Source organism: uncultured Microbacterium sp., assembly GCF_947489255.1.
Classification (GTDB): Bacteria; Actinomycetota; Actinomycetes; order Actinomycetales; family Microbacteriaceae; genus Microbacterium; species Microbacterium phycohabitans.
Genome location: NZ_CANLCY010000001.1, coordinates 680,927 through 791,879, shown reverse-complemented (window position 1 = coordinate 791,879; position 110,953 = coordinate 680,927). Strand labels below are relative to the sequence as shown.

The window sequence follows — 110,953 nt, the reverse complement described above, 5'->3', positions numbered from 1 at the left end:
GCGGACCGGGCTGCGGGCCCGTGTCGGCGAGCCGTCCGGGCCCGATCGCCCCGGCGGAGGCCAGCGCGGCGAGCGCGCCGACCCCACCGGTCAGCACCGCGACGGCGAGGGCCACGACCAGACGCGGCGCGAGCGGTTCGGGTTCGACGGTCGACGGCATCCGCGATCGCAGGATCCACCCGGTCAGCGCACCGACGCCCACCGGCAGCAGCACGAGCAGCAGAAGCCACGACGACGTCGAGTCGGGCACCGCGCCCAGCACCGGGATGCCGGGGAGCGCACCGACCTGCGTCGCGGCGGGCGTGACGGCGGTGTCGGTGCCGAGCGCGAACCCCGGCCCCGCCGTGAAGGCGACCGCCCACAGCACGAGGGTCGGCAGGTAGACGAGCTGGCCGAGGGCGATGACGGTCGCGCCGATGCCGTCGGCGTTGCTGGCCTGGTAGAGCCCGATCACCTGGGTCGATCGCGCGATGAGACCGGCGACCACGACCACGCCGCCGACGGCGACGAGGCCGAGCGTGGTGAGAGCGAGCCCGCGCAGCACGAGGCCGGGCACGGGCGCCCAGGCGGCCGGCATCCGTTCGATCCGATCGCGGACGGCGTCGACGGGTCCGTCATCGCCCACCCGCCAGGCACCGATGACCGCCCCGATGAACGACGGGACGAGGAACAGCAGCGCCGGCAGCAGGATGGCGAGCCACGTCTCGGATGCCACGAGGTCGGCGTTCGCGGTGAGCGCGACGATGCTGGCCACCCCGGTGAACACCAGTGATCCCGACAGCCAGCCGGTGAGTGCTGCGCCGGCCTCCCCCGCGCGGACGCCCGACCGGGCGGCGAAGAGGGCCGTGAAGGCGGCGAACGCCAACGGGGCGAGCGAGAGGGTGAAGGTGGCGAACGACGGGTCGATGCCGGTGGCGGCGAGGTACGCGTCGGGCAGGGTCACCGTCACGGGGACGAGATGTCCGAGATGCCAGACGGCCGCCGAGGCCGGCCACAGCGCGCCCCAGTCGGGGGCTCCCAACCCGAAGACCCACAGCAGGGTGAGGGGGGCGAGCACGACGGCGATGCCGCCCGCGGCGGCCAGGACGGCGTCGAGAGCGGCCAGGAGGGCGACGAGGAGACGATGCATGGGCGAGTGCGACCCTACCCGCGCCGCCCCGGAGCGCCGCTGAGGCGCGGCGGCGATGCGTGTGCACGAGGGGGTCCGCGGCGCTCAGCAGTGTCGAACGTCCACGACACGCCGCATCCCGCGCGGCGCAGCGGAGAGTCGTGGACGCTCGAGGGGGACGGCTCAGTCCCCGGGGACTCAGTCGACCGGCTCGAGGACGAACAGCTCGATGCGCCGCTCGGTCTTCTTCTGGTACTCGTCGTAGTCGGGCCAGACCTCGGTCGCGTAGCCCCACCACTCCTCGCGCTCGGCACCCTCGGCCTGGTGCGCGTCGTACTCCTTCTTCACGTCGCCGTCCTGGAGGGCCACGCGGGGGTTCTTCACGAGGTTGTAGAACCACGCGGGATGCTCCGGAGCACCGCCCTTGGATGCCACGACGGCGTACTTGCCGTCGTGCTCGACGCGCATGAGGGCGGTCTTGCGCAGGCCGCCCGTTTTGGCGCCGACGGTGGTGAGGACGATGATGGGAACGCCCCGCATGTCGGCGGACTCCTTGCCCCCCGTGGCTTCGAACGTCTCCGCCTGCTGGCGGGCCCATTCGCTGGTGCTGGGTAGATACTCTCCTGAGAGTGACATAGCTCACACGATACGTCGGCGTCTCCCCCTCCGGTCCAGACCCCTCCCCCTGTTTCCTCCCCTGTTTCCTGGAGCCTTCATGAGCGCTTCCGCTCCCGAGACCACCGCCGCCCCCGCCCCGAAGAACCGTCTCGACCGGTTCTTCGAGATCACCGCCCGCGGCTCCACCGTGAGCGCCGAGGTGCGCGGCGGCGTCGTCACGTTCGTGACGATGGCGTACATCGTCATCCTGAATCCGATCATCCTGTCGGGCACCCCCGACGTGTCCGGCAACGCCCTCGGGTTCCCGCAGGTCGCTGCGGTGACCGCCCTCACTGCGGGTGTGATGACCATGCTGTTCGGTCTGGTGACGCGGATGCCGTTCGCCTTCGCCGCGGGCCTGGGCATCAACTCGTTCCTCGCCGTCGGCATCGTCGGCGAGGTCACCTGGCCCGAGGCGATGGGCCTGGTCGTCATCAACGGCCTCATCATCGTGCTGCTCGCCGTCACGGGCCTGCGCCGCATGATCTTCGAAGCCGTGCCCCTGGCCCTGAAGACCGCGATCACCGTCGGCATCGGCCTGTTCATCGCCTTCATCGGCTTCGTCGACAGCGGCCTCGTCACCTCGACCGGCCTGAACTCGCCGCCGGTCGGCCTGGGCGTCGGCGGGTCGATCGCGACGATCCCCACGGCCCTGTTCGTGCTGACCCTCGTCATCACCGCCGTGCTGCTGGTGCGCAAGGTCAAGGCCGCCCTGTTGATCGGTCTTCTCTCCGGAACGGTGATCGCCGTGATCGTCGAGGCGATCATGGGCCTCGGCGCCAAGGCCGACGGCAACCCCGGCGGCTGGGGCCTGAGCGTGCCGACGCTGCCGTCGCAGTGGGTGAGCCTGCCCGACCTGTCGCTCGTCGGTCAGGTCGACCTCGCCGGATCCTTCGGCCGGATCGGCGCCCTCGCCGCCCTCATGCTCGTCTTCACGCTCGTGTTCACGAACTTCTTCGACGCGATGGGCACGATGACCGGCCTCTCGCGCGAGGCGGGCCTCGCCGCCCCCGACGGCACCTTCCCGCGCCTGCGTTCGGCGCTGGTCATCGAGGGCATCGGCGCCGTGGCCGGAGGCGCCACCTCGTCGTCGTCGAACACGGTGTTCATCGAGTCGGGCTCCGGCATCGGCGAGGGCGCGCGCACGGGCCTGGCGAATGTCGTGACCGGTGGACTGTTCCTGCTCGCGATGTTCTTCACGCCGCTGACGAGCATCGTCCCGACCGAGATCGCCGCCGCGGCCCTGGTCATCGTCGGTGCGCTGATGATGGCCCAGATCCGCCACGTCGACCTGAGCGACATGTCGGTGCTGATCCCGGTGTTCCTCACCGTCACCGTCATGCCCCTGACGTACTCGATCGCCAACGGCATCGGCGCGGGCTTCGTCAGCTGGGTGCTGATCCAGGCGCTGTCCGGCCGCGCCCGCCGGGTGAGCCCGCTGCTGTGGATCGTCGCCGCCGGCTTCGTCATCTTCTTCGCCCGCGGTCCGGTGGAGGCGCTGCTCGGCTGAGCGTCGTGCGTTGGAGGGGCCCGGATGCCACGGCATCCGGGCCCCTTCTCGTCGCTGCCGCGGTGGCGCGCCGCGCCCCGAACGGCGAGAAGACCCGAGATTCCCCGGATGACCCGCCATGGCGACGACCCGCGGGCGGTCTCGGAAGACCCGGGTCATCTCGGCGCCGGGCTTCGCCCGTCGGCCGCCCAGCCGCCGCGGTGGCCGCGGGAGCCTGCGGTCCTGCGCGGGTGGCGGACCGTCGCGCGGGCACCGGAAGCGCGGCCCCGGGCACGCGAAAGGGCCCGGATGCCGTGGCATCCGGGCCCTCAGAAGCGGAACGTCAGAGCGCTTCGATGATCTCGCGCATCAGCGACGCGGTCTCGGACGGCGTCTTGCCGACCTTGACGCCGGCGGCCTCGAGGGCCTGCTTCTTCGCCTGAGCGGTACCGGCCGAGCCGGACACGATGGCGCCGGCGTGGCCCATCGTCTTGCCCTCGGGAGCGGTGAAGCCCGCGACGTAGCCGACGACCGGCTTGGTGACGTTGGCCTTGATGAAGTCGGCGGCGCGCTCTTCGGCGTCTCCGCCGATCTCACCGATCATGACGATGGCCTTGGTCTCGGGGTCGGCCTCGAACGCCGCGAGGGCGTCGATGTGCGTGGTGCCGATGACCGGGTCGCCGCCGATGCCGATGGCGGTCGAGAAGCCGAGGTCGCGCAGCTCGAACATCATCTGGTAGGTCAGGGTGCCCGACTTCGACACGAGGCCGATCGGGCCCTTGCCGGTGATGTTCGCGGGGGTGATGCCCACGAGGGCCTCGCCAGGCGTGATGATGCCGGGGCAGTTCGGGCCGATGATGCGGGTCTTCTCGCCCTTCGACTTCGCGTACGCCCACGCCTCGGCGGTGTCGCCGACGGGCACACCCTCGGTGATCACGACGAGGAGGGGGATCTCGGCGTCGATGGCCTCGACCATCGCATCCTTCGTGAAGGCGGGGGGCACGAACGCGATCGACACGTCGGCGCCGGTCTCGCGCATGGCCTCTTCGACCGAGGCGTAGACGGGGAGCTCGACGTCGTTGCCGGCGGCGTCCTTGTGGGTGACCGTGGTGCCGGCCTTGCGGGCGTTCACGCCACCGACGACCTGCGTGCCGGCCTTGAGCATGAGGGCGGTGTGCTTCGTGCCTTCGCCGCCGGTGATGCCCTGGACGATGACCTTGGAGTCCTTGTTGAGGTAGATCGACATTTCTCTCTGTCCCTATCCCTTACGCGTTGGCCAGTTCGGCGGCCTTGTCGGCGCCCTCGTCCATACCGGCGGCGAGAGTGACGAGCGGGTGGTTGGCGGCGGCGAGGATCTCGCGACCCTCTTCGACCTGGTTTCCGTCGAGGCGGACGACCAGCGGCTTGGTCGCGGTGTCGCCCAGGATCTCGAGGGCCTTCACGATGCCCTCGGCCACGGCGACGCACGAGGTGATGCCGCCGAAGACGTTGACGAAGACGCTCTTGACCTGCTCGTCGCCGAGGATGACGTCGAGGCCGGCGGCCATGACGGTCGCCGAGGCGCCGCCACCGATGTCGAGGAAGTTGGCGGGCTTGACGCCGCCGTGCTTCTCACCGGCGTAGGCGACGACGTCGAGGGTCGACATGACCAGGCCCGCGCCGTTGCCGATGATGCCGACCTGACCGTCGAGCTTGACGTAGTTGAGGTCGTGCTGCTTGGCCTTGGCCTCGAGCGGGTCGGCGGCGTCCCTGTCTTCGAGCTCTTCGTGCTCGGGGTGACGGAAGCCGGCGTTCTCGTCGAGCGAGACCTTGCCGTCGAGGGCGATGATGTCGCCGTCTTCGCTCTGGATGAGCGGGTTCACCTCGACGAGAGTGGCGTCCTCGCCCTTGTAGACGTTGAAGAGCTTCACGAACACGTCGGCGACCTTGGGCGCCAGCTCGTCGTCGAACTTCGCGGCCTTGGCGATCTCGAGGGCCTTCTCGGGGGTGATGCCCTCGAGCGGGTCGACCTCGACGCGGGCGAGCGCCTCGGGACGCTCGACGGCGAGCTCCTCGATCTCCATGCCGCCCTCGACGCTGGAGAGCGAGAGGTAAGAGCGGTTGGCGCGGTCGAGCAGCACCGAGAAGTAGAACTCCTTGGCGATGCGGGCGCCGGCGGCGACCATGACGCGCTTGACGACGTGACCCTTGATGTCGAGACCGAGGATGGCCTGGGCCGCCTCGAACGCCTCGTCGGGGTTCTTCGCGACCTTCACGCCGCCGGCTTTGCCGCGGCCTCCGGTCTTGACCTGAGCCTTGACGACGACGACACCACCGAGCTTCTCAGCGGCCGCCTTCGCCTCCTCAGGGGTGTCGGCGATGATGCCGGCGAGCACCGGCACCTCGTACTTTTCGAACAGATCACGTGCCTGGTACTCGTAGAGATCCACGGACAATCCTTCGCTGGGCGATCGGTGGTGGGAGGAGGCGAAAGTCTCTTGATATCAAGAGATCTGTGCCAAGCGTCCACCCTACCGGACGGGGGTGAAACCGCCCGACCCTTGTCCCTTCGATGGGAGGGGGTGCGGATGCCGCTGTGCCGGCGGGAGCGAGGTGTGAGCAGTGCGACGCGACAATCGAGTTCGCGCTCACGTGCCCGCCCGCGTCGTGACCTGATCCGTCCGCTCGCTCCGCCTTGGCCGCGCCGGCTCACTTCTCCGGACTCCGCCCAGCGCACCACGTCGCTTCGGCCTGCGAGGTTCGTTTTTTGAGCCGCGCCGTGAGGCACGAGATGACCGCTTCGGCGAGAGGCCCCCGGGCGTCGAGCCCTGTTGGCCGGTCGCCGGGGCACCGCCCCCGCAGCCCTCGGCAACCTTTCGCCCCGGCAGAGGACGCTGCCCGCACCACGAGACGACGATGAGCACGAGGGCCCCGCCCGACAGCAGGCCATCGGCGATGCCCGCCGGGAGCATGAAGATCATGAGAACGAGGGTGACGAGGCACATCACCGCAGTCACGACGAGACCCCATAAACGGTTCCGAAGAATACCGACACCCCCGAGAACCCGAAGGACGCCGAAAATCCCGCTCATGACCATGAGGAGATAGAGGTTGTCTTGGAAGTATCGCAAGGCGAAGTGGAAGTGTTCGCCGATTCCGCTCTCGTCTACGTCCAGCATGACGAGGACCGGCATTGCGAGGAAGGCTCCGACCTCCATCACCGCTCCCTGCGCGATCACGAGCCACGCCGCGACGCGATACTGCGCACTCAGTCGACCTCCGTCATCGAGCAGATCCCGCCCGGGGGGCTGCGGTCGTGCAGTCATGGGAGGAGAGCCGAAGTGGATTGCCGCATACCCGGATGCTAGGGACTGCTCATCTCGTTCCCCCTCGTCGCCTCGCCTCACGCCGTTCATTCCGCGATTCCCCCGCGCCACCTTCATCCATGGGTGAGATGGGCGGGGAGCGCACCTCACTCCCCGGAGAGCATCGCGCGAGATCGGCGCGACACCGCCAGCGACCAGACGTAGCCTCCGTTCGACTCGGATGAGTGAACCCACCAGGATACGTCGGCGCTGAGCTGCCACCCCGAGCCCGTCGCGAAGGGAATCGGGATGAGGTCGACCCCGAGGAGGGGCACGGGACGGGTGGCCTTCCAGATCGCCTCGGCTTGAGTCCATTGTCGAGCGCTGCGGATGGGCGATGCGCACCACCGACTCGCGGCGCGGAAAGCGGCAGGCCGCTGACGGTCGGTCCGCTCGACGTCGATGCCGCAGGGGAACGCGGATCGACTGACCATCGCACGACCCGGAGTTGCCGTTGTACTCCAGTGCATTCCGCATCCCGGACACACCCACCGTCCGCTCGCCGCGGCGTGGGGTCTACAACGCCCTCCACCCTCGCAAGGCGTCACCTTCACGATCTCTCGCAGGACGCGTGAAGCAGACGGTTCGAGCAATCGGCCGAGCGCGTCGGTTGGAGAGGGACGGGCCTCGACGGACCACACCGCCGCTTTCAGACCCTCAGGCGTCGCGAGACCGAACGACGACGGACTGATAGCTGCCTCCCACCTCGTACGACGAGACGATCGCCCGCCTCGGTAGTGAACGGCCCGGGCTCGCTCGCGCTTTTCGATCGAGGGCGCCGTCGTCCGTCTCCTCGCTCATCCAGAGCGCGTGAGCGACACCGAGCAACGCCGACGAGGCCCCCGCGTCGCCGAAGATCTCCTTGGGTGCCGAGAGGACGGCCGAACTCAGACCGGCATCCCGGACCGCCGTCGTCTCGGTGTCGTCGATCGCAGCGCGACCGCACGCCGCCGAGACGACGACGTCCACGTCGCACGCGGCGACTCCTGCGTCGACCAGAGCACTCCGGAACGACCGCGACCAGCCGTCGCTCGAGGCCTCGAGTCGTCCCGGGCCACTCGCGTCCCCGGTCATGCCGAATCCCTCGATCCATCCCATCGTCTTTTCCTGCGGAGCCGTCGCGGCCGCCTCCAGAAGAACGGCCACGCCGGCTCCGCCGAAGACCTTGCCCGAGTTCCGGAACGGGAGACAGCGTTCCCGCGAGAGGAATCCATCGATACGCGCGTGCGCCGCCAGCATCGCCACGGGCGCCTCGTCCGCCGAGAGCACCATCATCCGGTCCGCCGCTCCGCGCTGGATCAGACGGGTGGCGAAGTGAAGCGCGGAGATGCCGGACGTCCCGCCCGCGCAGATCGTGGCCGTGGGTCCCTGAAGCCTGTTGAGCAGGGCGACGTGGCCACCGGCCGCGTTCATCACGGTATTCGGGAAGAGACGCGTGTTGCCGGACCCTGTCTGGATGAGTTCTCTCTGAAAGGCCTCCACCGTGGACAGGGGGCCCGTTCCGGTGGCGAAAATCAGCCCCGTCCGCGAGGCTTCGTCGCGGCTCAGCTTGCGCTCGCGCAGCAGGTCCGCCACCACGACCGCGGCTCGGCGTCCGAGATTGTCGATGCGTCGCAGCATCTGCGGGTTCACACCGCGCGTGAGGTGCTTTTCCGGGATCTCCGCAACCGGGAAATCGCCATAGCCCTCCAGCGTGACCCGTTGCGTTCCGTACGCCGGCTTCCACGCCCGGAGGAGGGCTCGCACGTCGGCCGAGTCTTTCGCATCCGCCGCGATGGCTGCGGTACCGGTGATGACGACGGGGCGCTCCGTCGACGCAGACGACTCCCCCCGAGCAGCGGGGTCGTCGCGGGTGAGCAGAAGGGATGCGTTGTTGCCGCCGAACGCGAAGGAGTTGGACAGCGCCGCTGACAAAGCACCCGTTCGTCCAGCCGCGGGGACGATATCGAGGCCATGCGGCGCGTCCATCGCATCGGGCGGAACGACCGTCGGGGGGAACACGCTGTCACGAAGCGCGAGCACGGCCGTGACCGCTTCCACGGCTCCGGCAGCGCCGAGCGTGTGCCCGATCATCGACTTGGTGGAGCTGAGGGGAGGCGGGTCGGACGGACGCAGCTGAGCGATGGCCCGCGTCTCCGTGCTGTCGTTCGCGGGTGTGCCCGTGCCGTGTCCGTTCACGTAGTCGACATCGTCGGGCGACAATCCGCCCATGTCGAGCGCGGCTCTCATCGCGCGAAGCGCACCCCGCCCGGTGGGATCCGGAGCGGTGGGGTGGTGCGCGTCCGCGCTGAGGCCATAGCCCCGGACCACGGCGAGAACGGGGATGCCGCGCGCCTGCGCCGCAGCCCGCCTCTCGAGCACGACGACGCCGGCCCCCTCGCCGAGGTTGAGACCGCTGCTGCGCGTGTACGGGGCGCAGTGCAGGGGGTCCAGCGCCTCGAGGCAGGAAAAGCCGCCGAACGAGAAGTAGGCGAGAGGATCGACCCCTCCCGCGATCACGACATCCGCGTGCCCGCTCTCGATGAGTTCCACGCCGTAGGCAATGGCGACCGCCCCCGCAGCGCATGCATTCGACTGCACAGTTCGAGGTCCGGTGTAGCCGAATTGCTCCGCGATGTAGTCCGCGACCGAATGGAGAGGATATTGGCGGAGGAGGCTCGCGTCCGCACGTCGCAACCCCTCTTCGAGCCACTGGCGGTGAAAGGCCTCACCGGAGCGTGCGCCACCCAACGATGTACCGAACGAGATGCCCACGCGCTCCGGTGCATAGTCGGCCGCCGCGAGACGGGCACCGGCGACGGCCTCCTCGGTCGCATCAAGCGCCATGGCATGGCATCGGTCGACCCTACCCCGCCCGGCTCGGCGCGGCACAGTGGCCTTCCAGTCGGAACCCCCGGGCAGTTCCCCCGCGAGTTGCGAGATGAAGCCGTCGGCGTCGACCGACGTCACACGGGAGATGCCGGAAGAACCTGCTGTGATGGCGGCCCAGCTTCGCTGGGCGTCGAGGCCGACAGCCGCGAGCAACCCGACCCCGGTGACGACGACGTCGGAGGCGATCATCCGATGGTCTCGGTCCAGGAGACGGGCTGGACCGCCGGCCGCGACACTGTTCGGATCGTCCGACCGTCGGCGGTCAGCTCCAGCCCGGGGACGTCGAAGGGGGTATCGAGCAGGGCGAGGGCATAGCCGCCCTCGCCGTCGATATCGGCCGCGCAGAGATGGATGCGACCCACCGTCACCCCGCCGGCCTCGACCGCGCTTCCACGCTCGAGGGAACGGGTCGCTCGAACGGCAACGAGTCGGCGTTCAGGCGGGACGGCGTGACCGGCTCCACGGTACGGGTCTTCGCGACCGACACCCGCCGCCCACCCGGCCCCCGCCTCGGGCACGGTGATGCCGTCGAACTGGTCGGGCACCACCGGATGGTTCACCTCGATCCGCGCCCGGAGGAGAGCCTCGGGGCCGACGAATGCACCCCCGACCTGGGCCAGTCGGGGCCGGAAAACGTCCATGAGCACTCCCGGGCCCACATTTGCGACGACGACGTACCCGTACTCGGCCGTCGTGCCGGTTCGCGCGAGAAGCGCGACCGACGCCCCCGGGATCTCGACGGGCTGCCATTCGTTCAGGAGCAGGGTCGCGATATCGTCTGCGGCGAGTCCACCGACGACTTCCCACGAGCGGGGGCCCTCGATGGCGAGGACTCCCCAGCCGGTGAGGACGTCGACCGTCACATCGTGGATTCCGAGCGAGAGCGCGACCGCGCGCATGTCCTCGCCGGCATCCGGGCGATGCTCCGAAATCACGAGGGTGCGGTCCTCATCGAGAACGGCGAGCACGAAGTCCACGACCCGGCCATCGTCATCGAGCACGAGCGAGTCGACGACCGATCCTGGTTGGGCGAACTCGGTCGGCCGGGCGATGACGTGCGACAGAAGGGCGCCGCGGCCCGCACCTCCGATCGAATGGATGGTCGTGCCGCGCGCGTAGGCGCCCGCGGTTCGACGAAGCGAGAAGTACTCCGAGCTCGTGGACATGATTCTCCTTGAAAGGTCGTCGGTCGAGTTGTCTGCGTCTGCGAAGGGGACGACCGCGGTCATGACGCCTCCCACCGGAAGCGCCACACCGTCGCCGTGGGCTTCGAGGAGAGTCGCGAGTAGGCGGCGATCAGCACGCCCTGCGGGGTGGAGCGGATCAGAATCTCGGGAGAGGCTCCGCACACGGGTGCGAGGTGAAGCCACCCCTGGTCCATGTGGAAACCCGCTTCCCGCGTCCACGTGCGCCACGGTCCCGGGGACACATCCAGGTCGACCCGCCCACCCGCCGCGTCTGCGACCGCGACCCGCTTCACCTTGGCGAGCATCAGGAAGACGACGGCCTCCTGCTTGCGTTCCTCGGCGCGGGCGCTCACCCGCAGGCCCAGATCGGTGGTTCCCTCGAACGTCACCAGGGACCATCCCGCCTCGTCGCATTCTCCGCCCGCCTGAAAGGGGACCCGGGCGTCGTCCGTCGGCCACACCGCACCTCGATCGCCATCCGTGCGATCCGGTTGTGCGCACACCCAGAGCGCCGTCGAGACTGTCGTGAGTGGACCGATCGACCGCCGGGAGGGGAACGGCGACGACACCACGGTGAGGCTGTCGCGAGTCCACTCCACGAGCCCGGCGTCCGGCGCCACCGTGAGCGTTCCTGCGTCCGTCGTCGTGCGGATGACGTCGGCCAGGGCGCGCCGCGAGCGCCGCCACGTGTCGATCACTCGACAGTCGCTTTCCGTCCATTCGAAGGCGGAGCGCGCGGCCGCCGTCAACGCCAGGTCGTACCCCGCCGTCCCCTCGCCCGAAAGGCGGACCAGGTGCCCTCCCTCGAGCCGTATCCTTCGTCCCCGAAGACGCGTCGCCGCAACGGTGATTCCCGAAAGTCCGTCGCTCCAGACGACCTCAGCGCCATCGGCCGGCCAAGAGCTCGTCGCGTCAGCGGCCGCCTCGAAGTCCACGCGATCGACGGGCCACCGCCCGCGCACAGCGTGGGCGGAGTGCACCTCCGTGCCGTCGCGCAGGAGAGTGAGGTGCGCGACGCGCAACCCCAGGCGGGGGTAACTCACCACCTCGCTCGCGTCCCGACTCGTCGCTGTCACCCGTACCCCGGACGGGAGGAACTCCACGACGCGCTCCACGTCGCCGTCGTCGATGCGCCAGCTGTCGACAGCCATGTCGACCACCACGGGACGCGAGAGCGGTCGCCGCGGACCCGCGGCCGACGCCCCTGCGACCGGATGCGGGTCGGCGACAACGGGACCGAGGTGAGCCGGATGCGAGACGACGAGGGCACCTCGGTCATCGACGGCCACCGTGAAGTCCCCGACCGCCCTCGACCTCGTGACATGGGTGCGATGCGCACCGTCGTTGTCATCCGGCGGCACGAAACCCGGTGCCGGGGAATCGTTCACAGAGAGTGCCAGAAGCGCGGCGTCGTTCACACGGCCGGTCGCGCTGACGAAGAGGCCGGGAAGCTCGAACTCGTAGCGGATCGCGTCGACGCCCTTCGGACGGCGGACGATTCCACTGTTGACGGATTGTGCGCGGGAGCTCCGGATGGAGCGCCAGTTGCGCTGACCCCCACCGAGCGATCGACCTGTCCAGGTGGCCGCATTGTTCATCAGATCAGCCGTCACCCCGGGGAGCACACTGACGAGCTCGACGTAACCGTCCTCATCCGGGGTCATCCCGTCGAGGGCTCTGAACCCCACACGGACGTAAAGAGGAAACGCGCGGGTGTTCGCCGGGTCGACCTCGACACGCAGACCCCGGACTCCTGAGGCGACCAATCGGTCGAAGGAATCGGTGAAAAGGCGCCCCGCCAGCATGCCCGTCCGATGGCTCGGCGCGATCACGAACATCCCCGCGAAGAGCTGACCCGCCGGGGCCACCCGACGTCCCGACATCGCCGCGTAACCGATGGTCGCGACGATCTTGCCGCGCTCCTCCGCGACCAGGAAGAGACGCACACCGCGCTCGCGGAACACGCCTCCGAGCCATGCTCCCGTCAGGGCACCACTCGGCGGGCCATAGGCATTCCGGGCGAAGAACTCGGCAACGCGGTCGAGGTCGTCCTGCGCGGTGAGTTCACGGATCTCGGCGGTCACGGGGCGCTCTCAGACCGCGGCCCGGGCGATCGCGAGAACACCGCTCGCGACGACTCTGCCGGCGACGGTGATCTCGACGGCAAACTCGGTCAGCGCGCCGATGGATGCGCCGGCTCGCGCCGTGATCTTCATCTGGTCGCCCGGGACGACCAGCGCGAGGAACTTGAACCGCTTGATCGACGCCAGATACCCCAGAACCGGCCCCTGCTCGTCGGACGAGCCGATGAGCCCGCACAGCTGCGCGGCGACCTCGACCATATGGACGCCCGGGTAGATCGGGTTGTCGGGGAAGTGGCCGGCGAAAACCGGATCGGAGATGGAAACGTTCTTGGTTCCGACGCCGGAGATACCGACCTCGAGGTCGTCGACACGATCGAGCAGCAGGAAGGGATGCCGGTGGGGAAGCCGCCGGGCGATCTCACCGGGCTCGAGCGCGGCACCACGTCGTGCGCTCACGGCACTCGCGCCTGTTCGATGAAGTCGGCGATGGCGTTGATCGAACCGAAAACGAAGGTGTCGTCGTCGGTGATGTAGACGCCGAAGTTCTCGTCGATCAGACTCACGATCTCGAGCGTGTCCAGCGAGTCCAGTTCGAGCCCACGTCCGAAGAGGGGCTGGTCGTCATCGATGAGCGTCGCGGCGATGTGTAGCCCCAGCCCCTCGGCGATCAATTCTTTGACTCGATCGTTCAACGCCCGTCGGGCGATGGCACGCTGCGTCACTTCTTGGTAGTCCATGTTCACTCTCCGTGGGCAGGTCTCAGGCGGTCAATCCGCCGTCGACCGAGATGATCTGTCCGGTGATGTACGAGGCGTCATCACTGAGAAGGAAGCGGGCGAGGGATGCCACTTCGCGCGGTTGCGCCATCCGGCGAAGGGGTACCGCGTCGACGAGTCGCGCAAGATCCCCGCGCGGCATCCGACGGACCATGTCCGTGTCCGTGAAGCCAGGGGCGACCGCATTGACGCGAATGCCGACCGCCGCACCCTCCCGCGCGAGCGCCCGGGTCATCGCATTCACCGCCCCCTTGCTGGCGGAGTAGTTAGCCTGCCCCACCTGGCCGCGCAAGCCGGACACGGAGCTCATGAAGACCAGGGATCCCCCGGTCCGACGCATCGCCTTCAGCGACTCTCTGGCGACCAGGAACGAACTCGTGAGGTTCGTCTCGACGACGGCGTTCCATGTCGCGAGGGACATCATCGGCGTGAGTCCGTCACGCGTCACTCCGGCGTTCGACACGACTCCCGCGAGCCGAGGATGCTCGGCGCGGACAGTTCGGAACAGCTCTCGAACATCCTCCTCAGATGCCACATCGGCTTGCACGGCCGACGCAGAGCCCCCTCGGTCCGCCACGGTCCGCACGACTTCCGCGGCTTCGTCAACGGCACGTCGGAAGACCACGACGACGTGCCATCCCGCGTCGGCGAGCGTCTCGACGCACGCTCGGCCGATTCCCCGGGAACCACCCGTGACGACGACGCTCCGCTCAGGCTGCATGAGCTGCGTTCCGGAAGCCGTCGTCGACGATAGTCGCGCCGTTCGCGACGGCCTCCCCCCGCCATAGACGAGTCAGAGTGTGACCGTTGCCGAGGATGACGGCACGGCATCCGCTCTCGTTCGCGACCGCGGTGACCAGATCCCATCTCACGGTTTCACGAACTCCACTTCGCACGTCCTTTTCGATCTCGTCGGCTGTATGGAGGAGTCGCCCGGAGAGGGCCGAGAGCAACGGCGTGCGCGGCTCGCGGAACGGCAGGGCCGCCACTTCCGAGGCCCATCGCTCGACGATCGGATCCATGAGCGAGGAGTGGAACCCGTGGCTCACGTCGAGGAGACGACAGCGCGAGCCGAATCGCGCTCGCGCTTCGGATATCGCTTCTCGCGCTCCGGAGAGCACGATCTGCCGCGCGCTGTTGATGCAGGCGATGTCCAGCCCCGACGATGAAGCGGCGCGGGCGACGTCGTCGCGAGCCCGGTCGGAGGTGACCGCGACGGCGAGCATGGCCCCCGCGCCCGGGGCCGAACCCATCAGCTGACCCCGGGCGCGCGCGAGCCGGATGCCGTCGACGAAGGTGAGGGATTCCGCGGCGATCGCCGCGGCGAGCGCCCCGACGCTGTGGCCCGTGACCCATCGCACATCGGCGGGAGGGCGAGACACGGCCTGCCACGCCCGCATCGCAGCGACGGCGAGCAGAACGATGGCGGGCTGGGCGTACTCGGTCGCCGTCAGGGCATCGGCGGAGGTGCCCCACATCACCTCCCGCATGTCGAAACCGAGCGCGTCCACGGATTCATCGAAGGTCGCTCGTGCGGCGGGGTGCCGAGCGACGAGCTGTCTTCCCATTCCCTGGGTCTGACTCCCCTGGCCGGGGACCGCGAGAAAGGTCCCGCGCATCAGCGGATCCGCCGAGCAAGCTGACGCGCCCCCAGGGCAGCGAACACGACGAAGACCGCGACCAGGACGCCGGCTGCGAGGCTCGCCGTGACATCGAAGTCGCCGACCTTCGCCGAGATGCCGTAGAACGTCTTGACCGCGTCGACCGCCGGACCGGTGTCGCCGGCGAGTGCTGTCAGCGCCTGCGCGGTCATGGGCTCGCGGATCAGCATCGCCGACTGCGCGAACGGGAGCGCATTGATGCCGTTCACGATGGCGTCCGGGAGCGTGCCCACGGGGATGTACGCCCCTGCGAGGAAGCCGATGACGGTTCCCACCACGGTCGACAGCGCCGCGAAAGCGCCGGAACTGCGCAAGAAGGTGACGACGAAGCTCGACAACGCCGCGAAGGCCAGGCTCGACAGAGCGACGTATCCGAGCGTCTCCCCCGCCTCGCTCGCGGTCATCATCGAATCGCCCTGCGTGAGGAGGTAGACCTGCCCGACGACCAGGATGACCAGGGTCATGGCGAGCGAGATGAGAAAACTCGACAGAAGGTACCCCAGGATGAGCTCGACGCGGCGGATGGGCGACACCAGGAAGTCGCCGAAGCGTCCGGTCGCTCGGTCGTCGACGAAGACCGCCAGGGCGGCCAATGCCGTCGTCAGGGTCGTGATCATGGTGATCCCGGCGAACACCCACGCATTCACGAACCAGTGGATGTCCCCGGTCTCCGCGTTCGGAAAGCGCTTCGTCAGATTGTCGACCTGCAGATTCCCGAGGAAGAGCGCATACAGCGCGATGAGGATCAGCGCGGACAGGAGGGAGAAGAACACCCCGGCGCGGTCGCGGAAGAACAGGCGCAGATTGCGGCCCGTGAGGATCGAGACCGTTCTCATGCCGCCCGCCCTCCGGTCACGTTCAGGAAGACGTCGTCCATCGTTCCGTGGCGGAACTCGAAGTCGGTGACCTGTGGCGCCTGGATGAGCTCCCTCGCCTGCTCCACCCGGTCGACGGGTACGCGCACGACGTCGCCGCTGTGCTCGCCGACGACGTCCCGCGCGTCGCACTCGGCCAGGAAAGACGAGACGTCGGGCGTACGTACGGTCAGCACGCTGCGGCTGAAGGAGGACCGGAGGTGGGCCGGAGTTCCCTCGGCCATGATCCGTCCCTCGGAGATGATGCACACCTGATCGGCCCGTTCGGTCTCCTCCATGTAGTGGGTCGTGAGGAAGACGGTCGTCGAGTGGTCTGTGCGCAGCTGGCCGATCGCCGACCAGATCTGCTCGCGCGACTGGGGGTCGAGGCCCGCGGTGGGCTCGTCGAGGAAGACGACGCTCGGGCGGTGGACGATCGCGCGCGCGATGTCGGCTCGGCGCTTCTGTCCGCCCGAGAGCACGCCGTATCGACGATCCAGGAAGTCTTCGAGGCCGACGAGCTCCGCCAGCTCGCCGATCCTCGCCGAGGCCTCGCGCCGCCGTAGCCCGTAGAAGCCCGCTCTGATCGCCAGGTTCTCTCGGACGGACAACAGCGGGTCCAGGAGCGATTGCTGGAAGACGGCGCCGATCACCTCTCGGACCCCGTACGGGTCTTCCACCGCGTCACGGTCCTGCACCTGGATCGTGCCGGAGGTCGGACGCAGGACCGTCGTGATGCAGCCGATCGTGGTGCTCTTGCCTGCGCCGTTCGCTCCGAGGAACGCGAAAAGCGACCCCGTGGGTACATCGAAGGACAGATCTCGAACGGCCTCGAACGTGCCGTAGCTCTTGCGGAGGTGTTTCACCTGAATGGACATGATGAGCTCCCGCTCGCTATGGGGTGTGACAAGAGACCGAGGACCGGCGGTCGCGCCGCGCGCGAGGGCACCGGCATCAGTCGCCTCGCGAGATCGGGCACGCATCCCGGCCGGGGACGGCGGTGGCGCACGTGCCCTGGCTCGGGAACATCCGATCGGTGGTCAGCCCCCTCCGCGCCCCCTCCGCGAGGAACTCCCGGACGGGCATGTCCGCCGTTCGGAGCTCGGCGTCGGCCCCTCGCCCGACCTCGGCGTGGCCGTGCTCGAACGAGGCGTTTGATCGCCGATTTGTGCGCATGTGTGAATGCTAGCCAGTCATTTTTGGCTTCCTCAAGCCATTTCACCCGCTCATCGCGACGAGCCACTCCCCTACGCTGAGCACATGGCTCGCACGAGAAAGACGCCGCACCCGTTCGACAAACATCTGGGTGCCGCGATCCGGAGTGCGCGGGCGCGACGCGATCTCAACAGGGAGACGCTCGCCGCCCGCACCGGCATCCCTCTGTCCAACCTGAAACGACGCGAAGACGGGGTGAACGAGACGACGGTCTCCGAGCTCGAGCGCATCGCCGCCGCCCTCCGGGTCTCCGCGCGGGACATCGTCGACATGGCCCTGCAGGACTACGGCGCAGACGGACGGACGGGTCCGAGCAGTCCACAAGACGGTCTGCAGAAGCTCCTCGCGTCGGTGTCGGAACCCCCTCGTACCCTCGAGGAAGCGGACGCCGTGATCTATCTCGGCCACGTCGCTCCTGGTCGACGCGACGCCGCCAACACCGACGATCGGATCGCCGCGACGGATTGAGGGGAACGGTGACGGAACTCCTGCGCATCGCACGTCAGCTGGGCGTGAGCGTCTGCGAAGCCCACCTGCCCGAGCCGTACCGAGGCTTCTACGACCACGAACGACGCCGAGTCGTCTACGACGCCCGACTCACTCCCGTCGAACGTTCATGCGTGATCGCGCACGAACTCGGACACGCCTTCCACGATCATCGCGGAGCCGGCGACCTCGAAGCCGAGGCCGCCGCCGACGTCTTCGCCGCCCGGATCCTCATCGACCCCGGGCGTCTCGCTCAGCTCGAGGCCATCGGACTGAGCGGAGCCGAACTCGCCGAGGAGCTCGGCGTCAGCGTCAAGCTGCTCCGCGTCTTCGCGGAGAGTCACGTCACGCGCATGCGGGGCATCGCCTCCTCGCGTCCGCGGCTGGGGCAGGAGCAGTTCCTGCACGCCGTCCGGTGAGCGGTTCGGCCTCGGGGCCGGTCGGCCGTCCGGGGGTCGGCAGCGAGAAGGATTTCGCCGTCTCTGCCGTGTCCGGCCCACTCATTTCGCGGGGGGTCCGAAGGGGCGATGCGCCCGGCGCGTGACCACGAGTCAGCTCACTGCTGCGCGGGACCCCGGCCGCCGCGTCAGATCCACCGCTATCTGCACCCGCCGACCGCGAGCATCGAGCCCGAGCCGACGCTCGACGTCGACCAATCCGCGGTGGAAAGCGGTGACGGGGGCCTCCTCGACGAAGCCCGCGGCGGCGTAGAAGGGGGCGTTCCACGGGACGTCCGCATAGGTACGAAGCGTCATCCGCTCGTGGGCACGCTCTCGGGCCACCCGCATCGCGGCGACCAGCAGCCGCCGGCCCCAGCCGCGGCGTGAAGACATGGGATCGACGGACAACTGTTCGAGATGACACAGTCCCGCGACCTCCGTGACGTGCGCGAATCCGACGACCGTGCCCCCTTCGCCCACTGCGACGAGAACGAACCCCGGCCCCGCCACGCGTGCGGTACCCGCCTCCGCGGCGGGCCAGTCCGCGGGGGCGAGGCGGTCGATGAGCAGACGGTCGGCATCGTTCTCGATCCGCTCGATCGCGCCCGCATCGGCGGACGAGGCGAACCGCACCCCTTCATCCCCGTCGACCCTCAGATCCACCCCCGCTCGCGCGCGTGGATCGTCGCCTGCTGACGACTCGCGAGCCCGAGCTTTCCGAGCACCGACGAGACGTGGTTGCGCACCGTTCCCGCCGACAGGTGCAGCGCCGCCGCGATCTCGGCGACCGTCTCGCCCCGCGCCCCCGCCCGCAGCACGTCGAGCTCGCGGTCGGTGAGGGGGCTGCGTTCGTCGCTGAGTGCGTCCGCGGCGATCTCGGGGTCGACGTAGCGGCGCCCGGCCGCGACCTCGCGGATGACCGCGGCCACGTCATCCGCCGGCCGGGACTTCGGCAGGAACCCGTCGACTCCGGCGCTCAACGCCCTCCGCAGCACCCCGGGCCGGGCGTGGCGCGTGACGATCACGCAGCGCGCGGGCACGCGTCGGCGGATGCGGGCCGCGGTGTCGACGCCGTCGAGTCCGGGCATCTCGAGGTCGAGCAGGCACACGTCGGGGCGCAGTCGCTCGGCCTCGGCGAGCGCAGTCTCGCCGTCGCGGCACTCGGCCACGACCTCGAGGTCGTCCTCCAGGCGCAGGAGCGCGGCGAGGGCGGTACGGATCATGTCCTCGTCGTCGGCGATGAGCACGCGGATCATGCGGAGACCCCCTCGGGAACACGGACGGTGAGGCGGAAGCGATCGTCGAGGCGGGTGGCATCCATGGTTCCCCCCACCGCTCCCACCCGCTCTGCGATCCCGGAGAGCCCCGCGCCGTCGCCGACGGGAGACGCCGCGCCGCGCGAATCGTTGTCGACGACGAGCACCCACGCCCCCTCGTGTCGGGAGAGGGAGAGGGATGCCGAGATCCCGCCGCCGTGCTTGAGCACGTTCGTGGTGGACTCCCGCACGATCGGGCCGAGCACGTCGGCGGGGGCGCGGTCGGCGGCGGTGTCGACGAGCAGCTCGACGGTGAGACCGGCGGCGCGAAGCAGGTCGGCGGCGTTGGCGAGTTCGTCGGGCAGCGGCACTCCGCGGAAACGCGCCGCGAGGTCGCGGGTGCCGCGGCGGGCGTCGTCGACGCTCACGCGCGCCGCGCGCACCTGCTCGACCGCGGCCTCGGGGTCGCGCGTCATCATCTTCTCGGCGAGCTCGAGCTGCAGGGCGATGACCTGCAGGTGATGGCCCTGCAGGTCGTGCAGGTCGCCCGCGAGCCGCAGGCGTTCCTGGGCGGCGGCGAGTCGTCCCTCGGCGCGGCGGGCGCGGTCGAGTTCGCGCACGATGTCCCACCACCACAGCGAAGTCGCCGTCAGCACCGGAAGCAGGGCGACGAAGAACGGCAGCGTGAAGACCGCGATGTACCCCTGCGGGTTCACGCGGATCGCGTCGACGAACCACACCACGACGATCACCACGATCGACAGCACCGCGAGTCGGAGGCGCACCCCGCCGGGCCATCGCACGAGACACAGCGTCTGCGCGGCGAAACCGACGCCGAGCAGCACCGACCCGGCCGACACGCCCATCGCGGCCGCCGCGGCGATCCCGAGCGCGACGAGCGGCCACATGGGGCGGCGGGCGGTGTCGTCGGCGTCGCCGAGGGGCTCGCGGCGATAGCGCACGAGCAGCAGCACGGCGGATGCCGTCGACCCGGCGACCCCGGCCAGATTCAGCACGAGGGCGGCCGGGGTGCCACCGACGAACACCGCGAGCGACCAGATGAGGGCCGCGAAGACGTGGAGGAACAGGATCGACGACGCGGTGTACCACCACGTGACGCGCACGTCGCGGGCGTAGGCGGCGGTGGGTGTGCTCACCCGGGCCACTGTACGGCCGTGACATTCGTCACGGGTGGGGCGGAGCCATCCCCCGGTGGCTCCGACGAGCTCAGCCACCTCGCGGCTGCGAGCGGGGTGACGGGACCGAAACCCGCCGCAGGTCCCTGAGCCTGTCGAAGGAACCGAAACCCGCCGCGGTCCCTGAGCCTGTCGAAGGGACCGCAGCCCGCCGCAGGTCCCTGAGCCTGCCGAAGGGACCGAAACCCGCCGCAGGTCCCTGAGCCTGTCGACGGACCGGAGCCCCGCTCGCGCGTCGCTCCCCACGTCCGGCTCGATAACTCATCGCCCTCGCATAGCTCTTCTTGGCGGCGGATAGGGACCGCCCCAGGCGCGGTGAGGGCGGGGCGCCTTCTCTGGAGCCATGCACCCCGCAGACCGCTCCCCCGAAACCGACCCGTCCGGCCCGGCACCCGAGGTCGGCACGACCGGCGCCCCGTCCGCCCGCCGGGTTGCCCGTCGCACGTTCCTGGCGGCGGGGCTCGTCGTCGTCCTCGGCGCGGGCGGCGCGGCGTGGTGGGCAGCCGACCGCTTCCTGATCCCCCACGTCGAGGTGACCGACGTCGCCGCTTACGAGGCCGAGCACTCGAGCGTGTCGACGACCACCGACGCCTCCAGCGCCGACGGAGCCGCGCCCGCCGACGCCACCGCGCCGATCATCACCGATTCCACCTTCGACGACGGCTCGACGTCGGTGACCCTGGCGACGATGACCACCGGCACCGGCTCGAGCACGGTCACGTACTACGTCGCCGACGTCATCCTGAGCGACGCGACCGCGCTGCGCTCCGCCTTCGCCAACAACCAGTTCGGCGAGAACATCACGCAGACCACGAGCGAGATCGCCGAGGCCAACGGCGCGGTCTTCGCGATCAACGGCGACTACTACGGCTTCCGCTCCACCGGTATCGAGATCCGCAACGGCGTCGTGTATCGCGACGAGGGCGCCCGCGAGGGCCTGGCGTTCTACACCGACGGGCACGTCGAGGTGTACGACGAGACGCAGACCACGGCCGCCGAGCTGCTGGCATCCGGGGTCTGGAACACGCTCAGCTTCGGGCCGGCGATCGTCGAGGGCGGGCAGGTCGTCGACGGGATCGAGAGCGTCGAGGTCGACACGAATGTCGGCAACCACTCGATCCAGGGCGACCAGCCGCGCACCGCGGTCGGGGTGATCGACGACAACCACCTCGTCTTCGTCGTGGTCGACGGTCGCCAGGAGGGCTACAGCGCGGGAGCGACGCTCCCCGAGCTCGCCGACATCATGCTCTCGCTCGGCGCGACCACCGCCTACAACCTCGACGGAGGCGGCTCGTCGACCATGTACTTCAACGGGCAGGTGGTCAACTCCCCGTCCAACGGCGGCGAGCGCGCCACCAGCGACATCCTCTACGTGGCGGGCTGAGCGGTGTTCGTGCTCATCCCCGCCTACGAGCCGGGCCCGCGCCTGCCGGGGCTCGTGCGCGAGCTCCGCGCCGCCGACCCCGACCTCGAGGTGCTCGTCGTCGACGACGGCAGCGGGCCGTCGTTCGAGCCGGTCTTCGCCGCGGTCGGCGATGCCGGCGCACGCGTGCTCACCCACCCCGACAACCGCGGCAAGGGCGCGGCGCTGAAGACGGGCTTCGCCCACATCGCCGCCCACGATCCGGATGCCGACGTGGTCACCGCCGACGCCGACGGGCAGCACGCGCCCACCGACGTCTGCCGCGTGGCCGAGGCCCTGCGCACCGACGCCGCCGATGGGCGCAGCGCGCTCGTGCTGGGCGTCCGCGGCTTCGACGGGGCGGTGCCCCTGCGCAGCCGCGTGGGCAACGCCGCAGCCCGGGGGCTGTTCCGCCTGGCCACGGGTCGGCGCGTCAGCGACACGCAGACCGGGCTCCGCGGCATCCCCGCGGATCGCCTGGACTGGGTGCTCGGCATCCCGGGTGAGGGCTTCGAGTACGAGCAGCGGATGCTGCTGCGCCTGGGACCGGATGCCGTGGCCGCGCACGAGGTGCCGATCGACACGGTGTACCTCGAGCGCAATTCCTCGAGCCACTTCCGCCCCGTGCGCGATTCGCTGCGGGTGCTGCTGCCGGTGCTGTTGTTCGCGTCGTCGTCGCTCGCGGCGTTCGTCGTCGACACGGTGGCGCTGCTCGTGCTGCAGGCCCTGACGGGGTGGCTCGTGCCCTCGATCATCGCCGCCCGCGTGCTGTCGGCCACCGCGAACTTCGTCGTCAACCGCCGCGTGGTCTTCCGCGCCGGCGAGGGGCCGATGCTCGGTCAGGCGGTCCGCTACGGCGTCCTGGCCCTCGCGCTGCTGGCATCCAACATCGCATGGATGTCGTTCCTCACCGACAACGGTCTCGCACTCCTGCCCGCGAAGGTCGTGACCGAGGGGGTGCTGTTCGTCCTCAGCTACGGCGTGCAGCGCGCCCTCGTCTTCCCCCGAACGGATGCCGGGTCCCCGGCGCGCACTCCGGTCCCCCGGCCGTCGCCGCCCACCCCCGACGCCCCCGACGCCCCCGACCCCGCACCCCAGGTCCCCGGCCCCGCGCCCCAGGTTCCTGAGCACGCACCCCAGGTCCCTGAGCCTGTCGAAGGGACCGCCACCCACCACACCCCCGGAGGCTTCGACAGGCTCAGCCTCCTCCGCCCCGGAACCCCCGATCCCTCTTCCCCCACCCCCGCAAGGAGCACTCCATGACCACCACCGCCCTGATCCTGGCCGCGGCCGACCTCGTCGCCGCCGTGCTGCTCAGCGCCGTCTACTTCCAGCGCCACCGTCGGCGCGACCTCGTCGTCGCCTTCCTCGGCGTGAACGTCGGCGTGCTGGCGGTGGCCACCGTGCTCGGCACCGCCGAGGTGGCCCTGGGCCTCGGGCTCGGCCTGTTCGGGGTTCTGTCGATCATCCGCCTGCGCTCGAGCGAGATCACGCAGCGCGAGGTGGCGTACTACTTCGCGGCGCTCGCGATCGGCCTCATCTGCGGTCTGCCCGCCGCCGATCTCGCCACCCCCCTGCTGCTGGTCGGACTCATCGTCGCGGTGCTCGCCGTGGCCGACCACCCGCGCGTGCTGTCGCGGGCCCGTCACCAGACGGTGCACCTCGACCGCGCGATCGCCGACGAGACCGAGCTGCGCGCCGAGCTCGAGCGCCTGCTCGGCGCCGACGTGACCGGCGTCACCGTGCAGCAGCTCGACCTGGTCGACGACACCACACTGGTCGACGTGCGCTACCGCGTGCGACCGGCACCGACGGCGGTCGCCGCATCGCGACCGACGCTCGGGACGGAGAGGACCGACCACCGCACCGGCGAGGCGAGCTTCGCCGACCTGATCGGCGGCTCCCGGTGACCGCCCGCGACCGCGCCACGAGCGCCATCGCGGCCCTGCCCGCGGTCGGTCTCGACGCCCTCACGACCGAGGCCGCGCTGTTCACCCGCGTCGACCGCAAGTACGTCGTGCCGATGGATGCCGCGGCATCCCTCCTCCACGACCTCCAGCGCTCCGTCGACGCCCCGGCGGCGCTCGAGATCGAGGGCGAGCGCGAGCTCGCGTACCGCTCGGTGTACTTCGACACCCCCGATCTGCTGAGCTTCCGCCTCGCCGCCCACGGCCGCCGCCGCCGCTTCAAGCTGCGCACGCGCACCTACCTCGACACGGGGGCGGCGTTCCTGGAGATGAAGACGCGCGGAGCCCGCGGCCTCACCCGCAAGGACCGCGACGCCTACGACCTCGACGCCGCCGACCGGCTCACGGCCGAGGCCCGCGACGACGTGGCCGAGGCCCTCGGGGCGATCGGGGTGGAGCCGGCCCGCGCCGACGACCTCGACGCGCGACTGCAGACCCTGTACCGCCGCACCACGCTGCTGCTTCCCGGGGCGATCCCCTCTCGCGCCACGGTCGACCTCGACCTGCGATGGATCGCCGCCGACGGCGGAGGCTTCGCTCTGCCGCGCTTCGCGATCGTCGAGACGAAGTCGCCGGGCCAGGCGGGCGCCCTCGACCGCGCCCTCTGGCGCGCGGGCCATCGTCCGCAGCGCGTCAGCAAGTACGCCACCGGCATGGCGGCGCTGCGCGCCGACCTCCCCCGCAACCGCTGGACCCGGGTGCTCTCGGGCCCCTTCGCCTCACCGGCATCCCTCTCCCCCGCCCGCGCCGCTCGAAAGGACACGCCATGCGCCGCCGCCTGATCCCCCTCGCCCTCCCCCTCGCCCTCGCGGGCCTCGTGCTCGCCGGCTGCGCCGTGACCGCCCAGCCGGGCGCGACCACCTCGTCCGCGTCGGAATCGAGCGTCACCTCGACGACCGAGACCATCGCCGAGGTCGACTCCACGATCCCCGCGGCCGCCGCCGAGCTGCTCTCGGCGAACGCCGACGGCACGGTCGTGCGCGACGACGAGTGGAACCTCGCGGATGCCGAGACCATCACGCTCTCGGGCACCACCGCGTCGAGCGACTCGGCGGGGGTCACCGTCGACGGATCGACCGTCACGGTCACGGCCGCCGGGGTGTACCGCCTCACCGGGACCCTCGACGGGCAGGTGGTCGTCGCCGCCCCCGACGACGCGCAGGTGGTGCTCGTGCTCGACGGCGCCGAGATCGAGAACGTCTCGGGTTCGGCGATCCAGGTGGTCACGGCCGACGACGTCGCGATCAGCCTGGCCGCCGGTTCCACCAACTCCGTCACCGCGACCAGCTCCGCCGACGCCGACGCGAGCGCTGCGATCTACGCCGACAGCGACCTCACCGTCTCCGGCTCCGGGGCGCTGACGGTCACCGACACCGGCAACGACGGCATCTCGGCCACCGACGACCTCGCGATCATCGGCGGCACGATCACGGTGGATGCCGCCGACGACGCCCTCCGCGGCAAGGACTCGCTCGTCGTGAAGGACGGCACCCTCACCCTCACCGCGGGCGGCGACGCCCTCAAGAGCGACCAGGAGGACGACGCCACCCGGGGATACGTCTGGATCGCCGGCGGCACGATCGACGCCACCGCGGCCGACGATGGCATCGACGCGTGGACCGACGCGGTCATCACCGGGGGCACCGTGTCTCTGGCGACCGAGGATGACGGCATCCATTCCGAGACGGCGCTGGCCATCGCCGGCGGCGACGTGACGATCACCCGGTCGTACGAGGGGATCGAGTCGGCCGACATCCGCATCGCGGGCGGCGTCGCACGGATCACGTCGTCCGACGACGGCGTCAACGCCTCGGGCAACACCGCCTCCACCGACGGCGGCATGGGCGGCGGCGGCATGCAGGACAGTGGGGAGACCCTCGCCATCTCGGGCGGCACCCTCGTGGTCGACGCCGACGGCGACGGTCTCGACTCCAACGGGACGATCGAGATGACCGGTGGCGACGTCACCGTCTTCGGACCCACCGCGCAGAACAACGGCGCCCTCGACTCCAACGGCGGGATCACCGTCACGGGCGGCACCCTCGTCGCGATCGGGAGCACCGGCATGGCCGAGTCGCCCGACGAGTCGTCGGGGCAGGGCTGGCTCGCCGCGACCGTGTCGGGCTCGGCCGGATCGACGGTGCAGATCACGGATGCCGCCGGCACCGTCATCGCCGAGTACACCGCCACGAAGACCTTCGGATCGGTCGTGTTCTCGTCGTCGGCGATCACCGACGGCCAGGCGTACACGGTGACCGTGGACGGCACCTCGACCTCGGCGACCGCGGGCGAGGCCATCGCGGGCGGGATGGGAGGTGGCATGGGCGGACGACGCTGAGACATCACGATCGACGGCCGCGGCCCGGGGTTCCTCCCCTCGGATCGCGGCCGTCGCGCGTGCCACCCCCTGACCGATGTCATGCCCCGTCGTGACACCGCGGCACTGCCGCTTCGCCCCGAATACGAGTGCGATGGGACCGTGTCCTCCTCCACCACTGCGCGCACGCCGTTCTGGCGTCGCCCGTTCGCCCTGGACGTCTTGCAGCGCTACCTCGTCTTCCCCCTCAGCGAGGTCCTGCTGTGACGGCCCCGCGCCCCCGTTCTCTGCGCGCGCGGCTCGCCGAACGGCGCGCGAAGGAGGGGGACGGCCGACCGCTCGCGCCGTTCCGGTGGTGGCAGGCGCTGAGCCGCTCGCAGCTGTCACTGTCGATACCGGATGCCACCGGCTCGGCGACGGAGTTCACCGTCGACGTGCATCAGCTCGGCGACCACGCCGACGGCACGGTGCGTGCACGCCTGTATCGCGACGGCGCGCTGGCCTCGGTGTCGCGCCTGCCCGCGCGGTTCGCGGTACCCGGGGGTCACGTCGAGGTCGCGGTCGGCACCTTCGGCCTCCGCCGGTGCCACTTCGTCCCGGCGGTGGGCGACGAGCGTCAGCTGGTCCCGCATCCCCGCTCGGCGGAGGGACGCCGGGCCGCCTTCGACCGCGATCATCCGCGTGCGAGCCGGGTGGTCGGCATCCTGTCGCTGGCCGTCGTCATCGTCGGGGCGGCCATCGCGGTCCCGCAGCTGCTCGCGACCCTTTCGCAGATCCCTCTGATCGCCGACTCCCTCGGCTCGTTCACGTCGCCGCTGACCCTTCCGCCCGCGGCGAATGCGGGGGTCACGGTCGTCGTCGTGCTGGCCGGCGTCGAACGGGCGCTGCGTCTGCGATCGTCGTGGCTGGACGATCTCGCCACGTGAGCGGACGGCCCGCGCTCCGCGCCAGACCCCCGGTCGATGGCGCCGCCGCCCGCCTCACGCGGGGTCGAGGTCGACGGTGACGAAGTGCCGCAGCTCGAGCGGGCGGGTGAGGAAGCGCTCCTCGTCGGGAAAGGTGACGGGACGCGTGCGCCACTCGGCACCCGCGTAGCCCACGAGCGCGGAGGCGTCGGCCCACGCGCTGACGTACTGCACGCGTCGAGGATCGGCGTCGTCGACGAGCACCTCGTGTCGCACCATCCCGGCATGGGTCGCGGGGAACGTCGACACGAGCTCGTGCAGACGGGCGAGGAACTCCTCGTGCATCCCTTCGCGGACGTGGGCTTCCGAGACGCGGATGATCATGCGTCCGAGGGTAGGAGGCGCGGCGCTCGCCCGCCGCCCGATCCCTGCCACGTGGCACCGGATCCCCGACAGACGACAGGATGCCGTGGCCCGACCGGTCAGCTGGTGGTGCCGGAGTCCCCGGTCGATCCGTCCGTCGAGCCGTCCGTCGAGCCGTCCGTCGAGCCGTCGGTGGATCCGTCGGTCGTTCCGTCGGGACCGCCCTCGCCCATCTGGGGAGGGGTGCCGTCGCCGAAGTCGGGCCGCTCGCCGCCCATCTGCGGCGGGGTGCCGGTGCCGAATCCGGGCATCGTGCCCGAGGTCGCCGCGTTCGCGCCCGAGGCGTTGCCGATCGCGAAACCGGCGCCGCCCCCGACGAGCAGGCCGACGACGAGCGCACCGGCGCCGATGCCGGCGACGAGGCGGCGCGTGAGCGGCACGCGACGTTTCACCGGCGTCTTCTGCGCGTCAGCGGGCGGGGTGGTCGGGACGGGGTCGATCGTGGTCATGCCGCCGAGTGTGGAGCGCGCACCCTGACCTCGCCCTACGCGCGCCTATCGATCGGCTATGCCCGCCGCTCGGGCAGGTCGCGCGGGCGGTCGTCAACCTCGCCCGTCTGCACCGTGCCGTAGGCGGCGGGCAGATCGGTCGACGACGACGGCGTCCATCCGTAGGCCGCCGATTGCACGGCACCCGCGTCCACGACCGGACCGAAGGCCGATCGCAGGGCCTCGCGTCCTCTTCTCCCCCGTCGACGCAGAACGACGACGAGCCGCACGATCACGCCGACGGCGATCGCCGCCCAGAACACCCACTCGATCCAGCCGAACGCCCCCATGCGATGCCCCCTCCTCGCGGCGATGAACCGACGACGATACGCGCCCGAGCTCCTCCGAGGAAAGTCGGCGACGCCCGTGACATTCGTCAGGGGCCCACCGATACATCGTCCCGAGCGGCCGTGACACCACAACACTGCCGCCGTGCGCGCGTCGCCGATGGGATGGATTCATCGCGGAACACCCCGCGGACTCATCCCCCAGGAGCTTCCATGTCGAACCCCGTCACCGATCTCGTCCTCGGATTCCAAGGCCTCGTCGCCGACGTGCCCGATCTCGTGCAGCCGCTCATCGTCGCGCTCGCGGGCGCCGTGCCCTTCATCGAGGGAGAGGGCGCCGCCACGATCGGCATCATCGGCGGCATCCACCCGGTCATCGCCGCGCTGGCCGGCGCGGTCGGCAACTTCCTCTGCGTCGCCGTCGTCGTGCTGGCGACCTCGCGCGTCCGCGCTGCCGTCACGACCCGCCGCGGCGCGCCCGCGAAGGCTCCGACGGCGCGTCGAGAGAAGTTCGAGAAGGCGTACCACCGGTACGGGACGCCCGGGGTGAGCCTGCTCGGCCCCCTGCTGCTGCCCACCCAGTTCACCGCCGCGGCGCTCACCTCGACCGGGGTCTCGCCCGCGCGGGTGATCGGCTGGCAGGCGCTGGCGATCGCGCTGTGGACGGCGGGGATCACCACGATCGCCCTGGGGCTGATCCGCATCGCCGCCTGAGCCGCGAGCCGGGCCCGGGCCGGGGCCGGGGTCAGAGCAACGCCGCCGACCCTGGATCACCCGGACGCGAAAGCGAGGAGGATGACGTCGTGCCCTCCCGTTTCACCCTTCGAACCGACATCGCGGCGAGTCCCGCCGCGGTGTTCGACCTCGCGCGCGACATCGGCGCACACGTCGCCTCGATGCACGGCAGCAGGGAGAGCGCCATTGCCGGCGTGACCGAGGGGCCGATGCAGCTCGGCGACACGGTCACGTTCCGGGCCCGCCACGGGGGCATCTGGCTCACCATGACCGCTCGCATCTCGGAGATGGACGAACCGACACGGTTCGTCGATGAACAGACGCAGGGCCCTTTCCGTTCGTTCCGGCACGAGCACCGGTTCGACGAGACTCCCGACGGCGGGACGACGATGACCGACACCATCGACCTGGCCTCGCCCGTCTTCGGAATCATCGCCGAGCGCCTGATCCTCGTGCCGTACCTGCGCCGGCTCATCGCACGACGAAACGCCCACCTCGCCGCATCCTTCACGGAGAAGGGGATCACGTGAAGAGCGGCCCGACGCACGCGAGATCGCGAGCCGGTCTCCACTCAGCGCATCAACGCCGCCAACGCCTCAGCACGCGGCAATTCGACGTCGCTCGTCACGGTGTCGTATCGCCGGACGCGCCCGCCGTCCGCGAAGGCGGTCCACCCCGGATCCCCCGTCTCGGCGAAGCGGATCCAGTCGGCGTGCATGCGCTGCGCGAGTTCCCGCGGGGCGGCGGGTCCCGTCATCCGCTGTCCGGCCGCGTCGTTCAAGGCATCGAAAACGAACCCGATCTCGAGCGCGTGCGCCGCGCGCAGGTCGCGCACCGGGCTCTGCCACGCGAACTCGTAGACGAAGGTGGGGGCGGTGCGGGAGCGTGCGACCTCGACGGCGGGCGCGCGCAGGATCTGATCGGTCAGCACCTGCCCGATGATCTCGCCCGCCGAGGCATCCGGTAGGGCCCGGCGGTAGGCCGCCCACACCCCGCGCGGGAGGCGTTTCGCGAGCGCTAGGACGGCGTACGTGCGCCGCGTGAGCCGGGCGAGCGCCGCGGGCGGGTACCAGAGGCGGTATTCGTCGGTATTCGTGCCGATCAGCACGGGAACATCGGCCGTGACGAGAGCGCGCCGCGGCGAGTCCGGAAGGGTCAGGGGGTCGATCGCGGCGGTGAAGCCGGGGGTCCCCCGCAGCGGCGTCGACCGGGCGGCGAGTCGGTCGCGGGCCGCCACGAGCCGCTCCGGCGCGACCTCGCGCAGCGCCGCCGCCGTCGCATCGACACCGAGGGCGCGCGCGATCCCGCGGATCGGCCGCGCCGCGCGCTGGGGAGTCTCGGCGTCGAGGGGGCCGGACTCGATGATCGCCCCGGCGATCAACGGACGCAGGTCGTCGCGCGAGAGCAGGGCGGCCACGACCGCTCCCCCGGCGGATTCCCCGAAGATCGTGATGCGCGCGGGGTCCCCGCCGAACCGCGCGATGTTGCGGTGCGTCCAGCGCAGCGCCTCCGCGGCGTCGGCGAGGCCGAGGTTGCGCGGCGCGTCGGGCAGCACCGAGAACCCCTCGGCTCCGAGCCGGTAGTTGGCCGAGACGAACACGACGCCGTCGCGGGCGAACGGGGTGCCGTCGTAGGTGCTGAGCGCCGCCGTGCCCCGCTCGAGCGCACCGCCGTGGAACCACAGCATGACGGCCGCGCCCTCGGCATCCTCCGGTCGCCACACGTTGACGGTGAGCACGTCGTCGCCGGGAATGATCGTGGATGCCAACAGCTCGCCGGTCGCGCCCGGATACGGCGACTGAGGTGAGGTCGGACCGAACTCCGTAGCTTCGCGCACGGCATCCCAGGGTTCCACCGGCGCAGGAAGCGCGAACCGTCTCGCCCCGGTCGGAGCTGCGGCGTACGGGATGCCGAGGTAGCGCTCGACGCGCTCGGCGGACGATCCGCCGACGGGGCCCGTTTCGGTGACGATGACAGGACGCGACATGCGCCGGAGTCTACGGGCCGCGTCGTGCATCTCCCCCGAGAGGAGCGCCGCACGCTTCTGGATGCCGAAGACACGACGCACACCCCGGCGGATGGCCGGGCGCGATCAGGGGGATGCCGGCATCCCGCGCTTGCGCGCGACTCGGCGCCACCACGGGATCTCGCCCACGGGTTCGCACTGCTCGTCATGCGCCGCGAGGTGCCCCGCCCACAGCGCCTCCGCCACGTCGGCGAGGTCCGGTCCCGCGGCGACGACACGGGCTTCTTCGTCGAACGCCGTCCACACCCCGTCGAGGTCACGACTGATGTACCCGAACAGTCGGCGCGAGCAGGCGCCCATCACGAAGTCGTCCTCGACCTGCTTCCATGTCGGGGCCTTGGCGGAACGGCGCAGCGAGAACATCTCCCGCTCCTTCGGGTCACAGCGGTGTGTGACTGAAGTCTGCCACTCAGCAAACGCAAAGAATAGGGACGCCCGCGCGAGGCCATCGCACCGCTGGCATACTCGGCTTTCGCGCCGATCACCCGTGAGGCGAGGAACGGAACGCCCATGAACGTCGAACCCGGCATCTACGAACACTTCAAGGGACAGCGATACGAGGTGTTCGGAACGACCCGGCATTCCGAGACCGAAGAGGTCTTCGTCTCCTACCGCAAGCTCTACGACGACTACTCCTACTGGGTGCGCCCTGTCGAGATGTTCACCGGGACGGTCGATCGAGACGGCTACTCGGGGCCGAGGTTCCGGCGCATCGTGTAGCCCGCGTGCAGAAACTCCGCGACGCGCACGAACTCCGTTGGCATTCACCGATCCGCGCTGAGGTTGCACGCATCGCTGACGTTGGGCACGGCCGGGCAAGGATGTGGAGCCCACGTACCTCTACACCACCCGATCAACCTGCTGTGAGCACTGTCTCGCGGCCGCGACCCCGCGTAGCATCGCGGTACGCCGGAGTCCCTCCGCGGCATCCGGTCCCTCCGTCACGACGAGCACACGGGAGAAGCAATGGACACGATGGCCATGATGAAGTCGATGCACATGGGCGAGATGACCATGGACATGGATGCCATGCAGGAATGCATGCAGTCGCTGAACGCCTGCGCGATGGCCGCGGCGATGTGCGCCGGCAGCGACATGATGCACGGCGCCGAGATGGCGACCTGTTGCGCGATGTGTTCGAACATGGTCGAGATGGCACAGGCGACGATGCACATGATGATGCGTCCGGCCGGGATGAACATGGACGTGATGAGCGCCATGATGACCGCCTGCATGACCATGGGCAAGGCCTGCGCCGCCGAATGCCGCGCACACGCCGACATGGACGAGATGTGCCGCTACTGCGCGATGGCCTGCGACGACATGGTCATGAAGTGCGAGGCCATGATGGCCTCGATGTCCGCCTGAGTTCCGTTCTTCGCGCGGCCGCTGACGTTTCGTCGGCGGCCGCTCGGCTATGCGGCGCGTGCGGTCGTGAGGATCGCCGACGCGCTGAGCAGCTCCGCGACCGGGTGGTACGCCACGGGCTCCCCCACCGCCATGTCGACGGCCGGGCCGACGATCCGCAGCTGCACCGTGGTGCCGTCGAGCAGCGCCACGATCGCGGTTGAGCCGTCGGCCTCGATGACGAGGCCGTCCCACCACGCAGACGGGTTCGAGGCCGCCATGCAGCGCTGGATCGGGTGGACTGTCGACGAGATCGTGCGGGACATGGCTTCACCTGCCTTCGGAGGGGTTGGTGAGATGAAGCTACAGGATGCCGAGGGGTCGGGCGATCTGGGGCGTAGTGGGGCGTAACACCGGGGCGGAGTCTCAGCGGGCGGACGACTCCAGGGCGTCACCGCGGCGCAATCCTTCCTCGATGCGCGCGAGCAAGACGGCCGCCGCCTCGACCCCGGCGTCGTCGCCGTCGAGTGCGACGCGCAGGCGATCGGCCCAGTAGGCGTGAAGCTTCTGCACGCTCTCGTCCGCCAGGGCGGTGGGCCGCAGGCGCACCACACGCGCGTCATCCGGGGCGGTCTGGCGCTCGATCATGCCCTTCGCGACGAGCGAGCTCAGCGCGACGCTGCAATTGCTGCGCTGCAGCGCCGTGGCTGCGGCCACCGCGCTCGGTGAGGCGCCGGGGTTGTGGTGCACCCATCTCATGACGAGGGCTTCCGTTCCGGTGAGCGGAACGATGTCGGGTGCGTGCGGACCGTTCGGATCGATGTCGCGCGCGATGCGCATCACGACGTCGGCGAACTCGGCGAGAGCGTCGTCGGAGATCGCGGGGGCCACGGGCCGACTGTACCAGCCGGATGACATCAGTTATGCTTTCATAACTATGGCGACCGACACCGATTCCTTGCGAACCCCAGCAGCATCCCTCCCCTCTCGATCGAGCGGCATCACGACACCGCTCCTGCTGGTGCTCGGTCTGCTGAGCGCCGTCGCGCCCTTCGCGACCGACCTCTACCTTCCGGCGTTCCCGCAGATGACCACCGAGCTCGCGACCTCGGCCACGACCGTGCAGCTGACGCTGACGGCGTTCCTCGTCGGCGTGACCGCCGGGCAGCTCGTCTTCGGTCCCCTCTCCGACCGGTTCGGTCGCGTCCCGCCCCTCGTGGCCGGAGCCGTTCTGTGCGTCATTGCGAGCGCGGTCGCGGTCTTCGCCCCGAACGTCGCCGTGCTCGTCGCCGCACGTCTCTTCCAGGGTCTCGGCGGGGCCGCGGGCATGGTCATCGGCCGTGCCGTCATCTCAGACCTGTCGACCGGCAAGGCCGCTGCGCGCGCTTTCTCGCTCATGATGATCGTCGGCGGCGTCGCTCCGGTCGTCGCCCCGCTCCTCGGCGGCGTGCTCACCGGTCCGATCGGCTGGCGCGGGCTGCTGGCCATCGTGCTGGGGCTGTCGATCGTCATGCTCGTCGCCGTGCTCGTGGTGGTGCGCGAGACGCACCTGCGCTCGCGTCGAGACGAGCTTCGCGCCGAGCGGGTGGCATCCGGATCTCCCCTGCGGGCACTCCGGTCGCGGACCTTCCTCGGATACACGGCCGTGTTCGCCTTCGGGTTCGCGGTGATGATGGCGTACATCTCGGCCTCGCCGTTCCTGTACCAGAACATGCTCGGACTCGACACGGTCGGCTACGGGATGATGTTCGGCCTGAACGCGCTCGCGCTCGTGGTCGTGAGTGCCCTGTCGCCGAAGCTCACCGCCACCCGCTCGGTCGAGAGCGTCCTGACGCTCGGGATCGCACTGGTCACCGCGTCGACGATCGCCTTCGCGCTGCTTGTGTTCTCCGGGGCGCCGGTCTTCTGGCTCACGGTCCCGCTCTTCACCGCCGTCGGGTCGCTGGGCCTGGTGTTCGGAAATGCGACCGCCCTGGCGCTCGGCGCCGTCCCGCAGATCGCCGGGAGCGCCTCGGCCGTGCTCGGAGCCCTGCAGTTCGGCCTCGCGGCGCTGGTGTCGCCGTTGGTGAGCTTGGGAGGCGAGGGGACTGCCGCACCGTTGGCGATTGTGATGTTCGCGTCTGCGGCGGTTGCTGTTGTGGCCCTTGTGGTCACGCGGCGTTCGAAGGGAACAGTGACGCGCACCACGGCGAGTCGGTGAGACCTCCTCGGGACAGATCGACGACTCGGGTCGACGGCGCGAACCTCGTCACTCCGCGCGACGCTTTTCGAGCAGTTCCTTGGTGCGCAACAGACGAAGAGCCGTGACGAGTAAGAGCCCGCCGAGCACGTTGAAGAGCAGCACGTACCCGAACCACCCCAGCCACTGCAGGTAGGTGATGTCGGCGCCCGATTGGATCGCTCCGAAGATGAGAAGCGAGTCCAGGATCGAGTGGAACAGCTGGAGACCGGCGAGCAGGAAACCTCCGATGATCGTCGCGACGATCTTGGCGGGATCGGACTGGGTGCCCTGCTGCATCCGCGTCATCAGCGTGATGGTGCTCCCGCCCAGCACGGCGAGCACGATGCTCTGCCACCCGAACGGAGCATCGACGTAATGGTGGGCGGACTCGGCGAGCGTGTCGTGCCACTCGGGGAACGCGGTGGTGAGCAACCCCATGAACACCCACCCGCCGACGAGGTTCGCCACGAGGGTTCCGCCCCATAGACGCGCCAGTTGCCAGATCGTGCCCTCTCGCGCGACGAGGGCGGCGATAGGCATGAGGAAGTTCTCGGTGAACAGCTCGCTGTGCGCGAGGAACAGCGCGATCAACCCCGCGCTGAACGCCAGGCCTGCGAGGAGGTGATCCCCCGTCTGGTGCAGCACCGCGAGGTAGGCGGCGACCCCCAACCCCACCTCGAGGCCGCCGAAGAAGCCGGTGATCAGGACGATGCGCCACGGCCTGTTGAGTCGCTCCGCGCCCTCCGTGATGGTCGCGTCGAAGGATTCGGCCAGTTCGTCTTCGACGACCTCGTCGGAGTCGCCGATCTGGCGTCGGCGGTCGTCGCTCACGGGTGCGCTCGTCGTGTGTTCATGCCTCACCGTTACTGATGCGGGGATGCCGCACAACCCGCCTGCGTGAGCGGCCTCATGTTGATACGGCAGAGACGCCCGCGACCTCACCGTTCACAGCCAACTCCGGGTACTCGCACTCCACCCGTCCGACCTCGCTCGGCGTTGGACGTCCCTGTCGTTCCGCCGCGCCGTGATCTGCGCACTACTGCCCTCGATCAGACAGTGGCGAGCTTGACGCTCTGCTGCGAGACGAAGCGCCCTGCAGCTTTTATCTGGATCGGGCGCTCAGCGCAGCGGCTGCTGAGCGAACAGCACTGACTCGAAGCAGCACCGAGTCACAGATACTGAGGGAGTCACCGGCACCATGGAGGCATGACGGCCGGGATTTTGCGATTCTCTCCGCGCTAGCGGCGCTTCTTCTTCCCACGCAGCCTTTTCGTTGGGCGACGCGCAGACGGCGGGGTGGGCCTGCTGCCTCGCCCGACAGGCTGCAGGCCCATCTCTTCTATCAATCGGTCGAGACCCGAATCGGAACCCGGAGGATTCGTCAGGTAGATGAACTCGAGAAGATCCTCTTCCGCACTGAAAAGCAGACCGTACGCGCGATCCGATTGCAGCTGGTACCCCTTGACCCGCACATACTGAGACAACTGAGCGCGGAAGGCGAGGCTGTTCCCGATCATTGGAGCTACTCCAACAAACACGGTGGGATGCCCCCACATGCCCGCGAAGGACATAAGCATGTCGTGGTAGCTGCCGTCCGCGGAGGTCCTCCGACAACACTCTCGGATGGCTTTCGCAAGCCGTGTCTGCGTTTCACCGGCAAGGCCGAGCAGATCGGTGGTGCAGCGTAACCAGCCGGGCTCGCCCAGGTCAGCGATCGCATCGACGATCGGGACGATCTCCTGGGCAATGTTGAAAGATGGTTTCGCGGGTTGCGGTTCAAACTCGGGAATCTGATCACGCAGGTACCACTCGCTCAGCGGTTGGCAGTGATCGGCAACCATCGTCCCGACTGCGCTCTCGTCGCGCCGCCTTCTGACCCGCGCCTTCGCTGGAGGGACGGACACATGTTCACGCCGCACTTCGTCCGGATCATCGTCGACGTATAGGTCTCCGCCGAGGAACAACATGAAGAGATCGAGTTCATCGGCCCCGCGGTAGAACGTCGCGACTCCGCTGTCAGTCCGGCGTCGCAGATACAGAAGAAACTCACTGGGCCGATCGCAGATCTCCGCGATCACCATCAGATCATGCAATGACGCAACCCACGGAGGCCGCCGCTCGGCGAGCAGTCCAGCAGCCTGAAGATCTCCGATGGCGACACCGAGCGGACCGACATCGTCCAGTAAGACGATGACCGAACGCACCTCGCGGACCTGCGACAGGTCTAGCCATGAGTCCGGCGTGAGCCAGACGCCTCCGTTCAGTTCGATCAGTCGTTGCAGTCGCACGGCTTGATTGTTTGCGTCGCCGACTGTCGCCTTCAGATCGGATTCAAGTCTGCGAACGTCGCCACGTCGAGACTGACTTGCGACGGACTTCGCCTTCACCTCGACAACGATCGCGACGTCGTCGACCAAGAAGAGACCGTCTCCCTCGACGCGGTCCGCTACGAGGTTCACGTCGTCGCATCCGGCGTCGAGCTCAGTCTCGCTCCGTCCTTTCTTCGGCGCGTAGTACGGGAATCCCGAATGAAGCGCCGCACACCCAAGAACACGTTCAAGACTTGCGATAGCAAGGCCCTCGCTCACCGATTGCCGAGCCCGCTGATCGTAGCGCCGCATGTCGGACGCGTGCGGCGCGAGTGCTCGCTCAAGTACACGACGCAGCGAGTCGAGCCCTGGGTCGTTCACCGTAGAAACAAAGCCGCCTGCGCCGTCCGCAATGAGCGGAGTCATCAGGAACGGGTTGGTGGCCGTGAGGAGATCGAAGACTCTCGTCCCCGCCGAGATCGAATCGTCAAAGACTTGCGAGTACGAGTTCAGGACGGTGAGAACGTTGGCTTCGTCTAGCAGTCCAGCCTCAGCAAGTTCGCTGGCGCGGATCGTCGCCCGCTCCCCGGGCAGAAAAATGAAGTCGATCATCGCTTCCCTGAAACGGGCGATCACTTGTTCTGGCATTTCTTCCGGGGCGACCCCCTGGTATTCGAGCATGATGTCGCCGGTCTCATCACGGAGACTCGTCATCCGATCTGCGGAAGTAGCTTTCAGCGCATCACGGACCCCCACCACGTCGTCGTATCCGTAGCCCAGGTACTGAATCATGAGTCCTTCGACCACGGGATGCTGGAAGAGACGACGCTCCTGCTCGTCTCGGATGTGGTCGTACTGAAGATTGCGAATGTTCAGCACGGCACCCTGGTACTCCGACGCAAGACGCGCCAGCACATGCTCGCTGAGGTAGGCCTCGTACTGCTGCCGGTACGTCGCCAGCCGCGCAAGACGCTTGGCACGTACGTGCAGTTCCTCGATCTTCTCGTGCGGACGAGTCTCCTCACGCGGGACATCGCTCGGCTTCCGACTAGAACGAGAGAGCAGCATGGCAGCGACCAACTCCACGGCCAACGCAGAACCACCTGGCATAGTCACTCGAGGATCAGGAACCGGGGGGAACTCACGCATCCGCATCAGCTCGATTACATCGAACGCGTCCGCCTCCGCAACAAGGTCGAGCATCGCTGAAGTCTCAAGCTCCACCTGCCCGCGCAGAACTGACCGCACGTCCGCGACGGACTCGCAGCCAGAGAATAGAGACAGTTCTTGCGCCGGGTCCCCGAAGTCCTCGACATCGATATCACCAAGCACTCGCCCCAACCGTGCCGAGCCCCCACTCGCTCCAGCCCCGACCATGCCCGTCCCTTCCAGTCCGCCGCAACGTCTCGGCGTGGTAGTGCTAAGTCAAGCCGCGCCCCAGTTTCAGCCACTTCGACACGCTAGGCGTGTCAAAGATCCCATGTGGTACCGCCCGTCTGCGACGACTCACAGCGCTACCCGACGTTATGCAGATCGGCTGCGACCAGGCACATGCCGTCCCCAGTCCACCCGGTGCGATGGTTCTGCGAATTTCGCAGGACCGCAGGGGCCAGCAGGCGGGCATTAAGCGTCAACAGGAGGACCACCTCGTACTGGCCACGCAGATAGGCATTGTGTTCATGACCCTGCGTGGAGTACCGCACCCGTTCCAAGCGGACGCCGCCCGGCACCGATAACCGGAGATGTCTCAACCATGCGGTCGAGCCGTCGACATCCACACCGTTGTTATACCGACCCGTGTAACGCCCACGTAAACTCCCCCTCTCCCCCCACCCCACCGCGGGTGAGCCACTCGTTACCTCCCCGCCCCCGGGCACGCGTCCCCGGGAAACCCCTCCTCCCTACGCTGGCGATCACGCCCCGCCCATGCGAGGCGCTGCACCTCCCCCGCATCGCCCACCGGAGGACTCCGTGACCGTCACCGACCCGCGCCCCGAAACCGCAACGCCGCCCGCGGCCGCAACAGAAGTAGCGGAGCTACAACACCGCCCCGGCCGCTGGATCGACAACTGGAACCCCGAGAACGCCACCCAGTGGGCCAACGAGGGCAAGGCCATCGCCTCCCGCAACCTGCGGTGGTCGATCTTCGCCGAGTTCCTCGGGTTCGTCGTCTGGCAGCTGTGGTCGGTCGTCGTCGTCTCGCTGCCCACGGCGGGCTTCCAGCTCTCGACGGGTGAGATCTTCTGGCTCATCTCGATGCCGAGCCTGGTGGGCGCGACGCTGCGCATCCCCTACACGTTCATGGTTCCGCGCTTCGGCGGTCGCAACTGGACGATCGTCTCCGCGGGTCTGCTGCTCATCCCGAGCATCGGCCTCGCCATCGCGGTGTCGAACCCCGCGACCCCGTTCGGCCTTCTGCTGCTGATCGCCGCGTTCGCCGGTTTCGGCGGCGGCAACTTCGCAAGCTCCATGGCCAACATCACGTTCTTCTACCCCGCCGCGCAGAAGGGATACGCGCTCGGACTCAACGCCGCCGGCGGCAACCTCGGCGCCTCGGTCGCGCAGTTCGTCGTGCCGATCGTCATCACCGTCGGCGCCGCCGCGACCCTCAACCTGCCGCTCGCGGGTCTCATCTGGGTGCCGCTGATCCTCGTCGCCATGGTCGGTGCGTACTTCCGCATGGACAACCTCTCCAGCGCCAAGGCCGACATCACGGCATCCCTCGCCGCTCTGAAAGAGCCGCACCTGTGGATCATGGCCGTCCTCTACATCGGCACCTTCGGCTCGTTCATCGGCTTCGCCGGCGTCTTCCCGAAGCTCCTCGCCGACACGTTCCCCGACTTCAAGGGGATCGCGATCGGCACCGCGACCGTCACCCTCGCCTTCCTGGGTGCCCTCGTCGGGTCGCTCGCCCGCCCCTACGGCGGCAAGCTCGCCGACCGCTTCGGCGGCACCGTCATCACGATGGGCGCGTTCACGGTGATGGGTCTCGGCATCCTGGGCGTGATCCTGACCCTGCCGATGCAGAACTTCGCGGTATTCCTGCTCTGCTTCCTGGTGCTGTTCGCCGCCGCCGGCATGGGCAACGGCTCGACGTACCGCATGATCCCGACGATCTTCGCCCTTCGCTCGAACAACGGGATCGGCGCGCAGCGCAAGGCCGCCGCCGCCCTCGGCCTCGTCTCGGCGATCGGCGCGTACGGCGGGTTCTTCATCCCGCAGCTGCTCGGCTTCTCGAAGACGACGTTCGGCTCGTACACCCCCGCCCTCGGCTGGTTCGCCCTGGCGTACGTCGCCTTCCTCGCCCTCACCGCCGGGGTCTACCTGCGGATGGCGAAGAAGACCGGCACCCGGATCTGACGACCATGAGCTCCGCCGACACCCACTGCCCCTACTGCGCGCTGCAGTGCGCCATGACCGTGATCCACGACGGGTCCACCACGGTCGCCGGCCGCGACTTCCCCACCAACCGGGGAGGGCTCTGCGCCAAGGGCTGGACGTCGGCGGAGCTCCTGGCATCCCCCCAACGACTCCGGATGCCGTTGACCCGACAGTCCGACGGAACCCTCGCCGAGACCACCTGGGACGAGGCACTGGATGCCGTCGCCGCGGCGTTCCGCGACGCGAAGGCCGCGCACGGACCCGACGCCAACGCCATCTTCGGCGGCGGCGGCCTCACCAACGAGAAGGCCTACCAACTCGGCAAGTTCGCCCGGGTCGCTCTCGGCACCTCGCGCATCGACTACAACGGCCGATTCTGCATGTCGTCGGCGGCCGCGGCATCCAACCGGGCATTCGGCATGGACCGCGGCCTGCCCTTCCCCGTCACCGACCTCGACGACGCCCGGACCATCCTGCTGCTCGGCTCCAACGTCGCCGCGACCATGCCGCCGTTCCTCGCGCACCTGGCCGGAGCACGGGCGAACGGCGGCCTGATGGTCGTCGATCCGCGCCGCTCCGCCACCGCGCGCCTGACCGAAGACGGGGCCGGCACCCACCTGCAAGCCGCCCCCGGCACCGACTTGCCGCTCCTGCTCGGCCTCACGCACATCGTCATCGCCGAGGGCCTCGCGGACCGCGCGTATATAGAAGAGCGCACGACCGGCTTCGACGCCGTACGCCGATCGGTCGCCGCGTGGTGGCCCGAGCGCACCTCGACGACCACCGGCATCCCCGTCGCTCAGCTCCGCGAGACCGCCCGCCGCCTCGCCGCGGGGCGCACGTACATCCTCACCGGACGCGGCGTCGAACAACACGTCGACGGCACCGCCACCGCGACCGCCGCGATCAACCTCGCCCTCGTGCTCGGGCTCGTCGGCCGCGAGGACTCGGGCTATGGCACCCTCACCGGACAGGGCAACGGCCAGGGCGGGCGCGAGCACGGGCAGAAGGCCGACCAGCTGCCCGGCTACCGCTCCATCCGCGACCCCGAGGCGCGTCGGCACGTCGCCGGGGTGTGGGGCGTCGATCATGACGACCTCCCGGATGCCGGCATCCCGGCGACCGCCCTGCTCGGCGAACTCGGCGGCCCGGTGAAGGCGCTGCTCGTCGCCGGGTCGAACGTCGTCGTCTCGGCGCCCGACGTCGAAGCCGTGCGGGCCCGGCTGGAAGCCCTCGACACCCTCATCGTGTGCGACTTCTTCCTGAGCGAGACCGCGGAGCTCGCCGACATCGTGCTCCCCGTGCTCCAGTGGGCCGAGGAGGAGGGCACGATGACCTCGCTCGAGGGCCGGGTGATCCGCCGCCGCCAGGCGCTGCCCGGGCCCGACGGTGCCCGCAGCGAGCTGTGGATCATGGCCGAGATCGCGCGGCGCCTGGGCGCGGCATCCACGTGGTCGACGAATCCGGCCGAGGTGTTCGACGAGCTCGCCCGCGCCTCGGAGGGCGGCATCGCCGACTACTCCGGTCTCTCGCACGCCATGCTCGACACGGGCATCGAGGCGTACTGGCCGTACCGGTCCGAGAGCACCCCGCGTCCGTTCGCCGAGCGTTTCGCGCATGCCGACGGGCTCGCCAGGCTCGTACCGGTCGAGGCCGCTCCCCCGACGCCCACCGACCGCGGCGGCGACCTGACCCTCGTCACCGGTCGCTACCTGCAGCAATACCAGTCGGGCACCCAGACCCGCCGCGTCTCCGAGCTGAACGGCGCCAGGCCCGAGGCGCAGCTCGAGATCCACCCGGCGACGGCCTCTCGACTCGGCATCCGGGAAGGCGCACTCGTCGCGGTGTCGAACGAACGCGGCACCGTGCGGGCGCGGGCGAGCGTGACGACCGACATCCGCCACGACACCGTCTTCCTGCCGTTCCACTACGCCGGCGACGAGTGCGCGAACCGCCTGACCGAAGCTCGCGTCGACCCGACGTCGGCGATGCCGGAGTTCAAGCGCACGCGCGTGACGGTCGCTCCGGATGCCACGGTGCCGGTCGCGCGACCCACCGCGCACGAGCCGGTCGGGGTCTCAGTCGCGGGTGGACCGATCGATGATGCCGGTCGGGGCGGCGCGTTGACGAAGGAGGGTCTGCATGCCTGAGCGTGTGGTGCTGGTGGGCTACGGCCCCGTCGGGGCGCGGCTGATCGACGGGCTGCTGCCCGCGGTCCGCGACGGGCGCATCGACCTCACCGTCGTAGGCGCCGAGCCCCACGACGTCTACAACCGCGTCCTGCTCGCCGAGTACGCGGTCGGCCGCACCGACCGCGCGGGCCTCGACATGGACGACCGACGCGTCGCCGAACAAGCCGGCGTGCGGTTCCATCTTGCGACGACGGTGGTGGGCGTCGACCGTCACCGCCGAGTCGTGCGCCTGCACGATGGCATCCCTCTCGACTACGACCGGCTCGTGCTCGCGACCGGCGCCCGCGCGAACGTCCCGACACTCGCCGGGATGGAGCGCGCGCGTCGCGACCGCGCGTCCGTCTCGACAGCCCCCGACAACCTCGACCTCGGCGGCGCGCCGCTGCCCCGCGGCGTCGTCGCCCTGCGCGACCTCGCCGACGCGGAGAACGTACGCGCGGCCGTCTCGGCCGGGCAGCGAATCGTCGTGCTGGGCGCGGGAGTGCTCGGGATGGAGCTCGCGCTGGCCGCCGCCGAGGCCGGAGCCGAAGTGGTGGTGGCGTACCACTCCGCCGCCCCGATGAATCGGACGCTCGACGAGAACGGCGGGCGAGTGCTGGCCTCATCCGCTACCGCGGTCGGGGTGGAGATGGCGCACCACGCGCGGGCCGAGAGCCTCCTCCTCCGCCACGACGACCACGGACACGCGTGGTTCGACGGCCTCGTGTGCGCCGACGGCAAGGTGCTCGCGGGAGACCTGCTCGTGCTGTCGTGCGGGGTCGCGGCGCGGACGGAGGTGGCATCGCTCGCGGGCCTGGCGATCTCGACGGGGATCCTCGTCGACGGCTCCTCGCGCTCGTGGACCGACCCCGACGTCTTCGCGATCGGCGACTGCGCGCACGTCGCCGACCCGGCGGATGCCGACTCCCACGGCCGAGTCCCCGGGGGCCCGAGCGGGCTCGTCGGACCGGGCTGGCGCCAGGCCGACCGCCTTGCCGCGCTGCTGTCGACGGGCGTCGCTGCGGCGGCACCGGGGAGCGCGAACGGTTTCGCTGCGGCATCCCCTGTTCCGGTGCCGGTCGAGCGCCCCGGTGTCGTCATGCTCAAGGCCGAGGGCGTCGACGTCGTGGCCGGCGGAGACGTCGACGCCGACCCCTTCGCGCACGCCCCCGGATGCCACGGCCCCCAGGTCACGATCTGGGCGGACCCCGCGCGGGGTGCCTACGTCAAGCTCGTCACCGTCGGGGGCGTGCTGACCGGCTTCGTCGCGGTCGGGATGCCGCGCACCGGCGCGGAACTGACGCTGCTGTTCGAACGCGGCTCGGAGCTCCCCGCCGACCGCTCGGCGCTGCTCCGGCTCGACGCGCCCGACGCCGGGATGGCCGTCGTCGCCGACCCCTTCGCCGCCGACGCCACCGTGTGCTGGTGCAACGGCGTGAGCGCGGGCGCGATCCGCGAGGCCGCCACGGCCGGAGAGCCCACGATCGCCTGCGTCAAGGCGTCCACCCGTGCCGGCACCGGCTGCGGCGGGTGCGTCGGCCGGATCACCGAGCTGCTGGCCCGCGAGACCGTCCCGGCGTGAGCGCCCACCCCGGGCGGGCGGGCTCGGCGCTCAGGACGAGTCGCCGCCGCGGGCCTCGCGCCACCGCTCCCACACCACGGTGGCCACGCGCGGGTCCGCGCCGATCGGGGCCGAGGTCAGATCGGCACCCGCGCTCTCGATGACGCGCGAGAAATGCCCGGGCGCGAGCACGTAGCTCGCCGCGACCGTTCGCCGTCCGTCGGCCCGCGCCGCCGCCACGGCGTCGGGAATCCGCGGCTCGGAGGCCGCGGCGTACGCCGCGACGACGGGGCCCTGCACTCCGGCATCCGCCATCATCGCCGCCATGCCCTCGACGTCGACCACCGCGCCGGGGCGCGTGGAACCGGCGGCCGCGAGGATGACCGTGTCGTCGGGCCCGGCTCCCGCGTCGCGGACACGGTCGGCGAGGATCTCGGCGAGCAGCCGGTGCGGGCCGAGGGGCCCGGCGACGGGGAGGCCGTCCGCTGCCTCTTGCAGGTCGACCTCGGTGTGGTACCCCGTCGACAGCAGCAGCGGCACGATCACGATGTCGGACGTGCGTTCGCGGGCCTCCTCCACCACGTCGGCGACGAACGGCCCGTGCACGTCGACGTAGGCCTCGAGCACCTCGACGTCGTCGGGGGCGGTGGCGCGCAGGATGTCGAGCAACTCGCGGACGACGACGCGTCCTTCTTCGAAGCGCGTCCCGTGGGCGCACGCGATGAGCACAGCGGTCACGAATCCTCCTGGTCGATTACGTCCAGCCGATAGCCACGCTTGTAGACCGTGCGGATCAGGTCGGTGCCGCCCAACGCCTCGCGCGTTCGGGCCACCGCGACCTCCACCGCGTGAGCCGACGCCCCCGCGTTCGTCAACACCGCGACCAGGTCGGCGCGCGTGACGACGGCCCCGGGCTGCATCGCCAGGGCGCGCAGAATCTCCACCCCCGTGCGGGGCAGAGGGGTGAACGTCCCATCGAGCACGATCCCCGCGGAGCGGATGCCGAGCCGGCCGGCCGTGGTCGGGATGAGGGGGGCGTCGGGTCCGCCGTAGTGCGTCACCACGGCGCGTACGAGCGCCCCGAGGCGCCCGCGGTCGGGAACGAGGGGGATGATCCCCGCCTCGATCAGGGGCCCCGCGGTGATGGGACCGACGGCGGCGACGAGCACCTGCCCCCGCGCCGTACGGGATGCCACTCCCTCGAGCGCCTCGGCCCGCTGGGCGGCGAGGATCCATTCGCGGGCCGCGGGTGCCGAGGTGAAGAGCACTGCGTCGATCTCTCCGCGCGCGACCTGCTGCGTCGACGCCGCGACGACCTCGGGGTCGGGCGGCGGCCCCCACCGGTAGATCGTCAGGCTCGTCACGCGCGCCCCGGCGGCCTCGAAGGCTTCGTCGAGGCCGTCGGCACCCGAGCCGTGGTGCTGGACCGCGACGTGAAGTCCGTCGACGCCCTCGGCGACGAGGAAGTCGCGCAGCTCCGCCGAGGTCTCGCTCTCGGCCACCCAGTCGGCGTCGAAGCCCGCTTGCTGGATCGACCCGCGTGCCTTGGGCCCGCGCGCGACGATGCGCGCGGCGTCGAGCACGGGAGCGAGGGCGTCGTGGAGTCCCGCCTCGTCGGCCGTCTCCATCCAGGCGCGAAACCCCACGCCGGTGGTGGCGACGACGACGTCGGGTGGGTCGTCGACGAGAGTCCGGGTCTGCGCGATGAGCTCCTCGTCATCGACGTGGGGCACGATCGTCAGCGCCGGGGCCACGCGCACGCGCGCGCCGTGTCGTTCGAGCGCGGCCGACAACTCCCCCGACCGCCGGTCGACGGGAAGCAGCACGGTGCACCCCTGGAGCACCGTGCTGATCGTGCGACGCGGTGCCGTCACCCGATGACCTGGGCGCGCGCCGCTGCGAGAGGCTCGACGGCGACGTCGGCGGCCGGCTGCGGGAGGAGCAGATCGGCGCGAGCGACGTCGCCGAACACGAGCACCGCGGGATTGGCGAGGCCCTGCGCCTCGGCATCCCGGACGGCCGTTCCGAGAGTCGTGCGGATCGTGCGCTGCGCCGGGGTGTGGCCGTTCTCGACGAAGGCGACGGGGCGCGACGCCGGCGCACCCGCCGCGAGGGCTGCCGCGGTGAAACGGGGAAGCGCGCTCACGCCCATCAACGCCACGACGGTGGCGCGGTCGTCGCGCAGCGCCGCCAGGGTCGCCTCGCCGGGGTGCTCCTGACCGTTCACAACATGAAGGGTACCGGCGACGCCTCGGTGGGTCACCGGCACACCCGCGGCCGCGGGCACCGCGATCGCGCTCGAGATGCCGGGCACGACCTCCACCGGGATGCCGGCGGCACGGCACGCGATGACCTCTTCACCGCCGCGCCCGTAGACGAAGGGGTCGCCGCCTTTCAGCCGCACCACGCGCAGGCCACGGGCCGCCCGGTCGACGAGGATCGCGTTGATCTCATCCTGGGGCACCGGGTGATGATGCGGACGCTTGCCCACGTCGACGAGCTCGACATCGTCGCCGAGCTCGGCGAGCACCCCGGTGGGCCCGAGGCGGTCGTGCACGACGACGTCGGCCTCGGCGAGCAGGGCCCGGGCGCGGACGGTCATCAGGTCGATGGGGCCGGGGCCGCCGCCGACGAGCGCCACGCTCCCCACAAGCGGACGACGTCGGCGGCGGAGCGGAAGGGCGCCTTCGGCGAGGCGCTGAGCGATGGCGTCGCGCACGGCGACGGTGCGGCGGGGGTCGGCGCCCGCGGTCGAGACGACGCCGACCATGACGTCGCCGCTCGTGGTCTCGGCGGCCAGGCGCGCGGTGCCCTTTCCCCCGTGCCCGGCGTTGACGCACCACACCCGGCGCGCCTCGGCGGCCTCGACGACCGCCGCGTCGACGGAAGCCGACCCGGTCGCCGTATGGCAGAACCAGGCGTCGTCGAGGTCTTCGGAAGCGAAGGAGCGCGCGTGCCACTCGATGTCGCCCGCGGCGGCGAGCGCCGTGAGTCCCGCGGTGGCGACCGGGGCGACCAGGCGCACGCGGGCGCCGGCGGCACGAAGGCGAGCGATGCGCTTCTCGGCGACGGCACCGCCGCCGACGCAGACGACGAGACGGTCGGCGAGGTCGAGTCCTGCGAGAGCGATCATCGGGGGTCTCCTTGGATGCGGACGAACACGATGCCGTCGGTCACCGCGACCGGGTGCACCCGGACGCTCAACGGTTCCTTGCCCTGCGTGTCGAGACACAGGCCGGTACGCAGGTCGAATACCTGCTTGTACATCGGGGATGCCACGGTCGGCACTCCCCCGCGATCCCCGACGATCCCGCGCGACAGGATCGCCGCGCCGCTGAAGGGATCGATCTGGTCGATGGCGAACAGGCGCCCGTCGTAGGTGCGGAACAGCGCGATCTGGCGACCGTCGACGAGGGCGGCCGCCCCGCGCTCGACGAGCAGGTCGTCGACGCGGCAGATGCGGGTCCACCCCTCCGGGACGGCCCCCGCGACCTCGGCCGGCGCGGGCACGCAACCGGGTGTGATGGCCGGGGTCTCGGCATCCATCATCATGGTCTCCAGGATCGTCATGAGCGCACCGCCAGTGTCGTCCCGCCGATGAGGACCGCGCCCGAGGCGCGCTCCTCGGCCGTGGCGGGGCGGGGCTGACCGCGCTCGCTCACGTAGGCGAGCGTGGGGTCGGCGGTGCCGGGGGCGTTGACGAAGCTCTGGAAGCGCTTCAGCTTCTCGGGGTCGGCGAGAGTCGCCGCCCACTCGTCCTCGTAGTTGTCGATGTGTGCGGCCATCGCGCGGTCGAGGTCTTCGGCGATGCCGAGCGTGTCGTCGAAGACCACGCCTTTCAGCGCCTCGATGCCCCCCTCGTAGTCCTCCATCCAGGGAGCCGTGCGCTGCAGCCGATCCGCGGTGCGGATGTAGAACATCAGGAAGCGGTCGATGGCGCGCAGCAGTGCGTCGTCGTCGAGTCCCTCGGCGAAGAGCACCGCGTGACGCGGAGTGAAACCGCCGTTGCCGCCGACGTACATGTTCCAGCCGGCCTCGGTCGCGATGACGCCGACGTCTTTGCCGCGGGCCTCGGCGCATTCGCGCGCGCAGCCCGATACGCCGAACTTGATCTTGTGCGGCGAGCGCAGCCCCCGGTAGCGCAACTCGAGCTGCACGGCCATGCCGACCGAGTCCTGCACGCCGTAGCGGCACCACGTCTGCCCGACGCACGACTTCACCGTGCGCAGCGATTTGCCGTACGCCTGTCCCGACTCGAAGCCGGCGTCGACGAGACGCCGCCAGATGTCGGGTAGCTGCTCGAGCCGGGCGCCGAACATGTCGATGCGCTGGCCGCCGGTGATCTTCGTGTAGAGCCCGAAGTCGCGCGCGACCTCGCCGATGACGACGAGACCCTCGGGTGTGATCTCCCCGCCGGCGATGCGCGGAACGACGCTGTAGGTGCCGTCGCGCTGGATGTTGGCCATGACGTGGTCGTTGGTGTCCTGCATGGTCGCGAGCTCACCGTCGAGCACGTGCTCCGCGTACAGGCTGGCCAAAATGCTCGCGAGCGCCGGCTTGCAGATGTCGCAGCCCCGGCCGGTCCCGAAGCGCTCGACGATCGCGGTGAAGGTCCTGAGCCCCGAGATGCGCACAGCGTCGAAGAGCTGCGCACGGGTGAACGGGAAGTGCTCGCACAGCCCGTTCGAGACCTCCTTCCCGGATGCCGCCAGCTCGGCCTGGACGAGCTTCTTCACGAGCGTGAAGCACGAACCGCACGCCGCTCCCGCTTTGGTGCACGCCTTGACCTCGGCGGCATCCCCGCAGTCGTGATCGGTGACGGCTCCGCGGACGGTGCCCGCGGTGACGCCGTTGCACGAGCAGACGATGGCGTCGTCGGGAAGGTCGCCCTGCGCGGCGGGCGCGAGGCCGTCGGGCAGGAGGTACGCGGCGGGGTCGCCGCCGAGGGCGCGCCCGACGAGCGGTCGGAGCACGCTGTAGGCCGACGCGTCGCCGACCAGGATCCCGCCGAGCAGCGTCTGCGCGTCGTCGCTGAGCACGAGCTTCTTGTACACGCCCGACACCGGGTCGGCGTAGGTGACGTCGAGGGCGTTCGGCGTCTCGGCGAGCGCGTCGCCGAAGCTCGCGACCTCGACGCCGGAGAGCTTGAGTTTGGCAGAGGTGTCGAAGCCGTCGAAGGCGGCCTCGCCCCCGAGCAGCCGAGTGGCGGCGACCTCGGCCATCGCGTAGCCGGGGGCGACCAGGCCGATGCACTGACCGCCGAAACTCGCGACCTCGCCGATCGCGAGGATCGCGGGGTCGGAGGTGCCGCAGCCGGTATCGATGACCACGCCGCCCCGCGGATCGACGCGAAGCCCGGCGGTGCGGGCCAGCTCGTCGCGGGGGCGGACGCCGACCGTGAAGACGACGATGTCGACGGCCTCCCACGTGCCGTCGCGGAGCTCCAGTCCGCACACGGCTCCGGACATGTCGGCATCCACGCGCGTCGTGACCGAGGAGGTGCGCACGTCGATACCCCGCGCCTCGATCAGGCGCTCCAGCGCCTTGGCCCCGCCGCGGTCGAGTTGCGCCGACATCAGACGCTCGTTCGATTGGAGGACGAAGGGGGCGACGCCCTCAGCCTGCAGGGCTCCCGCGGCCTCGAGCCCGAGCAGACCCCCACCGACCACCGCGCCGCGTAGGGGGCGGCCGAGCTGGGCGCGGCGTCGGGCCACCCAGGCCCGGATGCCTTCGACATCGTCGAGGGTGCGGTAGACGAAACAGCCCTCGTGATCGAAGCCGTCCAGTGCCAGGCGGGCGGCGAACGAACCCGTGGCCAGGACGAGTCGGTCGTATCCATGGGTCGCACCGTCGGCGGTGGCGACCTCGTTCTTCTCCCGGTCGATCCTCGTCACGCGCGCACCGGTACGCACGCCTACCCGCCCGTGCGCGAGGACCCGGGGGTCGAGGGCGAGGTCCTCGACGGTCTTGCCGGCGAAGTACCCCGTGAGACCGACACGATCGTAAGGCCCGTGCTTCTCGTCGCCGAGCACGGTGATCGACCAGCGGTGGTCGGCGTCACGGGCGGTGACGCTCTCGACGAAGCGGTGCGCCACCATTCCCGCACCGACCACGACCAGGCGACCGGGCGACGAGTTCGAAGTGAGCATGCCTCGACGGTAGGCAGGCGAGGTTTCGCCGAAGTCGTCGCGCGCGTTACCTCCCGCGAACTTTTGTCTCACGATGAGGCCGTCGCCGTGTGAGCTTTCCCGTCGGAAGCCGCGGGGGCGCACCCCGAGCGATTCCGCGGCGGACGACAGCGGGTCGCCGAGCTCGCCCACGAACGCCGAGGATCCGCCCGCAGCGACGGGCCGAATGACTGACGCCCGCGCCCGTGGCCCGACCCCAACGGCAGTATTCTTCCGCCATGCCTCCGCTCGCCACCCTGCCCGCGTTCGTCCTGGCATCGCTCGTGCTCATCGTCATCCCCGGTCCGGGTGTGCTGTTCGTGATCGGCCGGTCCATCGCGCTCGGGCGCCGCGCCGGGGTGCTCAGTGTCGTCGGCAACGCGATCGGCAACATCCCGGCAATCCTCGCGACGGCGTTCGGGGTGGGCGCGATCGTGGCCTCGTCGATCGTGGCCTTCACCGTGCTGAAGATCGTCGGGGCGATCTACCTCGTGTGGCTCGGCATCCAGGCGATCCGTCACCGGCACGCGCATCTCGCGGCGACGCAGCCCGCCGCGCGATCGAAGTGGACGCTGCTGCGGCAGGGCTTCGTCGTGGGGGTCACCAACCCCAAGACCATCGCGTTCTTCGTGGCCGTGCTGCCGCAGTTCGTCGACCCGCACGCGGGGGCGGTGTGGTCGCAGCTGCTGGTGCTCGGCCTCATCTTCCAGGTGCTCGCACTGCTCTGCGACAGCACGTGGGCCCTCGCCGCCGGCACCGCCCGTACGTGGTTCGCCCGCTCGCCGAAGCGCCTGTCCGCGCTGTCCGGCACGGGCGGCGTCATGATGATCGGCCTCGGCGGGGCGCTCGCGCTCACCGGCGCGAAGAGCTGACGGCGGGTCCGCACGACTCCTGCATCCGGCGATGAAACGAGCCGGTTCCGCTTACCAGCGGACGGAATGCAGGAGTTGTGCGCGCACTTCGCTGCGCTCGCGCATCTCAGCCGCCGACGGGCCGGCAGCGTGCACGAGGACCCAGCATCGTGCAGAGGAGCGGAGCACTCCCCTCGCGAGCGACGATGCCGTCACGGCAGGAGCACCGACTCCGCCGCGGTGAGCAGGGAGACCAGGAGAGCTCCCGCGAACACCGCAACGAGACGCCCGTGCCCGGTTGTGGAGGGTGACAGGCGCAGCCCTGCGGTGGACTGGACGATGCGTTCCATCGCGGCCAGGAGCGTGGAGTGGTGGGCGATGGGAGTCGCGGCCGAATCGAAGGAGAGGAAGGTGCCATCGGGTGCCTCGATCACGTGCCCGATGACGGTTCCCTCGATCTCCAAGACGTAGTGTCCGGACTCCGGAACGCTCGCGAGCACAGCCGGGGCTGTCCGAGCGGCGCCGGGCACGTTCACCAGTCTCATGATCTCGACACCGGCGACATCGACCAGGTCGCCGCGCGCTTCTCTGGTCGGGAGAGTCCGTCGAGGTCGATCCCCTGAGACGATGTCGCCGCAGCCCTCATCAGCCGTTCCAGGACGGCGGAGTCCAAGACCACACCGCCCGTCCTCGTCATGACGAACATCAGAGGGATGGACGGATGGAACCAGAGATACGACCGGTTTTCTGATTCCTCCGGGTGAGGCCGCCACGACGCGAAGAATGTCTCGGACCGACGGAGCTTCGCGATCGCGACGGTTTGCAGATAGGCAAGCGAAAGGTCCGGGAGAGAAAGAGGTTCTCGGGCCGAACCGTAGAACAGGTGCCCCATTGTGTGTGCCCCAATCCACGCTGATGGATACGCGCCGGGGTCTGGGGCAGCTGAGCGCAACGGTACGAGGATCGACGCCCCGAATCAAGACCGTCATTTCGTCCGTCTGCATTTCCCACGCGGGTGAGCGGGGACGGCCTAGAGTGAGGTGAGGCGTTCCCTAGACCTAGGTCGCTGCCTTGTCCCTAGGTCTGGAGCATCATGTTGGAATTCCCGCTCTATACGTCGTTGTGCGAATGGTTCGTGTCGACCCTGCCGGTGGAGCACGCGGCGATCTCGACGCTCGGCGAGCCGTTCGAACTGGAGACGGTCTGCGCCAGCGATGCCGTTGCGGCCGAGCTGGAGCGGATACAACTCGACGGTGGCGCGGGCCCGTGTTGGCACGCGAAAGCCACGGGCACTCCGGCGCTGTTGCCCGACCTGCGGCACGGCGAGGACTTCTCGTGGCCGGCCTTCGTGGATGCAGCGGAGTCGTTTGCGGTGCGTTCGGCGTACGCGTTCCCCATGTCCGTGGGGGCCGTGGACGTCGGAGTCGTCGACCTGTATGCCACGCGCACCCACGCCCTGGACTCGCGCGAGGTGGAGGCGGCGTGGGCCATGGCGGATATCGCGGCCGTGCGCGTCGTCGACCATCTTCTGAGCAATCTCGGCGCCTCGTCTCCTCCCGCAGGGTCTCCGAAGAGATCGATACATCAGGCGACCGGCATGGTGATGGCCCAGCTCGGCATCCCCTCGGATGACGCGTTCGTCGTCATCCGAGCCCACGCCTTCGCCACGGGCAGGACGGTGTCCGACATCGCGGAAGCGATCATCCGGCGCGAGATCGATTTCTCCGCGTGACCCGGTTCGAAGGAAAGTACATTGCCCCTATGACGAATGCATCGCGGGAGAAGGAACTCGTCGAGACGTTCGTCGAACTGGCGGACACCCTGGTCACCGGTTACGACGTCGTGGACCTTCTCCACCGGCTGGTGACGCGATGCGCCCGGACCTTGGACGTGGCGGGCGTCGGCATCCTCATTCCGGATGCCGACGGGACGCTGGAGGTCGTCGCCTCCACCAGTGAACGCAGTCAACTCATCAGCCTCCTCCAATTGAGCGAGGATCAGGGGCCGTGCCTGGACGCGTATTTCTCCGGTCAGCAAGTGACCGTCCACGATATCGAGGGCATCCGCGAACGATGGCCGCGTTTCGCGACTGCGGCCGGTGAGCTGGGCTATCGCTGGATGCACGCCATCCCGCTTCGACTCCGTGACGACGTCATCGGTTCGCTGAACCTCTTCGGCGATCAGCCCGAGGCGCTGACGGCGGACGATGCGATGGCTGCTCGCGGGCTGGCCGACATCGCCACCATCGGGATCCTTCACGAACGGGCATTCCGCGAAGCCGACGTCGCACGGCGGCAGTTGCAGCACGCGCTGGACAGCCGAGTCGTCATCGAACAGGCGAAGGGGATCCTGGCGCACATTCACGCCATCGACATGGATGCCGCCTTCCACCAGCTTCGCGAGCGAGCGCGCAGCAACCAGCAGAACCTGTCGGACACGGCGAGAGAAGTCATCGCCGCTGCGACTCGTCGACGGGTCAGGCCTGACGAGGCGAACGACGCCCCGACGATCTGATCGGGGTCGAGCGGTGCTGGGCGTTCCGGGTCGGCGCGGGCCGTGCTCGAGAGGCGTCTATCGCCCACTCGACCCCCGGCGTAGAGTCCGATCATGGACGGGATCGATGCGGGCCACGACGACGAGACCGCCGCCGAACACTGGGACGATGACGGAGGGTCCCCTACGTCTCCCTCCCCTCAGAGGCACCACCATGCGGCGATCGAGATCGATACCGTGACACACCCGCTCGGCGGGGCGCCGAGATCGTCTCGACCGAATCCCGCGGACCCCCGCTGAATCCAGGAACGACGAGCACGAACGGTCTCCCTCAACGCGGAGAAGAGTCGGACGGCTCGCGCAATCCGAAGCGGTGCACTGTTGCGTCTGGCCCGCTGGTGCGCGCTCAGACCACGAGCCGCATCCCGGTCGGAGGCTCGTGGTCGCCGGCGTGTCCGAGTCTCGATACGCAGCGGCAGGTCGGCGGAGCCTCGAAGTCGCATCGGAGCGCCTCGAGATCCGCCTCCGCGCGTTCCCATCGGGCCCGCAGATCGGCGGCGCGAGCGGTGGCATTGCGCAGTCTCACTTCAGCCAGATCCTGTTCCGCCAGACGCGCTCGGTCTCGTGCGGCGACGTACGCGGCCAGAGCTGTCGCCGCCTGCTCGTATGCCGCTTCGAATTGCTCGGCGGTGACGGTGGGGTAAGGGGTGTCGTCCATCGATAAACCTCCTGTAGCGCGTACGGACGGTCCTCGGAGGTCGCAGTCGGCCGCGACGGACGGATCTGACGACCGTGACGGCAGCCCACTAACTCACCTTCGACGCTGCCAGCAAAGCGCGTTTACGAGTGTCGGGGAAGTGCAGTTGCGAAATCTCCCGTGACCTCAGACGCCTTCGCGCCCGGGTAGTGCGTCGCGTCGCGGGCTCGCCGAGCTCTCGCCGCCTCGCCCGAGGTGCGTGTCGGCTGATTCGTCCACGAGGTCGATCAGCCCCGTCGGACGACCTCATCGTCGTCCACGAGGGGTGCACGCACGGGCGCCGCCCGCCCTTCCGATCATCCGCGCTGATAACGATGCTCGACCTCGAGTCCGTGTTCCGAGTGTGGGAGAGAGAGGGCGGCACGGCCGACCGGGGCGATCGCGGATCGCAGCGCCCATGCGATGCACGACACGTCGACGACCTCCTAGAGCCAGGGTCGGCCTCGGCGGAGCGCTCTTGCTCACCGGCGCGAAGAGCTGACCCGCCCGGCCGGAGAACTCCGCTCCCTCAGCTCCGAGCGGACACGCCCAGATCGGCCGATGCCGAGCCCTCGAGCCGCGTGCCGTCGGCGTCGTAGCGCGAGCCGTCGACGGGGCTGTCCCACGACCGCTCCGCGTCGTTCCACGTCAGCGGCGCGGGCGCGGTGACGGCGCGCGTGCGTCCGTCGACCGTCGACACGGCGGCGGTGCGCAGGCCTTGGCGGGCCACCAGGCCTGCCCCCTCCGCCGGCCGCTTCACCGGCGCCGGAGCCGCGTTCGTCAGGGCCGAGGCGGCGATGCCGACGCGGCGGGTGGCCTCGCCGATCCCGCGGCCGAGGTCGGCGGGCACGGTCATGCGCGTGCCGATGGTGCGCATCCACTGCGGCCGGTCACCCCGACTCACCCCGCGGATCTCGTCGGTCAGCCGCATCGCCGCCGCCGGGGCGTTCGTCAGGCCCCAGCCCGCGTAGCCGGTGGCGAAGCGCAGACGACCGAGGCCCCGCGGCATCCCCCCGATGAAGGGCACGAGGTTGTGCGACTGATAGTCCTGACCCGACCAGCGGGCGATCTCCGCCCCGACCGGCAGCGTGCGGCGGGCCCACGCGGCGAGACCCTCGGCGAGCGCGACCTCCGACCTCGCCGACCCGACCGGATGCCGCGCCCCGGTCACCAGCAGCACCGACCGCCCGAGCGACGACGGCGCCGCCACGACGCTGCGTCCGTCGGCGCCGACCTCGCTCCACATGCCGCCGGGGGCTTCGGCATCCCCTTCGAGCTCGAAGGCGATCGCCCACGAGCGCAGCGCGCGGGTCTTGAGGTCGTACAGGCCGCGGCGGGTGATGGGCGTGCCGGTGGCGAGCACGACCGTGTCGCCCGAGAGGGGGCCGCGGTCGGTGTCGACACGGCCGGAGGGCAGCGCGTGCACGTCGGTGACGCGCACGCCGGTGTGCAGCGCGGCTCCTGCGTCGACCGCCGCGCGGGCGAGGGAGGCCGTCAGCAGCGCGGGGTCGAGGGCCAGCTGGTCGTCGAGGGCGAGGGCGCGCACGGGGGTGCGTCCGCCGAGGTCGTCGGGGGCGTCTTCGCGCACCGGGAGTCCCGCCTCCCGTGCCGCGTCGCGGACCGCGTCGAGCGCCGGGTCGGTGGCGAGACCCCGCCCGAAGGTGAACGCCGTACGGCGATCGGCGGCACCGACGGCTCGCTCGGCGAGCCACTCCTGCCCGGCGCGGTTGGCATCCACGTACGCCCGCACGAGGCTCGCCGGGTGGTGCCGACGCAGGGTCGCGAGGGTCGTCCCCTGCAGCAGGGATGCCATGCCCACCGACGCCCCGGTCGCGCCGCGCCCGACGGGGCCGGCGTCGACGACGGCGACGTCGACGCCCGCCTCGGCGAGCATCACGGCGGTGGACAGGCCGGTGATCCCGGCACCCACGATCACGACGTCGTGGTGCGTTCCGGGCTCGAACGGCGTGCCCTCGACGGGCGGCTGGTCACGGAACCACAGCGGGGAGGTCATGCGCTCCATCCCACCGCGGGGGTCGGCATCCCGGCATCCACTTGCCCCCGACGGTGGTTTCGGTTAGCCGCACCGAGAGGGTGCACCCGGCGGCGCAGCTATGGCAGCGTGGACCGATGGACCCGCTCACCTCGCTCGTCTTCCTCGTCGTCATCGCCGCCGTCTTCCTCTCCGCGATCTACGGGGTCGTCCGTAAAGCGGTGCGCGACGAGCTCGACGCTCACGGCCGCGACGCGCGTTCCCCCCGCATCGGCGACTCCCCGGCCTCCGACGCCTAGGCTCATCACGTGAGCGACGCCCCTCCCCCTCCGAGCCGCACGGCCGTGGTCGCCGCCGCCATCGACCTCTTCGTCGAGCACGGGTACGACCAGACCTCCGTCGAGCAGATCGCGCAGGCCGCGGGGGTGTCGCGTTCGACCTTCTTCCGTCAGTTCGGCGGCAAGGAAGACGTGGTGTTCGCCGACCACGAGGTGCTCCTCGCCGAGACGCGGGCGTACCTCGCGCAGCATCACGACGACCCGTGGGCGGCCGTGTGCGAGGCGTCGGTGCGGGTGTTCCGGCACTTCGCCGCGGATCCCGAGCTGGCCCGCCGCCGATACGTCATCGTGCGTGAGATCCCGGGCCTCCGCGACCGCGAGATCGTGACCGTTTTCCGTTACGAGCGCCTCTTCGACGAGTACCTGCGCGGGGCACTGCCCGGCCTCGACCCCCTGGACGCCGTCGGTTTCGCGGCCCTGGTGACGGCCGTGCACAACCACGTGCTGCGACGTCTCATGCGCGGGGCCCGGGTGCCGGCATCCGTCCTGCGCCGCGCTCTCGACGACGTGCTGCGCCGCTACGGCGTGCACCCCGACGGCGACGACGCGGCCGGCGACGACCTCATCGTCGCGGCCTTCCCCCGGCGCATGCCCGCCGCCGAGGTGACGCGGCGCTTGCGCGCGTCGCTCGGCGACTGACCCGCGGAGCGGCGCCGCCGCTCACGCAACCGGTTTGGCGAGTCCGTCGACGACTTCTGCCGAGGGAAGGGATGCGAGTACCTCGCCCGGCAGGAACAGCTTTGCGCCACGGATCCCGGCGCCGACGATGGCCCGCGGTAGTGCGGCCACCCGGGCGTCCAGCAGAAGACGCCACTCGGACGGGATGCCGAGTGGCGTGATGCCCCCGTACTGCATCCCTGTCTCGACGACAGCGGCATCCATCGGGGCGAACGTCGCCTTCCGTGCGTCGAGGAGTTTGCGCACGACGCCGTTGACGTCGAGCCGCGTGGTGGCCACGGCGAGGCAGGCGGCGGTGCGGATGTCGGCGCCGCGACTGCCCTGCACCACGAGGCAATTGGCTGAGATGTCGAGGCTCTGGCCGTATGCCTCGCAGAACGCGACGGTGTCGGCGAGCGCGGCATCGACGGCGGCGACCTCGATGCGCGCCGCGACGTCGGCGGGCAGGCGGTCGATCGCAGCCGCGACCGGCGCCGCGAGCAGCTCGGGATGGTCGGCGGCGGGGAGGAAGACCAGCGAACTCACGCGACGACCATATCTGCTCGGCACCCCGCTGCCGCCTGGAGCATTGATGTCCCACCGATCTCGCATCAAGAAAAATCGACCGCACCACGACAGACGGTGACACCAAGTACCAACCTGCGTGATACTGGGAACCATGACCATCGATGCCGATGCCCGTACGCTGCCCGGCGAGCGCGTCGCCCACTACGACCTCCTCGACCGCCGCGACACCGACTACTACGCGGTGTTCGCCGACATCCCCGACGCCGACCGCGCGATCTGGGACACCGCCAAGGCGTTCGCCGACGAGGTCGGCACGCGCATGCAGGGCGAATGGGATGCCGCGGCCTACCCGATCGACCTCGTGAAGCGCATGGGCGAGCTCGAGCTGTTCACCGACGGCATCGAGCACCCCGAGCTCCCGCACACCTCTCCCCTGGCGGCCGGCCTGGTCAACATGGAGATCTCGCGCCACGACGGCTCCCTCGCCACCGCCCTCGCGGTGCAGGGCGGCCTGGCGCTGCGGACGCTGGCGTTCTACGGCTCGCCCGAGCAGCAGCAGCGATGGCTGAAGCCCCTCGCCGACGGCACCGTGCTCGGCGCCTTCGCCCTCACCGAACCCGACCACGGCTCCGACTCCGTCTCGCTCGAGACCACGGCCACCTGGGTCCCTTCGACAGGCTCAGGGACCGGTGGATGGTCGCTCAGCGGAACCAAGAAGTGGATCGGCAACGGCGCCTCCGGCGGCATCACCTTCGTCTGGGCCCGCGTCGACGACGAGGGCGGCGACGACCACGGCAACGTGCGCTGCTTCCTCGTCGAGCAGGACACCCCGGGCTACACGGGCACCGTCATCACCGGGAAGGTGTCGCTGCGCGGCATCCACCAGGCGCACATCGCGATGGACGACGTGCGTCTTCCCGCGGATGCCGTGCTGCCCGGCACCCACACGTTCAAGGACGCCTCGGTGGTGCTCTTCGCCACGCGGTCGGGTGTCGCGTGGTCGGCGCTCGGTCACGCGACCGCCTGCTACGAGATCGCACGGACGTATGCCACAGAGCGCATGCAGTTCGGCAAGCCCCTCGCGAAGTTCCAGATGGTGCAGGAGCGCCTCGCGCAGATGCTCGACGAACTCACCGCGATGCAGCTCTACTGCCGCCGCCTCGCCGACCTCGAGACCTCGGGCGGCCTGCGGCCCACCCAGGCGTCGCTCGCGAAGTACCACAACACCCGCGCGGCGCGCCGGGTGGCGGCGATCGCCCGCGACCTGCTCGGTGGCAACGGCATCCTGCTCGAGAACGGCGTCATGCAGCACATGGCCGACATCGAGGCGATCCACACCTACGAAGGCACCGAGAGCGTGCAGGCCCTCCTGCTCGGCCGCGACATCACCGGCATGAGCGCGTTCGTCTGATCCCGGATGCCGGGACCGGAGCCGCGGACGGGGCCCTAACCGGCGGGCCGGACCCGCGCAAGCCGCGCCGGCGATGTCGGGCCCTCCCGCTAACGTCGTCGCATGGGCCTCTTCTCTCGTCACCCCGCTCCGCGTCGCGCAATCGAAGCCGTCGCCGAGACCGTGCAGACGCCCCCCAAGAGCCTGTGGGCCGATGGCTTCGGGCGCCTCGCCGTCCGCGCGGTGCAGATCATCATCGTCGTCGCGCTCGTCGCGGGTGTCATCTGGGGCATCCAGCAGGTGACGCTGGTGATCATCCCCCTGATCCTCGCGCTCATCTTCGCCTCCGCCTTCGGCCCCGTCACCATGTGGATGCGCCGCAAGGGCGTGCCCGCCGTGATCGCCACGCTGCTCACCCTGCTCGCGGTGGTCGTCGTGCTCGCCGGCCTCGGATGGCTCGTCGTCAACGCCGTGATCAACCAGTGGGACACCCTCAGCACGCAGGCCGTCGAGGGCTTCCAGAAGGCCCAGGACTGGTACCACACGCTCCCGTTCGCGATCTCGCCCGAGCAGGTCGACCAGGCCGTGCAGGGCATCACCGACTTCGTCACGAGCGCCCAGTTCGGTACCGGCGCCCTCGCGGGCGTGAGCGCGGTCGCGTCGTTCGTCACGGGCTTCGTGCTGATGGTCGTCATCCTCTTCTTCTTCCTCAAAGACGGCCCGCGCATGTGGGAGTTCGTGCTGCGCCCCTTCCACGGCAGCGACTACGACCGCGCACGCCGCATCGGCGACAAGACGGTCACGGTGCTCGGGTCGTACGTCCGAGGCACCGCGTCCGTCGCGGCCGTCGACGCGATCGGCATCGGCATCGGCCTCGCGGTCCTGCAGGTTCCCCTCGCGCTGCCCCTCGCGGTCCTCGTCTTCCTGCTCGCCTTCATCCCGATCGTCGGCGCCGTGACCGCCGGCATCCTGGCGGCCCTCGTCGCTCTCGTGACCAACGGCTGGGTGATCGCCCTGGTGGTCGTGGGCATCGTGGTCGTCGTCAACCAGCTCGAGGGCAACTTCCTCCAGCCGGTCCTCATGGGCCGGTCGATGAAGCTGCACTCGTTCGTCGTGCTGGTCGTGCTCGCCGGCGGCACCGCGATCGGCGGCATCCTCGGCACCCTGCTCGCCGTCCCGCTGACCGCCGTCGTGTGGGGGATCATCACCGTGTGGAACGGCCCCGACAAGCCGGCCGAGTGGGCGCGTCGCAAGAAGCGCAAAGACCCCGTGCCCCTGGCGGGCGGAGAGAGCTGACGGCCGTGCCGTACGACATCCCCGCGCCGATGCTGGCGAAGTCCGTCCCCACAGTGCCCGAGCACGAGAAGGTCGCGGGTGGGTTCAGCTACGAGCCCAAGTGGGACGGCTTCCGCGCGCTGGTGTCGTGGGACGGGACCGACGTCGAGATCGGCAGCCGGGGCGCCAAGCCCCTCACCCGTTACTTCCCCGAGCTCGTCGAGGCGTTCGCACGCGTTCTGCCCGAGCCGTGCCTCATCGACGGCGAGGTCGTCGTCGCGCGCGGCGAACCGGGCGCCCAGAGGCTGGACTGGGAGTCGCTGTCGCAGCGCATCCACCCGGCGGCGTCCCGAGTGAACATGCTCGCCGAACAGACCCCGGCGATGTTCATCGCCTTCGATCTCCTCGCTCGCGGCGACCGCGACCTGCAGGGCGAGCCGTTCTCGGAGCGCCGCGCGCAACTCGTCGACCTGTTGGGCGCCGTGCCCCACCCCGTGCACGTCACGCGCACCACCGACGACCCCGACCTCGCGCGCCGATGGCTCGCCGAGTTCGAGGGTGCCGGTCTCGACGGCGTGATCGCCAAGCCCCTCGCGCAGCCCTACGCGCCGAACAAGCGCACGATGTTCAAGATCAAGCACGCCCGCACCGCCGACGTGGTGCTGCTCGGGTACCGCATCCACAAGTCCGGCGAGGGAGTCGGGTCGCTGCTGCTCGGTCTGTACGACGACGACGGCCGACTGCACGGCGTCGGGGGCGCCTCGGCCTTCACCGACAAGCGTCGTCGTGAGCTGATCGACGAGCTCGAGCCGTACGTCGAGCGCGATGACGAGGGTGCCGCCGTCACGGGCGAGACCGACCGCTCGCGCTTCTCGGCATCGAAGGACGTGTCGTTCGTGCGCCTGCGCCCCGAGCGGGTGCTCGAGGTGCGCTACGACCAGCTCGAGGGCATGCGCTTCCGCCACACGGTGCAGTTCGAGCGCTGGCGTCCCGACCGCGAGGCTCGCTCGTGCACCTTCGCGCAGCTCGACGCGGTGAGTTCGTACGACCTCGGAGACGTGCTGGACTGACGCGGGCGCCCGCCCCTCGACCGCGCCGCCGCAGGCGCCCGCACTGCCGGGGGATGCGGCTCACTCCGCCGGCGTCTTCGCCCGCGACGGCTGCACGCGCGGCGGCTCCCCCGGCATCTTGGGGAACTCGGGCGGGAACGGCAGCTCGCCGAGCCCGTTCTCGACGTCGCGCTGCCACCACTCCAGCAGCGTGTCGATGCGTCCGGGCTGCGAGGCGAAGTCCTCCCATGGATCCCCGACGGATGCCAACCGCTCCGGCACCGAACGCACGGTGAACGCGAGCGGGTCGAGGCCGTCGAGTTCGTCCCAGGTCACCGGGGTCGACACCGTCGCCGTGGGCAGTGCGCGCGGCGAGTAGGCGCCCGCCATCGTGCGGTCGCGGTTCGCCTGGTTGAAGTCGACGAAGATGCGCTGCCCGCGCTCCTCCTTCCACCAGCTGGTGGTCACGGCATCCGGCATCCGTCTCTCGAGCTCTCGCGCCGCGGCGATGACGGCGTGCCGTACGTCGAGGAACTCGTGCGTCGGTTCGATCGGGCAGAACACGTGCAGGCCGCGGTTGCCGCTGGTCTTGATCCACGGTTCGAGACCCGCCTCGCGCAGCACGACCCGCAGTTCGTGCGCGGCCGTCACCGCCTCGGCGATGCCGGTGCCCGGCTGCGGGTCGAGGTCGATGCGCAGCTCGACGGGGTGGTCGGGGTCGGTGGCGAGCGAAGCCCACGGGTGAAACACGATCGTGTTCATCTGCGCCGCCCACACGGCCGAGGCGATCTCGCCGAGGAAGAGCTGCGGATGCCGTCGCCCGCTGTTGTAGGTCACCGTCACCGCCTCGACGAAGGCCGGCGCGCCCTTCGGCGGGTTCTTCGAGAAGAACGCCTCGCCGCCCACGCCCTCGGGAAAGCGCTCGAGCGACACCGGCCGATGCCCGTTCGCCGCGATGAAGGGATCGCCGACCGCGATGAGGTATTCCGCGAGCTCGCGCTTGGTGATCCCGACGTCGGGCCACAGCACGCGATCGGGGTTCGAGATACCAACCTCGCGGTCGCCGTCGGGGCCCGGCACGGTCAGCGTGATGCGAGGGGATGCCATGTGCCGACGCTAACGCGCGTGCGGGCGTCGTGTCTGCCCCGTTGCGGTGTCGGGGCAGCGGGGGGATCCCTGTCTGCCCCGTAGCGGTGTCGGAGTAGCCGGGGGGATCCGTGTCCACCCCGAGCCCCGGCATCCCGTCCCCGCCTACGCTCGAGACATGACCACCGCCGCCGCCCGCACCGCCCTCGACATCGCCGACTGGCGCCGCCGCGTGTTCGCGCTCTACGACGCCGTGCGCGAGGCCGACGATCCCGAAGAAGCCCACGAGCTCTGGCGCATCGAGCGCGACGCGCTGTTCGCCGACCACCCCGCGACACCGCTGCTCCCGGAGCAGCGCGAGGGGTTCGTCGGACTCCCCCTCGCCCCCTACGACGCGGCGTGGCGCTTCGAGGTCCCGCTGCTCGACGCCGAGGAGGCGTCGTTCGTCGCCACCACCGGAACGGACGGTGAGGTCGGCTTCGAACGCATCGGGCGGGTCGAGCTGCCCGACACCGGCTCGCTCGACGTGTGGCGGCTGACCTCCTACGGCGGCGGACTGTTCGTCCCCGTGCGCGACGCGGCCGCGGGGCGTCCGGGCGGCACGTACGGCGGCGGACGCTACCTGCTCGACACCATCAAGGGCGCCGACCTCGGCCGTGGGTCCGCCCCCGACACGCTCGTCATCGACTTCAACTTCGCCTACAACCCGTCGTGCGCCTACGACCCGATGTGGGCGTGCCCGCTCGCCCCCGCCGGCAACGTGCTGCCGGTGGCGGTTCCGGTCGGCGAGCTGTACGGGGTCTGAGAGCCGAGCCGCACGGCATCCCTGAGAAACGACAGCGGGCCGCTCCCCTGGTGGGGGCGGCCCGCTGTCGTCGGACGCTCAGGACTCCGCGGCAGCGGCATCCTTTTCGGCGAGGTCGATCACGGGGGCGAGTTCCGCGCGGGTGAGGCGGATCCACGGTCCGGCCGGATCGATCAGGATGCCGGTGAGCGCGGGGTCGCTCGCCAGCGCCTTCGACAGCTGCGCGCGCGAGATCGGCAGCGGCTGGTCGCCGCGGCCCAGGGCGAGGAGCTCGAGGGGGTGGGTGAACACTTCGAGGAAGCGCTCCCCCGCGGCCGAACGCGATTCGGCGACACCGATGGGGCCGCCCTCCTCGGTGCGGTTGACGGCGATCCACATCGGAGCTTCGGCGATGATCGCGTCCACGACCGTGGAGACCGTCTCGTCGGTGCGCGTCTCGCACAGGGCGGTCTTGATGCGCAGCTCGGGGTCGACCTCGGCCACCATGCGCTCGAGGAGGGCCTTGGGCAGCACGGCGCGATTGTCTCCGGATGCCGGGTCGAGCACGATGCCGGCGTACGGGCCCGACAGGACGTGCCGCAGCAGCGCCATCACGGGCTGGCCCATCGCGGAGGTGTCGTGGTCGCCGTCGGCCTCGACGCTCGCGCGGAGCGCCAGGCCGCCGCTGTAGGCGAGCACGAGCTGCTCGTCGCCGCGGTTGGCGACAGCCAGCGGGAGGTCCTTGCCCTCGGCCAGCAGCGCGCGGGCATCGCCCTTGACGCGCAGGAACACGTGCCCCTGCAGGAGCTGACGGGCGACGTTCAGCAACTGCGCCGGCTCGGGCTGCCCGGAGATCTCGGCGAGGGCGTTGCCCAGCAGCGCGTTGTCGCGCAGGCCCTGCACGGTCTCGGGGGCCTCGGGGGCCTCCATCGGACCGGGCTGGCGGGCGGAGGGACGAGCGGCCACCGGCGGCGCGTTCGTCAGCGACGGCGCAGGCTCGGGACCGGCGCCCACGCCGCGGAACGACGACATCGAGATGCCGACCGTCGGCGCCGCCTCGGCCGAGGCCTCGGGGGTCGTGTCGGCGGCGGGAGCGGCGTCGCTCGGGCCGGAGGGGTCGACGGGCTGTTCGCCCGGTTCGATCGTGGTGTCGGGCCGGTCGACCGATGCGTCGTCGGAGTCGGACTTCTTGCGGCGCGAGAAGAGAGCCATTCCGCCAGCCTATCCGGGCGGCTCGGGCGCCGGGGCCCGGCGGGGCGGCGGCGGGCGCGGGCATCCCCAGCGGTTCGGGGCGCGATTTTTCGTTCGGGGCGCGTATTTCCCGCCCCGAACCGAGAATCGCGCCCCAAACCGAATATTCAGCGCCCGGCGCGATGCGCGCGCTCCGTCGCGGCGGCTACAGCTTCGCGATCGGCGCGATCTTCACCAGCAGCTTCTTCGGCCCCACGGTGTCGAAGCGCACGTGCGCGACGCGCTTCGCGCCCTCGCCGGTCACGGCATCCACGCGGCCCTCGCCGAAGTCGTCGTGCCGGATGCGATCGCCCGCGGCCAGGACCATGTCGCCGTTGTCGCGCACCTTGGCCGGGATGCGGTTGGGGAACTTGCTGGGATCGGCCGGCGCGCGCTTGGGCAGCGGAACGAGGTCGTCGCCGTAGCGGTTGCCGCCCCCGGGCTGGCCGGGCCGGCGTCCGCGCGCGTTGAGCGCGCGCGACTGGGATCCCCCACGCCCGTTGACGTCGCCCGGCGACTGTCGCCAGTCGATGAGGTCGGCGGGGATCTCCTGCAGGAAGCGGCTCGGCATGGCGACGGTGACCTCGCCGAACTGAGCGCGGGTCATCGCGAGGGATACGTGCAGGCGCTTTCGCGCGCGCGTGATGCCGACGTAGAACAGGCGCCTCTCCTCCTGCGGCCCGCCCGGCTCGTTGGCCGAGATGCGGTGCGGCAACAGGTCTTCTTCGACGCCGGTGAGGAACACCGCGTCGTACTCGAGTCCCTTCGCGGTGTGCAGGGTCATGAGCGACACCGAGCCCGACGCGTCGTCGAGGTCGTCGGCATCCGCCACCAGGGTCACCTCGGTGAGGAAGTCGATGATCGTGCCCTCGGGATTGTTGCGGGCGAACTCGCGCGTCACCGCGATGAGCTCGTCGAGGTTCTCGAGGCGCGCTTCGTCTTGCGGGTCTTTACTCGCGCGCAGGGCGTCGAAGTAGCCGCTCTTGTTGAGCAGCAGCGTGAGCCCCTCGGTGACCGAGGTGGAGGGGGCGAGCTCTCCGGATGCCGGGAGCATGACCGCCGTGGCCTCGGTGAGCACCGCGTCGAGCTGGTCGATGGCCTTCTGCAGCTTGGGGCCGACGCCGAGCTGGGCGGAGTTGGCGAGCGCGTCGCGGAAGGTGATGTCGTGCTCGGCGGCGTAGCGCGCGATGGCCGTCTCGGTGACATCGCCGATGCCGCGACGCGGGCGGTTCAGGATGCGACGGAGGGCCATCGAGTCGGCGGGGTTGGCGACGGCGACGAGGTAGGCGAGGGCGTCTTTGATCTCGGCGCGCTCGTAGAACTTGGTGCCGCCCATGATCTTGTAGGGCACCGCGGAGCGGATGAAGATCTCTTCCAGCGCACGGGACTGCGAGTTGGTGCGGTAGAAGACAGCGACGCCCGAGTAATCGACGCCCTTCTTGTGCAGCGCCTCGATCTCGTCGGCGACGAACTGCGCCTCGTCGTGCTGCGAGTAGCCGGTGAAGCCGATGATGGGATCGCCCGCACCGACGTCGGTCCACAGCTTCTTGTCTTTGCGGTCGAAGTTGTTCGCGATGACCGCGTTGGCCGCCGACAGGATGTTCTGCGTCGAGCGGTAGTTCTGCTCGAGCAGCACCACCTTGGCGCCCGGGTAATCGCGCTCGAACTCGCTGATGTTGCGGATGTCGGCGCCGCGGAACGCGTAGATCGACTGGTCGGAGTCACCGACGACGGTGAGCGACGCGGCATCGTCGCCGGCGGGCTCGGCGTCGAAGATCATCATGCCGCCGGAGGAGAACGGCTCGGCATCGGATCCGGGCGCTCGCGTCAGCTCGTGGATGAGGGCGTACTGCGCGTGGTTGGTGTCTTGGTACTCGTCGACGAGGATGTGCCGGAACCGCTTGCGATAGCGGTCGGCGACCTGCGGAAACGCGCGGAAGAGGTAGACCGTCTGCGCGATCAGGTCGTCGAAGTCGAACGCGTTGGCCCGCTGCAGCTCGCGCTGGTACGAGCCGAAGATCTCGACGAACACCCGCTCGGCGGGGTCGCTCATGTTGGCGGAGCGGGCGTACGACTCGGCGTCCGCCAGTTCGTTCTTGAGCTTCGAGATGCGGCTCTGCGTGCCCGCGGGGGTGAGACCGAACGAGTCGCCCTCGTGCTCTTTCACGAGGCGCTTGATGAGCGCACGCGAGTCGCCGGAGTCGTAGATGGTGAACGACTTGGTGAAGCCGAATTGCTCGGCCTCACGACGGAGGATGCGCACGCACGCCGAGTGGAACGTCGAGATCCACATGCCGTCGGCCTTCTGCCCGATGAGCTGGTGGACGCGCTCGCGCATCTCGCCGGCGGCCTTGTTGGTGAAGGTGATCGCGAGGATCTGGCTCGGGTACGCCTCGCGCGTGCGCAGCAGAGAGGCGATGCGGCGGGTGAGCACGCTCGTCTTGCCCGATCCGGCGCCCGCGACGATGAGCAGCGCCTGACCCCGGTAGGTGACGGCCTCCCGCTGCGGGCCGTTCAGCCCCTCGAGCAGGTCGGCGTCGGGTCGGGCGGCCGACGGTGCGGAACCGCCGACGATGAGGGGCGTGGAGGCGTCGGTCATGGCGCGTCCAAGTCTAGGCGGGGCCTCCGACATCGGCCCCGCGACGACGTTACGCGCGCGCCTCGCCGGCGGCTCCCGACGACAGCAGCGACTGCGCGCGCGAGAAGTGCTCGGCATCCACCGTCACGTCCCAGCGCTCGGCCTCGAAGCCCTGCACCGACGAGAAGTCACGGCGACCGCCCGTGAAGGCGTGCCCGGCGAAGCCGAAGACCGCGCCCCAGACGGCGCCGAGCACGAGGCCCAGCAGGACGAACCCGAGGAACCCGCCCACGCTCAGCAGACCGATCAGCACCCCGATCATCAGGCCGAACCATGCGCCCGATGCGGCGCCGAGCAGCGCTGCCCGGCCCCGGGTCATGCGACCCGTGACCTGCTCGACGATCCGCACGCCGTGCCCGACGATGGCGGTGTGCTCGACGGGGAACCCGGCGTCGGAGAGGCGATCGACGGCGGCCTGAGCCCCCGTGTAGTCGCTGAAGCTCGACAGGACGCGGCGTTCGGGGGTGGCACGGGTGACGTCGGACATGGTGGATTCCTTCCCTCGGGACCCTCACGCTAGCCCCGCCGGGTGACGGTGCGAGGGCGGTTGCGCGGCGGCCGAGCCGGGGTTAGTCGCTGTCAAACCCCGCGCGCTCACACCCTCGATCGACACAATGGGGGCATGCGCCTGATCCTCAACGTCCTCTGGCTGGTGCTCTCGGGCTTCTGGCTCTTCCTCAGCTACCTCGCCGCGGGGATCGTGCTCTGCATCCTGATCGTCACGATTCCGTGGGGCATCGCCGCTTTCCGCATCGGTCTCTACGCCCTCTGGCCCTTCGGTCGCGAGATCGTGGCGAAGCCGACGGCGGGCGTCGGGTCGTTCCTCGGCAACCTCGTATGGGTCGTGCTCGCGGGCTGGTGGCTCGCGCTCGAGCACATCGTGACGGGGCTCCTGCTGTGCGTGACGATCATCGGCATCCCGCTCGGCATCGCCAACTTCAAGCTCGTGCCGGTCTCGCTCTTCCCGCTCGGCAAAGAGGTGCGCGACATCCGCCGCGGCGGACCCTTCGATCAGACGCTGGGCCGCTGACCGCCCGGGCGCCCCTCGGCGGCTGAGCCTCGGCGTGCGCGGCGTTCGAAGATGCGACGCGGCAGAGCGAGCAGGATGCCGACGATCGTGGCGATCGCGCCGATCACGGCCGTGACGCTCACGAGTTCCACGGGGAAGGCGCCGTCGCGCATCCCGGTCAGGCGGGCGAGATCCCAGGGCAGGATGCCGATCTGCTCGTTCCACGAACGGAGGGCGTCACCCGCGCCCGCGAAGGCGACGGTGGCCGCCGGCAGCGCGTAGCCGATCCCCATGCCGGCGAGGGTGATGCCCGCTGCGCGGGGGCGACCGAGCTGCGGAGCGAGCGACCAGCCCGCGGCGACGAAGACCCAGGCCACGAGGGCGAAGGCCACCATCAGGTAGAGGACGCGCACGGCCGGCACCGCCCAGAGCGACGGCCACACGCCGTCGGGACCCGACAGGGCCACCGCGAGGAGCGCGACGACGCAGCGCAACACCAGCGCTCCCCCGACCGCCGCGATGATCGGCCAGGGCGACCGGCGGCCGAGCAGCAGTCGCACAGCCGTGGCGAACAGCAGCCACCCGAGGATCGCGATGGCGACGCCGAGCAGTCCGTCACGCGGGGTCTGCACGATGCGCGTGGTCACGAGCAGCCCACCGGGTACGAGGATCATGAGCCAGCGATCCAGCGGCAGCACGCCCAGGCTCGACTCGCGCGCGCGCCACGGGCGCGTCGAAGCGATCCACGTCGCGCGGGCGGCGGCGGCTCCGGGCCGTCGGACCAGGCTCGTGCGGGCCGCGAGCATGCCGATCACGAGCCACGCGACGCCGAGAGCGAGAAGCGCGCGCGCAAGCCACTCGGTCGTCGAGTCGACCATCATGGGCACGCGCGCGAAGGGATCCACCAGCACGGCGATCACGGCGCCGAAGGCGAGGAGGATGCCGGCGACGCCCAGGGCCAGGATGCCTCGCCCCGCCGTCGTCGCCATGCGCCAACGTTACCCGGCGCAGGCTGGACGTCCGCTCGGGGCGACCGGGGCTCGAGCGCCGTGCCGGGCGGGCCCCGCCCGCGGGACACCCCGGGATGCCGCTCAGCCGCGATCGTGAAGGGTGACGTGGTAGCCGTCGGGGTCGGCGAAGGTGAAGGTGCGACCGAAGGGGCCGTCGATCGGATCCATCACGATGCGGTGGCCGCCGGCGAGGAGCGCGTCGTGGATCGCCTGCACGTCGGTGGCGTGCAGCCACAGCGCGACGCCGACCCCGGGCTGCGAGACGCCGCTGAGGTCGGTCCCCGGCGCGAGGTCGCGCAGCGCGAAGGCGATCGGCGCGGTCGTGAACACGACGGCGTGGGGCGGGCCCGCGGGCGAACGCTCGAGACCGAGGTAGCGCTCGTAGAAGGCGTGGGAGGCGGCGAGGTCGCGCACCTGCAGGGAAATGAAGTCGGGTCCGGTGACGGGCATGTCAGCTCCTTGGTCTATGTCAGTTATCTGACACTCACTGTATGTCAGAATACTGACATGGCGCAAGAGCGGATCCACCTCGACACCTCCCTCGGTTACCTGCTCAAAGAGGCGGCGAGCGCCCTGCGCGTAGCCATGGAAGACGTGCTGCGCCCCCTCGGGATGACGATCACGCACTACTCCTGCCTCGAACTGCTCGCGCAGCGACCCGGCCTGTCGAATTCCGACCTCGCGCGCGGGGCCTTCGTCACGCGCCAGTCGATGAACGTGCTCCTGCAGGCGCTCGAGAGCGAGGGGATCGTCGAGCGAGCCGACACGCCGACCGTCGGGAAGGCCTTGCCGACACGCCTGACGGAGAAAGGCCATCGCGCGTTGGGCGCGGCGAGCGCGGCGGTCCGCGACGTCGAGCGCCGCATGCTGAGCGGGATGACTGATGTCGAGCAGGAAGCGGCCCTCCAGGCTTTGCGCTCGATGGTGGCGGCCCTCCGGTCGTGATCGCGGGATGGATTGTGTAACAATCCATCCATGCTTCCCGCGTTCGCGATCCTCGCCGCCGCGCTGTGCTTCTCCACCACGGGCACCGCGCAAGCCCTCGCCGGAGTCGACGCCTCGCCCATCGCGGTCGGCGCGGCGCGCATCGTGCTCGGCGGCGGCATCCTGGGTCTCATCGCCCTCGCGCGCCGGTCCCCGTCCCGCCCCGCGACGGGGACGCGCGCATCGACGGCCGCGCTCATCGCGGTCGGCGCGATCGGTGTCCTGGCGTATCAGCCGCTGTTCTTCCTCGGCACGCGCGAGAACGGCGTCGCCATCGGCACGGTCGTCGCTCTCGGCTCGGCGCCGATCGCGACGGGGATCGTGGATGCCGTGCGCCTGCGCCGCGCCCCCTCCCCGCGCTGGATGCTCGCCACCGCCATAGCCCTCGCGGGAGTGGTGCTGGTGTCGGGGGTGACCGGCGGCGCCGTCGCCCTCGCCCCCGGCGGACTGCTCGGCTCGGTGGGCGCCGGAATGTCGTACGCCCTCTACACGGTGTGCGGCAAGGCGCTGATCGAGAGGGGGTGGGACTCCACGCGCGTGATGGGAACCGTGTTCGGCGTGGCCGCGGTCGCGAGCGTCCCGGTCCTGCTCTTCGCGGGCACGGGCTGGTTGCTCACCCCCGACGGCCTCGCGCTCGCGCTCTGGCTCGGCGTCGTCACCACCGCGATCGCCTACCTCCTCTTCGGGTGGGGACTCGCGCGCCTCAGCGCGGTGACGGTGTCGACGCTCACCCTCGCCGAGCCTCTCGCGGCCACTCTCCTCGGCCTTCTCGTGCTGCACGAACAGCTGACACCGGTCAGCGCCCTCGGCCTGGCGCTGATCGCCGTGGGTCTCGCCGTGGTCTCCGCCCCCGCTCGCCGACGTCAGGAGGTCCCGGATGCCACGGCTCGCGCCTGACGCCCCCGCACCGGGCCCCCGCACGACCGATGTCGTCGCCGACGCCGTGCGCGCCGGCATCCTGTCGGGAGATCTCGCCCCCGGCACGCCCCTGCGCGAGGAGGATCTCAGCGCCGTCTACGGCGTCTCGCGCCACACGGCGCGGACCGCGCTCGCGCGCCTCACCGCCGAGCGACTCGCCACCGCCGAGCCCTACCGCGGCGTGCGGGTGTCGTCGCTCGACGACGATGCGCTCGTCGCGCTGCAGCAGCTGCGGTGCGCGCTCGAGACCGAGGCTCTGCGGATCGTCCGCGACCGCGGCATCCATCCTCCCGGTGTCGACTCGGCACTCGACGCCTTGGAGGCGGCCGAGGCGTCGGGCGACTGGACCGCGACGCTCGCCGCGCACGCGCGCGTGCACCTCGCTCTCGTCGAGGCCGCCGGCAGCCCGCGGATCGCCGAGGAGTACCGCCGCCTCGACTCCGAGATGCATTTGCTGCTGACGCACGTGCGCCCCGCGTACGCGCCCGGCGCCCTCACCGAGGAGCATCGCGCCTACGTGACCGAGGCGCTGCGAGACCCCGAGCACGCCGTGCGCGCGCACCTCGAGCACTCGACGCGGGCGATCCTCGACGGTCGGCGCCGGGGCTGAGCGACACACGGCGACACCTCTCGTCACGCTCCGCAACGACCCTTCGCCGTGCCGGCGGTGCGGGTTAGCGTGGGGGCACATCGCGGCGATCCGGGCGGTCCCGGGCCTCGGCTCATAACCGAAGGCGTGGCGGGTTCGACTCCCGCCGTCGCGTCCACGTCTCGCGCCCCGCCCCTGCGGACCCGCCGGCCAGGGTCGGCTCGACCCCCTCCGCGCGTCGTTCTCTCGACGGGACACGCCTGAGCCGATACCGTATACCACGGAGGTATACCCGTGGCCGCTCGGTTCGACCCTGAGAACGCTGCAGTACTCGTGAAGGTCGCGCGCCTCGACAGCGGAATGTCGCAAGCCGACCTCGCTCGATCCGCCGGCATGAGCCAGCCGCACGTCGCCGCCATCGAGGCCGGCCGTCGGGCCGTGAGCGCCGAGGTGCTGGAACGCCTCCTGCGCGCGGCCGATTACCGCCCCAGCATCGCCCTCGAAGAGCATGCGGCGGAGATCGTCGCCGCCGGCGCTCGATCGGGCGTGGCCGACATCCGCGTCTTCGGCTCGGCGGCCCGCGGATCCGACCACTTCACGTCCGACATCGATCTCGTGGCGAAGCTCGCCCCCGGCCGAAGCTATTTCGACATCGCACGATTCCAGAACGACGTGCAGTCGCTCACGGGCTTCCCCGTGGATGTCGTCATCGACGGCGAGGGCCGACCCGCGTTCCTCGACGAGACGGTCACGGTGCCGTTGTGACGGCGCCAGAGGGGCCGCGGCGGTTCAGCCGCGCACCCCGCACCGATGCGTCGCCCTCCGACACCGCTCGCGCGAACTTCGCGGAGAGTCTCGATGCGATCGAGACTTTCCTCGAACACGCCACGACAGGCGGGCGAGAAGCCTTTACACGGAACTCCCCGGCGTACGCTTCGGGGTCGATGGTGATCATCCGCTCTGCAGCTCTCTTCGAGGTGGAGGAGTTCGCGCCGTTTCTGAGCGGGGTGCCCAGCGATGTGGCGAACGCGATCCGCACGATGCGGAACATCGCCTCTCACGGTGGCTACCGGGCCATGGACGACACCCTCTTCTGGGCGACCCTCACCATCGATCTGCCTCCACACCTCGCCCGTTGGCGATCAGCCCTCTGACCACGCAAGTCCCTCTGATCCGCTGACGACCCGGGCGGGCGTCCACATTCCCCCAAGCACGGTCCGCGCGCGGCGCGACCGGACGAGACTCCTTCTCCGGATACCGCGATCTCGAGCCGCCACCCTCGCATCTCCACCTGCCATGCTGGACACATGGCATCCCCCGCACCTCAGGACGTCTCCATCGGCAGCGAGATGATCCGCCTCGGCCCGTTCCTGAAGTTCGCGGGCGTCCTCGACTCGGGCGGAGACGTCAAGGAGGCGATCATCGACGGCTACGTGCAGGTCAACGGCGAGATCGAGCGCCGCCGCGGGCGTCAGCTGCAGGTCGGCGACGTGATCGCGTTCGAGGGTCGGGCTTTCCGCGTGCAGGCCTGACGCCGCAACGGCGGAGGCCCGCCTCCCCTGACCGGGAAGACGGGCCTCTCATCGGCGCCTCGCGCTCGTGACGCGCGGATGCCGACCGAGCTCAGTGCTCGTCGTAGTGGTCGCTGTGCAGCGCGTGACGGTGGCCGTCGTGCACGTAGTCGGCGTGGTCGTCGTGCTCGACCTTCTCGTGGCCGCAGTCGTCGCCGTGACGGTGCTCCTCGAGCGAGTGCTCCGCCTTCGACTCGTGCTCGTCGTAGTGATCGCCGTGCAGCGCGTGGTGGTGAGTGCCGTGCACGTAGTCGACGTGGTCGGCGTGCTCGATCTTCTGGTGGCCGCAGTCGTCGCCGTGCGCGTGCTCTTCGACGCTGTGCTCGGCGTGGGTGTCGGCAGTGCTCATTGTTCGTTCCCCTGGGTGGTCGGTTCGGTGACGTGGGCGATCGCATCGAGCACGACGTGAGCGACGTGCTGGTCGGCGAGGACGTAACGGATCTCCTTGCCATCGCGCTCCGAGGTCACCAGGCCGGCCTGGCGCAGGGTGCGCAGATGCTGAGACACCAGCGGTTGCGAAAGACCGGCCTTCGCGGCCAGTGCGCCGACCGTGAGCTGCTCGGTGTTCAACAACCAGACGAGCGCCAGGCGCGACTCGCTGCCGAGCACCTTGAACAGTTCAGCGGCCTCGTCGAGTCCCTCGATCGCGTCCACGTCTCCGACACAACCAGATACATAAACGCATTGCAATATGTGCACCCAAACGGGAACGGTTCTCGTTCGCGTTATCGCGCCGAGCGCCGAGTCAGTCGTCGTCATGCGGACGCAGCGAACGCGTCCACCCGAGCGCGGCGGCATCCTCGATCTTCTTCGCTTCTCGCCGCCGCCACGCCGCGCGCCCGATCTCCGCGGCCTGCCAGGCGAGCGCCAGCCCGATCGCGATGCCGATGACCCACCCCGCCGCCTCCATGCGGCCGAGTCTACGAACGCGCGGCGGCGGGGCCCCGGCTCACCCCTGTCGCCCCTTGAATCGCGGATTGAGCTTGTTGATCACGAACACGCGCCCCCGGCGGCGCACGACCTGCGCGCCGGGCTGCTTCTTCAGGGACTTCATCGATGCACGGACCTTCATGGCATCCTCCTTTTGATAACCGTTCTCAATAGCAGGCTAGAGTGTCCCGTGAGCCGAGACAACCGAGAGGTGGATGCCATGCCCCGCACGATCGCCATCATGGGCGTGTGCGCCCGGAACGTCGCGCCTACGCCGAGCGCACCGCGGTCGCCCTGGAGCGTCCCCTCCACCTGCTGCGCTTCGCCGACCTGCGCTCCGCCCACGCCCTGCCGGCACCGCGGCCCCGCGCCTCGGACGAGCATCCGGTCGTCGATCTCGGCACCGACGTCGACCTGATCCACGCGATCGTCACGCGCGGTGGCGCCGATGTCGAAGCGGTGTGCCTCGTCGACGCCCGCCACATGATCGGCGACCTTCTCGACGAGGCCGCGCTGGTGGCATCCGCGAAGCCCGGCGACACCCGCGGCGACGTGGGAGCGCGCGCCCGGCAGGCCGCGCTGGCCCTGGAGCTGGCGACGCGGATCGTCTGGATCAACTGGGAGCAGGTCCCCACGCCCGCCCTCGCGGTGCAGATGGCCTTGGCCTCGCACCTGAATCCGAGCGCCGTCGTGCGCTTGTCCCGCGATCCGCTGAGCGACCTCCGCTCGCCGGCCACCCACGAGGGCGAGCTGCTCGAGCGCGCCGGCTGGGTGCGCGCCCTCAACGGGGCGCACGACCCGTACATGCGCGACAACCGCGTCGCCACGCTCGCGTACGAGCAGGTGCGCCCCTTCCACCCGGAGCGGCTCTCGGCGGCGCTCGACCGGCTCGACGAGGGGGCCGCCGGTCGTCTCGTCCGCTCGGCGGGGTTCTGCCGTCTCGCGTCGCGTCCGGGCATCCTGGCGCGGTGGGAACACGTCGGCTCGGCCATGTGGATCGAACCGCTCGGCACCGACGACGGTCGCATGGGCCTCGGCCAGGAGATCGTCTTCACGGGCCTCGACATGTCGGCGCCGCGTCTGGCGCACGTGCTCGATCAGGCCGCGCTCACCGACGACGAATTGGCTGCGGGCCCCTCGACCTGGGCGACGTTCGACGACCCCCTCCCGGCCTGGCCGGCCGCGCAACCGTCGATCCGGGATGCCGGTGAGTAGAGCGACAGCCCCGCTCCCCCGGGGCGGCGCGCTCGGGCGCATCGGCTCCGGGGCCGATCGTCATCGTCACCCCACGTCGCCCGCAGCGCGTCGTGTCAAGCCGGTACGCCGTCGCGACGCCGAGGAGCACCGTGGAGCACATGAGCACTCCTGACATCCCCACCCGTCACTCCGACGACGCCCACGCCGACTCCGCGGCCCCCACGGATGCCGTCACCGACGAGGTCCGCGAAGACGCCGCCGAGGCCGAAGAGCACGTTCACCTCGACGACCGCACCGGTGACGCCGTCGAGGGCGACTCCGCCCCCGCCGACGACCCCGGCTTCCCCGCCGCCGAGGGCCACGCCTGACGCGTTCCCTCCGAAGACGACCCTCGAGGCGCGGTGACCACGTCGCCGCGCCTCGCGGTGTCCCTTCATGCCGAAAAGACCGCGCCGGGCCGCGACCTCAGGATGCCGCGAGCGCCCGCCCGAGGGCATCGCCCGAGGTCCATGCGGTGCGCACCGCTGCGCTCTCGCCCCACGCGTCACCGCAGGCCGACAGCCCGGGCGAACGGAAGAACGGGCGCCCCGTCGCCTCGGCCGGGCGGGCGAAGGTCCACCGGTGGGCGCGCGTGGCGACGGGGTCGTCGTCGATCCGCAACAGACGCTTGGTGGCGGCCACCACGGGGGCGATCGCCGCATCGGGGTCGTCGAGGTGCCGGCGCGCGCGAGCCGCCGTCGTGTGCACCACGAGCACGGGGGCACCGTCGCCGCGACGGTCTCCGTCGTCGGCGAGGAACGACACGTCGGCGTCGTCGGCGGCGAACGCGCCGTGCAGGTCGGCATCCCACCGCCGTTCGTCCCAGCGCAGCACCACGGCGATCACGGGCTCCCACTCCTGCTCCCCGCCGGGTGCCTCTCCGGTCAGGCGCGCGGCCTGCGGCGCGGGCATCGCCAGCACCACCTCGCCGGCCTCGTCTCCATCGACGCGGAAGGGTCCGACGCTCCCGACGACGCGTTCCGTCTCGACGTCGAGTCCCTCGGCGAGATCGAGAGCGAGCGAGCGCAGTCCGAGCGGAGCGGCCCACCGCATGGGCCCGGGCTTGGGGGTCTGCGAGCCGTCGGGCTGGATCACCTGGAACGTGTCGGTCCAGGGGCGCGCCAGCTCCCGCTCCTCCCAGTCGGCCACGACGTGGGCGAAGCCCTCCGCCTCGCCGACGACGAAGTACGAGGCACCGAGGTCGACCGCACGACCGTCGATCGTGCGGCTCGAGAGGCGCCCGCCCACGCGTCGACCGCGATCGAGCACGCGCACCGACCGCCCGGCATCCTGCACCGCCCGCGCGCACGCGAGCCCCGAGATGCCGCCGCCGACCACCGTCACGTCTACCGTCATGACGTCATCCTCGCGCGACGCCGCCGACCGGTCGGCGGGGTTGCGCGCCGCACCTCCCGGCCTTCGGGCGACGCAAGCGAGCAGAACTCCGGAGGAACGGGCCCGGCCGCGGTCCCACCCGCGTCACGACGTGGCGCCCTCGTCGGACCACGCCCGGAAATCAGGGGTTCTGCACGGTGCCGAAGAACTCCACGCCCAGGTCGGGATGGTCGACGAACACGCCATCGAGACCCGCGTCGCGCAGCAGGGTCCACTCCCCGCGGTAGTCGCCGAAGGCGGCCTTCCCGCCCCCGCGGCGATACGCGGGGAGGAGGAACGCGTTCTCGGGGCGGCAGGTCCAGGTGAACACCCGCAGCCCGCGCTCCTGCGCCTCGCCGACCAGACGGGCCGGACCCGTGGCCCTCCCCCACCGGTCGGGCGCGAGCACGAGCCTCTTGTCGGGGCTGATCCCCTCGACGGCGTCGGCGAGCGCGTCGAGCCCCGACCCCGTCAGCATCGAGGCGTAGGTCGCGGCGTCGGAACCGTCGCATTCGCGCAGGTCCCACGGGGCCCCGTCCGACTCGATCAGCTGCACGAGCGGAACCCGGATGCCGCGCTCCCGCAGCCGCGCCAGCACGAGGGGCTCGAACGACTCGATGACCAGCGCGTCACCGGCATCCGCCCATCCGCTCTCGCGCAGCTCGCTCGCGACGAGCTCGGCCATGTCGAACCCGAGGCGGGAGAAGGCCGCGGCGTGTTTGACCTCGAGGACGACGCCGACGCCACCCTCCCGCGCGAGGTCGAGGACCTCGCGCAGGCGCAGCACCGGATCGCTGCCGTCGTGCGCGGCGCTCGTCGGTCGGATCGCGGGGATCCGTTCACGGCAGCGGAGGGTCTGCAGCTCCGCCCACGTGAAGTCCTCGGCGAACCAGCCGGTCAGCCGCTCTCCGTCGACGACCTTCGACGTGCGGCGGACGGCGAATTCGGGGCGGGCCGCGACGTCGGTGGTCCCGGAGATCTCGTTCTCGTGCCGCACCACGAGCACGCCGTCCCTCGAGGGGACCACGTCGGGTTCGACGGCATCCACTCCCGCCGCGATCGCCCGCAGGTAGGAGGAGCGGGAGTGCTCCGGGAGGTATCCGGGGGCACCGCGATGACCGATCACGACAGGCACCCCGTCACGGTAGCGAGGGCGGGTGAACAAGGGGTCCGCTCAAAGCAGAATCCCAGTCATCACAAGGATTCTCGCGGCCCCCTCGGCTAGTGTTGTCTGACAGCACGGTGCTGTGATCACCATCTTTGGAGTGTGAGTTCCCGTGGCCCTCAACAACCCGGCATTCAACAACCCGGCGTTCCAGGACCCTCGAGCCGGTGGCGCTCAGACGCGCTACAGCCCGCCCCCGGCCGTCGACCCCGCCGCCGCCGCCTCGATCGAAGGCGCCTACGCCGCTCCGTCGGCGAGCGCCGTCGACACCGGCCGCATGACGGTCGAAGACACCGTCATGAAGACCCTGGCGCTCTTCGGCATCCTCGTCGTGACCGCCGTCGTCGGCTGGATCTGGTCGATGGCCGGCGTCAGCGCCGCCAACCCGAACCCGAGCGCCGCTCCGATGATCGTCGGTGGCCTCGTCGGTTTCGTGCTGGCCATGGTCGCGACGTTCAAGAAGAAGCCCTCCGTCCCCGTCTTCGTCGCCTACGCGGCGTTCGAGGGCCTGTTCGTCGGCGGAATCTCGGCGTTCTTCGAGTTCATCTTCCCGGGCATCGTCCTGCAGGCGACGCTCGGCACCCTCTCGGTGGTCGGTGTGACCCTCGCCCTCTTCGCGAGCGGCAAGATCCGCGCGTCGGCCCGTGCCACCAAGATCTTCATGATCGCGATGGTCGGCTACCTCGTGTTCAGCCTGGTCAACCTCGGCCTCATGCTGTTCAACGTCCCGATCGCCGGCGGTGCGTTCGGTCTGCTGAGCGAGGTCAAGATCCTCGGCATCCCGCTGGGCTTGATCGTCGGCGTGTTCGTGGTCATCATGGCCGCGTACTCGCTGGTGCTCGACTTCGACCAGATCCAGCGCGGCGTCCGCAACGGCGCCGCCCGGGTCTACGGCTGGGTCGGCGCCTTCGGCATCATGGTCACCGTCGTGTGGCTCTATGTCGAGATCCTGCGCCTCATCGCGATCGTGCGCGGCAACAACTGACGCACTGATTCCTCTGGAGGGCCGTCCCGTTTCGGGGCGGCCCTTCGTCGTTCCCGGCTCGGCATCCACGGTTCCGCCGGCTCCGGCCTCCCGGCCTCCCGGCCTCCCGGCCTCCCGGCCTCCCGAACGAGTGTCCACAACACCCGGACGTTGCGCGAACTCATCCGGGTGTCGTGGACACTCGCGTCGCGACCCCGCGGCATCCCGTCGCCCCTCCCCCCGGCGAGTGTTCGCCTCCACCGCACCGCCCGTGCTCACCCGGGACACCCGTCGCAAGGGGTCTTGCTCCCGGATGCCGCGGGGCTAGCCTCGCGGCATGAGCCCCGCCAAGACCCCGGCCGAGATCCTCGACGTCGACGGACACGAGGTGCGCGTCACCAGCCCGGACCGCGTCGTGTTTCCCGAGCCCGGTCTGACGAAACTCGACCTCGTGCGGTACTACCTCTCCGTCGCGGAAGGGGCACTGCGGGGAGCGGGCGGACGACCCATGGTTCTGAAGCGCTTCTCGAAGGGCCTCGATCAGGAACCGTTCTTCCAGAAGCGCGTCCCCGAGAACCATCCCGCGTTCATCGACACCGCGACCCTTCACTACGCCTCCGGCACCTCGGCGGAGGAAACCGTCATCCGGGATGCCGCGGGCCTGGCGTGGGTCGTCAACCTCGGCTGTCTCGACCTCAATCCGCACCCGATCCGCGCGGAAGACCTCGACCACCCCGACGAGCTCCGCGTCGACCTCGACCCCATGCCGGGAGTCGACTGGGCGCAGATCGTCGACGTCGCGTTCATCGCGCGCGAGGTGCTGCACGATCACGGTCTCGTGGGCTGGCCGAAGACCTCGGGCTCGCGCGGACTGCACATCCTCGTGCGCATCCGCCCCGAGTGGGAGTACGCCGACGTCCGCCTGGCGGCCGAGACCCTCGCGCGCGAGGTCGAGAACCGCGCACCGGGGCTGGCGACCGCCCGCTGGTGGAAGGAGGAGCGCGGCGAGAGCGTCTTCGTCGACTTCAACCAGAACGCCAAGGACCGCACCGTCGCCTCGGCGTACTCGATCCGTCCCCTGCCCGACGCCCGGGTCTCCGCTCCCCTCACGTGGGACGAGGTCCGGAGCCGACGCCCCGAGGAGTTCACCGTCCTCACCGTGCCCGAACGCTTCGCCGCCATCGGCGACCCGCACGCCGGAATCGACGACGCGGCCGGCTCCCTCGACGCCCTCCTGGCTCTGGCGAAGGCGCTCGGACCCGCCGAGAAGCCTCCCCGCGGCTCCGACGGCTCGGGCCGCCGGGCATCGACGATGCCGCTCATCGAGGTCGCGCGCACCAAGACCAAGCCCGAGGCGCTCGACGCCCTCGAGACCTGGAAGGCACGGCATCCCGAGGCCGGCGCCGCTCTGCACCCGGCGGACGTGCTGGTCGACGGGATGCGCGGCTCGAGTTCGCTCTGGTACCGCGTGCGCGTGAACCTGCAGCACGTCCCGGATGCCGAGCGCCCGGCGCAGGAGCAGCTGATCGCCGACTACGACCCCTGGGCCGGCCGCTCGGGCTCCTGAGCCCTCTCCAGGGAACCCACCAGGTGGGCCATGCCGTAGCGGTAGGCCTCGTCGAGATCGCCGCCGAGGCGGAAGGCTCCGGCGAGCTCCATCGTGACGAACCCCGTCGCCCACGCCGTCAGCAGCCGAGCGGCGTCGAGCGCGTGCTCCGGGCCCACCACGGCCTCGGTGGCGCGCAGCACCGGCGCGCTGGTCGCGGCGAGCCGATCGGCATCCACGATGCTCGCGAACAGCAGCCGGAACGCCTCGGGCCGCTCGCGTCCGAAGCGACGGAAGGCGAGGAGCGCCTCGTCGAGCCGACCGGATGCCGCCTCCAGGCGGTCCGTGAGATCGATGGCGGCGGCCTCCCCGACGAGCCCCAGCAGGGCCTCGCGATCGCGCACGCGCTTGTAGAGCGATGGGGCGCGCACGCCGACCGCGGTCGCGACGGCCTGCATCGTCACCGCCGCGGAACCCCCCTGTTCGAGCAGACGGGTCGCCGCGTCGACGATCTGCTCGATGGACGTTCTCTCCGGTGTCGGCACGACCCCTCCTCATGGCTACGCTAATAAGCTATCATAGCTAACACTCGTAGCTATCGTCAGGAGAAGGCCCATGGAACTCAGCCCCGCACTGCACCGCATCGGCAACGACATCGTCGCCGCGTACCTCATCGTCGCGCCCGAGGGCCTCACGCTCGTCGACGCCGGCCTCCCCGGCATGTACGCCGACCTCGAGCGCGAACTGGATGCCATCGGCCGCCGGATCGACGACATCAGAGGCGTCGTGCTCACCCACGGCGACAGCGACCACGTCGGCTTCGCGGAGCGCCTGCGCCGAGACCACGGCATCCCCGTCTTCGTCCACTCGGCCGACGCCGACCGCGCACAGGGCGGCGACAAGCCGAAGACCGCGGTGGGGCCGATGCGACTCGGTCCACTGCTGCGCTTCGCCGCGTTCGGCATCCGCAAGGGGATGCGGCCGCAGTGGCTGACCGAGGTGGTCCGCCTCGACGAGGATACGACGCTCGACCTGCCCGGAGCGCCGCGCGTCGTGGCGATGCCGGGGCACTCGCCGGGGAGCATCGCGCTCTTCTCCCCCGCGGTCCGCGCCGTATTCGTCGGCGATGCCCTGACGACCCGACACGTGCTCACCGGCCGCACCGGACCCGGCCCCGCCCCCTTCACGGACGACCCCGCCGAGGCACTCGCCTCGCTCGCGCGCATCGCCGACCTGGATGCCGACTGGGTCCTCCCCGGCCACGGACCGGCGTTCCGCGGCTCCCCCGCAGCCGCCGTGAGCGCCGTCCGCGGAGCCGCGCGCGCCTGACCTCAGCGGCGGCGCGGGCGCGAGAGCACCTCGCCGCACGCGGCGGCCAGCGTCTGCATCGCCCGCGCGGGACTGAGGGTCGCCGCCGCGCTCACCGCCTCCGTCGACAGGCGCTCGCGCGTCTCGGCATCCGTCAGCACCCGCACGAGGGCTGTAACGAGAGCGTCCTCATCGTCGTCGGGAACCAGGATGCCGCCACCCGCGGCCAGCATGTCGCGCGGACCGTAACGGATGTCGTAGGCCACCACGGGGGTCCCGTGCGCGAGCGCTTCGGCGAGGGCGAGGCCCTGCCCCTCGAACGCCGAGGTCGTGAGGTAGACCGCCGCGTGGTCGAGCACGGCCCCGGGATCGTTCGTGAGGCCCGGGAGCGAGACGGCGTGTGTCAACTCCCGCTCGGCGATGAGGGACTCGAGCTCACTCCGTTGCGCCCCGGCCCCCCAGAGCTCGAGGCGCGCGGTCGGCACCTCCGAGACGACGCGCGCGAACGCGCGGACGGCCGCGGGAAGACGTTTGCCCGGAGCCAGCCGCCCCAGCACCACGACCAGGTCCGGGTCGCGCTGCGTCACGGGCACGACCGCCGCCGGGGCGCGGACGGCGTGCGGGGCGACGAGGTCGTGCGCTGCGGCGCCGAAGCGTTCGCGCACGTCGTCGCGCTGCTGCGCGGTCGGCCACAGCACCGCGTCGAAGCGCGGGGCGATCTCGAACCAGCGCGTCCAGAGCGCGTTCAGGGCGGAGTCGGGGCGGTAGGGGGCCTCGAGATGGATCGTGTGAACCGTGTGAACGATCCGCACGTCGTCGTCGCCCCACCCGACGACGAGTTCCCCGAGCTGACGCGACTCGCAGATGATCACGACGGGACGCGGAGTCTCCGCACGCAACTGTGCTGCGAGGTGCGTGAGCCATGCGCGGTACAGGGCTCCGAACCCGTCGATCACTCCGACGGGATCGCCCGCGGCATCCCGGATCACGATCGGCGCCGTGCTCAGGTGCCAGTCGGGGTCGATCACGTTCGGCAGCGAGACCGCGCCGCCGGCGACGTCGCGGTACTCGAGCGCCGGGTCGGCCTCCCCCTCGTGCGCCGCCTCGCGCAGCCACCCCGCCGCTCCCCCGTCGGGGGCGCCCGCCTCGTCGAAGAGGTTGCGGAAGACCCCGGATGCCGACACGGCCCCCCGCTCGACGAACGTCCGGCGGTGCGCGGCGTGGGCGTCGGCGGTTCCGGGGTCGACGGTCAGCAGGAGCGGTGGCGCTCCGGCATCCGCCATCTGACGCGCGCGGGCGAGGGTGGAGATCGTGTACCCCCCGTCGAGGTCGGGGATGAGCCTGCTCGACAGGATGAGGTACCAGGCGTCGGGGAACTCGGCGTCACTCACGCCCCCCATCCTCCCCCACCAGCGACGGCACTCCCGCTGCCCGCACTCCCCGCGCGCGCACGTCCCGGGTTTGGGGCGCGATCCGTCGTTCGGGGCGCGAAGATGACGCCCCAAGGCGAGAATGACGCCCCAATCCACGTCAACCGAGTCGATCGGGGCAGGGCCCCGCGCCAACACCTCCCGGTCGGACCGGCGGAGCGTGCACGCCGCAGCGAACGAGAGGCGAAGTGACACGCCCTCCTGAGTCGATCGGGGTAGGGGCCCGCTCTCGACTCAGGAGGGCGTGTCACGTAGCCGGGAGTCAGCAGCGACGTTCGTCGCGACCGACAGCCCGGCTCACTCCCATTCGATCGTCCCCGGCGGCTTCGACGTCACGTCGAGCACGACGCGGTTCACGTCGCGCACCTCGTTGGTGATGCGGTTGGAGATCTTCGACAGCACGTCGTAGGGCAGGCGCGTCCAGTCCGCCGTCATGGCGTCCTCCGACGACACCGGCCGCAGCACGATGGGGTGGCCGTAGGTGCGGCCGTCGCCCTGCACGCCCACCGAGCGCACGTCGGCGAGCAGTACGACGGGGCACTGCCAGATCTCGTCGTCGAGACCGGCCTTGGTCAGCTCGGCGCGCGCGATGGCGTCGGCCTCACGCAGGATCTCGAGACGGTCAGCGGTGACCTCGCCCACGATGCGGATGCCAAGACCGGGCCCCGGAAAGGGCTGACGGCCGACGATCGCTTCGGGCAGGCCGAGCTCGCGGCCGATCGCGCGCACCTCGTCTTTGAAGAGGGTGCGCAGCGGTTCGACGAGCTCGAACTGCAGGTCTTCGGGGAGGCCGCCGACGTTGTGGTGGCTCTTGATGTTCGCCGTGCCGGCGCCCCCACCCGATTCGACGACGTCGGGGTAGAGCGTGCCCTGCACGAGGAACCGCACCTGCTCGCCCTCGGCCTTGGCCTCGGCGACGAGGTCGGACTGCACCTTCTCGAACGCGCGGATGAATTCGCGGCCGATGATCTTGCGCTTCTGCTCGGGGTCGCTGACACCGGCGAGGGCGTTCAGGAACGTCTCGCGCGCGTCGACGGTGATGAGCTTCACGCCGGTGGAGGCGACGTAGTCGTTCTCGACCTGCTCGCGCTCGCCCTTGCGGAGCAGTCCGTGGTCGACGAACACGGCGATGAGCTGGTCGCCGACGGCTTCGTGCACGAGCGCCGTCGACACGGCGGAGTCGACGCCGCCCGAGAGGGCCGAGATCACGCGGCCGGTGCCGACCTGCTCGCGGATGCGCGCGACCTGCTCGGCGATGACGTTGCCGCTGTTCCAGTCGGCGGGTAGGCCAGCGGCCTTGTGCAGGAAGTTCTCGAGCACGTTCTGGCCGTGGTCGGAGTGCTTGACCTCGGGATGCCACTGCACGCCGTACATGCGGCGGGTGTCGTTCGCGAAGGCGGCGACGGGCGTGTGGGCGGTGCGGGCGAGCACCTCGAAGCCCTCGGGAGCGCGCGAGACCTGGTCGCCGTGGCTCATCCAGACGTTCTGCTCGGCGGGCTGGCCCTGCAGCAGCGTCCCTTCGGTGACCACGGTGGCGTCGGTCGCGCCGTACTCGCGCAGACCCGTGTTCGCCACCTCACCGCCGAGCGCCTTCGCCATGACCTGGAAGCCGTAGCAGATGCCGAGCGTGGGCACGTCGAGGTCGAACACGTCGAGGTCGAGGCTCGGAGCCCCGTCTTCGTACACCGACGACGGACCGCCCGACAGGATGATGCCGACGGGGTTCTTGGCCGCGATCTCCTGCGCCGAGGCGGTGTGCGGCACGATCTCGCTGTAGACGCCGGCCTCGCGGACGCGGCGGGCGATCAGCTGCGCGTACTGGGCGCCGAAGTCGACGACGAGGACGGGACGCTGGGACGTTTCGGTCTGTTCGGTCACCGGGTGCCCTCCGGGGCGGAGACGGGAGCGGAGGCCGGGTCGGCCTCGCGCTCGGCGAGGTAGGCGCGCACGCCGCGGGCGGTGCGCACCTCGAGGATGAAGGAGAGGAACGGCACCACGCCACCGAGGGCGAGGAAGACGAACCGACGGAACGGCCACCGCATCAGGCTCCACACACGGAAGCACGAGAAGAGGTAGACGACGTAGAACCAGCCGTGCGCAACGAGGATCGCGAGCGACACGTTCACGCCGTCGCCCGTGGAGAGGATCTCGCAGCCGCTGCCGCCGGGCACGAACAGCGAGAACCACTGGCAGTCGGGGCCGGGGACGGCATCCGCGAACCACAGGAAGCCACCGGATCCACCGAGGAACAGCTCCACGTGAAGGGGCGTGTACTTCAGGATCATCTCGGCGACCAGCAGCAGCAGGCCGACACCGGTGATGACCGAGCAGATCTGGTAGAACTTCAGGGCTCCGCGGATCGCCGGGAACGAGGCGAGCTTCGGGGCGCGGGGCATGGATGCCAGTCTAGTCGCGGGATTCCGCGGGTTCTGCCGCGAGCGGTCGGGGCTGTTCGCCCTCGAACTGTTCGTCCTCGAGATCTTCCACTTCCTTCTCCCACGCGTCGCGCGCGAGGCGGTACCAGAGGTACAGCGCGAAGCCGGCGAAGACCGCCCACTCGGCGGCGTAGAAGATGTTCAGCCAGTTGACGCGGGAGCGCTCGTCGGGTGCCGGCGACGAGATGGCGTCGAGCGGGCCGATCGCCGTCTGCGACGCGATGTACTGCCGGTAGACGTTCAGCCCGGTCGTGTCGTGCCAGCGCCCGAGCAGCATGGCCGGTGACATCTTCACCAGCGTCTGCGGGTCGGCCCCGGCGGGCGGGACCGACGGACCCTCGTCGGAGATCAGGCGTCCGGTCACCTCGACCATCGCGCTCGGGTTCGCCTCGACCTCGGCCTTCAGCTGCGCGGCGGCGGCATCCGCCTGGGCGGGATCGCTCGTCCACCCGGTCGCCACGGCGATCGAGGTCGGCTCGGCCGCACCGGCGACCCGCAGCTGGCCCGTCACCCAATAGCCTTCGACGTCGTCGTTGAAGCGCGACGACACGACGATGAAGTCGGATGCCACCCACGTGCCGCTCACCTCGACCCGCTGCCCCACCAGCGGCTCGGGCAGGTAGTCGCCCGGCTGCACGACGTCGTCGAGCGGACGCACCACCTCGGTCTGCCCCGGCTCGGGCGGAGACGTGTCGACGGCGCGACCGAGCTGCCACTGCCCGAGCCACGCGAGGGCTCCGGCGACCACGAGGGAGAACGCCAGCAGCGCGATCCACCGCGGCCGCAGCATGACCTCCCGCAGCGTGGGCGGGAAGACCTGGGGCGGCGCGGGGGCGGTCGCGGGGGTGGACGTCATGCGTGCTCCGGCGTCAGTGGCCGTAGGGGGCGACGACGACCTCGACGCGCTGGAACTCCTTGAGGTCGGAGTACCCGGTGGTGGCCATCGACTTCTTCAGCGCGCCGATGAGGTTCGCGGTGCCGTCGGCGACGGGCGCGGGGCCGTACAGGATCTGCTCGAGCGGGCCGACGCGATCCACCGCGACCCGGCGACCGCGCGGCAGCTTGGCGTGGTGCGCCTCGGGGCCCCAGTGGAACCCGCGGCCGGGAGCGTCGGTCGCTCGCGCGAGCGCGACACCGAGCATGACGGCATCCGCACCCATGGCGAGGGCCTTCACGATGTCGCCCGAGGTACCCACGCCGCCGTCGGCGATCACGTGGACGTAGCGTCCGCCCGACTCGTCGAGGTAGTCGCGACGAGCGCCGGCGACGTCGGCGACGGCGGTGGCCATCGGCGCGTGCAGGCCGAGCGTCGCACGCGTGGTGGACGCCGCTCCCCCGCCGAATCCGACGAGCACGCCCGCGGCTCCCGTGCGCATGAGGTGGAGGGCTGCGGTGTAGGTGGCAGCGCCGCCGACGATCACGGGCACGTCGAGGTCGTAGATGAACTTCTTGAGATTGAGCGGCTCGGCGACGCTCGAGACGTGCTCCGCCGACACGGTCGTACCGCGGATCACGAAGAGATCGACACCCGCGGCGACGACGGTCTCGTAGAGGTCGTGCGTGCGCTGCGGGGTGAGCGCACCGGCGACGGTGACGCCCGCGGCGCGCACCTCGGCGAGACGATCGCGCACGAGCTCGGGCTTGATCGGCTCGGAGTAGAGCTCCTGCATGCGGCGGGTCGCATCGGCCTCGGGGAGGGTCGCGATCTCGGCGAGCAGCGGCTCGGGGTCGTCGTATCGCGTCCACAGACCCTCGAGGTCGAGCACGCCGAGACCGCCGAGACGGCCCAGCTCGATCGCCGTGCGCGGGCTGACCACGGAGTCCATGGGCGCGCCCAGCACCGGGATCTCGAACGGGAACGCGTCGATGGTCCACGCGGTCGAGACGTCTTCGGGGTTGCGCGTGCGCCGCGACGGCACGACGGCGATGTCGTCGAAGGTGTAGGCGCGGCGGGCGCGCTTGGCGCGGCCGAGGTCGATCTCCATGGTCACCCGACCAGCCTACCCGCGCCCTCCGACATCCCCGCCGGATCCTCCACCGTCGCGAGAAGCGACCGACGGCGGCGACGACGGCGAATCGGCACCGCGGAGCAGCCGCGTGAGCGGCCCGTCGAAGGCGAAGAGCAGGAAGCCGATGGAACCGAGCCACGGGCTGAGGAGCATCGCCGTCCCGCTGATGACGACCGCGCTGATGCTCGCCCGCCCCAACCGACGGGCGTCGGCGGGCGACATGTCCACGATGGCGCCGGAGCGCACCGCCCAGACCCACTGCAGCCAGCCGAGCACGATGGCGAGGAAGAAGTTGACCGGGAGCAGCACCCTGCCGAGCAGGAAGTCGCTGTACGTGGTGTCGAGAGACGAGGTGAACGGCACCAGCACGATCAACAGCAGCCTGACGTTGTTGATCCACATGCCCGCGTCGTCGATGCGCACGATCCACTCGAACTGGCGCACGTGCGTCATCCACATCACGCACAGGATGAGGAAGCTGATGACGAACGAGAAGAGAGGGTGCGTCAGCCCCAGGAGCCCCGCGACCAGATCGTCATCGGTGCGAACGGTGCCCAGCGACTGATCCGTCAGCCCCAGCACCAAGAGCGTCGCCGCGATGGCGAACACCCCGTCGGTGAACGCCTCGGCGCGCCGCGTCGACACGGATGCCTCGGGGTGACTCCTCCGCCTGATCATGCGCACAGCGTATCCGCGTGCTCGAGGACGACGAAGGGCCGGGCAGTCGCCTGCCCGGCCCTTCTCACATCGCTGCGTTACTTCTTGTAGTTCGGCGCCTCGACGACGATCTGCACGTCGTGGGGGTGCGATTCCTTCAGGCCCGCCGAGGTGATGCGCACGAACTTGCCCTTGGACTTGAGTTCCTCGACGGTGCGCGCACCGACGTAGAACATGGACTGCCGCAGGCCGCCGATGAGCTGGTACGCCACCGCGGAGACCGGGCCGCGGTAGGGCACCTGACCCTCGATCCCCTCGGGGATGAGCTTGTCGTCGCTGGGGACGTCGGCCTGGAAGTAGCGGTCCTTCGAGTACGACGTCTTCTTGCCGCGGGTCTGCAGCGCACCGAGCGAGCCCATGCCGCGGTACTGCTTGAACTGCTTGCCGCCCTGGAAGACGATCTCGCCGGGCGACTCGTCGGTCCCGGCCAGGAGCGAGCCGAGCATGACGGTGTCGGCACCGGCGACGAGCGCCTTGGCGATGTCGCCCGAGTACTGCAGACCGCCGTCGGCGATCACGGGAACGCCCGCGGGGATCGCGGCCTTGGCGGCCTCGTAGATCGCCGTGACCTGGGGCACGCCGACACCGGCGACCACCCGGGTCGTGCAGATCGAGCCCGGTCCGACGCCCACCTTCACGGCATCCACTCCGGCGTCGATGAGGGCCTGAGCGCCCTCGCGGGTCGCGACGTTGCCGCCGATGACGTCGATGTGGTCGAACGAGGCGTCGGCCTTGAGACGCGAGACGATGTCGATGACGCCGGCGGACTGGCCGTTGGCCGTGTCGACGACGAGCACGTCGACGCCCGCGTCGCGCAGAGCCTCGGCGCGCTGCCACGCGTCGCCGAAGAAGCCGATCGCCGCGCCGACGCGGAGGCGCCCGTGGTCGTCCTTGGTGGCGAGAGGGTACTTCTCGCTCTTGTCGAAGTCCTTGATGGTGATGAGGCCGGCGAGCTTGCCGTCCTCGTCGACGAGCGGCAGCTTCTCGACGCGGTGCTTCGCGAACGTCGCGATCACGTCGTTGGCGTGGATGCCGACGTGCCCGGTGATCAGACCCTCTTTGGTCATCACGTCTTTGACCTTGGTCGTCTGACGCTCGAAGCCCGAGACGAAGCGCATGTCGCGGTTGGTGATGATGCCGACGAGCACGCCGTCGGGGTCGACCACGGGAAGGCCCGAGATGCGGTACTGCGCGCACATCGCGTCGACCTCGGCCACCGTGGCATCCGGGTTGGTGGTGATGGGGTTGGAGACCATGCCCGACTCGCTGCGCTTGACCTGGTCGACGATGCCGGCCTGGTCCTCGATCGAGAGGTTGCGGTGCACGATGCCGATGCCGCCCTGACGCGCGATCGCGATCGCCATGCGCGCCTCGGTCACGGTGTCCATCGCGCTCGAGAGCAGAGGAGTGGCCACCGTGATGCGGCGCGTGAGCCGCGACGACGTGTCGGCCTCGCTCGGGATGACGTCGGTGTGCCCCGGCAGGAGCAGGACGTCGTCGTAGGTCAGTCCGATGAAACCGAAGGGGTCGTGCTGCTCCATGGATCCTCCTGCGCGCGCGGCGCCTGCTCGAAAAAAGGACGACGTCGGCCGGGGCGCCCGGGAAGCGCTCCGCCTGGAATTCTAAAGCGTCGAAGCGGCCCGAAATGTTCCCGGAGGGCTGGCCGCTGCGCGCAGGGCGCATGACACGGTTCGCTAACGACCCGCTCCGCGAAACACCGTCGACACATTACGCTCGTAGCGTCGACCGTCGAAGCTGACGGGACGACTTCGTCAGCGCTGCCGAACTGGAGACTCCGTGGGTCATTCCTCCCCCACCGCGATACGATCGCGCACCATATCCCGACTGGCCGTGATCGTCGCGCTCTTCGCGAGCACGATCGCCGTCCTGAGCCTTTTCCTCGCGTCACCCGCCCACGCCCAGACGACGACCGCCCCCACGCCCGCCGCCTCGGCGGGGACGGGCGACGTCTCGACCCAGTACACGATCGGCGGCATCATCCGCGCCGGCGACGAGCCGGTCGAGGGCGTCGAGATCAGCGTCGAGGGCTCCGGCTTCTCGGAGATCGGCACCACGGGCGCCGACGGTCGCTGGGCGGTCGCGGTCCCCGGGCCGGGCGCCTACACGGCGACCCTGCAGGTCGACACCCTCCCCGACGGCGTCGCCCCGCGCGACCCCGACAACGTCACGCGCGACGTGACGATCGGCACGACCAACACGGTCAACGTGCTCTTCCCCACCGGTGAGGGCACGGCCGCCGCGGGCTCCATCTGGGACACGCTCTTCTCGCGCTTCTTCTACGGCCTCAACTTCGGCCTGCTCCTGGCCCTCGCCGCGATCGGCATCTCGCTCATCTTCGGCACGACGGGCGTGAACAACTTCGCCCACGGCGAGATGCTCACCTTCGGCGCGATCATCTTCTACGTCTTCACGGCGATGGGGTGGAACATCCTCCTCGCGATCCTCCTGACGGTAGCCCTCTCGGCGGCGCTGGGATGGACGCAGGATGCCGTGCTGTTCAAACCTCTCCGCAAACGCGGGGTCGGTCTCGTCCAGGTGCTCATCGTGACGATCGGCCTCTCGATCGTCCTGCGTTACCTGTACCTGTACTTCTTCGACGGCGGCACGCGCAACATCGACACCGGCATCACCGACAACGTCACGATCGGCCCGGTGACGGTCACCCTCACCTCGATCATCAGCATGGGCATCAGCGTCGTGATGCTCGCTCTCGTGGCGTACTTCCTGACCCGCACCCGTATCGGCAAGGCCACCCGCGCCGTCAGCGACAACGCCTCCCTCGCCGCGGCGTCGGGAATCAACGTCGACCGCGTGATCCGGATCGTCTGGGTGCTCGCGGGCGCCCTCACGGGTCTGTCCGGCGTGCTGTACGGCCTCTACCGCGGCGTCACGTGGGACATGGGCTTCGCCATCCTGCTGCTGCTGTTCGCGGCGGTCACCCTCGGCGGTCTCGGCAGCGCGTTCGGCGCCCTCGTCGGATCGCTCATCATCGGCATCATCACGGAGTTGTCGACCATCGTCATCCCACCCGACCTGCGGTACGCGGTGGCCCTGATCGTGCTCATCGGCGTGCTGCTCTTCCGGCCGCAGGGTGTGCTCGGTCGTAAAGAGCGGATCGGTTGAGGTAGAACGACATGGACTGGCTTTCGATCTTCAACAACGCCGCGGGCGAGCTCATCAGCCCGACCACCGCGGCCTACGCCCTCGCCGCCATCGGCCTGAGCGTGCACTTCGGCTACGCGGGGCTGCTCAACTTCGGCCAGGCGGGCTTCATGGCCGTCGGCGCCTACGCCTTCGCCATCGCGACCCTGTCGTTCGCGGCCCCCGTGTGGCTCGCGATCCTCGTCGCGATCGTCGCGTCGGTGCTCTTCGCCTTCCTCCTCGGCATCCCGACCCTGCGCCTGCGCGCGGACTACCTGGCGATCGTGACCATCGCGGCCGCCGAGATCGTGCGGTACGTGGTCTCCACCGTGGGGCTCACGAGCGTCACCGGCGGCTCGCAGGGCCTGAACGGCTACAACCGCGAGTTCCAGGCGATCAACCCGCTGCCGGCGGGCACGTACGGCGTCGGGCCGTGGACCTACTCCGCGAACGACTGGTGGGTGCGCCTGTTCGGCTGGGGCCTCGTCATCATCGCGACGATCCTCGTCTTCATGCTCATGCGCAGCCCCTGGGGCCGTGTCGTGAAGGGCATCCGCGAAGACGAGGACGCCGTGCGCAGCCTCGGCAAGAACGTGTACTCCTACAAGATGCAGGCGCTGGTCCTCGGCGGCGTCATGGGCGGACTCGCGGGCGTGGTGTTCATCCTCCCCCGCGCCGTGCAGCCCGGGAACTACGGCACGGCCCTGACGTTCTTCATCTGGACCGCGCTCCTGCTCGGCGGAGCGGCCACGCTCCTCGGCCCGATCGTGGGCGCGATGCTCTTCTGGGTGCTGCTCTCGCTGTCGAACGGCATCATCGTGGGACTGCGCGACGTCGGCATCCTGGGCTTCATGTCCAGCACGCAGACGGGCCAGGTGCGCTTCATCCTCGTCGGCATCGGACTGATGCTCCTGGTGATCTTCCGACCGCAGGGCATCTTCGGCAACAAGAAGGAGCTGTCGTTCAATGTCTGACACGACCGTCACCCATCCTCTCGTCAAGGGAGAGGTCCGGCCCGGCTGCGAGAAGGTCGACCCGATCGTCGTCGCCGACAGCGTCACCCGCCAGTTCGGCGGACTGAAGGCGGTCGACGTCGAGCACCTCGAGATCCCCCGCGGGCAGATCACGGCCCTCATCGGCCCGAACGGTGCCGGAAAGACGACGCTGTTCAACCTGCTCACCGGGTTCGACAAGCCCAACACCGGCCGCTGGAGCTTCGAGGGCTCGAACCTCGCCAGCGTCCCCGCGTTCAAGGTGTCGCGCCGCGGAATGGTGCGCACCTTCCAGCTGACCAAGTCGCTCGGCCGCCTCACCGTGCTGCAGAACATGCTGCTCGGCGCCCGCGGGCAGAAGGGCGAGAACCTGTTCCGCGCCCTCATCCCGGGCATCTGGCGCTCCCAGGAGGCCGCCAACACCGAGCGGGCCGACGACCTGCTGCGCCGGTTCAAGCTGGATGCCAAACGCGAGGACTTCGCGGCGTCGCTGTCGGGCGGCCAGCGCAAGCTGCTCGAGATGGCGCGTGCGCTCATGAGCGACCCGAAGCTCGTCATGCTCGACGAGCCGATGGCCGGTGTGAACCCGGCTCTCACGCAGAGCCTGCTCGGCCACATCCTCGACCTGAAGAAGGAGGGGATGAGCGTGCTCTTCGTCGAGCACGACATGCACATGGTGCGTCACATCTCCGACTGGGTCGTCGTCATGGCCGAGGGTCGAGTGGTGGCCGAGGGCCCGCCCGAGACGGTCATGAGCGATCAGGCCGTCATCGACGCCTACCTCGGCGCGCACCACGACACCGACCTGGGCGACATGACCACGTCGCAGCTCGAAACGATCCAGGCCGAGGCCGCCGCGGAAGCGGAAGCGGAGCTCACCGCCGACGAGAAGGACGGAAAGCTCTGATGACCGACACCACCGCCACGCGCACCGCGGTCCTGCGGACCGACGACCTCGTCGCCGGCTACCTCCCGGGCGTGAACATCCTCAACGGGTGCACGGTCGACGCCTACCAGGGCGACCTGATCGGCATCATCGGTCCGAACGGCGCCGGCAAGTCCACGCTGCTGAAGGCCATCTTCGGTCAGGTCAAGATCCGCGGCGGCGGAGTGCTGCTGAACGGCGAGGACATCACCGCGCTCAAGGCCGACAAGCTCGTCGGCAAGGGCGTGGGGATGGTCCCGCAGAACAACAACGTGTTCCCGAGCCTGTCGATCGAGGAGAACCTGCAGATGGGGCTCTTCCAGCGCCCCAAGGTCTTCGCCGAGCGCTTCGAGTTCGTCACGGGCCTGTTCCCCGAGCTCGGCAAGCGGCGTCGTCAGCGCGCGGGTTCGCTCTCGGGCGGCGAGCGTCAGATGGTGGCCATGGGCCGCGCCCTCATGATGGACCCCTCGGTGCTGCTGCTCGACGAGCCGTCGGCCGGCCTCTCGCCCGTGCGACAGGACGAGACGTTCCTGCGCGTGGCCGAGATCAACCGCGCCGGCGTGACGATCATCATGGTCGAGCAGAACGCCCGCCGCTGCCTGCAGATCTGCCACCGGGCATACGTGCTCGACCAGGGCAAGGACGCGTACACGGGCACGGGTCGCGAGCTGCTCACCGACCCCCGCGTCATCGAGCTGTACCTAGGCACCCTCGCCGCCGACGAGGACGCCAAGCGCGACGGCAAGGGGTCCGAGGCCTGATCCGCCGCCGATACACCGCGAGTGCGGCGCTCACCCTGGTGGGCGCCGCACTCGCGGCATGTTCGGCCTCCTCCTCGCCTCCCGCGTCGTCGCTCGAGGTCGCCCTGGTGCAACAGCGCGGAGACATCGCCGTCGGTCGCGTACAGCTGCGGGTGACGAACACCTCGGACACCGCCACCACCCTCACCGCGGCCTCTTTCACCTCCCCCGTCCTCGCCGGTTCGGCGGAGTGGAATGCCGTGAGGCCGACGACCCTCGCCCCGGGCCGCACCGTCGACCTCCCGGTCCTTCTGCCCGCCATCCGGTGCACCGATGACGCACAGGCTCCCGAGGCGACCTTCACCGCGGACGGAGTGACGGCGACCGCGCCCCTGGCCGACGAGCTCGACGTTCTGCCGCGCGCGAGCGCCACGGCGTGCGACCGCGACGACCTGGCATCCGTCGTACAGGTCCGGGCCACGAGTGCCGCAGCCGGACCCGACGGCTCGATCCTGATGCGCGTGGCCGTCGAGCCCGTACCGGAGGGCCAGGGCACGGCCGACCTCGTCGCGCTGCGCGGCACGGTGCTCCTGCGCTTCGCCGCCGGGGCGGAGGCTCCCGTGGGGCTGAGCGTGGCCGCGGGCGATGCGCCGTCGGTCGTCGAGATCGCCGTGGTGCCGCAGCGATGCGACGCGCACGCCATCGCCGAAGACAAGGTGGGGACGCTCTTCGACCTCGTCGCCCGGGTCGACGGGCGCGAGGTCGTGGTACCCCTTGAGCGGTCGAAGGACGTCGCCGATGCGCTGCTCGCGCTCACCGCCGAGGTCTGCGGCCTCACTCCCGCCCGCTGACGGCCCGCACCGACGCGCGGCCTCGCCTCCGCGGGCTGCGTGGCCGCGCCGGTGCGCCCGCGCGGCCTCTGCCGACGTCACGACGAGGCGCCCGGACCCCCGGGCCCCGGACACGCGAAAGGGCCCGGATCCTCGCGGATCCGGGCCCTCGCGCGGGGTCGGGTCACTCGTTGAGCGAACCGAACTCCGTGTTCAGCAGGGTGTACTTGTTGTCGGCACCGTACTGGTAGATGCCGATGTACGCCTCGGTCGGGTCACCGTTCTCGTCGAAGGTGATCGGGCCGGACACACCGTCGTAGTCGATGTCGGTACCGGCGTTGATCAGCTTCAGGCAGTCGGCGAACGTGGTGCACTTCTCGCCGCCCTCGGAGACCGACTGCAGGTTGTCGCGGATCGCGGTGCCCGAGTCGTCCTTCGCCTGCGCCGCAGCGAGGGCCGCGACGATGACCGCGTCGTAGGACTCCGGAGCGTAGCTGTAGTCGGTCAACGCGGGGTCGACCTCCTTCAGACGCGACTGGAAGTCGGTGTCGGCGGGGTTGCCGGGCAGCGTGCCCTTGGCGCCCTGGAGGGTGCCGGCCGGGAACTCGTACGAGTTCGACAGGTTGCCGTCGACGAAGTAGACCTTCGACGCCGCGTAGCCCTGCGTGCTGACCAGCTGCGGGATGATCGAGGAGGTCTCCTCGAACGCGATGACCGCGATCGCGTCGGGCTGGGCGGCGAGCAGCTCGTCGACCTGCGAGGTGAAGACCGTGTCACCCGGGTTGTAGGGGACCGCGACCGAGACCTCGCCACCGGCGGCCTCGATGGCCGTCGTCGCGTTGTCCTTCAGGCCGATGCCGTACGGGTCGTTGATGTAGATGATGCCGACGTTGGCCGCACCGTCTCCGACCATCAGGTTGCCGAGCACGCGGCCCTGCAGGACGTCGGAGGGCGCCGTACGCCAGTAGTACCCGTCGTCGGCGTAAGTGGTGAAGTCGGGCGAGGTGTTGGCGGGCGAGATCTGCACGACGCCCGCGTTGACCAGCTGGTCGACGAAGGTGAACGAGACACCCGACGAGGCCGCACCGATGACGACGTCGGCGCCGGCGTCGACGAGCTCGGTCGCCGACTGCGTCGCGATGTCGGTCGTGGTGTCGCCCGAGTCGCGCTCGGTCAGCTCGGTCGTGAAGGGGAAGTCGCTGCCCGTGGCCTCGATGTCCTTGATCGCGAGCTTGACACCCGCGACCTCGGGCGGGCCGAGGAAGGCGAGGTTACCCGTGGCCGGGAGGATCGTGCCGACGTGGAACGTGCCGTCGGCCTCGGACACGGCGCCGCCGCCCGACGATGCACTCGGTGCGGCGGCGTCGCTGCCGCCGCCGGAGCATCCGGCGAGGACGAGCGCGCTGGCGCCGACCAGGGCGATGCCGCCGAGGATTTTGGCGCTGCGCGTGCGCGGAAAGACGTTCATAGTGCTCCTTGCTGTGAATGAACGTTGGGCGACCCAATGGGCCACCTGGTGACCTAAACCTAATCGTCGGCGCATTTTCCGCGTGTTGCCGTTCGTTAACGATGTGCGTCGAAGCGATCACGGCCGCATAACGGTTGGGCTCGCGTCTTGACGGCATCCCGAAGAGTGCACGGATCGTCGGACCGGGAACGAAAGGGCGGCCGGTTCCGGCAGCGTCACGGGAATGCGAGGGGGGATACCGGGGCGACGCTCTCGAGGCACCCGACGACGTCCGTCGAGCGGACGGGTAGTGCGTCGTTCCCCGTCAGACCGGCTCGACCACGTCGTCGAGCACGCGCCGCTGTCGCCGGGCGGCCATCACGGAGTCGACGCTCAGCATCACCAGCGCTACCCAGACGAGGGCGAACCCCACCCACCGCTCGGTCGTCATGGGCTCGTGCAGCACCCACACGCCGATGGCGAACTGGATGATCGGCGCGACGAACTGCAGCAGACCGATCACCGTCAGCGGCACCCGTCGGGCGCCCGAGGCGAACAACAGCAGGGGGACGGCGGTGATCGCCCCCGCCAGCAGCAGCAGCACCGTGTGCAACGTCCCCGCCGTCCCGAGTGTGATCCCCGTGAGGTTCGCGACGAAGATCAACTGGATGACGGCGACCGGCAGCAGCCACATCGACTCGAGGGTCAGCCCGCTCACGGCATCCACCGCGGGACCGATCTGCTTCTTGACCAGGCCGTAGAAGCCGAACGAGAACGCCAGCGTCAGCGCGATCCACGGGAAGGCGCCGTACCCCACGACGATCACGACGACCGCCGCGACGGCGACGCCCACCGCGATCCACGGCAGCACCCGCAGCCGCTCGCGCAGCACGACGACGCCGAGCAGCACCGTGACGATCGGATTGATGAAGTACCCGAGGCTGGTCTCGATGACGTGTCCGGTGAGGGCGCCGAAGAGGTAGGTCTGCCAGTTGACGTAGATCAGCACACCGGCCACCGCGGTGAGCACCATCAGCCGCGGCTGCCGCACGATCGCGAGGAACGGCCGCCACGTGCGCAGCACGGTGAGCAGCAGCAGGCAGAACACGAAGGCGAGGACGATGCGCCAGGCGACCACCTCGAAGGGGCCGGTCGGTTTCAGCTGCAGGAAGTAGATGGGCAGCACGCCCCACAGCAGGTAGGCACCCAACGCGTACAGGGCGCCGCGGGTGCTCCCACCGGTCGGAGTGGAGGGAGCGGGGGTCACCGACACAGCCTACGCGCGCCCTCGACGCCGCGACGGTCGCGCACCCGCGCATTCCTGCCATCGCAAGGCGACGTCTACGCCCACCCCGCCCCTGCCGGGACGGTTCCGGGTCTGACCGCCCACACACGGGAACGACGAAGGCCCCGGATGCCGAGCACCCGGGGCCTTCGATCGAGTCACGCGATCAGCGGACGACGACCGCCAGGACGTCGCGAGCCGAGAGCACGAGGTACTCCTCGGCGCCGAACTTGACCTCGGTGCCGCCGTACTTGCTGTAGAGCACGCGGTCGCCGACGGCGACGTCGAGGGGGACACGGTTGCCGTTGTCGTCGATGCGGCCGGGGCCGACGGCGACGACTTCGCCCTCCTGCGGCTTCTCCTTGGCGGTGTCGGGGATGACGAGACCACTCGCGGTGGTCTGCTCAGCCTCGACCTGCTTGATGACGATGCGGTCCTCGAGCGGCTTGATGGAAACCGACACGGTCTACCTCTTCTTTCTCGTTACAGAAGACTTGTCAGCACTCACGCGGGGAGAGTGCTAATCCGAGTGTAGAGAAGCGCTGGCACTCATGCAACGCGAGTGCCAGCACACTCACCCGCCTAGGCTGAATCGGTGGATACCAGCGAGCTGACCGCCCTGCTCACGCCCGACGGCCTGCGCCTGCTCGACGAGCTCGGCCCGGTCGCATCCACCGACGACGCCGCCCGTGCGGTGTCGCGGCTGCGGGCGGCCGGCCACTCCCCCGACCTCGTGTCGGCGGTCGTCGGTCAGTCGCGGCTCCGCGTCCGCGCGGCCGCGAAGTTCGGCGCGTTCGCCGACCGCATGCTCTTCACCCGCGCCGGCCTCGAGCAGGCCACGCGCCTGTCGATCGCGGCGCGGCACGCGGGGCGGTTCCGTGCCGCGGGCGTGGAGAGCGTGGCCGACCTCGGCTGCGGCATCGGCGGCGACGCGCTCGGGCTGGCGGGGCTCGGCATCCGGGTGCACGCGGTCGACGCCGACGAGGTGACCGCCGCGATCGCGGCCTACAACCTCGCCCCCTTCGGCGAGGCCGCGACGGTGGCGCACGCGCGCGCCGAAGACGCCGACCTGACCGGGATGGATGCCGTGTGGCTCGACCCCGCGCGCCGCACCGCGGGTCACTCCGAGACGCGGCAGGTCGCCTCCGGCGAGTGGTCGCCGTCGCTCGAGTGGGTGTTCGAGCTGCTGCGCCGCACCCCGGGCGGAGTCAAGCTCGGGCCCGGCTTCGACCGCTCGCAGATCCCCGACGACGTCGAGGCGCAATGGATCAGCGCCGACGGCTCGACCATCGAGCTGGTGCTGTGGGCGGGCGCGCTCGCCCGCGACGACGTGAGGCGTGCGGCTCTCGTGGTGCGCGGCGGCGACGCGTGGGAGCTCACGGCGCCGGCGGACAGCCCCGACGCCGAGCCGCGGGAGCTGGGCGCCTTCGTGCACGAGCCCGACGGCGCGGTCATCCGCGCCCGGCTCATCGGCGAGGTGGCGCGCGCGCTCGAGGCGGGGATGCTCTCGCCGCAGATCGCCTACCTCACCTCCGACACTCCCCTCACGAGTCCCTTCGTGCAGTCGTTCCGCGTACGGGAGCAGCTGCCCGCCGACCCGAAGAAGCTCGCGCAGGCCCTGCGGGCGCGCGGGATCGGCACGCTCGAGATCAAGAAGCGCGGCGTCGACGTCGACCCGGCCGTGCTGCGCAAGAAGCTCGCGCTCCGCGGCGACGAGGTCGCGACGCTGCTCCTCACCCGCGTGGGGTCCACGCGCCTGGCTCTGCTGGCCGACCGCGTCTGACCCCGGCGGCGTAACGGCACCTCAGCGCACGGCGAGCTGCGAGAAACCCCAGATCAGCCACCCGGCGCTGAACACGACGGCCAGCAGCGACAGACACAGCGCCCAGACGGCCACGCGCCGACCGTCGTGCGGGCGTCGCAGCGAGATCGCGGCGAGGATCATCCCGACCACGCCCAGGGGAAGAAGCCACCCCGTGATGAGCGCCGCGGCGAGCGCGAGGATCGCCACCGCGAGCGCCCACGGCGCCAGCGACCGCGGGGGTGCGGGCGCGGGCGGGACGTACGGGATCAGGTGGTCGCCGAACGCCGCCATCTCGAGCTGCGCGGTCGGAAGGCGCTCAGGGTCGTCATCCGCGACCTCCGGGCGCTCACCCGCGGGCACCATCCACGGACGGCGCGGGTCGATCGGAGCAGCCGCGGGCTCGGGCGTCTCTTTGCGCGCCCGGCGCGTGGGCGGCGTCTGATCGGTCATGGCGCCGGGGCCTCGGCATCCGGAGCCGGGGCGTCGGGGTCTTCGGCGACCTGGATCTCGGTCACGGGCAGGGTCGAGTCGGCGCCGAAGGCGAGGGTCGAGGGGCGCCGGCCCGACGCGATGAGCTCGGCCGCGAGAGCGGCGATCATGGCGCCGTTGTCGGTGCACAGCCGCAGCGGCGGGATGCGCACGGCGACCCCCGCCGCAGCCGCGCGCTCGAGCGCGACGTCGCGCAGGCGCTTGTTCGCGATCACGCCCCCGCCCAGCAGCAGCCGGGGCACGCCGTAGCGCACGCACGCGTCGAGGGCCTTGGTCACGAGCACGTCGACCACGGCTTCGCGGAACGACGCCGCGACATCGGCCACGGGCACCGGCTCACCGGTGGCCTCGTGCTGCTCGACCCAGCGGGCGACGGCGGTCTTGAGCCCCGAGAACGAGAAGTCGTAACGGTGGGATGCCATGTCGGACGCGCGAGAGAGTCCGCGCGGGAAACGGATCGCGGCGGGGTCGCCGGTCGCCGCCGCGCGGTCGATCTCGGGACCTCCGGGGTACGGCAGCCCCAGCAGACGCGCGACCTTGTCGAACGCCTCGCCCGCGGCATCGTCCATCGTCTCGCCCAGCAGCTCGACGTCGCTCGTGAGGTCGCGGACGAGCAGGAGCGAGGTGTGGCCCCCGCTCACCAGCAGGGCGACGGTGGGGTATTCGAGCTCACCCGCCTCGGCATCCAGGATGTCGGCGGCGATGTGGCCCACGAGGTGGTTGACGGCGTAGAGCGGCTTGTCGAGCGCGACGGCCAGGCCCTTGGCCGCGCCCACGCCGACCATGAGCGCTCCGGCGAGTCCCGGACCGCTGGTCACGGCGACGGCGTCGAGGTCGGCGAGGGTCACGCCCGCCTCGGCGAGAGCGGCGTCGATCGAGGGCTGCAGGGCTTCGAGGTGAGCGCGAGCCGCGACTTCGGGGACCACTCCGCCGTAGCGGGCGTGCTCGTCCATGCTCGAGGCGATGGTGTTGCTCAGCAGGGTCCGGCCCCGCACGATGCCGATCCCGGTCTCGTCGCAGCTGGTCTCGATTCCGAGCACGAGGGGCGCGTCCATCAGCACCATCCCTTTCCGGTGGAGGTCGCGGGGTCGGATGCCGCGACGCCCATGGTCTCGGCCCGCCGTGCCGCCCACCCCCGCAGGTCGAGCTGCATCACGATCGCGTCCACGTCGTCGGGCTGGTAGTACCGGGGGCGGCGGCCGACCTCGGCGAAGCCCTCCGACGCGTAGAGCGCCTGCGCCACGGGATTGTCGGCGCGCACCTCGAGGAAGACGTCGTGCACGCCGCGGCGCGCGGCCTCGTCGAGCAGCGTGGTCAGCAGGGCCCGACCGCGCCCGCGTCCGCGGGCCGCCGCCGAGATCGCGATGGTCTGGATGTCGGCATCCCGAGCCCCGCGCACCGCACGGAGACCCGCATAGCCGACCAGGCGCCCGGCCTCCTCGACGACGACGTAGAAGCCGTGCGGTGAGGCGAGCTCCTCGCGCATCATCGCCGCGCTCCACGCGTCGGTGGGGAACGACGTGCGCTCCAGGTCCATGATCGCGTCGAGGTCGGCGACCGCGGCCGCCCGCGTCGACATCAGCTGACCCTCTTCGGGGCGTGCGCGGCGACCACGTCGGGGCTGCGCAGGTAGAGCGGCTCCGTCCCGGCGAGCGTGCGATCGGCGTCGAGAGCGCGCGCGGCGACGAGCGCGATCATCGCGGCGGACACGCTCGTGGCGTCGTAGCGCCGCGCGCCGGCCTCGTCGAGCCGCGCATCGAGCTCGTCACGCGGGCTGAGGGCGGCGTCGGAGAGGCGCACGGGGAGTCCGTCGTCGTCGAGGCCGTCGTACACGCTGAAGGCGAACTCGCGTCGCCGCGCGTCGGTCACCACCGCGAATCGCCCGGTGTCGGTGCCGGTGAGGGCGTCCGCGAGCAGGACGCCCAGCGCGACGCCGTCGTGGCTGGGCACCGGCACGACCGGGACGCCGAGGCCCAGCGCGTAGACGCGCGCCGTGGCGATGCCCACCCGCAGTCCGGTGAACGGGCCCGGGCCCATGCCCACCGCGACATGGGTGGGAGCTGCGGCCACGGACGAGGCGCGGCGCAACAGGTCGCCGATGACCTCGGCGTGCCCGAGGGGGTTGGCGCTCTGTTCGTCGGCGAGCACCTCCCCGTCGCGCGTGATCGCCGCGACAGCGGTGCCGAGCGAGGTGTCGATGCCCATGATCACCGTTCCAGGGTATCCGGCGCCTTCCTCCCCCGAGCGTCGCGGCATCCACCGCTCCCTCCGCTCCGAACAAGGGACATGGATGCCATGGCCCTCGGGCTGCGCCGGATGGTCGTCCCCACGGGGGTCGGCCCCATCGTCGTGCGCGCCGGCAGGGCATCGGGCAGCCCCGTCGCGACCGTGATGCTGCACGGCGCGGCGGGGTCGTGGGCCACCTGGGCACCGATGATCGCCGCGTCCGACGACCTCGGCCTGCCCCTCTCCGACATCGTCGCCATCGATCTGCCCGGGTGGGGCGAGTCGCCGGGTCCCGTGCCCGCGCCCGCCGACCTGGCCGTCGCCGTCGCGGCGGTCGCGCGTGCGCTGGGCTACCCCCGCTGGCGCATCGTGGGCCACTCGCTGGGCGGCGTGATCGCGCTCGACGTCGCCGCGCGCTTCCCCGCCGAGACGGTCGCCGTGGGCGTCGTCTCCCCGAGCGGCGCGGGTGCCCGTGCGGTGACGCGTCGTCCGCTGGCCGGCGGAGTCCGGCTGCCCTGGCTCGCGGGCATGGTCCTGGCCATGCGCATCCTGCGAGCGCTCGGCCCCCTCGCCCGCCCGCTGCTGCAGCTCCTGCGCCGCACGGGGTCGCTGCGGACACTCGCCCGGCCGTTGTTCCGGCATCCGGAGCGCGTCGATCCCGCCGTGACCGCGGCCCTCGCCGATGAGATCCGCCCCTCGGCCTTCCTCGCCGCCGCGCGCATGTCGCGTACCCACGACGACGGCGTCTGGCGCCGCATCGTCTGCCCGGTCCGCTCGGTCCACGGCGCGCACGACGTCTTCGTCGCCGCCGCCGACTCGCGGGCCTGGGCCCGCCTCATGCGCGACTACGACGACCGCGTCCTGGGCGACAGCGGGCACTTCGCCCACGTCGAGCAGCCCGTCGAGACGCTGCGCGCACTGCGCGAGGTCTGGGCGGCCGCGCGGACCCCGCAGCTGCCGCGATCACGCCGCCGCACCACCGAATCCCGGCGCGGACGGGCGACCCCGAAGGTCTGACCCGAGGCGCCGAGGAAGACCCGTCAGGGACGGCGGGAGATCGTCACCGTGCGCGGAGCATCGGCGTCCAGTTCGACCGTGTGCACGGCGATCTCGCCGCACGCGTTGTCGACGCCGCGTCCCCCGGTCTGCCGCGAGATCTCGATCTCCCACCAGGTGTCGGCGAGGTACTCGGCGACTCCACGCCCCCACTCCACGATCACGGCGCTGTGGGCGACGTCGATGTCGAGGTCGTCGAGCTCCACCGCGGCGCCCAGCCGGTAGGCGTCCACGTGCACCAGCGGCGTCCCCCCGACCAACGAGGGATGCGTGCGCGCGATCACGAAAGTGGGGCTCTGCACCGGCCCGCGGATGCCGAGCCCCTCGCCGATGCCACGGGTCAACGTCGTCTTGCCGGCGCCGAGCGGGCCCGTGAGCACCACGACGTCGCCCGGCTCGAGCGCCCGCCCGATCTGCCGGCCCAGCTCCTCCATGTCGGCGGGGGCTTCGACGACCCGTTCGCCGAGCACCTCTTCCGGAACGCTCACGCGTGCACCTCCCGTCGGGGAACGCGCGGCCCCACGCGCGTGACGATCTCGTAGTCGATCGTGTCGGCGGCATCCGCCCAGTCACGAGCCGAGGGCGCACCCAGCGTCGGGTCGCCGAACAGCACGACCTCGTCGCCCACGGCCACGGGGTGATCGCCGACGTCGACGACGAACTGGTCCATCGCGATGCGTCCCGCGACGGTGAAGCGCCGGCCGTTGATCGACACCGGGCCCCGGCCCGAGGCCTGCCGCGGGACGCCGTCGGCGTAGCCGAGGGGCACCAGTGCCAGCGTCGTGTCGGCGGGCGTGCGGTAGTCGTAGCCGTACGACACCCCGGTACCCGCCGGAACCCGCCGCACGGCCGCCACCGCGCCTCGCAGCGTCATCGCGGGGCGCAGCCCGAGGTCGGCCGGGGTGCGGTCGGCGAGAGGCGAGACGCCGTAGAGCCCGATGCCGATGCGCACGCAGCCCAGGCGCGCCTCCGGAAGCGCGATCGCGGCGTTGGTCGCGGCGATGTGCCGCAGCGGCGGCTGCAGCCCCATCGACGCCGCCAGCACCACGCCCTCCTCGAACCGGGTCAGCGCCGCGCGGTCGTCGTCCAGGCTCGTGTTCGACAGGTGCGAGAACAGCCCGACCACGCGCAGACGGCCGATGCGCTCGAGGCGGGCCGCCTCCGAGAACACCGTGCGCCAATCGGCCTGGGCGATCCCGTTGCGCGAGAGCCCCGTCTCGATCTTCAGGTGCACGGCCCCGGGGTGGTCTTCCGTCGCCGCCTGACCCGCGCGCAGCAGCTGGTCGAGGTCGGAGATCCCCAGCTCGATCCCTTCGCGCACCGCCTCGTCGAACGACGCCCCCGGGGCGTGCAGCCACGCGAAGATCGGAGCGCGGATGCCCGCCCGCCGCAATGCGAGCGCCTCGGCGATGTCGGACACGCCGATGCGCGTGGCCCCGCCCCGCAGCGCGGCGACCGCCGCCCGATGGGCCCCGTGTCCGTAGCCCTCGGCCTTGACCACGGCGATGACCTCGGCGCCCGTGAGCGCGCGCAGGTGCCGGACGTTCTCGGTGATCGCGTCGACGTCGATGAGCGCTTCGCGCAGCACGCCCGGTGCCATCTTCATGCGGTGTCCTCTCGGGCCGGAACGGGAACGGATGCCGCGGCGGTGCCCTCCACGGCGACGGCGGGCGCCGCGCGCGCCGGTGTCGGCGGTGCGACCGCCTCGGCGATCACGTAGGCCGTCGCGAGCCCCGCGTCGTGCGACATCGACAGGTGCAGCGCGGTGATCCCTCGAGCGGCGACGGTCGCCCCGGTCTCGCCCCGCACGACGAAGACGGGGCGGCCCGAAGGCTCCGAGGCGATCTCGATGTCGGTCCAGTGAACGCCGTCCGACCCGCCGAGCGCCTTGATGAGCGCCTCCTTCGCGGCATACCGCGCAGCGAGTGAGCGGGGCTTGAGGATCCGTTCGGACGGCGCGAACAGGCGCGTGAGAAGCCGAGGTGTCCGCGCGAGGTGCTCCTCGAACCGCGGCACGTCGACGAGGTCGACCCCGATTCCCACGATCATGCGGCCTCCTCCCGGCATCGGTGTCCATTCTGCCGGTGTCCGCCGACATCGAGCGCCGCACGGGGTCGCGCCCGGCTGCGGGCGCGTGCCGGGTACGACCTCCGGCACCGAGTCCGCGCGGCGCCGGCGTCCCGCGCCGGGACCACGGACCGCCCGCCGCTCCGCCCGAGCGAATACGACGAAGGGGCCGGATGCCATGGCATCCGGCCCCTCGCGATCAGCGGTGTTACTCGACCGTCACCGACTTCGCCAGGTTGCGCGGCTGGTCGACGTCGAGACCCTTGGCCTCCGCCAGCCCCATCGCGAAGATGTGCAGCGGCACGACGGCGAGCAGCGGCTCGAAGAGGGGAGCCGCGAGCGGGATGCGCAGCACCTCGTCGGCGGCGGGGAGCACGGCGACGTCGCCCTCCTCCGCGATCGCGATGACGCGGGCACCGCGCGCGCGGATCTCCTCGATGTTCGAGACGACCTTCTTGTGCATCTCACCCGAGCCGCGCGGGCTCGGCACGACCACGAACACCGGCTGGCCGGGCTCGATCAGGGCGATCGGACCGTGCTTGAGCTCGCCGGCGGCGAAGCCCTCGGCGTGGATGTACGCGAGCTCCTTGAGCTTCAGCGCACCCTCGAGCGCGATCGGGTAGCCCACGTTGCGGCCGAGGAAGAGCACCGAGCGGGTGTCGGCCATCCAGTGCGCGAGCTGCTCGATGCGGGTCTGCTCCGATTCGAGCACGCGCGCGATCTTCCCGGGCACCGCCTCGAGCTCGGTGACGGCCTCGACGGCGACGACGGGGTCGATCGCTCCGCGCACCCGCCCGACGTGCAGGGCGAGCAGGTAGAGCGCGGTGATCTGCGCGACGAACGCCTTCGTCGAGGCCACGGCGACCTCGGGGCCGGCGTGCGTGTAGACGATGGCATCCGACTCGCGCGGGATCGTGGCGCCCTGCGTGTTGCAGATCGAGAGCGTCTTCGCGCCGCGGGAGCGGGCGTACTTGACGGCCATGAGGGTGTCCATGGTCTCGCCCGACTGGCTGATCGACACGACGAGCGTGCGGGGCGAGAGCACCGGGTCGCGGTAGCGGAACTCGTGCGCGAGCTCGACGTCGACGGGCACGCGCGTCCACGTCTCGAGCGCGTACTTGCCGACCATGCCGGCGTAGGCGGCGGTGCCGCAGGCGATGACGAGGATGCGGTCGATGTCGGCGAGGAAGTCGTCGAGTCCCTCGAGCTCGGGAATCTCGACGCGGCCCTCGTGGATGCGGCCGCGGATGGTGTTGGCGACGGCCTCGGGCTCCTCGGAGACCTCCTTGGCCATGAACGACGACCAGCCGCCCTTCTCCGCCGCGGAGGCGTCCCACGTGACCTCGAACGCCTCGACCTCGACGGGGGCGCCGGAGAAGTCGGTGACCTCGACGCCGTCGGGGGTGATCGCGACGATCTCGTCCTGGCCGATGGCGAGGGCGTTGCGGGTGTGCTCGACGAAGGCGGCGACATCGGAGCCGAGGAAGTTCTCGCCCTCGCCGAGGCCGATCACCAGCGGCGAGTTGCGGCGCGCACCGACGACGAGACCGGGGTGGTCCTCGTGCATCGCGAGCAGCGTGTAGGCGCCCTCGAGGCGCGAGACCACGGCGCGGAAGGCGGCGACGAGGTCTTTCGAGCGGGCGTACTCGCGCCCGATCATGACCGCCGCGACCTCGGTGTCGGTCTCGCTGCGGAAGGTGAAGCCCTCGCCGACGAGCTCGCTCTTGAGCTCGGCGAAGTTCTCGATGATGCCGTTGTGGATGACGGCGAGCTTGTCGTCGTCGGCCAGGTGCGGGTGCGCGTTGGCGTCGGTGGGGCCGCCGTGCGTCGCCCAACGGGTGTGTCCGATGCCGGTGGTGCCGTTGGGCATCGGCGAGGTCTCGAGGTCGTCGCGCAGCACCGCGAGCTTGCCGGCGCGCTTGCGCATCCCGAGAGCACCCTCACCGTCGATCACGGCGATGCCGGCGGAGTCGTAGCCCCGATACTCCAGACGCGACAGACCCGCCAGAAGGATGTCCTGGCTCTGCCGAGGACCCACGTAACCGATGATTCCGCACATGGTCCCCGAGTCTACGTGGCGGGGCTGGGTGAACCCCGCCGCCGCCGCCGCCCGTGCCGCGACGGACGCCGATCCGCTCGGCGCGGGGTGCCGTTCGCGCGAGGACGCGGAGCCGGCTCAGAGCTTGCGCAGCAGCACCGACTCGACGGTGTGGTCGGCGCCCTTCTGCAGCACGAGCTTGGCGCGGTGGCGCGTGGGCAGCACGTTCTCCTCGAGGTTGGGCAGGTTGATGTCGCGCCAGTAGCCCAGGGCGCGTTCCACCGCTTCCTCGTCGCTGATGTCGGCGAAGACGCGGAAGAAGGAGGTCGGGTTGGTGAAGGCGTTGTCGCGCAGCGCGAGGAAGCGCTCGACATACCAGCGCTCGATGTGGGCGGCGTCGGCATCCACGTAGATCGAGAAGTCGAACAGATCGCTCACCGCGACCTCGTTCGGCGACGGCGGCGGCTGGAGCACGTTCAGCCCCTCGACGATCACGACATCGGGACGGTGCACGCTCACGTGCGCGTCGGGCATGATGTCGTACCGCACGTGCGAGTAGAACGGCGCCCGCGCCTCTTCGGCACCGGATTTGACCTCGCTCAGGAACTCCACGAGGGCCCGGCGGTCGTACGACTCGGGGAAGCCCTTGCGATCCATCAGCCCCCGGCGCTCGAGCTCGGCGTTCGGGTACAGGAACCCGTCGGTGGTGACCAGCTCGACGCGCGGGGTGTCGGGCCAGCGGCTCATCAACTCGCGCAGGAGGCGGGCGATCGTGGACTTGCCGACCGCGACCGATCCCGCGACCCCGATGACGAAAGGGGTCGTGGCATCCGGTTCGCCGAGGAACTCGCTCGTGTCGGCCCCGAGGCGACGCGTGGCCCGGGCGTACAGGCTGAGCAGGCGGCTGAGCGGCAGGTAGACCTCGGCGACCTCGCGCGGGTCGAGCCGGTCGCCGATGCCGCGCAGCTGCACGATCTCGTTCTCGGTGAGCGGCTGCGCGATCCCGCCGGCCATACGGGCCCAGTCGTCGCGGTCGATCTGACGGTAGGGGCTCAGCGACGGTGCGGGAGCGGCTGTCTCGGCGGCGGACACCCGCTCATGCTACCGGCGGTGCGCCGTCACGCCGCGAAGCACCGGACCGCGCCCGCGGGCTGTGCCCGTGGCATCCGGATCCGCCCCCGCCGACGACGCGCCGGTCCCCCACTACGCTCGGACCGTGCGCCTCGGAGTCCTCGACATCGGTTCCAACACCGTCCACCTGCTCGTCGCGAACGCGCGCGCCGGGGGTCGCCCCACGGCCACCACCTCGCACCGCTCGGTCCTGCGCCTCATGCGCTACCTGCTGCCCGACGGGTCGATCTCCCCCGAGGGCGTGCAGGGCCTCGTGGATGCCGTGACCGCCGCCTGCGAGCGCGCCCGCGCCGAGGGGGTCGACGAACTGCTCGCCACCGCGACGTCCGCGGTGCGCGATGCGACCAACGGCGAAGAGGTCATCGCCCTGATCGAGGAGGCCCTCGGCCAGCCCCTGCAGGTGCTCGGCGGCGAAACCGAGGCACGCTTCACCTACCTCGCCGTCCGGCGCTGGTTCGGGTGGTCGGCCGGCCAGATCCTGCTGTTCGACATCGGCGGCGGCTCGCTCGAGATCGCGGGCGGCGCCGATGAACTGCCCGACCTCGCCGAATCGGTGCCGCTGGGCGCCGGACGCTCGACGGTGCAGTTCCTGCCGCACGATCCCCCGAGCGACTCCGAGATCGACGCGCTGCGCCAGCACGCGGCATCCGTCCTCGCGCCCGTGGCCGAGCGCTTCGCCGCGCTCCCCCGCCCCGACCACGTCATCGGGTCGTCGAAGGCCATCCGTTCGCTCGCCAAGCTCGCCGGATACCCGGTGCCCGGCTGGTCGGGGATCGACCGCATGGTGCTGCCGCGCAAGGAGCTGAAGGACTGGATCCCGCGACTCGCGCGCATCCCGGCCGACGCGCGCGAGGCCCTGCCGGGCATCACCGCCGACCGGACGTTCCAGATCGTCGCCGCGGCCATCGTCGTCGAGCGAGCGATGAAGGCCATGGACGTCGAGGAACTCGAGGTCTCCCCGTGGGCGCTGCGCGAGGGCGTGCTGCTGCGCTACATCGAGTCGCTCGAGTACTGACCCCGCGCCCCGTCGCGCCCCCGACGGGCCCCTCCGCACCGACCGGGACCCGCCCACCGACCCAGGCCGGACCACCGAACCGAGGTCCCTGAGCCCGTCGAAGGGACCGGACCCCGCCCCCCGGACGCCCGCCCGGGACCCGCCCACCGACCGACCGAGGTCCCTGAGCCCGTCGAAGGGACCGGACACCGCCCCCGGACGCCCACCCGCACCCACCGACGACGAAGGCCCAGGCACCCCGCACGGGGTCCCTGGGCCTGTCGAACCGGCAGGAGCTAGAGCGCCAGGCGCTCGCGCACGACCTCGGCGAGCCGGTCGGCGTGGGCGCGGGCGACGTCCTCCGACGCCGCCTCGACCATGACCCGCACCAGCGGCTCGGTGCCCGAGGCGCGCAGCAGCACGCGACCGGAGTCGCCGAGTTCGGCGGTGGATGCCGCGACCTCGCGCTGCACGACCTCGTCGGCGACGCCGTCGCGGTCGACGCCGCGGACGTTCACCAGCACCTGCGGGTACACCGTCATCAGCGACGCCAGCTCCGCGAGGGTCTTGCCCTGCCGCGCCATCTCGGCCACGAGGTGCAGACCGGTGAGAAGTCCGTCGCCGGTGGTGGCGAACTCGCTCATGATCACGTGGCCCGACTGCTCGCCGCCGAGGGAGTAGCCCCCCTCGTTCATGGCTTCGAGCACATAGCGGTCGCCGACGCCCGTCTGCAGCACGCGGATGCCGTGATCGGCCATCGCGCGATGGAGGCCCAGGTTGCTCATGACCGTCGCCACCAGGGTGTCGTCGACGAGCGCGCCGCGCTCCTTCATCGCCACCGCGAGGATCGCCATGATCTGGTCTCCGTCGACAACCTTGCCCTCGGCGTCGACCGCGAGGCACCGGTCCGCGTCGCCGTCGTGGGCGATACCGACGTCGGCGCCGAGGCGCACCACGGCCTCCGCGAGCACGTCGAGGTGGGTCGAGCCCACGCCGTCGTTGATGTTCAGACCGTCCGGCTCGGCGCCGATGACCGTCACCTGCGCCCCGGCGTCCTTGAACGTCTCGGGCGACACCCCGGCCGCCGCACCGTGCGCGCAGTCGAGCACCACGTGGAGGCCGTCGAGGCGGTGCGGGAGGGAGCCCAGCAGGTGCAGCACGTAGCGGTCCTCCGCGTCGGCGAAGCGCCGGAT

Annotated in this window: 115 protein-coding genes and 1 tRNA gene (2 of these 116 cut by a window edge); 47 read left to right on the top strand and 69 right to left on the bottom strand. The window is 70.6% G+C overall.

Features of this window, described 5'->3' with window-relative positions; genetic code table 11:
* Positions 1 to 1,129: the 5' portion of a DUF6350 family protein gene (locus tag Q0818_RS03820; RefSeq protein WP_298871612.1), read on the bottom strand. It extends 344 nt beyond the left edge of the window; 1,129 of the gene's 1,473 nt are visible here — the first part of the coding sequence; it begins with the start codon at positions 1,127 to 1,129; the stop codon falls past the left edge of the window.
* Positions 1,130 to 1,306: 177 nt separating this feature from the next.
* Positions 1,307 to 1,744 (bottom strand): nitroreductase family deazaflavin-dependent oxidoreductase, encoded by a 438-nt coding sequence (locus Q0818_RS03815; RefSeq protein ID WP_103206611.1) that lies wholly within the window; start codon positions 1,742 to 1,744, stop codon positions 1,307 to 1,309.
* 79 nt (positions 1,745 to 1,823) lie between these two features.
* On the opposite strand from Q0818_RS03815, the gene Q0818_RS03810 reads away from it, so the two are divergent.
* Positions 1,824 to 3,275, top strand: a complete 1,452-nt coding sequence (locus tag Q0818_RS03810) for an NCS2 family permease (protein WP_298871609.1) — start codon at positions 1,824 to 1,826, stop codon at positions 3,273 to 3,275.
* Positions 3,276 to 3,597: 322 nt separating this feature from the next.
* Here Q0818_RS03810 and sucD read toward each other — a convergent pair whose 3' ends face one another.
* From sucD to Q0818_RS03750, 12 genes are all read right to left on the bottom strand, one after another.
* Positions 3,598 to 4,500: a succinate--CoA ligase subunit alpha gene (gene sucD / locus Q0818_RS03805; protein ID WP_298871605.1), complete on the bottom strand. Its 903-nt coding sequence runs from the start codon at positions 4,498 to 4,500 to the stop codon at positions 3,598 to 3,600.
* A 19-nt stretch (positions 4,501 to 4,519) separates the two neighbouring features.
* Positions 4,520 to 5,683, bottom strand: a complete 1,164-nt coding sequence (gene sucC, locus Q0818_RS03800; protein ID WP_298871602.1) for an ADP-forming succinate--CoA ligase subunit beta — start codon at positions 5,681 to 5,683, stop codon at positions 4,520 to 4,522.
* A 198-nt stretch (positions 5,684 to 5,881) separates the two neighbouring features.
* The gene (locus Q0818_RS03795) at positions 5,882 to 6,451 is read right to left on the bottom strand and encodes a hypothetical protein (protein ID WP_298871599.1); all 570 of its coding nucleotides are present in this window, start codon (positions 6,449 to 6,451) and stop codon (positions 5,882 to 5,884) included.
* An 804-nt stretch (positions 6,452 to 7,255) separates the two neighbouring features.
* Positions 7,256 to 9,658: a beta-ketoacyl-[acyl-carrier-protein] synthase family protein gene (locus tag Q0818_RS03790; RefSeq protein ID WP_298871596.1), complete on the bottom strand. Its 2,403-nt coding sequence runs from the start codon at positions 9,656 to 9,658 to the stop codon at positions 7,256 to 7,258.
* Positions 9,655 to 10,635 (bottom strand): aminomethyl transferase family protein, encoded by a 981-nt coding sequence (locus tag Q0818_RS03785; RefSeq protein ID WP_298871594.1) that lies wholly within the window; start codon positions 10,633 to 10,635, stop codon positions 9,655 to 9,657. The genes Q0818_RS03790 and Q0818_RS03785 overlap by 4 nt, the downstream gene beginning before the upstream one ends.
* Before the next feature lie 59 nt (positions 10,636 to 10,694).
* On the bottom strand, positions 10,695 to 12,740 hold the full coding sequence (locus Q0818_RS03780) for a GNAT family N-acetyltransferase (RefSeq protein WP_298871592.1): 2,046 nt from the start codon (positions 12,738 to 12,740) through the stop codon (positions 10,695 to 10,697).
* A 9-nt stretch (positions 12,741 to 12,749) separates the two neighbouring features.
* Entirely contained in the window at positions 12,750 to 13,196 is a 447-nt protein-coding gene (fabZ, locus tag Q0818_RS03775) for a 3-hydroxyacyl-ACP dehydratase FabZ (protein WP_298871590.1), read from the bottom strand.
* Complete coding sequence (locus Q0818_RS03770; protein ID WP_298871587.1) at positions 13,193 to 13,477, bottom strand: acyl carrier protein; 285 nt, start codon at positions 13,475 to 13,477, stop codon at positions 13,193 to 13,195. The genes fabZ and Q0818_RS03770 overlap by 4 nt, the downstream gene beginning before the upstream one ends.
* A 22-nt stretch (positions 13,478 to 13,499) precedes the next feature.
* Positions 13,500 to 14,237, bottom strand: a complete 738-nt coding sequence (locus Q0818_RS03765) for an SDR family NAD(P)-dependent oxidoreductase (RefSeq protein ID WP_298871584.1) — start codon at positions 14,235 to 14,237, stop codon at positions 13,500 to 13,502.
* On the bottom strand, positions 14,227 to 15,135 hold the full coding sequence (locus tag Q0818_RS03760) for an acyltransferase domain-containing protein (RefSeq protein WP_298871578.1): 909 nt from the start codon (positions 15,133 to 15,135) through the stop codon (positions 14,227 to 14,229). Before Q0818_RS03760 ends, Q0818_RS03765 begins: the two co-directional genes overlap by 11 nt.
* Entirely contained in the window at positions 15,135 to 16,013 is an 879-nt protein-coding gene (locus Q0818_RS03755; protein WP_298871574.1) for an ABC transporter permease, read from the bottom strand. The genes Q0818_RS03760 and Q0818_RS03755 overlap by 1 nt, the downstream gene beginning before the upstream one ends.
* Positions 16,010 to 16,909, bottom strand: coding sequence for an ABC transporter ATP-binding protein (locus Q0818_RS03750; RefSeq protein ID WP_298871572.1), 900 nt, complete (start codon positions 16,907 to 16,909; stop codon positions 16,010 to 16,012). The genes Q0818_RS03755 and Q0818_RS03750 overlap by 4 nt, the downstream gene beginning before the upstream one ends.
* Positions 16,910 to 17,291: 382 nt before the next feature.
* Here Q0818_RS03750 and Q0818_RS03745 point away from each other — a divergent pair, with 382 nt between their 5' ends.
* On the top strand, positions 17,292 to 17,714 hold the full coding sequence (locus Q0818_RS03745) for a helix-turn-helix transcriptional regulator (protein WP_298871571.1): 423 nt from the start codon (positions 17,292 to 17,294) through the stop codon (positions 17,712 to 17,714).
* 8 nt (positions 17,715 to 17,722) lie between these two features.
* On the top strand, positions 17,723 to 18,151 hold the full coding sequence (locus tag Q0818_RS03740; RefSeq protein ID WP_298871569.1) for an ImmA/IrrE family metallo-endopeptidase: 429 nt from the start codon (positions 17,723 to 17,725) through the stop codon (positions 18,149 to 18,151).
* 132 nt (positions 18,152 to 18,283) lie between these two features.
* On the opposite strand, the gene Q0818_RS03735 is transcribed toward Q0818_RS03740, so the two are convergent.
* Genes Q0818_RS03735 through Q0818_RS03725 form a run of 3 tightly spaced genes read right to left on the bottom strand, consistent with a single transcriptional unit; the run spans position 18,284 to position 20,585 of the window.
* Positions 18,284 to 18,805 (bottom strand): GNAT family N-acetyltransferase, encoded by a 522-nt coding sequence (locus Q0818_RS03735; protein ID WP_298871567.1) that lies wholly within the window; start codon positions 18,803 to 18,805, stop codon positions 18,284 to 18,286.
* A gap of 20 nt (positions 18,806 to 18,825) precedes the next feature.
* The gene (locus Q0818_RS03730) at positions 18,826 to 19,428 is read right to left on the bottom strand and encodes a response regulator transcription factor (protein ID WP_298871565.1); all 603 of its coding nucleotides are present in this window, start codon (positions 19,426 to 19,428) and stop codon (positions 18,826 to 18,828) included.
* A complete protein-coding gene (locus Q0818_RS03725; protein ID WP_298871563.1) occupies positions 19,425 to 20,585 on the bottom strand; it encodes a histidine kinase in 1,161 nt (386 codons plus the stop codon). The genes Q0818_RS03730 and Q0818_RS03725 overlap by 4 nt, the downstream gene beginning before the upstream one ends.
* Before the next feature lie 382 nt (positions 20,586 to 20,967).
* Here Q0818_RS03725 and Q0818_RS03720 point away from each other — a divergent pair, with 382 nt between their 5' ends.
* From Q0818_RS03720 to Q0818_RS03695, 6 genes are all read left to right on the top strand, one after another.
* Entirely contained in the window at positions 20,968 to 22,008 is a 1,041-nt protein-coding gene (locus Q0818_RS03720) for a phosphodiester glycosidase family protein (RefSeq protein WP_298871562.1), read from the top strand.
* Between the two features lie 9 nt (positions 22,009 to 22,017).
* Positions 22,018 to 23,289 carry a bifunctional glycosyltransferase family 2/GtrA family protein gene (locus Q0818_RS03715; protein ID WP_298871561.1) on the top strand — a complete coding sequence of 424 codons (1,272 nt, stop codon included), beginning with the start codon at positions 22,018 to 22,020 and terminating at the stop codon, positions 23,287 to 23,289.
* Positions 23,286 to 23,936 carry a DUF4956 domain-containing protein gene (locus Q0818_RS03710; protein ID WP_298871559.1) on the top strand — a complete coding sequence of 217 codons (651 nt, stop codon included), beginning with the start codon at positions 23,286 to 23,288 and terminating at the stop codon, positions 23,934 to 23,936. The genes Q0818_RS03715 and Q0818_RS03710 overlap by 4 nt, the downstream gene beginning before the upstream one ends.
* Positions 23,933 to 24,775, top strand: a complete 843-nt coding sequence (locus Q0818_RS03705; RefSeq protein WP_298871557.1) for a polyphosphate polymerase domain-containing protein — start codon at positions 23,933 to 23,935, stop codon at positions 24,773 to 24,775. The genes Q0818_RS03710 and Q0818_RS03705 overlap by 4 nt, the downstream gene beginning before the upstream one ends.
* A complete protein-coding gene (locus tag Q0818_RS03700) occupies positions 24,760 to 26,331 on the top strand; it encodes a carbohydrate-binding domain-containing protein (RefSeq protein WP_298871555.1) in 1,572 nt (523 codons plus the stop codon). Before Q0818_RS03705 ends, Q0818_RS03700 begins: the two co-directional genes overlap by 16 nt.
* Positions 26,332 to 26,573: 242 nt before the next feature.
* Complete coding sequence (locus Q0818_RS03695; RefSeq protein ID WP_298871553.1) at positions 26,574 to 27,236, top strand: hypothetical protein; 663 nt, start codon at positions 26,574 to 26,576, stop codon at positions 27,234 to 27,236.
* A 54-nt stretch (positions 27,237 to 27,290) separates the two neighbouring features.
* On the opposite strand, the gene Q0818_RS03690 is transcribed toward Q0818_RS03695, so the two are convergent.
* The 3 genes from Q0818_RS03690 to Q0818_RS03680 all read right to left on the bottom strand — a co-directional run bounded on the left by Q0818_RS03690 (position 27,291) and on the right by Q0818_RS03680 (position 28,416).
* The gene (locus Q0818_RS03690; protein ID WP_298871551.1) at positions 27,291 to 27,599 is read right to left on the bottom strand and encodes an antibiotic biosynthesis monooxygenase; all 309 of its coding nucleotides are present in this window, start codon (positions 27,597 to 27,599) and stop codon (positions 27,291 to 27,293) included.
* 98 nt (positions 27,600 to 27,697) lie between these two features.
* Positions 27,698 to 28,087: a hypothetical protein gene (locus Q0818_RS03685; protein ID WP_298871550.1), complete on the bottom strand. Its 390-nt coding sequence runs from the start codon at positions 28,085 to 28,087 to the stop codon at positions 27,698 to 27,700.
* Positions 28,088 to 28,143: 56 nt separating this feature from the next.
* Positions 28,144 to 28,416 (bottom strand): hypothetical protein, encoded by a 273-nt coding sequence (locus Q0818_RS03680; RefSeq protein WP_298871548.1) that lies wholly within the window; start codon positions 28,414 to 28,416, stop codon positions 28,144 to 28,146.
* Positions 28,417 to 28,626: 210 nt separating this feature from the next.
* Here Q0818_RS03680 and Q0818_RS03675 point away from each other — a divergent pair, with 210 nt between their 5' ends.
* Both Q0818_RS03675 and Q0818_RS03670 read left to right on the top strand, forming a co-directional pair.
* Positions 28,627 to 29,127, top strand: coding sequence for a small multidrug efflux protein (locus tag Q0818_RS03675; RefSeq protein WP_298871547.1), 501 nt, complete (start codon positions 28,627 to 28,629; stop codon positions 29,125 to 29,127).
* Positions 29,128 to 29,216: 89 nt separating this feature from the next.
* Positions 29,217 to 29,678, top strand: coding sequence for an SRPBCC family protein (locus tag Q0818_RS03670; protein WP_298871545.1), 462 nt, complete (start codon positions 29,217 to 29,219; stop codon positions 29,676 to 29,678).
* Positions 29,679 to 29,719: 41 nt separating this feature from the next.
* Here the strand turns inward: Q0818_RS03670 and Q0818_RS03665 are convergent, their stop codons facing one another.
* Together Q0818_RS03665 and Q0818_RS03660 are read right to left on the bottom strand one after the other, a co-directional pair.
* Entirely contained in the window at positions 29,720 to 31,135 is a 1,416-nt protein-coding gene (locus Q0818_RS03665) for a carboxylesterase family protein (protein WP_298871543.1), read from the bottom strand.
* Positions 31,136 to 31,240: 105 nt separating this feature from the next.
* Positions 31,241 to 31,537: a hypothetical protein gene (locus tag Q0818_RS03660; RefSeq protein WP_298871541.1), complete on the bottom strand. Its 297-nt coding sequence runs from the start codon at positions 31,535 to 31,537 to the stop codon at positions 31,241 to 31,243.
* A gap of 147 nt (positions 31,538 to 31,684) precedes the next feature.
* On the opposite strand from Q0818_RS03660, the gene Q0818_RS03655 reads away from it, so the two are divergent.
* A complete protein-coding gene (locus Q0818_RS03655) occupies positions 31,685 to 31,894 on the top strand; it encodes a DUF1653 domain-containing protein (RefSeq protein ID WP_298871538.1) in 210 nt (69 codons plus the stop codon).
* 246 nt (positions 31,895 to 32,140) lie between these two features.
* A complete protein-coding gene (locus Q0818_RS03650; RefSeq protein WP_298871536.1) occupies positions 32,141 to 32,542 on the top strand; it encodes an aldehyde dehydrogenase in 402 nt (133 codons plus the stop codon).
* 47 nt (positions 32,543 to 32,589) lie between these two features.
* Here Q0818_RS03650 and Q0818_RS03645 read toward each other — a convergent pair whose 3' ends face one another.
* Both Q0818_RS03645 and Q0818_RS03640 read right to left on the bottom strand, forming a co-directional pair.
* A complete protein-coding gene (locus Q0818_RS03645; RefSeq protein ID WP_298871533.1) occupies positions 32,590 to 32,847 on the bottom strand; it encodes a nuclease in 258 nt (85 codons plus the stop codon).
* 100 nt (positions 32,848 to 32,947) lie between these two features.
* Complete coding sequence (locus Q0818_RS03640) at positions 32,948 to 33,412, bottom strand: MarR family winged helix-turn-helix transcriptional regulator (protein ID WP_298871530.1); 465 nt, start codon at positions 33,410 to 33,412, stop codon at positions 32,948 to 32,950.
* Between the two features lie 46 nt (positions 33,413 to 33,458).
* On the opposite strand from Q0818_RS03640, the gene Q0818_RS03635 reads away from it, so the two are divergent.
* Positions 33,459 to 34,721 (top strand): multidrug effflux MFS transporter, encoded by a 1,263-nt coding sequence (locus Q0818_RS03635; RefSeq protein ID WP_298871528.1) that lies wholly within the window; start codon positions 33,459 to 33,461, stop codon positions 34,719 to 34,721.
* Between the two features lie 48 nt (positions 34,722 to 34,769).
* On the opposite strand, the gene Q0818_RS03630 is transcribed toward Q0818_RS03635, so the two are convergent.
* Positions 34,770 to 35,573 carry a formate/nitrite transporter family protein gene (locus Q0818_RS03630; protein WP_298871525.1) on the bottom strand — a complete coding sequence of 268 codons (804 nt, stop codon included), beginning with the start codon at positions 35,571 to 35,573 and terminating at the stop codon, positions 34,770 to 34,772.
* A gap of 407 nt (positions 35,574 to 35,980) precedes the next feature.
* Positions 35,981 to 38,254: a hypothetical protein gene (locus Q0818_RS03625; RefSeq protein WP_298871522.1), complete on the bottom strand. Its 2,274-nt coding sequence runs from the start codon at positions 38,252 to 38,254 to the stop codon at positions 35,981 to 35,983.
* A gap of 768 nt (positions 38,255 to 39,022) precedes the next feature.
* On the opposite strand from Q0818_RS03625, the gene Q0818_RS03620 reads away from it, so the two are divergent.
* The 3 genes from Q0818_RS03620 to Q0818_RS03610 are packed head-to-tail and all read left to right on the top strand — an operon-like array spanning position 39,023 to position 44,185.
* Positions 39,023 to 40,411, top strand: coding sequence for an MFS transporter (locus tag Q0818_RS03620; protein ID WP_298871519.1), 1,389 nt, complete (start codon positions 39,023 to 39,025; stop codon positions 40,409 to 40,411).
* Between the two features lie 5 nt (positions 40,412 to 40,416).
* Complete coding sequence (locus Q0818_RS03615) at positions 40,417 to 42,582, top strand: molybdopterin oxidoreductase family protein (protein ID WP_298871517.1); 2,166 nt, start codon at positions 40,417 to 40,419, stop codon at positions 42,580 to 42,582.
* On the top strand, positions 42,575 to 44,185 hold the full coding sequence (locus tag Q0818_RS03610; protein WP_298871514.1) for an FAD-dependent oxidoreductase: 1,611 nt from the start codon (positions 42,575 to 42,577) through the stop codon (positions 44,183 to 44,185). The genes Q0818_RS03615 and Q0818_RS03610 overlap by 8 nt, the downstream gene beginning before the upstream one ends.
* 30 nt (positions 44,186 to 44,215) lie before the next feature.
* Here Q0818_RS03610 and Q0818_RS03605 read toward each other — a convergent pair whose 3' ends face one another.
* From Q0818_RS03605 to nirB, 5 genes are read right to left on the bottom strand one after another with little or no spacing between them, the layout of a single operon-like run.
* Complete coding sequence (locus Q0818_RS03605; RefSeq protein ID WP_298871512.1) at positions 44,216 to 44,902, bottom strand: sirohydrochlorin chelatase; 687 nt, start codon at positions 44,900 to 44,902, stop codon at positions 44,216 to 44,218.
* Positions 44,899 to 46,038 (bottom strand): uroporphyrinogen-III synthase, encoded by a 1,140-nt coding sequence (locus Q0818_RS03600; protein WP_298871509.1) that lies wholly within the window; start codon positions 46,036 to 46,038, stop codon positions 44,899 to 44,901. Before Q0818_RS03600 ends, Q0818_RS03605 begins: the two co-directional genes overlap by 4 nt.
* Complete coding sequence (gene cobA, locus Q0818_RS03595; protein ID WP_298871506.1) at positions 46,035 to 47,297, bottom strand: uroporphyrinogen-III C-methyltransferase; 1,263 nt, start codon at positions 47,295 to 47,297, stop codon at positions 46,035 to 46,037. Before cobA ends, Q0818_RS03600 begins: the two co-directional genes overlap by 4 nt.
* On the bottom strand, positions 47,294 to 47,734 hold the full coding sequence (gene nirD, locus Q0818_RS03590; RefSeq protein ID WP_298871502.1) for a nitrite reductase small subunit NirD: 441 nt from the start codon (positions 47,732 to 47,734) through the stop codon (positions 47,294 to 47,296). The genes cobA and nirD overlap by 4 nt, the downstream gene beginning before the upstream one ends.
* Positions 47,731 to 50,313 (bottom strand): nitrite reductase large subunit NirB, encoded by a 2,583-nt coding sequence (gene nirB / locus Q0818_RS03585; protein ID WP_298871499.1) that lies wholly within the window; start codon positions 50,311 to 50,313, stop codon positions 47,731 to 47,733. The genes nirD and nirB overlap by 4 nt, the downstream gene beginning before the upstream one ends.
* Before the next feature lie 257 nt (positions 50,314 to 50,570).
* On the opposite strand from nirB, the gene Q0818_RS03580 reads away from it, so the two are divergent.
* A complete protein-coding gene (locus Q0818_RS03580) occupies positions 50,571 to 51,203 on the top strand; it encodes a LysE family translocator (protein ID WP_298871496.1) in 633 nt (210 codons plus the stop codon).
* A 191-nt stretch (positions 51,204 to 51,394) separates the two neighbouring features.
* Here Q0818_RS03580 and Q0818_RS03575 read toward each other — a convergent pair whose 3' ends face one another.
* Complete coding sequence (locus Q0818_RS03575; RefSeq protein WP_298871493.1) at positions 51,395 to 51,727, bottom strand: hypothetical protein; 333 nt, start codon at positions 51,725 to 51,727, stop codon at positions 51,395 to 51,397.
* The gene (locus Q0818_RS03570; RefSeq protein WP_298871490.1) at positions 51,724 to 52,074 is read right to left on the bottom strand and encodes a hypothetical protein; all 351 of its coding nucleotides are present in this window, start codon (positions 52,072 to 52,074) and stop codon (positions 51,724 to 51,726) included. The genes Q0818_RS03575 and Q0818_RS03570 overlap by 4 nt, the downstream gene beginning before the upstream one ends.
* Positions 52,075 to 52,275: 201 nt before the next feature.
* Between Q0818_RS03570 and Q0818_RS03565 the strand changes: the two genes are divergently transcribed.
* Both Q0818_RS03565 and Q0818_RS03560 read left to right on the top strand, forming a co-directional pair.
* Positions 52,276 to 52,914: an ANTAR domain-containing protein gene (locus Q0818_RS03565; RefSeq protein WP_298871487.1), complete on the top strand. Its 639-nt coding sequence runs from the start codon at positions 52,276 to 52,278 to the stop codon at positions 52,912 to 52,914.
* 29 nt (positions 52,915 to 52,943) lie between these two features.
* Positions 52,944 to 53,696 (top strand): GAF and ANTAR domain-containing protein, encoded by a 753-nt coding sequence (locus tag Q0818_RS03560; protein ID WP_298871484.1) that lies wholly within the window; start codon positions 52,944 to 52,946, stop codon positions 53,694 to 53,696.
* Between the two features lie 385 nt (positions 53,697 to 54,081).
* On the opposite strand, the gene Q0818_RS03555 is transcribed toward Q0818_RS03560, so the two are convergent.
* Both Q0818_RS03555 and Q0818_RS03550 read right to left on the bottom strand, forming a co-directional pair.
* Positions 54,082 to 54,393, bottom strand: a complete 312-nt coding sequence (locus Q0818_RS03555; protein ID WP_298871481.1) for a hypothetical protein — start codon at positions 54,391 to 54,393, stop codon at positions 54,082 to 54,084.
* Between the two features lie 547 nt (positions 54,394 to 54,940).
* Complete coding sequence (locus tag Q0818_RS03550) at positions 54,941 to 56,425, bottom strand: FAD-dependent oxidoreductase (protein ID WP_298871478.1); 1,485 nt, start codon at positions 56,423 to 56,425, stop codon at positions 54,941 to 54,943.
* A gap of 116 nt (positions 56,426 to 56,541) precedes the next feature.
* Here Q0818_RS03550 and Q0818_RS03545 point away from each other — a divergent pair, with 116 nt between their 5' ends.
* Complete coding sequence (locus tag Q0818_RS03545) at positions 56,542 to 56,703, top strand: hypothetical protein (RefSeq protein WP_298871475.1); 162 nt, start codon at positions 56,542 to 56,544, stop codon at positions 56,701 to 56,703.
* A gap of 9 nt (positions 56,704 to 56,712) precedes the next feature.
* The gene (locus tag Q0818_RS03540) at positions 56,713 to 57,381 is read left to right on the top strand and encodes a TetR/AcrR family transcriptional regulator (protein WP_298871472.1); all 669 of its coding nucleotides are present in this window, start codon (positions 56,713 to 56,715) and stop codon (positions 57,379 to 57,381) included.
* A gap of 21 nt (positions 57,382 to 57,402) precedes the next feature.
* Here the strand turns inward: Q0818_RS03540 and Q0818_RS03535 are convergent, their stop codons facing one another.
* Positions 57,403 to 57,945, bottom strand: coding sequence for a YbaK/EbsC family protein (locus tag Q0818_RS03535; RefSeq protein ID WP_298871470.1), 543 nt, complete (start codon positions 57,943 to 57,945; stop codon positions 57,403 to 57,405).
* Between the two features lie 133 nt (positions 57,946 to 58,078).
* Between Q0818_RS03535 and Q0818_RS03530 the strand changes: the two genes are divergently transcribed.
* From Q0818_RS03530 to Q0818_RS03520, 3 genes are all read left to right on the top strand, one after another.
* Positions 58,079 to 59,338, top strand: a complete 1,260-nt coding sequence (locus Q0818_RS03530) for an acyl-CoA dehydrogenase family protein (RefSeq protein WP_298871467.1) — start codon at positions 58,079 to 58,081, stop codon at positions 59,336 to 59,338.
* A gap of 102 nt (positions 59,339 to 59,440) precedes the next feature.
* The gene (locus tag Q0818_RS03525; protein WP_298871465.1) at positions 59,441 to 60,613 is read left to right on the top strand and encodes an AI-2E family transporter; all 1,173 of its coding nucleotides are present in this window, start codon (positions 59,441 to 59,443) and stop codon (positions 60,611 to 60,613) included.
* Positions 60,614 to 60,618: 5 nt separating this feature from the next.
* Positions 60,619 to 61,662: an ATP-dependent DNA ligase gene (locus tag Q0818_RS03520; protein WP_298871463.1), complete on the top strand. Its 1,044-nt coding sequence runs from the start codon at positions 60,619 to 60,621 to the stop codon at positions 61,660 to 61,662.
* A gap of 60 nt (positions 61,663 to 61,722) precedes the next feature.
* Here the strand turns inward: Q0818_RS03520 and ligD (Q0818_RS03515) are convergent, their stop codons facing one another.
* A complete protein-coding gene (gene ligD / locus Q0818_RS03515; protein ID WP_298871461.1) occupies positions 61,723 to 62,748 on the bottom strand; it encodes a non-homologous end-joining DNA ligase in 1,026 nt (341 codons plus the stop codon).
* 157 nt (positions 62,749 to 62,905) lie between these two features.
* Between ligD (Q0818_RS03515) and Q0818_RS03510 the strand changes: the two genes are divergently transcribed.
* Positions 62,906 to 63,532: a DUF1684 domain-containing protein gene (locus tag Q0818_RS03510; RefSeq protein WP_298871457.1), complete on the top strand. Its 627-nt coding sequence runs from the start codon at positions 62,906 to 62,908 to the stop codon at positions 63,530 to 63,532.
* 78 nt (positions 63,533 to 63,610) lie between these two features.
* Here the strand turns inward: Q0818_RS03510 and Q0818_RS03505 are convergent, their stop codons facing one another.
* The 3 genes from Q0818_RS03505 to Q0818_RS03495 all read right to left on the bottom strand — a co-directional run bounded on the left by Q0818_RS03505 (position 63,611) and on the right by Q0818_RS03495 (position 67,866).
* On the bottom strand, positions 63,611 to 64,723 hold the full coding sequence (locus Q0818_RS03505) for an SseB family protein (RefSeq protein ID WP_298871454.1): 1,113 nt from the start codon (positions 64,721 to 64,723) through the stop codon (positions 63,611 to 63,613).
* A gap of 184 nt (positions 64,724 to 64,907) precedes the next feature.
* Positions 64,908 to 67,340, bottom strand: coding sequence for an ATP-dependent helicase (locus tag Q0818_RS03500; RefSeq protein WP_298871450.1), 2,433 nt, complete (start codon positions 67,338 to 67,340; stop codon positions 64,908 to 64,910).
* A 49-nt stretch (positions 67,341 to 67,389) separates the two neighbouring features.
* Entirely contained in the window at positions 67,390 to 67,866 is a 477-nt protein-coding gene (locus Q0818_RS03495) for a general stress protein (protein WP_298871447.1), read from the bottom strand.
* A gap of 135 nt (positions 67,867 to 68,001) precedes the next feature.
* Between Q0818_RS03495 and Q0818_RS03490 the strand changes: the two genes are divergently transcribed.
* Entirely contained in the window at positions 68,002 to 68,409 is a 408-nt protein-coding gene (locus Q0818_RS03490) for a YccF domain-containing protein (protein WP_298871444.1), read from the top strand.
* Here the strand turns inward: Q0818_RS03490 and Q0818_RS03485 are convergent.
* Both Q0818_RS03485 and Q0818_RS03480 read right to left on the bottom strand, forming a co-directional pair.
* On the bottom strand, positions 68,391 to 69,377 hold the full coding sequence (locus Q0818_RS03485; RefSeq protein ID WP_298871442.1) for a hypothetical protein: 987 nt from the start codon (positions 69,375 to 69,377) through the stop codon (positions 68,391 to 68,393). The genes Q0818_RS03490 and Q0818_RS03485 overlap by 19 nt on opposite strands.
* Positions 69,378 to 69,479: 102 nt before the next feature.
* The gene (locus tag Q0818_RS03480; protein ID WP_298871439.1) at positions 69,480 to 69,848 is read right to left on the bottom strand and encodes a VOC family protein; all 369 of its coding nucleotides are present in this window, start codon (positions 69,846 to 69,848) and stop codon (positions 69,480 to 69,482) included.
* Positions 69,849 to 69,905: 57 nt separating this feature from the next.
* Here Q0818_RS03480 and Q0818_RS03475 point away from each other — a divergent pair, with 57 nt between their 5' ends.
* From Q0818_RS03475 to Q0818_RS03445, 7 genes are all read left to right on the top strand, one after another.
* Complete coding sequence (locus Q0818_RS03475) at positions 69,906 to 70,343, top strand: MarR family transcriptional regulator (RefSeq protein WP_298871436.1); 438 nt, start codon at positions 69,906 to 69,908, stop codon at positions 70,341 to 70,343.
* A 30-nt stretch (positions 70,344 to 70,373) separates the two neighbouring features.
* Entirely contained in the window at positions 70,374 to 71,279 is a 906-nt protein-coding gene (locus Q0818_RS03470) for an EamA family transporter (protein WP_298871433.1), read from the top strand.
* Positions 71,260 to 71,910, top strand: a complete 651-nt coding sequence (locus Q0818_RS03465) for a GntR family transcriptional regulator (protein WP_298871431.1) — start codon at positions 71,260 to 71,262, stop codon at positions 71,908 to 71,910. The genes Q0818_RS03470 and Q0818_RS03465 overlap by 20 nt, the downstream gene beginning before the upstream one ends.
* A gap of 81 nt (positions 71,911 to 71,991) precedes the next feature.
* Positions 71,992 to 72,067: transfer RNA gene (locus Q0818_RS03460), tRNA-Met, on the top strand.
* A gap of 116 nt (positions 72,068 to 72,183) precedes the next feature.
* A complete protein-coding gene (locus Q0818_RS03455) occupies positions 72,184 to 72,654 on the top strand; it encodes a helix-turn-helix domain-containing protein (RefSeq protein ID WP_298871428.1) in 471 nt (156 codons plus the stop codon).
* Between the two features lie 179 nt (positions 72,655 to 72,833).
* Complete coding sequence (locus Q0818_RS03450; protein WP_298871425.1) at positions 72,834 to 73,043, top strand: hypothetical protein; 210 nt, start codon at positions 72,834 to 72,836, stop codon at positions 73,041 to 73,043.
* Between the two features lie 153 nt (positions 73,044 to 73,196).
* A complete protein-coding gene (locus Q0818_RS03445) occupies positions 73,197 to 73,421 on the top strand; it encodes an RNA-binding S4 domain-containing protein (protein ID WP_298871422.1) in 225 nt (74 codons plus the stop codon).
* A 91-nt stretch (positions 73,422 to 73,512) separates the two neighbouring features.
* Here the strand turns inward: Q0818_RS03445 and Q0818_RS03440 are convergent, their stop codons facing one another.
* From Q0818_RS03440 to ykgO, 4 genes are all read right to left on the bottom strand, one after another.
* A complete protein-coding gene (locus Q0818_RS03440) occupies positions 73,513 to 73,809 on the bottom strand; it encodes a hypothetical protein (RefSeq protein WP_298871420.1) in 297 nt (98 codons plus the stop codon).
* Positions 73,806 to 74,114 carry a metalloregulator ArsR/SmtB family transcription factor gene (locus Q0818_RS03435; RefSeq protein WP_298871417.1) on the bottom strand — a complete coding sequence of 103 codons (309 nt, stop codon included), beginning with the start codon at positions 74,112 to 74,114 and terminating at the stop codon, positions 73,806 to 73,808. Before Q0818_RS03435 ends, Q0818_RS03440 begins: the two co-directional genes overlap by 4 nt.
* A gap of 91 nt (positions 74,115 to 74,205) precedes the next feature.
* A complete protein-coding gene (locus Q0818_RS03430; protein ID WP_298871413.1) occupies positions 74,206 to 74,370 on the bottom strand; it encodes a hypothetical protein in 165 nt (54 codons plus the stop codon).
* A 39-nt stretch (positions 74,371 to 74,409) separates the two neighbouring features.
* Complete coding sequence (gene ykgO, locus Q0818_RS03425) at positions 74,410 to 74,532, bottom strand: type B 50S ribosomal protein L36 (protein WP_298871410.1); 123 nt, start codon at positions 74,530 to 74,532, stop codon at positions 74,410 to 74,412.
* A gap of 107 nt (positions 74,533 to 74,639) precedes the next feature.
* Between ykgO and Q0818_RS03420 the strand changes: the two genes are divergently transcribed.
* Entirely contained in the window at positions 74,640 to 75,605 is a 966-nt protein-coding gene (locus tag Q0818_RS03420; RefSeq protein WP_298871408.1) for a GTP-binding protein, read from the top strand.
* A 140-nt stretch (positions 75,606 to 75,745) separates the two neighbouring features.
* Positions 75,746 to 75,955, top strand: a complete 210-nt coding sequence (locus tag Q0818_RS03415; RefSeq protein ID WP_298871406.1) for a hypothetical protein — start codon at positions 75,746 to 75,748, stop codon at positions 75,953 to 75,955.
* Positions 75,956 to 76,052: 97 nt separating this feature from the next.
* Here the strand turns inward: Q0818_RS03415 and Q0818_RS03410 are convergent, their stop codons facing one another.
* A complete protein-coding gene (locus tag Q0818_RS03410; RefSeq protein ID WP_298871404.1) occupies positions 76,053 to 76,982 on the bottom strand; it encodes an FAD-dependent oxidoreductase in 930 nt (309 codons plus the stop codon).
* 160 nt (positions 76,983 to 77,142) lie between these two features.
* A complete protein-coding gene (locus Q0818_RS03405) occupies positions 77,143 to 78,135 on the bottom strand; it encodes a glycerophosphodiester phosphodiesterase family protein (protein WP_298871401.1) in 993 nt (330 codons plus the stop codon).
* A gap of 142 nt (positions 78,136 to 78,277) precedes the next feature.
* Here Q0818_RS03405 and Q0818_RS03400 point away from each other — a divergent pair, with 142 nt between their 5' ends.
* Positions 78,278 to 79,150 (top strand): Bax inhibitor-1/YccA family protein, encoded by an 873-nt coding sequence (locus Q0818_RS03400; RefSeq protein ID WP_298871399.1) that lies wholly within the window; start codon positions 78,278 to 78,280, stop codon positions 79,148 to 79,150.
* Between the two features lie 316 nt (positions 79,151 to 79,466).
* Positions 79,467 to 80,696 carry a non-homologous end-joining DNA ligase gene (gene ligD, locus Q0818_RS03395; protein WP_298871396.1) on the top strand — a complete coding sequence of 410 codons (1,230 nt, stop codon included), beginning with the start codon at positions 79,467 to 79,469 and terminating at the stop codon, positions 80,694 to 80,696.
* Here ligD (Q0818_RS03395) and Q0818_RS03390 read toward each other — a convergent pair.
* Positions 80,663 to 81,220 carry a TetR/AcrR family transcriptional regulator gene (locus Q0818_RS03390; RefSeq protein WP_298871393.1) on the bottom strand — a complete coding sequence of 186 codons (558 nt, stop codon included), beginning with the start codon at positions 81,218 to 81,220 and terminating at the stop codon, positions 80,663 to 80,665. The genes ligD (Q0818_RS03395) and Q0818_RS03390 overlap by 34 nt on opposite strands.
* A 70-nt stretch (positions 81,221 to 81,290) precedes the next feature.
* Between Q0818_RS03390 and Q0818_RS03385 the strand changes: the two genes are divergently transcribed.
* Positions 81,291 to 82,004: an MBL fold metallo-hydrolase gene (locus Q0818_RS03385; protein ID WP_298871390.1), complete on the top strand. Its 714-nt coding sequence runs from the start codon at positions 81,291 to 81,293 to the stop codon at positions 82,002 to 82,004.
* A gap of 2 nt (positions 82,005 to 82,006) precedes the next feature.
* Here the strand turns inward: Q0818_RS03385 and Q0818_RS03380 are convergent, their stop codons facing one another.
* The 7 genes from Q0818_RS03380 to guaB form a co-directional block, all read right to left on the bottom strand.
* Complete coding sequence (locus Q0818_RS03380; RefSeq protein ID WP_298871387.1) at positions 82,007 to 83,374, bottom strand: glycosyltransferase; 1,368 nt, start codon at positions 83,372 to 83,374, stop codon at positions 82,007 to 82,009.
* Positions 83,375 to 83,710: 336 nt separating this feature from the next.
* Entirely contained in the window at positions 83,711 to 85,291 is a 1,581-nt protein-coding gene (guaA, locus tag Q0818_RS03375) for a glutamine-hydrolyzing GMP synthase (RefSeq protein ID WP_298871384.1), read from the bottom strand.
* A complete protein-coding gene (locus Q0818_RS03370; RefSeq protein WP_298871381.1) occupies positions 85,288 to 85,809 on the bottom strand; it encodes a DUF3817 domain-containing protein in 522 nt (173 codons plus the stop codon). Before Q0818_RS03370 ends, guaA begins: the two co-directional genes overlap by 4 nt.
* Before the next feature lie 10 nt (positions 85,810 to 85,819).
* Positions 85,820 to 86,704 carry an SURF1 family protein gene (locus Q0818_RS03365; RefSeq protein ID WP_298871378.1) on the bottom strand — a complete coding sequence of 295 codons (885 nt, stop codon included), beginning with the start codon at positions 86,702 to 86,704 and terminating at the stop codon, positions 85,820 to 85,822.
* Positions 86,705 to 86,717: 13 nt separating this feature from the next.
* Positions 86,718 to 87,833 (bottom strand): GuaB3 family IMP dehydrogenase-related protein, encoded by a 1,116-nt coding sequence (locus tag Q0818_RS03360; RefSeq protein ID WP_136587223.1) that lies wholly within the window; start codon positions 87,831 to 87,833, stop codon positions 86,718 to 86,720.
* A 15-nt stretch (positions 87,834 to 87,848) separates the two neighbouring features.
* Complete coding sequence (locus Q0818_RS03355) at positions 87,849 to 88,535, bottom strand: TMEM175 family protein (RefSeq protein ID WP_298871373.1); 687 nt, start codon at positions 88,533 to 88,535, stop codon at positions 87,849 to 87,851.
* 77 nt (positions 88,536 to 88,612) lie between these two features.
* Complete coding sequence (gene guaB, locus Q0818_RS03350; RefSeq protein ID WP_298871370.1) at positions 88,613 to 90,115, bottom strand: IMP dehydrogenase; 1,503 nt, start codon at positions 90,113 to 90,115, stop codon at positions 88,613 to 88,615.
* Between the two features lie 310 nt (positions 90,116 to 90,425).
* Between guaB and Q0818_RS03345 the strand changes: the two genes are divergently transcribed.
* The 5 genes from Q0818_RS03345 to Q0818_RS03325 all read left to right on the top strand — a co-directional run bounded on the left by Q0818_RS03345 (position 90,426) and on the right by Q0818_RS03325 (position 95,244).
* Positions 90,426 to 91,718: a branched-chain amino acid ABC transporter permease gene (locus Q0818_RS03345; protein ID WP_298871366.1), complete on the top strand. Its 1,293-nt coding sequence runs from the start codon at positions 90,426 to 90,428 to the stop codon at positions 91,716 to 91,718.
* A gap of 11 nt (positions 91,719 to 91,729) precedes the next feature.
* Positions 91,730 to 92,710 carry a branched-chain amino acid ABC transporter permease gene (locus tag Q0818_RS03340; protein WP_298871363.1) on the top strand — a complete coding sequence of 327 codons (981 nt, stop codon included), beginning with the start codon at positions 91,730 to 91,732 and terminating at the stop codon, positions 92,708 to 92,710.
* Positions 92,703 to 93,635 carry an ABC transporter ATP-binding protein gene (locus tag Q0818_RS03335; protein WP_298871361.1) on the top strand — a complete coding sequence of 311 codons (933 nt, stop codon included), beginning with the start codon at positions 92,703 to 92,705 and terminating at the stop codon, positions 93,633 to 93,635. Before Q0818_RS03340 ends, Q0818_RS03335 begins: the two co-directional genes overlap by 8 nt.
* Positions 93,635 to 94,414, top strand: coding sequence for an ABC transporter ATP-binding protein (locus Q0818_RS03330; protein WP_298871358.1), 780 nt, complete (start codon positions 93,635 to 93,637; stop codon positions 94,412 to 94,414). Before Q0818_RS03335 ends, Q0818_RS03330 begins: the two co-directional genes overlap by 1 nt.
* Positions 94,415 to 94,521: 107 nt before the next feature.
* Entirely contained in the window at positions 94,522 to 95,244 is a 723-nt protein-coding gene (locus Q0818_RS03325) for a hypothetical protein (protein WP_298871355.1), read from the top strand.
* Between the two features lie 163 nt (positions 95,245 to 95,407).
* Here Q0818_RS03325 and Q0818_RS03320 read toward each other — a convergent pair whose 3' ends face one another.
* The 3 genes from Q0818_RS03320 to groES all read right to left on the bottom strand — a co-directional run bounded on the left by Q0818_RS03320 (position 95,408) and on the right by groES (position 98,418).
* Positions 95,408 to 96,691: an ABC transporter substrate-binding protein gene (locus Q0818_RS03320; protein WP_298871352.1), complete on the bottom strand. Its 1,284-nt coding sequence runs from the start codon at positions 96,689 to 96,691 to the stop codon at positions 95,408 to 95,410.
* A 304-nt stretch (positions 96,692 to 96,995) separates the two neighbouring features.
* Positions 96,996 to 97,937, bottom strand: a complete 942-nt coding sequence (rarD, locus tag Q0818_RS03315; RefSeq protein ID WP_298871350.1) for an EamA family transporter RarD — start codon at positions 97,935 to 97,937, stop codon at positions 96,996 to 96,998.
* Between the two features lie 184 nt (positions 97,938 to 98,121).
* A complete protein-coding gene (gene groES, locus Q0818_RS03310; RefSeq protein WP_013583903.1) occupies positions 98,122 to 98,418 on the bottom strand; it encodes a co-chaperone GroES in 297 nt (98 codons plus the stop codon).
* 132 nt (positions 98,419 to 98,550) lie between these two features.
* Between groES and Q0818_RS03305 the strand changes: the two genes are divergently transcribed.
* Positions 98,551 to 99,738 carry an SAM-dependent methyltransferase gene (locus tag Q0818_RS03305; RefSeq protein WP_298871347.1) on the top strand — a complete coding sequence of 396 codons (1,188 nt, stop codon included), beginning with the start codon at positions 98,551 to 98,553 and terminating at the stop codon, positions 99,736 to 99,738.
* A 21-nt stretch (positions 99,739 to 99,759) separates the two neighbouring features.
* Here Q0818_RS03305 and Q0818_RS03300 read toward each other — a convergent pair whose 3' ends face one another.
* Genes Q0818_RS03300 through tsaB form a run of 4 tightly spaced genes read right to left on the bottom strand, consistent with a single transcriptional unit; the run spans position 99,760 to position 102,459 of the window.
* A complete protein-coding gene (locus Q0818_RS03300; protein WP_298871344.1) occupies positions 99,760 to 100,209 on the bottom strand; it encodes a hypothetical protein in 450 nt (149 codons plus the stop codon).
* Positions 100,206 to 101,303, bottom strand: coding sequence for a tRNA (adenosine(37)-N6)-threonylcarbamoyltransferase complex transferase subunit TsaD (gene tsaD, locus Q0818_RS03295; RefSeq protein ID WP_298871342.1), 1,098 nt, complete (start codon positions 101,301 to 101,303; stop codon positions 100,206 to 100,208). The genes Q0818_RS03300 and tsaD overlap by 4 nt, the downstream gene beginning before the upstream one ends.
* Entirely contained in the window at positions 101,303 to 101,827 is a 525-nt protein-coding gene (rimI, locus tag Q0818_RS03290) for a ribosomal protein S18-alanine N-acetyltransferase (RefSeq protein WP_298871340.1), read from the bottom strand. Before rimI ends, tsaD begins: the two co-directional genes overlap by 1 nt.
* Positions 101,827 to 102,459 (bottom strand): tRNA (adenosine(37)-N6)-threonylcarbamoyltransferase complex dimerization subunit type 1 TsaB, encoded by a 633-nt coding sequence (gene tsaB / locus Q0818_RS03285; protein WP_298871338.1) that lies wholly within the window; start codon positions 102,457 to 102,459, stop codon positions 101,827 to 101,829. The genes rimI and tsaB overlap by 1 nt, the downstream gene beginning before the upstream one ends.
* A 75-nt stretch (positions 102,460 to 102,534) precedes the next feature.
* On the opposite strand from tsaB, the gene Q0818_RS03280 reads away from it, so the two are divergent.
* Positions 102,535 to 103,491: an alpha/beta hydrolase gene (locus Q0818_RS03280; protein ID WP_298871336.1), complete on the top strand. Its 957-nt coding sequence runs from the start codon at positions 102,535 to 102,537 to the stop codon at positions 103,489 to 103,491.
* Between the two features lie 23 nt (positions 103,492 to 103,514).
* Here Q0818_RS03280 and tsaE read toward each other — a convergent pair whose 3' ends face one another.
* From tsaE to coaA, 5 genes are all read right to left on the bottom strand, one after another.
* Positions 103,515 to 104,018, bottom strand: a complete 504-nt coding sequence (tsaE, locus tag Q0818_RS03275) for a tRNA (adenosine(37)-N6)-threonylcarbamoyltransferase complex ATPase subunit type 1 TsaE (protein WP_298871333.1) — start codon at positions 104,016 to 104,018, stop codon at positions 103,515 to 103,517.
* Positions 104,015 to 105,136: an alanine racemase gene (gene alr / locus Q0818_RS03270; protein ID WP_298871329.1), complete on the bottom strand. Its 1,122-nt coding sequence runs from the start codon at positions 105,134 to 105,136 to the stop codon at positions 104,015 to 104,017. The genes tsaE and alr overlap by 4 nt, the downstream gene beginning before the upstream one ends.
* Complete coding sequence (locus Q0818_RS03265; RefSeq protein ID WP_298871326.1) at positions 105,133 to 105,579, bottom strand: holo-ACP synthase; 447 nt, start codon at positions 105,577 to 105,579, stop codon at positions 105,133 to 105,135. The genes alr and Q0818_RS03265 overlap by 4 nt, the downstream gene beginning before the upstream one ends.
* A 226-nt stretch (positions 105,580 to 105,805) precedes the next feature.
* On the bottom strand, positions 105,806 to 107,656 hold the full coding sequence (gene glmS / locus Q0818_RS03260; RefSeq protein ID WP_298871323.1) for a glutamine--fructose-6-phosphate transaminase (isomerizing): 1,851 nt from the start codon (positions 107,654 to 107,656) through the stop codon (positions 105,806 to 105,808).
* Positions 107,657 to 107,773: 117 nt separating this feature from the next.
* Positions 107,774 to 108,727 (bottom strand): type I pantothenate kinase, encoded by a 954-nt coding sequence (gene coaA / locus Q0818_RS03255; RefSeq protein ID WP_298871319.1) that lies wholly within the window; start codon positions 108,725 to 108,727, stop codon positions 107,774 to 107,776.
* A gap of 124 nt (positions 108,728 to 108,851) precedes the next feature.
* Between coaA and Q0818_RS03250 the strand changes: the two genes are divergently transcribed.
* Entirely contained in the window at positions 108,852 to 109,781 is a 930-nt protein-coding gene (locus Q0818_RS03250; protein WP_298871692.1) for a Ppx/GppA phosphatase family protein, read from the top strand.
* Between the two features lie 275 nt (positions 109,782 to 110,056).
* Here the strand turns inward: Q0818_RS03250 and glmM are convergent, their stop codons facing one another.
* On the bottom strand, positions 110,057 to 110,953 hold the 3' portion of the coding sequence (glmM, locus tag Q0818_RS03245; protein WP_298871316.1) for a phosphoglucosamine mutase. 459 nt of this gene lie beyond the right edge of the window; 897 of the gene's 1,356 nt are visible here — the last part of the coding sequence; its start codon lies beyond the right edge, outside the window — the gene reads right to left on this strand; the stop codon is at positions 110,057 to 110,059.

What these genes read in the sequence shown, in the direction of transcription:
- Q0818_RS03815 (WP_103206611.1), bottom strand. Translation starts at nt 1,744, where the DNA reads ATGTCACTCTCAGGAGAGTATCTACCCAGCACCAGCGAATGGGCCCGC.
- Q0818_RS03810 (WP_298871609.1), top strand. Translation starts at nt 1,824, where the DNA reads ATGAGCGCTTCCGCTCCCGAGACCACCGCCGCCCCCGCCCCGAAGAAC.
- sucD (WP_298871605.1), bottom strand. Translation starts at nt 4,500, where the DNA reads ATGTCGATCTACCTCAACAAGGACTCCAAGGTCATCGTCCAGGGCATC.
- Q0818_RS03795 (WP_298871599.1), bottom strand. Translation starts at nt 6,451, where the DNA reads ATGGAGGTCGGAGCCTTCCTCGCAATGCCGGTCCTCGTCATGCTGGAC.
- Q0818_RS03790 (WP_298871596.1), bottom strand. Translation starts at nt 9,658, where the DNA reads ATGATCGCCTCCGACGTCGTCGTCACCGGGGTCGGGTTGCTCGCGGCT.
- Q0818_RS03785 (WP_298871594.1), bottom strand. Translation starts at nt 10,635, where the DNA reads ATGTCCACGAGCTCGGAGTACTTCTCGCTTCGTCGAACCGCGGGCGCC.
- Q0818_RS03770 (WP_298871587.1), bottom strand. Translation starts at nt 13,477, where the DNA reads ATGGACTACCAAGAAGTGACGCAGCGTGCCATCGCCCGACGGGCGTTG.
- Q0818_RS03765 (WP_298871584.1), bottom strand. Translation starts at nt 14,237, where the DNA reads ATGCAGCCTGAGCGGAGCGTCGTCGTCACGGGTGGTTCCCGGGGAATC.
- Q0818_RS03760 (WP_298871578.1), bottom strand. Translation starts at nt 15,135, where the DNA reads ATGCGCGGGACCTTTCTCGCGGTCCCCGGCCAGGGGAGTCAGACCCAG.
- Q0818_RS03755 (WP_298871574.1), bottom strand. Translation starts at nt 16,013, where the DNA reads ATGAGAACGGTCTCGATCCTCACGGGCCGCAATCTGCGCCTGTTCTTC.
- Q0818_RS03750 (WP_298871572.1), bottom strand. Translation starts at nt 16,909, where the DNA reads ATGTCCATTCAGGTGAAACACCTCCGCAAGAGCTACGGCACGTTCGAG.
- Q0818_RS03745 (WP_298871571.1), top strand. Translation starts at nt 17,292, where the DNA reads ATGGCTCGCACGAGAAAGACGCCGCACCCGTTCGACAAACATCTGGGT.
- Q0818_RS03730 (WP_298871565.1), bottom strand. Translation starts at nt 19,428, where the DNA reads ATGATCCGCGTGCTCATCGCCGACGACGAGGACATGATCCGTACCGCC.
- Q0818_RS03720 (WP_298871562.1), top strand. Translation starts at nt 20,968, where the DNA reads ATGCACCCCGCAGACCGCTCCCCCGAAACCGACCCGTCCGGCCCGGCA.
- Q0818_RS03710 (WP_298871559.1), top strand. Translation starts at nt 23,286, where the DNA reads ATGACCACCACCGCCCTGATCCTGGCCGCGGCCGACCTCGTCGCCGCC.
- Q0818_RS03700 (WP_298871555.1), top strand. Translation starts at nt 24,760, where the DNA reads ATGCGCCGCCGCCTGATCCCCCTCGCCCTCCCCCTCGCCCTCGCGGGC.
- Q0818_RS03690 (WP_298871551.1), bottom strand. Translation starts at nt 27,599, where the DNA reads ATGATCATCCGCGTCTCGGAAGCCCACGTCCGCGAAGGGATGCACGAG.
- Q0818_RS03685 (WP_298871550.1), bottom strand. Translation starts at nt 28,087, where the DNA reads ATGACCACGATCGACCCCGTCCCGACCACCCCGCCCGCTGACGCGCAG.
- Q0818_RS03680 (WP_298871548.1), bottom strand. Translation starts at nt 28,416, where the DNA reads ATGGGGGCGTTCGGCTGGATCGAGTGGGTGTTCTGGGCGGCGATCGCC.
- Q0818_RS03675 (WP_298871547.1), top strand. Translation starts at nt 28,627, where the DNA reads ATGTCGAACCCCGTCACCGATCTCGTCCTCGGATTCCAAGGCCTCGTC.
- Q0818_RS03665 (WP_298871543.1), bottom strand. Translation starts at nt 31,135, where the DNA reads ATGTCGCGTCCTGTCATCGTCACCGAAACGGGCCCCGTCGGCGGATCG.
- Q0818_RS03660 (WP_298871541.1), bottom strand. Translation starts at nt 31,537, where the DNA reads ATGTTCTCGCTGCGCCGTTCCGCCAAGGCCCCGACATGGAAGCAGGTC.
- Q0818_RS03655 (WP_298871538.1), top strand. Translation starts at nt 31,685, where the DNA reads ATGAACGTCGAACCCGGCATCTACGAACACTTCAAGGGACAGCGATAC.
- Q0818_RS03650 (WP_298871536.1), top strand. Translation starts at nt 32,141, where the DNA reads ATGGACACGATGGCCATGATGAAGTCGATGCACATGGGCGAGATGACC.
- Q0818_RS03645 (WP_298871533.1), bottom strand. Translation starts at nt 32,847, where the DNA reads ATGTCCCGCACGATCTCGTCGACAGTCCACCCGATCCAGCGCTGCATG.
- Q0818_RS03635 (WP_298871528.1), top strand. Translation starts at nt 33,459, where the DNA reads ATGGCGACCGACACCGATTCCTTGCGAACCCCAGCAGCATCCCTCCCC.
- Q0818_RS03625 (WP_298871522.1), bottom strand. Translation starts at nt 38,254, where the DNA reads ATGCTCGACCTTGTTGCGGAGGCGGACGCGTTCGATGTAATCGAGCTG.
- Q0818_RS03615 (WP_298871517.1), top strand. Translation starts at nt 40,417, where the DNA reads ATGAGCTCCGCCGACACCCACTGCCCCTACTGCGCGCTGCAGTGCGCC.
- Q0818_RS03610 (WP_298871514.1), top strand. Translation starts at nt 42,575, where the DNA reads ATGCCTGAGCGTGTGGTGCTGGTGGGCTACGGCCCCGTCGGGGCGCGG.
- cobA (WP_298871506.1), bottom strand. Translation starts at nt 47,297, where the DNA reads ATGATCGCTCTCGCAGGACTCGACCTCGCCGACCGTCTCGTCGTCTGC.
- nirD (WP_298871502.1), bottom strand. Translation starts at nt 47,734, where the DNA reads ATGACGATCCTGGAGACCATGATGATGGATGCCGAGACCCCGGCCATC.
- nirB (WP_298871499.1), bottom strand. Translation starts at nt 50,313, where the DNA reads ATGCTCACTTCGAACTCGTCGCCCGGTCGCCTGGTCGTGGTCGGTGCG.
- Q0818_RS03580 (WP_298871496.1), top strand. Translation starts at nt 50,571, where the DNA reads ATGCCTCCGCTCGCCACCCTGCCCGCGTTCGTCCTGGCATCGCTCGTG.
- Q0818_RS03575 (WP_298871493.1), bottom strand. Translation starts at nt 51,727, where the DNA reads ATGAGACTGGTGAACGTGCCCGGCGCCGCTCGGACAGCCCCGGCTGTG.
- Q0818_RS03570 (WP_298871490.1), bottom strand. Translation starts at nt 52,074, where the DNA reads ATGGGGCACCTGTTCTACGGTTCGGCCCGAGAACCTCTTTCTCTCCCG.
- Q0818_RS03565 (WP_298871487.1), top strand. Translation starts at nt 52,276, where the DNA reads ATGTTGGAATTCCCGCTCTATACGTCGTTGTGCGAATGGTTCGTGTCG.
- Q0818_RS03560 (WP_298871484.1), top strand. Translation starts at nt 52,944, where the DNA reads ATGACGAATGCATCGCGGGAGAAGGAACTCGTCGAGACGTTCGTCGAA.
- Q0818_RS03555 (WP_298871481.1), bottom strand. Translation starts at nt 54,393, where the DNA reads ATGGACGACACCCCTTACCCCACCGTCACCGCCGAGCAATTCGAAGCG.
- Q0818_RS03550 (WP_298871478.1), bottom strand. Translation starts at nt 56,425, where the DNA reads ATGACCTCCCCGCTGTGGTTCCGTGACCAGCCGCCCGTCGAGGGCACG.
- Q0818_RS03545 (WP_298871475.1), top strand. Translation starts at nt 56,542, where the DNA reads ATGGACCCGCTCACCTCGCTCGTCTTCCTCGTCGTCATCGCCGCCGTC.
- Q0818_RS03530 (WP_298871467.1), top strand. Translation starts at nt 58,079, where the DNA reads ATGACCATCGATGCCGATGCCCGTACGCTGCCCGGCGAGCGCGTCGCC.
- Q0818_RS03525 (WP_298871465.1), top strand. Translation starts at nt 59,441, where the DNA reads ATGGGCCTCTTCTCTCGTCACCCCGCTCCGCGTCGCGCAATCGAAGCC.
- ligD (WP_298871461.1), bottom strand. Translation starts at nt 62,748, where the DNA reads ATGGCATCCCCTCGCATCACGCTGACCGTGCCGGGCCCCGACGGCGAC.
- Q0818_RS03510 (WP_298871457.1), top strand. Translation starts at nt 62,906, where the DNA reads ATGACCACCGCCGCCGCCCGCACCGCCCTCGACATCGCCGACTGGCGC.
- Q0818_RS03505 (WP_298871454.1), bottom strand. Translation starts at nt 64,723, where the DNA reads ATGGCTCTCTTCTCGCGCCGCAAGAAGTCCGACTCCGACGACGCATCG.
- Q0818_RS03500 (WP_298871450.1), bottom strand. Translation starts at nt 67,340, where the DNA reads ATGACCGACGCCTCCACGCCCCTCATCGTCGGCGGTTCCGCACCGTCG.
- Q0818_RS03495 (WP_298871447.1), bottom strand. Translation starts at nt 67,866, where the DNA reads ATGTCCGACGTCACCCGTGCCACCCCCGAACGCCGCGTCCTGTCGAGC.
- Q0818_RS03490 (WP_298871444.1), top strand. Translation starts at nt 68,002, where the DNA reads ATGCGCCTGATCCTCAACGTCCTCTGGCTGGTGCTCTCGGGCTTCTGG.
- Q0818_RS03485 (WP_298871442.1), bottom strand. Translation starts at nt 69,377, where the DNA reads ATGGCGACGACGGCGGGGCGAGGCATCCTGGCCCTGGGCGTCGCCGGC.
- Q0818_RS03480 (WP_298871439.1), bottom strand. Translation starts at nt 69,848, where the DNA reads ATGCCCGTCACCGGACCCGACTTCATTTCCCTGCAGGTGCGCGACCTC.
- Q0818_RS03475 (WP_298871436.1), top strand. Translation starts at nt 69,906, where the DNA reads ATGGCGCAAGAGCGGATCCACCTCGACACCTCCCTCGGTTACCTGCTC.
- Q0818_RS03470 (WP_298871433.1), top strand. Translation starts at nt 70,374, where the DNA reads ATGCTTCCCGCGTTCGCGATCCTCGCCGCCGCGCTGTGCTTCTCCACC.
- Q0818_RS03465 (WP_298871431.1), top strand. Translation starts at nt 71,260, where the DNA reads ATGCCACGGCTCGCGCCTGACGCCCCCGCACCGGGCCCCCGCACGACC.
- Q0818_RS03450 (WP_298871425.1), top strand. Translation starts at nt 72,834, where the DNA reads ATGGTGATCATCCGCTCTGCAGCTCTCTTCGAGGTGGAGGAGTTCGCG.
- Q0818_RS03445 (WP_298871422.1), top strand. Translation starts at nt 73,197, where the DNA reads ATGGCATCCCCCGCACCTCAGGACGTCTCCATCGGCAGCGAGATGATC.
- Q0818_RS03440 (WP_298871420.1), bottom strand. Translation starts at nt 73,809, where the DNA reads ATGAGCACTGCCGACACCCACGCCGAGCACAGCGTCGAAGAGCACGCG.
- Q0818_RS03430 (WP_298871413.1), bottom strand. Translation starts at nt 74,370, where the DNA reads ATGGAGGCGGCGGGGTGGGTCATCGGCATCGCGATCGGGCTGGCGCTC.
- ykgO (WP_298871410.1), bottom strand. Translation starts at nt 74,532, where the DNA reads ATGAAGGTCCGTGCATCGATGAAGTCCCTGAAGAAGCAGCCCGGCGCG.
- Q0818_RS03415 (WP_298871406.1), top strand. Translation starts at nt 75,746, where the DNA reads ATGAGCACTCCTGACATCCCCACCCGTCACTCCGACGACGCCCACGCC.
- Q0818_RS03410 (WP_298871404.1), bottom strand. Translation starts at nt 76,982, where the DNA reads ATGACGGTAGACGTGACGGTGGTCGGCGGCGGCATCTCGGGGCTCGCG.
- ligD (WP_298871396.1), top strand. Translation starts at nt 79,467, where the DNA reads ATGAGCCCCGCCAAGACCCCGGCCGAGATCCTCGACGTCGACGGACAC.
- Q0818_RS03385 (WP_298871390.1), top strand. Translation starts at nt 81,291, where the DNA reads ATGGAACTCAGCCCCGCACTGCACCGCATCGGCAACGACATCGTCGCC.
- Q0818_RS03370 (WP_298871381.1), bottom strand. Translation starts at nt 85,809, where the DNA reads ATGCCCCGCGCCCCGAAGCTCGCCTCGTTCCCGGCGATCCGCGGAGCC.
- Q0818_RS03365 (WP_298871378.1), bottom strand. Translation starts at nt 86,704, where the DNA reads ATGACGTCCACCCCCGCGACCGCCCCCGCGCCGCCCCAGGTCTTCCCG.
- Q0818_RS03360 (WP_136587223.1), bottom strand. Translation starts at nt 87,833, where the DNA reads ATGGAGATCGACCTCGGCCGCGCCAAGCGCGCCCGCCGCGCCTACACC.
- Q0818_RS03355 (WP_298871373.1), bottom strand. Translation starts at nt 88,535, where the DNA reads ATGATCAGGCGGAGGAGTCACCCCGAGGCATCCGTGTCGACGCGGCGC.
- guaB (WP_298871370.1), bottom strand. Translation starts at nt 90,115, where the DNA reads ATGGAGCAGCACGACCCCTTCGGTTTCATCGGACTGACCTACGACGAC.
- Q0818_RS03340 (WP_298871363.1), top strand. Translation starts at nt 91,730, where the DNA reads ATGGACTGGCTTTCGATCTTCAACAACGCCGCGGGCGAGCTCATCAGC.
- Q0818_RS03335 (WP_298871361.1), top strand. Translation starts at nt 92,703, where the DNA reads ATGTCTGACACGACCGTCACCCATCCTCTCGTCAAGGGAGAGGTCCGG.
- Q0818_RS03330 (WP_298871358.1), top strand. Translation starts at nt 93,635, where the DNA reads ATGACCGACACCACCGCCACGCGCACCGCGGTCCTGCGGACCGACGAC.
- Q0818_RS03320 (WP_298871352.1), bottom strand. Translation starts at nt 96,691, where the DNA reads ATGAACGTCTTTCCGCGCACGCGCAGCGCCAAAATCCTCGGCGGCATC.
- Q0818_RS03300 (WP_298871344.1), bottom strand. Translation starts at nt 100,209, where the DNA reads ATGACCGATCAGACGCCGCCCACGCGCCGGGCGCGCAAAGAGACGCCC.
- tsaD (WP_298871342.1), bottom strand. Translation starts at nt 101,303, where the DNA reads ATGGACGCGCCCCTCGTGCTCGGAATCGAGACCAGCTGCGACGAGACC.
- rimI (WP_298871340.1), bottom strand. Translation starts at nt 101,827, where the DNA reads ATGTCGACGCGGGCGGCCGCGGTCGCCGACCTCGACGCGATCATGGAC.
- Q0818_RS03280 (WP_298871336.1), top strand. Translation starts at nt 102,535, where the DNA reads ATGGATGCCATGGCCCTCGGGCTGCGCCGGATGGTCGTCCCCACGGGG.
- alr (WP_298871329.1), bottom strand. Translation starts at nt 105,136, where the DNA reads ATGAAGATGGCACCGGGCGTGCTGCGCGAAGCGCTCATCGACGTCGAC.
- Q0818_RS03265 (WP_298871326.1), bottom strand. Translation starts at nt 105,579, where the DNA reads ATGATCGTGGGAATCGGGGTCGACCTCGTCGACGTGCCGCGGTTCGAG.
- glmS (WP_298871323.1), bottom strand. Translation starts at nt 107,656, where the DNA reads ATGTGCGGAATCATCGGTTACGTGGGTCCTCGGCAGAGCCAGGACATC.